Source organism: Belnapia arida, assembly GCF_016773205.1.
Classification (GTDB): Bacteria; Pseudomonadota; Alphaproteobacteria; order Acetobacterales; family Acetobacteraceae; genus Belnapia; species Belnapia arida.
The window spans coordinates 266,488-377,685 of sequence record NZ_JAETWB010000001.1 but is presented as its reverse complement, the minus strand read 5'-3'; the positions used below and the strand labels follow the sequence as shown (position 1 = coordinate 377,685).

The following is a 111,198-nucleotide window of genomic DNA, read 5'->3' as shown; positions in this document are numbered from 1 at the left end:
GCAGCCCTGGCAAGGTTCTGGCATCCATCCGGTGCCGCGGAAGCGGTTGAAGGCTTCCGACTCCTCCCAAGCGGCGCGGAGGGTGGTGGTGCGAGCGTCGGGAAAGTCGAAGCCGGGCAGGCTCTCCGCCGCATGGCAAGGCAGGATGCGGCCGGCGGGGGAGACGGCGAGGAAGCGCTGGCCCCAGCCGCCCATGCAGGATTTCGGGCGGGTCGCGTAGTAGTCGGGCACGACGTAGTCGATGACGAGGCGGCCGCGATGGGTGGTGCGGGCGGCCTCGACGGTCGCGGTGGCGGCGTCGAGCTGGGCGCGGGTCGGCATCAGGGCGTCGCGGTTGGCCAGGGCCCAGCCGTAGTACTGGACATGGGCGACTTCGAGGCGGCCGGCGCCCAATTCCAGGGCGAGGTCGATCATCGCGGGCAGGCGGTCGAGGTTCTGGCGGTGGACGACGGCGTTGAGGGTCAGCGGCAGGCCGGCTTCGGTGACCAGATGGGCGAAGGCGAGCTTCTTCGCGTGGCCGCCGCGGTAGCCGCCGATGCGGTCGGCGGACGTCGGCTCGGCATCCTGGATGGAGAGCTGGACGTGGTCGAGGCCGGCCTCCGCCAGCGCGTCGAGGCGGGTGCCGTTCAGCAGGACGCCGGAGGTGATGAGGTTGGTGTAGAGGCCGGCGGTGCTCGCGGCACGGACGAGGTCGAGGATATCGCGGCGGGCGGTAGGCTCGCCGCCGGAGAGGTGGATCTGCAGGCAGCCGAGATCGGCGGCCTCCACGAAGATGCGGGACCAGGTGGCGGTGTCCAGTTCCTCGCCCGGGCGGGTGAGCGCGGTGGGGTTGGAGCAATAGGGGCAGCGCAGTGGGCAGCGATGGGTGAGCTCGGCCAGCAGGGCGAGCGGGGGGGCGGTCATGCCGTCACAACGCCCTTGGCGGCCAGATCGTCCAATAGGGTGGTGATGTCGGCGAGGATTTCCTCGCGCGGAGCTGAGTAGCGGGCGGCGAGCGCGTCGGCGATGGCGGCGAGGCTGCTGGTGCCGTCGAGCAGGCGGATGATCTCGAGGGCGATCTCGTCGGGAACGAACATGCGCTCGGGGCCGAGGACGACCCATTGGGCGCGGGTCTTGTCCTCGCGAAGCTTCATGCCGCGGGCCAGCTTCGGGACCGTTTCGGGGCTCATGGGCGGAAGGCGCCCGGGGGTGGGAGGGCCGGTTCCACATAGGCGAAGTGGAGGGCGTCGAGCTGGGCCCAGAGCAGGTTGCATTTGAAGCGGAGGGCGGCGAGCACCTGCTCCTGCTCGGCGCGGGTGCGGGCCTCGCGCTTCACGTAGCCGAGGGCGAAGTCGACATCCTGCGGGGCCTGGGTCAGGCGAGGGGTGAAGTAGGCGAGCGTCGCCTCCGAGACGAAGTCGTAGCTGCGCAGCATGCCGGAGACGCGCTCCGAGATGATCGCGGGCGAGAACATCTCGGTCAGTGAGGAAGCAACGGCTTCCAGCACGGAGCGGGACTTCACGAAATTCACGTAGGCATCGACGGCGAAGCGGGTGGCGGGGAGCAGGCCCTGCAGCGAGACGACGTAGTCGCGGTCGAGGCCCAGGCCGTCGGTGAGCTTCAGCCAGCGCTCGATGCCGCCCGGGTGGGTGCCGTCGCCGTCATGGTCGACGATGCGGCGGCGCCATTCGCGGCGGAGCTCGGGCGTCGGCAGGCGGGCGAGGAGCGAGGCGTCCTTCGCCGGGATGCTCGCCTGGTAGTAGTAGCGGTTGAGCGCCCAGGCCTGGACCTGCGGCTTCGTCAGCTTCCCCCCGTGCAGCAGGTGATGGAAGGGGTGGTGGACGTGGTAGCGCTCGGCGCCGATCGCCTCGAGGCGGGCGTGCAATTCCTCGGGCGGGAGCAGGTCGTCGGTCATGGGGTGACCTCCATGCCGTCCTCGGCGACCTCCCAGCCGGCGGCATGGACCGCTGCGCGCTCGGGGCTGTCGTCCAGCAGGACGGGGTTGGTGTTGTTCAGGTGGATGAGGATGCGGCGGCGGATGGCGAGGCCCTCGCAGGCGGCGAGGACGCCCCCGGGGCCGGAGATGCTCATATGGCCCATGCGGGCGCCGGTCTTGGGGCCGGCGCCGGCGCGGATCATCTCGTCATCGCGCCAGAGGGTGCCGTCGATGAAGAGGCAGTCGGCGTTGCGGAGGCGGGCGGCCATGGCCGGGGTCATGGCGGCGCAGCCGGGGATGAAGTGGAGGCTGCGGCCATGGGCGGAGAGGCGGAGGCCGATGGTCTCGCCCTCGTCGGCGCGGCCGGGGTCCCTGCCCTGCTCGGCGAAGAGCGGGATCTTGCCGGGGACGGGATAGGCTTCGACCGTGAGGCCGAGGGGAGTGCCGGCGGCATCCGTCAGCGGGAGCGGCGCCTCCAGCGGCAGCGGGCGGCGGGTGACGAGGGCCGGATTCACGGCGAGGAAGATGGGGTTGGCGGCGAGGACATCGAGCGATTGCGGAGCGCCGTAGAGGGCGAAGGGATGGCCTTCGCGGAGCGTCAGAAGGCCGGTGATGGTGTCCACTTCGGCGCCGGTCAGGACCACGGCGGCGATGGGGGAGTGGCGGATGGCGCCGTCGCGTGGCTGCGGGTGGAGGGCGGGCGTCGCCTGGAGCTGGGTGCGGAGGTCGGGCGAGGCGTTGAGCAGCACCCAGCGCTCGCCATCGGCGGTCACCGCGAGGGAGGCCTGGGTGCGGGGGCGCACGGCGGGGTCGCCGGCGCGGGCGCGGAGGCAGCCGGGGCCGGCGGAATTCCATTGCGGGAAGCCGCCGCCAGCCGCGGCGCCGAGGACGATGGCCTGGAGCATGCGGGGAGACTAGCGCCCGGGAGGCGTCGCCGTCACCTCGATGGCGGCGTACCAGGCGGCGAGGTTGGCGATGTCGGTCTCGCTGAGGGCGGCGGCCATGAGGTTCATCTGCTCGTGGACCCGTACCTTGTCGCGGAAGGCGCGGAGCTGCTCAGCTAGGTAGGCGGGGTTCTGGCCGGCGAGGTTGGGGGCGTCGGGCTGCACGGCGATGCCGTCATTGCCGTGGCAGACCGCGCAGCGGCCGCCGGCGAGGCGGCGGCCGGCGCGGGCGTCGCCTTCCTGTGCCCAGGCGGGGGCAAGAGCGGGGCTGGCCAGGAGGAGGGCCAGCCCGAGACAGGCGAGCCGCATCAGCGGCGGCGGTCGTAGGAGATGCGGTAGACGGCGCCGGCCATGTCGTCGGAGACCAGCAGGGAGCCGTCGCGCAGCGTTGCCACATCAACCGGACGGCCGAGATATTCGTTGGTCTCGGCGTCGAGCCAGCCTTCCGCGAAGGCCCGGTGCTCGCGCACCGTACCGTCCTGGTTGAGGAAGGTGACCATGAGACGGGCGCCGATGGGTGTCGTGCGGTTCCAGGAGCCGTGCTGGGCGTTGAAGATGGCGCCGCGGTATTCCTCGGGGAACATGCGGCCCTCGTAGAAGGTGAGGCCGAGATCGGCGGCGTGCGGGGCGGTCTCGACCACGGGGGGGACGGCCTCGGCCGGGGGCTGGGCGGTGCGGTACTCATTGGTGCGGACCGTGCCGCCGCCATACCAGGGGAAGCCGAAATTCTGGTTCGCCGCGGTGATGCGGTTCAGCTCGCCGGGCGGGGTGTCGTCGCCCATGCCGTCCACCTGGTTGTCGGTGAACCAGAGCTCGCTGGTACCGGGGCGGAAGGCGATGCCGACGCTGTTGCGGATGCCGCGCGCATAGACCTCGCGGTTCTGGCCGTTGCGGTCCATCCGCACGATGCCGCCGATGCCGACGCGGTTGTAGACGTCCATCTTGGCCGGCGCGGGCACGTTGAAGGGCTGGCCGAGCGAGATGTAGAGCTTGTTGTCCGGGCCGATGCGGCAGACGCGGGCGCCGTGGTTGAAGCTCTCCTCCGCCGCGGGGATGAGCCCGCCCTGCGGGACGACCACTTCGGCGGCGACATCGGGCGTCTCGTAGAAGAACTCGGCCGCGGGGAAGGCGATGACGCGGTTGTGCTCGACGACGTGCAGGATGCCGTCGGGCGAGAAGCAGAGGCCGTTGGGGACGCTGAACTGCACTGAGGGGGCGAAGACCTTCACTTCGTCGGCGACGCGGTCGCGGTCGCGGTCGGTGATGGCCCAGACGCGCTGCTTGCGGGTGCCGACGAAGACGACGCCGGAGGAGGGGCCGACCGCGATGTGCCGCGCATCCGGCACGACGGCATAAAGCTCGATGCGGAAGCCTTCGGGCAGGCGGATGGATTCGAGGTTGCGGCGGATCGCGTCGGCGCGGCGACCGTCCTGCGGCACGGTCTCGATCTGCATCGAGGTGCCGGTGGTGCGGAATTGGCCGAGGCGGTCGAGGTTGTTCTGGCCGGCATTGGGCACGGGGCCGGGCGGGGGCGGGCGGACCGCGGGGCTGGTCTCGCCGGGGACGGCGCCGCCCGTGTTGGTGGGGGCGCGGCCCGGCTGGGCTTGGTTCTGGGCCTGGTTCTGGGCGACGGCCGGCACGGCCACGGCGATGGCGGCGCCGAGCAGGATGGCGAAATGCTTCATGGGTCCCTCCCCGCTTCCGCCTTCACGGCGGTTCGCCCGGGAGCATGCGCGGCCAAGCGGCGGCGGCGGGATGACATCGCCGTGAGAAAGAAGCCGGTCGCGACAGCGCCGCGCCGAGGGGGTGCCCCGGCGCGGCGCTGCCTTAAGCCAGATCGGCGGTCAGCCGATTTCAGCGCAGGCGTAGCTGTTGATTTCGAGGGCGAGCGAAACTTCGGTCACCCGCGGCTTTTTCCAGGCCATGATATCCTCCATCGGATGTGGTGGCCGCTTGATAGTGGGGCCGGGATCGGCGATGGGCAAGCATTCGCTGAGGCCGGAGGCGCCGATGCGGAAGGATGCAAGGAGCAGGACATGAGCTACAGGGTCGCGGTCGTCGGCGCCACCGGGGCGGTAGGGCGCGAGATTCTGAAGACCCTGGCGGAGCGGGACTTCCCCGTCCGCGAGGTCGTGGCCCTGGCCTCGTCGCGCTCGGTGGGGGCGGAGGTGTCCTTCGGTGAGAAATCGGTGCTGAAGGTCAGGAGCCTCGAGAGCTTCGACTTCAAGGGGACGGATCTCGCGCTGTTCTCGCCGGGGGCGGCGATCTCGGCGGTGCATGCGCCAAGGGCCGCCGCCGCGGGGTGCCTGGTGATCGACAATACCAGCCGTTTCCGCATGGAGCACGACGTGCCGCTGGTGGTGCCGGAGGTCAATCCGCAGGCGCTCAAGCGCCTCGGCAAGCGAGGGATCATCGCCAACCCCAACTGCTCGACCATCCAGATGGTGGTGGCGCTAAAGCCGCTGCACGACATCGCCCGCATCAGGCGCGTCGTCGTCTCGACCTACCAGTCCGTCAGCGGCGCGGGGAAGGAGGGGATGGACGAGCTGTTCAACCAGACCCGCGCCATCTACGTGAACGATGCGACGGTGCCGGAGCAGTTCACCAAGACGATCGCCTTCAACGTCATCCCGCATATCGATGTCTTCCAGGACGACGGGGAGACGAAGGAGGAGTGGAAGATGGCGGTGGAGACGCGGAAGATCCTCGACCCGGACATCGCCGTTATCGCCACCTGCGTGCGCGTGCCGGTCTTCGTCGGGCATGCCGAGGCGGTGCATGTGGAGTTCGAAGCGCCGATCAGCGTCGAGCAGGCGACTGAGGCGCTGCGGGACGCGCCGGGGCTGCAGCTCGTCGACAAGCGGGAGGATGGCGGCTACGTCACGCCGATCGACGCGGCGGGCGAGGATGCGGTCTATGTCAGCCGGCTGCGGCGCGATGCGACGGTGCCGCATGGCCTGGCTTTCTGGTGCGTCAGCGACAACCTGCGGAAGGGGGCGGCGCTGAACGCGGTGCAGATCGCGGAACTTGCGGTGGCGCAGGGGCTGCTGGAGGGGAGGCGCTGAGCGCCTCCCGTCAGACGATGGGGTCGAGGACGACCACAGGGATCTCGCGGTCGGTCTTCTTCTCGTAATCGGCATAAGGCGGCCAGAATTCGAGAGCCTGCGTCCACAGCCGGGCGCGTTCCTCGCCGCTGACGGTACGGGCGCGGGCCTTGAGCTTGCGCGTGCCGACCTGGACCTCGACCTCCGGGTTGGCGACGAGGTTCTTGTACCAACCGGGATGCTCCGGCGCGCCGCCTTTGGAGGCGACGATGACATAGCCGTCGCCGGTCTCACCGTAGAAGAGCGGGAATATGAAGCGCTCGCCCGACTTGCGGCCGGTCGTCGTCAGCAACAGCGCGGGCACCACCATCTCGGGGTAGCCGGGGGGCGTGACCTCGTACATGTGCCCGTCCGTGCCGCCGCTCGAAAGGTAGCGCTGGATGTGGTCGAGCATCCATTGCGGCAGGTTGGGGGCGATCTTGGCGTCGGGCATCGTCTCGGCTCCTCGCTGCGGATCGGGGGAGGCTAGTGTGCGTTGAGGGCGCGCACCAGTGCGGCCTTGTCCATGGTCGACCGTCCGGGAATGCCGCGGCGCCGTGCCTCGGCCAGCAGCGCCGCCTTGGTTTGGCCGCTGTCCTGCTCGCGGGTCTTGGTGCGGCGGAGGTTGCTGCGGTTGTCGGCCGGGGTCTCGTCGCGGGAGGCACCGGCTTCGTGCAGGGCGATGGCGACGGCCTGGCGCTGCGTGCGCACAGGCGCGCCGCGGCTCGTCTCCAGATCGCCCTCCTTGAACTCGCGCATGACGCGCTCGACGGTCTCGCGCTGGGCCTTGGACTGCTTCGCCATGGTGGTCGTCTCCTTACTGCATGGCACCGAGGAGGGATTGGCAGGCCTCGGCGCAGGCATCGCAGGCCTTGGCACAGATCCGGCAATGGGCGTGCATCTCCGCATGCTCGCGGCACTCGTCGGCGCAGGCGCCGCAGGCGACGATGCAAGCCTCGAGAGCCGCCTCGGTCAGGGCGCGGTTCGGCTTCGTCAAGCGGGAGACGATGCGGCCCGTGGCGGCGCAGATATCGGCGCAGTCGAGGTCGAGGCGGATGCAGTAAAGCAGCATCCCCGGGTCCTGCTCCGCCATGCAGGCATCGGCGCAGCTGGTGCAGGTCTGCGCGCAGTCCCGGCAGGCGGCGATGCATCGCTCGATCACTGCAAGGGCCGAGGGCTGGTGCGGCTGGTTGCGGAGCATCTCGGAGAGGTAGTCCATAATGGCGCGCCTCGCTCGGGTGATGTCCGGGACAACGCGGCTGGGCGCCCTCCCGTTCAGTTCGGTCTGGCGCGGGGGGACCGGTTTCCGGCAAGCTGGCGCCGGTGCGGACGCGGAAAGACGGTGGCGGCCATGGAGGGAGAGGCGCGGCGAGGATTGCAGCCCCTGGTTCCGGAGCCGCCGGACCTGCTGGCGCTTCAGCGGCACGGCATCGAGATGATGGCGGCGGCGAACCGGCTGGCGCTCGGCTGGCTGCGGACGGCCGCCGAGCAGCAGGCGGCGGTCACGAGGCGGACCTTCGAGGAGATGAGCGCGGCGGCGCGGCGGGTGGCCGCAGCGGATGCCGGCTCGGCCCAGGCGGAGGCGATGGTCGCCATGCTGGAGCAGGCGCGAAGGCTTGGGTTGGAGACGGCGGAGGAGCTGGCGCAGCTCATGCAGCGGGTACAGGGGGAGGCGCTCGACCTGATGGATCGAGCGTTGGGTGCTCGGGAGGAGTAGGCGCCGGAGGCGCCTATCCGTTCAGCGGCCGGTGAAGCTCGGCTTGCGCTTCTCCAGCATGGCGTTGACGGCTTCCTTGTGGTCCTCGGTCGTGTGCGCCAGGGCCTGGAAGGCGGCGGACATCTCCAGCAGCGTCGAGAGGCGGGTGTGCTGGCCCTCGCGCAGCAGCTTCTTGGTCATGCGCACCATCTCGGGCGGGTTGGCGGCGATCCGGGCGGCGAGTGCCCCGGCGGCAGCCATCAGCTCCTCATGCGGGACGACCCTGGAGACGAGGCGGACCTCCTTGGCCTCCTGCGGGCTCAGCAGGTCTCCCGTGAAGCTCATCTCGGCGGCGACGGACATGCCGACGACGCGGGGCAGCAGCCAGGCGCCGCCATCGCCGGGGACGATGCCGACCTTGACGAAGCTCTCGGCGAAGCTCGCCTTGTCGGAGGCGATGCGGATGTCGCACATGCAGGCGACGTCGAGGCCGAGGCCGATGGCGGGGCCGTTCACCGCGGCGATGGTGGGGGCGTCGCAGTCGTAGAGGGCGTTGGCCATGGCCTGGACGCCGCGGCGGTAATTCTCGCGGACATCGGCGTGGCTGCCTTCGAGAATGCCGCGGCGGTCGCGCATCGCCTTGAGGTCGCCGCCGGCGCAGAAGGCGGTGCCGGCGCCGGTGAGGATGACGGCGCGCACCGAGCGGTCGCGGTTGATGCGGTGGACGGCAGCGACGACGTCGTCGCAATCGGCGAAGGTGGAGATGGCGTTGCGCTTCTCCGGCGCGTTGAGGGTCAGGGTGACGATCGGGCCATCCTGCTCGTACTTCACGTAGTCGGTCATGCGGCGGGTTCCTCGTCGCGGCTGGTGAGGTCGGCCCAGAGATGCGCGCCGCCGCGGGCGAGCGCGGCATCGCCGATGCGGCGGGCCCAGAGCCGCTCCGGCCCGGCGCCGTCGCGCCAGGCCCAGATGCGGCGGGTGTAGAGATGCAGCGGGTGCTCGTCGGTGAAGCCGATGGCGGCGTGGACCTGGTGGACGATCTCGGCGCCGGTGCCGCCGGCCTCGCCGGAGACGATCTTCGCGGCGGCGATCTCGAACTCGGCGCCGGCCAGGCCGCGGCGGTCGGCGGCGCGGCCGGCATTGGCGACGGCGACGCCGGCGGCGGCGACCTCGCCGGCGCAGCGGGCGAGGAGCTGTTGCACGGCCTGGAAGCCGCCGATGGGGCGGCCGAACTGCTTGCGGGTGTTGGCGTAGTCGACGGTCATGTCGAGCACGGCCTCCAGCGCGCCGGCGATGCGGGCGGCGTTCAGCAGGGCGCCGGCGAGGAGGGCGGCGTCAGGGCCGTAGGCGGCAGGGAGGCGGCCTTCAGCCAAGGGCGTGCCGAGGACCGGCTGGTCGGCTGGTTCGCGGGCGATGGGGCCCCTGCCCTGCTGCCAGTCCGTGGGGGCGTGGAGAGCGGCCTCGCCGCCGGGGGCAAGGGCGAGGTGGGCGGCGCGGCGGCCCCAGGCGACGGCCTCGCCGGGGAGGCCCAGGGCGATGAAGCCCGTGGGCGGGGTGATGCCCGCTGCGGCGAGGAGGGCGGCGGCCGTCATGCTCTCGCCGAGGGGGATGGGGGCGGCGTGGCGGCCCATCGCCTGCCACAGCGCGGCCGCATCGCCCCAGCCGAGACCGGTGCCGCCCTGCTCCTCGGGGACGAGGGCCAGCGGGAGGCCGAGGGCTTCGGCTTCGGACCAGAGCTCCTCGGGCCAGGTGCCGGCCTCGCCGGCGCGCAGGGTGGCGGGGTCGGAGCGGTCGGCGAGCAGGCGGCTCACCTGCTCGACCAGCATGTCGCGGATGTCGCTCATCTCAACGGAGCCCCAGCTGGCGGGCGATGATGCCGCGCAGGATTTCGCGGGTGCCGCCGCGCAGGCTGTAGCTGCGGGCGACCATGGTCATCAGGCCGAGCATCTCCAGCACCTGCGGCGGCGTGCGGCCAGTATCGACCAGGCGGCGGATGGTCTCCGGCAACGCCTGCTCGAAGTCGTTGCCGGCATCCTTTACCAGCGCCGCCTCACGGGCGGGGGTGTGGCCCTCCTGCAGCATGCCGGCGACGGAGAGGGACATCTGGCGGAGGGTGGCGGCGCGGGCCAGCAGGCGGCCGACGGCCTCGGAGGCGGCGGGCTCGGCGCGGAGGTCGTCCAGCGCCTCGGTCAACAGCGGCAGCGAGGAGAGGTAGCGCTCCGGCCCGGCGCGCTCGAAGGCGAGCTCGGCCGTCGCCTGCTCCCAGCCATTGCCCTCCTGGCCGACCAGCATCGAATCAGGGACGAAGACGTCGTCGAAGGTGATCTCGTTGAAGCCATCCTGGCCCACGAGGTCGAGGATCGGGCGGATGGAGAGGCCGGAGCTGCGCAGGTCGACCAGGAACTGGCTGAGGCCCTGGTGCTTCGCCTTCGGGTCCGGTGCCGGGGCGGTGCGCAGCAGGGCGATCATGAAGTCGCAGCGATGGGCGCTGCTGGTCCAGACCTTGCGGCCGTTGACCTTCCAGCCGCCGGGGACCTTCTCGGCCTTGGTGCGGAGGCTGGCGAGGTCGGAGCCGCTGTCGGGCTCGGAGAGGCCGATGGCGAAGGCCATCTCGCCGCGGATGATGCGGGGGAGGAACTCCCGCCGCTGCTCCTCCGTGCCGAGGCGGAGGATGAGGGGGCCGGATTGCCGGTCGCCGATCCAGTGGGCGCCGACGGGGGCGCCGACGGCGAGCATCTCTTCAAGCACCACGTAGCGTTCGAGGGCGGTGCGCTCGCCGCCGCCATAGGCCTTCGGCCAGGTCATGCCGATCCAGCCGCGCTTGCCGACCTCGCGAGAGAAGTCGCCGTCGAAGCCCATCCAGGAATAGGCGGGGACCATCGGCGGCCAGTCGCGGCCGGCTTCGGCGAGGAAGGCGCGAAGTTCGGCACGGAGGGCGGGCGCCTCGGCAGGCGTGTCCCGAAGCGGGAATTGGAGGCTGGGCATGGACGTTCTCCCTTGCCTCGATTGGTGCCCCGGATCGGGCGCGGGCGCTACCCCCCTCTCGACAGGGCGGGGGTGGCGGGGCTTTGCTGGCGGGCCAAGGAGGGCGCGTGTCCATGGACAAGTTCGGGATCGGGCAGCCGGTGCGGCGGAAGGAAGACGTGCGGCTGCTGACCGGGCGGGGAACCTATACGGCCGATATCGACCGGCCGGGGCAGGCGCATGCCTATGTCCTGCGCTCGCCGCATGCCCATGCGCGAATCGTCTCGATCGATACGGTCGAAGCGCTGTCCGCCCCCGGTGTGGTCACGGTGCTGACCGGGCTGGATGCGGCGAAGGATGGCATCGGGCATTTCCCGGTGATGGTGGAGGTGCCGGGCAAGGGCGGCAGCAAGCTCTTCCCGACGCCGCGGGAGATCCTGCAGACGCGGAAGGTGCGCTTCGTCGGCGACCCGGTGGCGCTCATCGTCGCGGAGACGCGGAAGCAGGCGCAGGACGCGGCCGAGCTGATCGAAGTGGAATACGAAAGCCTGCCGAGCGTCACCGAGACCGGGGCGGCGCTCGCGCCGGACGCGCCGCTGCTCTGGGAGGAGAATGGCAGCAATCTCTGCGTGCTCTGGGACAGCGGGCGCGAGGCGGAGGCCGAGGCGGGGCTGGCGCGGGCAGCGCGGGTGGTCTCGATCGAGCTGGTGAACAATCGCCTGGTCGGCAACCCCATGGAGCCTCGGGTCGCCATCGGCGAGTACGAGGCGGCGACGGGGCGGTACACCCTGCACTCGCCGACCCAGGGCGTGATGCGGGTGCAGGACGGGCTGGCGCGGCTCATCCTCAAGGTGCCGAAGGAGCAGGTGCGGGTGGTCTCACCGGATGTGGGCGGGGGGTTCGGGCTGCGGGGGAAGATCCACCCCGAGAGCGGGATGGTGCTGTGGGCCGCGAGGCGGGTCGGGCGGCCGGTGAAATGGGTGAGCGACCGGAGCGAGACCTTCCTCTGCGATCCGCATGGGCGGGACCATGTGACGCGGGCGCGGATGGGCCTCGATCAGGAAGGGCGGATCACCGGCGTCGCCATCCGCACCTTCGCCGCCATGGGGGCTTACCTGCAGGATTTCGGGCCGCGGGTGCCGACCGTCGCGGGCGGGCGGATCATGGGCACGGTCTATGACATCCAGGCGCTGAACGCGCAGGTGAGCTGCGTCTTCACCAACACCTCGCCGACGGATGCCTATCGCGGGGCGGGTCGGCCGGAGCAGGCCTATGTGCTGGAGCGGCTGCTCGACCTCGGGGCGGCGGAGCTCGGGATCGGGCGGGAGGAGATCCGGCGGCGGAACTACATCCGGCCGGAGCAGATCCCCTATGTGAACGTGGTCGGGAATGCGATCGACAGCGGGCTCTTCGCCGAGACGCAGGCGCGGGCGATGGCGCTGGCGGATTGGGACGGGTTCGCGGCGCGCAGGGCCGAGGCGGGCGCGCGTGGGCAGCTGCGTGGCATCGGACTCGGGTATTTCATCGAGGCTTCGGGCGGGCAGCCAAGCGAGTGGGCGCGGGTTCGGTTCGAGGCGGATGGGACGGTCTCGGTCACCGTGGGCACCTTCAGCCATGGGCAGGGGCATGAGACGGCCTATGCGCAGGTGCTGCACGAGAAGCTCGGCATCGGGTTCGACAAGGTGCGGCTGGTGCAGGGCGACACCGATGTCGTCGAGGCGGGGAACGGCACGGGCGGGTCGCGCAGCTCGCAGATGGGCGGCGTCGCCATCGCCCGCGCCTCGGAGCTGGTGATCGCCAAGGGGCGGAGGCTTGCGGCGCATCTGCTGGAGGCGGCGGTCGATGACGTGGAGTTCGAGCGGGGCGTCTTCCGTGTCGCCGGGACCGATCTGAACGTCGGATGGGACCGCGTCTATCGGCTGGCGCAGCAGCCGCCGGAGGGCGAGGCGGCGGGGCTCGACGAAGCGCTGCTCTACACGCGCAGCACGGAGTGCAACTTCCCCAATGGCTGCCATGTGGCGGAGGTGGAGATCGACCCGGAGACGGGGCAGGTCTCGCTCGCGCGCTATGCGGCCGTCGACGATGTGGGCAACGTCATCAACCCGATGCTGGTGCATGGTCAGTCGCACGGCGGGATCATGAGCGGCATCGGCCAGGCGCTGCTGGAGCATGCGGTCTACGACCGGGAGAGCGGGCAGTTCCTCAGTGCAAGCTTCCAGGACTACTGCATGCCGAGGGCCACCGATGCGCCGGAATTCGAGCTTGGCTTCCACGTGGTGCCTTGCCCGAACAACGACCTCGGGGTGAAGGGGGCGGGCGAAGGTGGATCCTGCGGGGCGCCACCGGCGATCGTCTCTGCGGTCTGCGATGCGCTCGGTGTTGCGCATATCGACATGCCGGTGACGGCGGAGAAGGTGTGGCGGGTGTTGCAGCAGCAGGGGGTGGCGGCGTGAGCCAGCGATTCATACCGGCGGCCTTCATCCGGGGCGGGTCGTCGAAGGGCGTGTTCTTCCAGGCGCGGGACCTGCCGGGCGACCGGGCGGCGATCGATCCGATCCTGCTCGCGGTGCTGGGGAGCCCGGATCCCTATGGGCGGCAGCTCGACGGGATGGGGGGCGGGATTTCGTCGCTCTCCAAGGCCGTCGTCATCGGACCGCCGACGCACCCGCAGGCGGATGTGGACTACACCTTCGCGCAGGTCGCGGTGGACCGGCCCATCATCGACTGGAAGGGGAATTGCGGGAACCTTTCGGCGGCTGTCGGGCCGTTTGCGGTCGATGAGGGGCTGGTGCGGGCCGTCGATGGCGAGGCGCTGGTGCGCATCCATCAGGTCAATACGCGGAAGATCATCCATGCGCGGTTTCCGGTGCGGGATGGCAGGGCGGAGGTGCGGGGGGATTTCGCCATCGCCGGCGTGGCCGGGACGGGGGCGCGGATCAGGCTCGACTTCCTGGCGCCGGGGGGGACGCAGACTTCGGGGCTTCTGCCCACGGGGCGCGTCGCCGATGTGCTGGAGGTGGCGGGGTTCGGCTCGATCCGGGCAACGCTGATCGATGCGGGCAATCCGGCCGCCTTCATCGACGCGCGGGATGTCGGGCTGACGGGTGGGGAGAGTCCGGAGGAGATCGAGGCGCGGGGCGAGCTGATGGCGTTGCTCGACCGCATCCGGCGGGTGGCGGGGGTGGCGATGGGGCTGGCCGATGCGCCCGAGGGGGTGGGGTTGGCGGCGCCGCGGATCGCGCTGGTGGCGGGACCGCTGGCGGCGCGGACGCTGGATGGGGCGGTGCTCGATCCCCTCTCGCATGAGGTGACGGTGCGGATGCTGTCGATGGAGCGGCCGCACCGGGCGGTGCCGATGACGGGGGCGATGGGGCTGGCCGTCGCCTGCCGGGTGGAAGGGAGCATCCCGCATGGGCTGGCGGGGCGCGGCGAGCGGCCGGAGGAGATTCGCGTGGCGCATCCGTCGGGGATGCTGACGGTGGGCGCCGAGGTGGAGCGGCGGCCGGAGGGGTGGCATGTGGAGAGCGCCGTGGTGTTCCGCACGCAGCGGCGGCTGATGCAGGGGGCGGTGGCCGTGCCAGCTTGACTAAGGGGGTCCAGGGGCCCCTCGGCCCTTGGCGGGAGGAGCTTGAGGAGGGCAGCGCCCTCCTCAACCAAGCAGCTTCGGCAAGCTCGATGCCAGCAGCGCGACGCCGGAGGCCGCCAGCAGCGCCAGCACCACGCGCTGGAAGCCGACATCGCCGAGGCGGCGATAGGCCGCGGCTCCGAGCAGCGCCGTGGCGATGACGATGGGCAGCATCACCGGGAAGAGCCAGGCGGCACGGGCGGAGACGGTGCCGGTCAACAGATAGCCGGCCATGGTCGTCGTGTGCATCGTCAGGAAGACGAGCTGGAAGACGCTGCGCTGCGTCGCGCGGTCCCAGCCGCGGAGAACGCACCAGAGGGTCGGGATCGGGCCCGGCAGGCCGCCGAGGCCGCCCATGACCCCGCCGAGGAAGCCGATCACGCCATCCATCGGCGGGCCGCCGAAGGTGATGCGCGGCAGGCGGGCAGCCAGCAGCATCGCCGGGCACCAGAGGATCAGCAGCGCGCCGAGCCCGGCCTGGAACAGGCGCGGGTCGACCATCGGCAGCAGCCAGACGCCGACCGGCACGCCGGGCAGGCCGCCCAGGATGAAGGGGATGGCGCGGGGGATGGCGGAAAGCTTCAGCATCCGCATGCCCATCGCCTGGCCGATGAGGGAGCAGAAGACGACCAGCGGGCCGGCGACGGCGGGCTCCAGCGCCCAGGACCAGAAGGCCATCGCCACCAGGCCGAAGGCGAAGCCGGACACGCCCTGGATGAAGCCGGCCAGGGCGCCGCCGAGCAGGACGATGGCCATCCCCAATGTCACGCCGCTGGTCCTTGAAATGTCAGGGGGCGGGTTTTCGCCCGGGGCGGCGGGGGATACAACCGGGGCAAGCATCATTCAGGGAAACGCCATGCGCCGCTTTCGTGTCGGCTACCTCTCCCACCTGCCGCATCGGGCGTTCCTCGACACCGCCGCCGGGTGCGCGGCGCTCGAGGTGGTACGGATCCCGCTCGACCAGCCGGAGGAGGGGGTGCTGGCGGCGCTGCGGGAGGTGGACGGCTATTACTGCATGGCCTCGCGGGACGAGCTGCCGCGGCGCTTCCACGTGACGGATGCGTTGCTGAAGGCGCTGCCGGGGCTGCTGATGGTCGGCAGCACGGGGGCCGGGTACGACACGGTTGATCCGCTGGCCTGCACGCGGGCGGGCGTGCTGCTGGTGAACCAGGCGGGCGGCAATGCGGAAGGCGTCGCCGAGCATGCGGTCGGCATGATGCTCTCGCTGCTGAAGCGCATGCCGGAGGCCCAGGCGGCGATGCGGGCCGGACGGGCGCAGAGCCGCGAGGCGCTGATGGGGCGGGAGCTGCGCGGGCGGGTCGTGGGCCTGGTCGGCATCGGGCATGTGGGGACGCGCGTCGCGGAGATCGTGCGGCTGGCCTTCGGCTGCACGGTGCTGGCCTGTGACCCGTATCTGGATGCCGGGACCGTCGCGGCGCGGGGCGCGCGGAAGGTAGAGATCGACGAGCTGCTGGCGGAGAGCGACGTCGTCAGCCTGCATCTGCCGCTCTCGCCGGAGAGCCACGGCATGATGAGCGCGGCGAGCTTCGCGCGGATGAAGCCGGGGGCGATCTTCGTCACGACGGCGCGGGGGCATATCCATGACGAGCCTGCGCTCGCCGAGGCGTTGGCGAGTGGGCATCTGGCGGGGGCCGGGCTCGATGTCTGGGCGCAGGAGCCGCCGCCGCCCTCGCATCCGCTGCTCGCCATGGACAACGTGATCTTGACGCAGCACACGGCGGGAGTGACGCAGGAGAGCCGGGCGAACATCACGCGGATCGCGGCGCTCGCCTTTGCAGACGCGGCTGAGGGCAGGTTGCCGCCGCGGATCATCAATGCGGATGTGGTGCCGCGCTATCAGGCGCGGCGGGCGGCGTTCGGCAGCGAGGGGGCGGAAGGATGATCGATCTCGTCGTCAGCGGGGACTGCGTCGTTACGCCGCATGCGATCGGGCCGGCGGATGTGGCGATCGGAGGCGGCAGGGTGGTGGCCATTGCCGAGCGCGGCGGCTTTCCGGTGCCGGAGGGGGCGCGGCTTGTCGATGCCACGGGGAAGGTCGTCATGCCGGGCGGGATCGACCCACATACGCATTGCCTCTGGCCGGTCGTGGTGCCGGACGGGACGCCGACCCTGACGCAGGGGCCGTCGGTCGTCGGCCGCGCCGCGCTGTTCGGCGGCACGACGACGCTCATCGACTTCACCCGCTGGACGCATGGGCAGACGGTGCAGGGTGCGATCGAGGCGCGGATGGCCGACTGGTGGGCGGATGGCTGCGCCTGCGACTGGGCGCTGCACACGATGGTGGAGGGCGACCTGCCGCCGGAGTTGCCGGGGCAGCTCGGCGAGGCGATCGAGGCGGGGCATGCCTCGGTGAAGATCTTCACCACCGACATCACGCCGAGCCGCAAGGGGCGGATGGTGGATTTCGGCGACATCTGGGAGGTGTTCCAGGTGCTGGCGCGGAAGGGCGGGCTCGGCGTCATCCATGCCGAGGACAACGACATCGTCATGCACATGTATGCCAAACTGTTCCGCGAGGGCCGCGCCGGCTTCGAGAACATGGCGGAGGTGCACAACACGCTGTCGGAGGATCTCTCCTTCCGCCGCGTGCTGCGGCTGGCCGAGAAGGTGCCGGGGACCGCGCTCTACATGCTGCATGTCTCGGCCGCCGATGGCGTGCGGGCGATCCGCGAGGCGCGGGCGCGCAATCAGCCGGCCTATGGCGAGAGCCTGCACCAGTACATGCTTTACACGCAGGACGACTACAGGCGGCCGAATGGGCAGATGTATCATACCTATCCCTCGCTGAAGTCGCAGGCGGATCAGGACGAGCTGTGGCGCGGGGCAATGGACGGGACGATCAATTGCGTCGCCACGGACGAGCTGTGCTGTTCCCTCGCGGTGAAGACGCAGGGGAAGCGCATCGACGACACGACGGGGGGCAATTCGGGCGTCGAGCCGCGCGTCGCGGTGATGTATTCGGAAATGGTGGGGAAGCGGGGCTTCTCGCTCCGGCAATTCGTCGATGCGGTCTCGACCAATGCGGCGCGGATCATGGGGATGTATCCGCGGAAGGGCTGCATCGCGCCGGGAGCGGATGCGGATATCTGCATCCTCGATCCGGCGCTGAAGCGCGAGGTGCGGGCCGAGGCGATGCATGAGAGCGACTACAGCCCTTGGGAAGGGCGGCAGGTGGATGCCTGGCCGGCGATGACCATCCTGCGGGGCAAGGTCGTCGTCGAGGATGATCGCTGGGTCGGGGACGAGCGCGGTGGCGAGTGGATTTCGCGCAGCATTCCCGACGAGATCAGGGCCGGCGCGGCGTTGTGACACCGCCGGAGCTGCGCGACCTGCTGGCCGATGCCCTGGTGCTGTGGGAGGTCGCGGGGCGAGTTGCCGTCGCCGAGGGGGGCGTGGTGCTGGAAGGGCTCGGGCTACGCGTCGTGGCGGCCGATGGGGACGAGTTGCCGATCCGCTGGTGGATCGAGCGGCCGGGGCACCGGCGGCCCTGCACCTCCATCTCCGGGCTGCTGCGGGGGCTGCGCAATGCGGTGGGCGCCGGCGAGGGCGAGGCGCGCCGGCTGCGGGTGGCGGGGGCGTGATCCCCGTCTCCGTCGTCACCGGATTCCTCGGCGCCGGCAAGACGACGCTGCTGCGGCGGGTGCTTTCCGACCCGGCCTGGGCGGACAGCGCCGTCGTCGTCAATGAGTTTGGCGAGGTGGCACTCGACCACGAGTTGCTGGCGGCGAGCGAGGAGGTGCTGGTCAACGTCTCGACCGGCTGCCTCTGCTGCCTGGTGCGGACCGATCTCGGCACGACGCTGATGGACCTCGCCCGGCGGCGGGCTGCGGGCGAGGTGCCGGCCTATCGCCGGGTGCTGGTGGAGACCTCGGGCCTCGCCGACCCGGCGCCGATCCTGCATGCGCTGATGACCGAGGCGGCGGTCGCCGAGACGCACCGGCTGCACTCGGTGGTGACGCTGGTGGATGCGGTGCTGGGGCCGGTCGTGCTGGAGCGGCACCCGGAAGCGCGCTGGCAGGTGATGCTGGCCGACCGGGTGCTGGTGACGAAGCCCGACCTCGGCGACGCGGCGGCGGCGGAGCGGGCGGTGCAGGCGCTGCAGCCGGGGCTGGATGTCCGGGCTGCGGAGCGGGGAGCAGCGGAGCCCGCCTGGCTCTTCGCACCGGGCGAGCCGGCGGTGCCGCAGGAGGCGGTGGCCCGGCACAGCGAGGGGGTCGGCAGCATCCTCATCGAGCGGGAGGCGCCGGTGGCGGCACTCGCCCTCACCCTATGGATGCAGGCGCTGGCCGAGCATGCGGGGGCGAAGCTGCTGCGGCTGAAGGGGCTGGCGGCGCTGGCCGAGGAGCCGGCGCGGCCGATGGTGGTGCATGCGGTGCAGCATCTGGTGCATCCGCCCGAGTGGCTGGCGGAATGGCCGGGGGGCGAGCGCCGGACGCGGATCGTGCTGATAGGCCAAGGGATTCCGCGGCACTTCCCGGCACGGCTGCTGGCGGCGATCGAGGCGGAGGTCGCTACCGCCTGAGGCGGCGGCTTGGCCCCTGCCCTTGCCCCGCCCCCAGGCACGATGGTCAAGTATGGGGAAGCGGGAGGAATGGTATGGTCGATCCGCAAGGGTTGTTCCGGCTCACGGGCTCGGTCGCGCTGGTGACGGGGGCCTCGGGGGCGCTCGGGGCGCATTTCGCCCGGGTGCTGCATGGCGCTGGGGCCAGGGTGGTGCTGGCAGCGCGCAGGACTGAGGCGCTGGAGGCGCTGGCGGGGGAGCTGGGCGCGGGGGCCGTGGCGGCGCCGCTCGATGTGGCGCGGCCGGAGAGCATTGCCGCCTGTTTCGATGCCGCCGAGCGGGCCTTCGGCGTGGCGCCGGATGTGCTCGTCAACAATGCGGGAATCGCGGTCTCCAAGCCCGCCTTGCAGCAGACGGCCGAGGATTGGGACGGCGTGGTGGAGGTCAACCTGCGCGGCTGCTTCCTTGTCGCCACGGAGGCGGGGCGCAGGCTCGTCGCGGCCAAGCGCGGGGGGGCGATCGTCAATATCGCCTCCATCGGAGGCTTGCGCATCCTGCAAGGGGTTGCCGGCTATACGGCGTCCAAGGCGGGGCTGGTGCAGCTGACGAAGCAGCTGGCCGTCGAGTGGGCGCGCTACGGCATCCGCGTCAACGCGCTCTGCCCGGGCTATGTCGAGACGCCGATCAACCGGGAATTCTTCGCCTCCGAGGCGGGCCAGGCGGTGGTGAAGCGGGTGCCGCAGCGAAGGCTCGGCGCGCCCGACGATCTCACCGGCCCGCTCCTCCTGCTCGCCTCGAAGGCGGGGGCCCATATGACGGGCGCCGCGCTGGTCGTCGATGGCGGGCATTCGGTCAACGCTCTGTAGGATCAGCCACAATGGATTTCAGCCTGTCTCCCGAGGTCGAGGCGACTCGCGCGCGCATCCGCGAGTTCGTCGAGCACAAGATCATCCCGCTCGAGGCCGATCCGGCGAGCTATGACGAGCATGAGAACATCGCCCGTCCGCTGCTGGAGCGGCTGCGGGCGGAGGCGAAGGCGGAGGGGCTCTGGGCGCTCAACATGCCGAAGGAGCGTGGGGGCGGCGGCTTCCCGATGACCGCCATCGCCGCCTTCTACGAGGAGATGAACCGCAGCATCTTTGGGCCGGTGGTGTTCCATGGCGCGGCGCCGGATGACGGCAACATGCGCGTGCTGAACATGGTCGGGACGGAGGCGCAGAAGGAGCGGTGGCTGCAGCCGATCATCGACGGAAAGGTTCAATCCAGCTTCGCCATGACGGAGCCGGATGGCTGCGGCAGCGATCCGTCGATGACCTACACGAAGGCCGAGCGGCGGGGGAACGACCGCTGGGTCATCACCGGGCGGAAGCACTACATCACCGGCGCCGAGACCTCGAAGCATTTCATCCTGATGGCGCGGACCTCGGATGACGACAGGACGGGGCTGACCGCCTTCCTGTTCCATGCGGACCAGCCGGGATGGAAGATCCTGCGGCGCATCCCGATCATGGGGCCGGAGGAGCATGGCGGGCATTGCGAGCTGGAATTCGACGGGCTCGAGGTGCTGGACGAGAATGTGCTGATGGGCGTGGGCGACGGGCTGCGGGTGACCCAGATCCGGCTCGGGCCGGCACGCCTCACCCATTGCATGCGCTGGACGGGGATGGGGCGGCGGGCGCTCGAGATCGCCATGGCGCATATCGAGCAGCGCAGCAGCTTCGGCACCAAGCTGGTCGAGAAGGAGGCGGTGCAGCAGCTCGTCGGCCAGGCGGCGATGGAGCTCGATATCGGCCGGCTGCTGACCATGCGCGCGGCCTGGCTGCTCGACCAGGGGAGCCTGGCGCGGAAGGAGATCTCGATGGCGAAGGTCGTCGTCGCCGATGCGCTGCACAAGGCGGTCGACACCTCGCTGCAGCTGCTCGGGGCGCGCGGCTACTCCAAGGACACGCCGGTCGAGTGGATGTACCGCTATGCGCGGCAGGCGCGGCTGGTCGACGGGGCGAGCGAGGTCCACCGCATGGTGCTGGCGAATTTCCTGAGGCGCCAGGGCAAGGATTTCTTCAAGTGGGGGGCGGATCGTGGATGACCATGACCTGCCGAGGCTGGCGGCCAATCATGTGCCGCTCTCGCCGGTCTCCTTCCTGCTGCGGGCGGCGCGGGTCTATCCCGGCAGGGTCGCCGTCATTCATGGGGCGCGGCGGACCACCTATGCGGAGATGGCGGAGCGGTGCCGGCGGCTGGCCTCGGCGCTGAGGCGGAAGGGCGTCGGCACGGGGGATGTCGTCGCGGTGCTGGCGCCGAATACGCCGGAGATGCTGGAGGCGCATTACGGCGTGCCGATGGCGGGCGCGGTGCTGCTGACGATCAACATCCGGCTCGATACCGCCGCCATCGGCTTCATCCTGCGGCATTCCGGCGCGAAGCTGCTGATGGTGGACCGGGAGTTCACCAGAGTCGCGCGCGGGGCGGTGCCGGAGGGCGTGACGGTCGTCGATATCGCGGATAGCGAGGCGCCGGAGGGCGAGGTGCTCGGCGACACCGAGTACGAGGCGTTCCTGGCGGCGGGGGATGCGGCGGAGTCGATCCACATGCCGGAGGATGAGTGGGAGGCGATCAGCCTCTCCTACACCTCGGGCACGACGGGCAACCCGAAGGGCGTCGTCGCGCATCATCGCGGCGCCCACCTGAATGCGACGGCGAATGCGCTGGCTTTCGAGCTGACGCCGCGGAGCGTCTATCTCTGGACGCTGCCGATGTTCCACTGCAACGGCTGGACCTATACCTGGGCCGTCACCTTGCAGGGGGGGACGCATGTCTGCCTGCGCAAGGTGGAGCCGGGCGCGATCTTCGCCGCCATCGCCGAGCATGGCGTGACGCATATGTGCGCCGCGCCCGTGGTGCTGACGATGCTGATCCATGCGCCGGAGGCAGTGAAGCGGGCGCTGCCGGGGAAGGTGGCGATCGCCACGGGCGGGGCGGCGCCGCCTTCGCCCGTCATCGCCGGGATGGAAGGGATGGGCTTCTCGGTCACGCATCTCTACGGGCTGACGGAGTGCTACGGGCCGGCGACGATCTGCCTGTGGCAGCCTGGGCTGGAGGAGATGCCGCTCGGGGAGAAGGCGGCCTTCATGGCGCGGCAGGGGGTCAACCATCCGATGCTGGAGGAGGCGGCGGTGATCGACGCGGCCTCGATGCGGCCGGTGCCGGCGGATGGGCGAACGCTCGGCGAGGTGATGCTGCGCGGCAATACGGTGATGAAGGGCTATCTGCGCAACCCGGAGGCCAACCGCGAGACTTTCGCCGGGGGGTGGTTCCATACCGGCGACCTCGGGGTGATGCATCCGGATGGCTATATCGAAGTGAAGGATAGGGCGAAGGACATCGTCATCTCGGGCGGGGAGAACATCTCGACGCTGGAGGTGGAGGAGGTGCTCTACGCGCATCCGGCGATCATGGAGGCGGCGGTGGTGGCAGCGCCCGATGCCAAATGGGGCGAGGTGCCGCATGCCTTCGTCACGCCGCGGCCGGGGGCCGAGCCGCCCACGGAGGCGGAGGTGATCGCCTGGTGCCGGGCGCGGCTGGCGCATTTCAAATGCCCGAAGCGGGTGAGCTTCGGGCCGCTGCCGAAGACCTCGACGGGCAAGATTCAGAAATTCGAACTGCGCGGGCGGCTGCAGGGCGTGTAGCCTCCCCGGAACAACCGGGAGGAAACAAGCATGAACATCCTGCGGAGGGGGCTGCTGGCGGCCCCTGCCCTGCTGGCCGTCCGCGCGCAGGCGGAGGCTTGGCCGGACCGGCCGGTGCGCATCCTGGTGCCCTATACGCCGGGCGCCATCAACGACACGCTGGCGCGGCTTGTCGGCGAGAAGATGGGCGATGCGGTCGGCCAACTCGGCGTGGTCGAGAACCGGCCGGGAGCGAGCGGCTCGCTCGCCATCGCGGCGACCGCGCAGGCGACGGACAACTACACCATCTGCGTCGCCAATACCGCCAACCTGACGATGAACCCCTTCCTCTTCGCCAATACGGGCTACGACCCTACGAGGGACATCGCCCCGCTCTGCGTGACGACGCGACTGATGAACTGCCTGGCGGTGCGGGCGGAGAGCGGCATCGGCAGCCTGCGCGAGCTGATCGCGCGGGCCAAGGCGCAGCCGGGGAAGCTCAGCTATGCCAGCTCGGGCGCGGGGAGCAGCCCGCATCTGGCTGCCGAGCTGTTCCGCGTGCAGGCGGGGATCGAGCTGACGCATGTGCCCTATCGCGGCAGCGCGCCGGGCATCGCCGACCTGCTCGGCGGGCGCGTGGACATGACCATCGACAACCTGCCGAACGTGCTGCCGCATGTGCAGGGCGGGCGGCTGAAAGCGCTGGCGGTGACGGGCAGCGAGCGGGACCCGACGCTGCCCGACGTGCCGACCTTCGCCGAGGCGGGGCTGCCGGGCTACGAGGTCTATGTGTGGTTCGGCTTCATTGGGCCGGCGGCGATGCCGCAAGTGGTGCGGGACCGCCTGTCCCAGGCGATCATCGGCATCGTGCGGGGGACGGAGACGGCGGAGAGGATCCGCCGGGCGGGGGCGACGGTCTGGGTGCAGGACGGGGCGCAGATGGCGGCGCTGATCCGGAGCGAGCTGGAAAAGTGGGGCGGGGTGATCCGGGGGGCCAATCTGCGGATCGAGTAGCGGAAGGGATGCCCAGAGCAGGCCTGGCCGTGATGGCGGGCGGTCAGGCGATCTCGCGGATCAGCTTGGCGCGGAGGGCGCGGGCGATGTCGCGGCGGTCCTCGGCCGTGACGACGAAGGCGCCGGGGCCGCCGATGACCTCGCGGCGATAGGTCTCGGCGAGCGGTTCGCCGGCGCGGGTGACCTGGCCGGCGGAGGCGACGGCCAGCGCGTTGATCGTGATGCCGGCGGCGACCGCCGCGTCGCGGGCGGTGGCGGCGGGGATCACCGAGCGGAGGTCGGGGCCGTCGCCGGAGAGGTCGATGACCCGCTCGGCGGCCCGGAAGGGCGAGGTGGCGATCAGGCGGGTGCAATGGTCGAGCGCGTCGCCGATGGCGTTCCAACTTTGCGGGCTGCGGGGCGCGCGGAGGATCGCGTCCGCCAGGGCGATGGCGGAGGCAGCGTCGGCGAGGCGCATCCATCCCACCACCGTCGCGGCGCCGGCGGGGGAGCCCCATTCGACCATGGCGACGGCGATGGCGCCACGCGGCTTGCCCTGGATGGCGGCGAGGACGGAGGGGTGCGTCAGCGCCTCGGCATAGCCTTCGCGCTGGAGCTGGAACTCGTCCGGGTCGATGGAGCCGGAGGCGTCGACGGCCAGCGTCAGGAGGAGGTCGACCTCGGCTGGCTGGGCGCCAATGGGATGTGCATCGGCGGTGGCGGCGAGGCTGGCGAGGAGGTGGCGGCGGCGCATCGGGGCTCCTTGTGGGGGTTGGTCGGGGGCCGCATCCTTCGCGGGAAGGATGGGAGGGAAGCGATGCCGAGCCTCAAGGTCAACGGGTACGAGATGCATTATGCGGAGGCCGGAAGCGGCACGCCGGTGGTGCTGGTGCATGGCTCGCTCAACGACCAGCGTTACTGGGCGCCGCAGATGGAGCCGCTCGGGGCACGCTTCCGCGTGCTGGCGCCGAGCCTCAGGCATTACTGGCCGGAGCGGTGGGATGGCGTCGGCGAGACCTTCAAGATCGACCAGCATGTGGAGGATGTGGCGGCCTTCATCGGCACGCTCGGGGCGGGGAAGGTCGATCTCGTCGGGCATTCGCGGGGCGGGCATATCGCCTTCCGGGTGGCGGAGCGGCACCCGGGGCTGATCCGGCGGCTGGTGCTGGCGGAGCCGGGGGGCGAGCTGGATGAGAGCCTCGGCGGCGTGCCGGGCGGGGCGGGCAAGCAGGCCGGGGCCTTCGCCGCGGCGGCGGAGTTGCTCAAGGGAGGCGATACCGAGGGGGCGATGCGGCGCTTCGCCGAGCATACCGGCGGGCCGGGGGCCTGGGAGAAGCGGAGCGCCGCCCGCAAGGCGATCAACCTCGACAATGCGCATACGCTGCTGGGGCAGATCGACGAGCGGCGGCGCCCCTATGGGCGGACGGCGGCGGAGGCGATCGGCGTGCCGACCCTGCTGGTGAACGGTGCGCAGACCCAGCCGCAATTCATCGCCATCGTCGAGGCGCTGGAGCGGGTGATGGCGGATGCGCGGCGGGTGGTCATCCCGGATGCGGCGCATGGGATGAGCAGCGACAATCCGGCGGATTTCAATGCGGCGGTGCTGGCGTTTTTCGGCTGACGGATTTTGGACCCTGCCTAAATCGGCTTCTGCCGATGTCCTTCCGCGGCTTTTGCTGCGGAAGGACGGGCGAGGCAGTAGAACGCTTTCGCGAAAGCTACTAAATCCGGAATTCGTTCCGGCTATGGCCTTCCGCTTCCATGGCATGAAGCCATTTCGGCAGCCTGCCGCGGCCGGTCCATTCTTCGCCGTTCGGGCCGCGGAATTTCGCGGCGACCTGGCCTCCCGTGCCGGCTTTCTTCGAAGCGCGGGGAGACGGCTCCGGGGAGCGCCCAGGCCAAACGGTCTCGAAGGCAAGGCCCAGCTGGGCGAGTTTCTCCTTGGCTTCCGCCAGGATGGCCTCCCGGGCGCCATCGAGCTTTTCCAGGCGCTTCGCCTCGGCAGCGTCACGCAAAGCGGTCAACTCCTGGACGCTCATGTTTTCGAGATCGACTTTGCCTTTTTCCACGACTCGGTTTCTCCGTTGAATTCTGGCGTTTCCTATAACATCGGGAAAAACCCGGCAAGCGAGCCGAACCTGCCTCCGCCGGTTTCAAATCCGGGGGCCAGCGTGCCGACGCGAAAATGCCCTGCCGTTTCCGGCAGGGCATCATTTCGATCGAGACCGTGGGTGGCGGGTATGGCTTACCCTTGCGCCCGCACCAGCCGGCCGGGCCGCGCGCCCGTCTCCTCGCCGCGCTCGAAGATCGGTTGGCCGCTGCAGAGGGTCATGTCGTAGCCGTCGACATGCTGCACCAAGCGGCGGCCGCCGGCGGGGAGGTCGAAGATCATCTCCGGGTGGTGCGGGCGCAGCGCAGCGAAGTCGATGACGTTGACATCGGCCTTCTTGCCGACTGCCAGGCGGCCACGGTCGTGGAACCCGAAGAAGTCGGCGGTTTCGCTGGTCTGCCGCTTGATGACGAATTCCAGCGGCAGGCGGGGGCCGCGGCTGCGGTCGCGGACCCAGTGGGTCAGCATGGTGGTGTTGAGCGAGGCGTCGCAGATCACGCCGCAATGGGCGCCGCCATCGGAGAGGCCGAGGATGGTGTTCGGGTCCTCGATCATCTCGCGCACCACCTCCAGGTCGCCGTGGACGTAGTTCGTGATGGGGAAGTAGAGCATGCGGCCGCCGTCGCCGCCGGTCAGGTAGTCGTAGCAGAACGCCTGCGGGTCCTGGCCGGCCGCGGCGGCGAGGGCGGCGATGCTGCGCTCGGGCGGCGGCTCGTAATCCGGGTTGTCGCCGAGGACGTACATGCGGTCCCAGCGGGTGGCAACCTGGCGGGAGAGCGGGGGCAGGATCTCCATGAGCCGCGGCGAGGCCTCCTGCGCCAGGATATCCGCGCGCACTTGTGGGTCGCGCAGGCGGGCGAGCTGCTCGGCGGGGGAGAGGCGGGCGAGCTCGGCGAAGCCTTCGCGGAGGGCAAAGGGGTTGAGGCTGGTGGCGAGGCCGAGGATCAGCCCGACCGGGCGGCCGGCGACCTGGGCGGAGAGGGCCAGGCCCTCGCCGCGGGCGGCGCGGACGCCGTCCATCAGGCGGCGCCAGCGCTGCGGGTCATAGCTGCGATCGGTGAGCAGGAACCAGACGGGGCGGCGGCTGTCGGCGGCGACCTGGCGCAGCCAGCCGAACTCGGCCGCCTCGTCCTCGAAGTCGGAGAGCATGCCGAAGGCGCCGCGGCCGGCGCGGCCCATGGCGCGCCCGATTGCGATCAGCTCCTCATGCTCGGCGTACCGGCCGGGGACCAGCTCGCCGGCCGGTGTCTTGTGCTGGTCGGTGCGGCTGGTGGTGAAGCCGAAGGCGCCGGCCTTCAGCGCCTCCTCGGTGAGGCGGGCCATCAGCTCGATGTCTTCGGCCGTCGCCATCTCGCGGGCGATGGCGCGCTCGCCCATGGCGTAGACGCGCAAGGGGTGGTGGGCGAGCTGGGCGGCGACGTCGATGGTGCGGGGCAGGCGGGCGAGCGCGTCGAGATAGTCGGGGAAGCTCTCCCAGTCCCATTTCAGCCCCTCGGCGAGGGCGATGCCGGGGATGTCCTCGACGCCTTCCATGAGGTCGATGAGGGCTTGGTGGTGGGCCTTCCGCACCGGGGCGAAGCCGACGCCGCAATTGCCGAAGAGGATGGTGGTCGCGCCGTGCCAGGAAGAGGGGGCGAGAACCGGGTCCCAGGTGGCTTGGCCGTCGTAATGGGTGTGGACATCGACCCAGCCGGGGGTGACGAGGCGGCCCTCGGCCTGGACCTCGCGGCGGCCGGGGCCGGCCTTGCCGCCGACCTGGGCGATGCGGTCGCCGTCGATGGCGAGGTCGCCGGTGAAGCCGGGGGCGCCGGTGCCGTCGACGAGGGTGCCGCCGCGGATCACGAGGTCATGCATGGGGAGCCTCCTTGGTCGTTCGACCAAGTGTGGCTCCGGCGGGTTGTGGGGGCAATACGGCGCTAGCCGGCGATGGCGTAGGCCGGGCGGCGCGGGTCGGCGCCGGCGGCGACGAGACCGGTGCGTGGGTCGGAGCGCACCACCTCGACCGCGCCGGCGAGCCAAGTGCGGTGGGGCCAATCCTTCACTTCGTGGCCGCGGGCGGTGAGGGCGTCGCGGGTCGATTGGGGGATGCCGTCCTCGACTGCGAGCCGGGCGGGGAAGTAGTCGAAGGGGGCGAAGGAGGAGGGGAAGGCGTAGCTGGCGATGCGGGGAGCCTCGATCGCCTCCTGCAGTTCCATGCCGAAATGCAGGATGTTCACCATCACCTGCAGCATCGCCTGGATCTGCACGTCGCCGCCCGGAGTGCCGAGCGGCATGAGGCCGCCCTCCGCCGTGACCACGAGGGCGGGGTTGGGGGTCAGGCGGGGGCGCTTGCCGGGTGCGACGCCCGAGGGATGCGCCGGGTCCGGCCGGCTCTGGCTGCCACGGTTGGAGGGGATGAGGCCGAGGCCGGGGACCACGGGCGAGTTCCAGGAGCCGTCGGAGGGCGTGGCGCTGAAGGCGTTGCCCCAGCGGTCGATGACGGCGCAGTAGGAGGTGTCCGCCTCGACCGTCGGCAGGGTGCGGGGAGCCGGAGCGGGTTCGCCGCCCCCCGGGCCGAGCAGGACGGGAAACATGCCGGGCTGGGCGCGGGCCGGATCGATGGCAGCGAGGCGGGCCGAGAGATGTGCGTCCGACAGAAGCCGGTCGAGGGGCACGTCGAGGAAGGCCGGGTCGCCGAAATGGTACTCGCGGTCGGCCATCGCCGCCTTGATGCATTCGGTCATCAGGTGGAGGTAGTCGGGGCTGTTATGGGCCATGCCGGCGAAGCCGCCGCGCTCGAAGAGCAGCAGCGCCTCCAGCAGGGCGGGACCCTGGCACCAGGGACCGCAGGTGATGACCTCATGGCCACGCCAGTGGCGGCTGACGGCCGGCTCGATGCGGGAGCGGAAGCCGGCGAGGTCGGCCATGGTCAGGTAGCCACCCTCCTCCGCCATGAAGCGGGCGATCTCGCGGGCGATGTCGCCGCGGTAGAAGGCGGCATGGGCGGCGGCGAGGCCGGCGGCCCTCCCCTGCCCGGCCGCGGCGGCCTCCTTGTCCACCATGTACTGCAGGGTGCGGGCGAGGTCGGCCTGGAGGAACTTCTCGCCCACCTCCGGCCTCCGGCTGCCGGGGAGGAAGATGGCGGCGTTGGAGGACCAGCGCACGTAGTCCGCCTCATGGGTGCGGATGCTCTCTGCGAGCAGCGGATTGACGGCGAAGCCGTCGCGGGCGTGGCGGATGGCGTATTGGGCAACCTCGCCGAAGGAGAAGGTGCCGTGGCGCTCGAGGGCGGTGATCCAGGCATCCGGGGCGGCGGGGATGACGGTGCGGAGCACGCCGTTCGGGATGCGGCTGCCATGCTCGCGCTGGAAGAGGTCAGCCGGGATGGAGGCGGGCCAAGGGCCGAGGCCGGCGATGGTCTCGGTGCGGCCGTCGGCCAGGCGGATCAGGATGGGGGCGACGCCGGCGACGTTCACCAGGTCCGGCAGCAGCACGCCGAGGGCGAGGCCAGTGGCGCAGCCGGCATCGATGGCATTGCCGCCCGCTTCCAGCACGGCGAAGCCGGCGGCGGCCGCGAGGTAGTGGCCGGCGGAGACGGCATGGCGGGCGCCGTAGAGGGTCGGGCGGGTGGCGTGCATCGGTTGGGAGCCTCGGCCATGGACGGGGCGGGCCGGCGGCGACACCATCCGGCCCGGTGAAGGCTCCGCCCTGGGTGGAGCGGCTGTCAACGGAGGAAGAAAGATGGAAGACGCGCCCGTCCTGCTCGGCCGCGATGCGCGGGGCATCGTCACCGCCACGCTGAACCGGCCGCACCGGGGCAATGCCTACAACGCCGAATTGCTGGCCGGGCTGACGGAGGCGCTGGAGGCGCTGGCCGAGGATGCGGGGGTGCGGGCCCTGGTGCTGCGCGGCGCGGGGCGGCATTTCGCCGCCGGGGCGGATCTCGGCTGGCTGGCGGAGGTGGCAGGGTATCCGCCAGAGGCCGCCTTCCAGGCCTCGCTGGCGACGACGCGAGCGATGCAGCTGCTGAACGAATTCCCGCGCCCGACCCTCGCCCTGGTGCAGGGGGCGGCCTCCGGCGGCGGGTGCGGGCTGGTCTGCTGCGTCGATGTGGCGCTGGCGGTGCCGGAGGCGGTGTTCGGCCTGACCGAGGTGCGGGTCGGCGTCTCGCCGACGCCGATCTCACCGCAGATGGTCCAGGCCATGGGGCTGCGTCAGGCGAGGCGCTACGCCGTGACCGGCGAGCGGTTCGATGCCGCCGAGGCCCTCAGGATCGGCCTGGTGCATGAGGTGGTCGCGCCGGCGGCGATCGAGGCGCGGCTGGAGGCGATCCTCACCGAGGTGCTGCGGGCGGCGCCCGGCGCGGCGGCGGTGACAAAGGACAGCCTGCTCGGCGCCAACGGGGCCAAGCTCGATGCGCGGGCGATGGCGCTGCTGTCGCATGAGGGCTGGATGCAGCGGGCCACGGCCGAGGGGCGGGAGGGGCTGGCGGCGTTCCGCGAGAAACGTCTCCCGGCTTGGGCACAAGGCTCTGGAATCGTATAGAAAATGCGGATGACCTGGCCAGTCATCGGCCCAGTGTCATCGAAGCTTCATGGATATGAAACCCAGCCGTCTTATGGCGGCTCTAGGAAGGCGCCGCATCCGGGGCCGCAGAGTCCCGGTCGGGATAATCGCGGAGACATACACGTGCATCGTCGCCAACTGCTGGCCTCGGCCAGCCTGCTCGCCGCCGGCACCGCCTTCGGCGGCCGCGCCTTCGCCCAAGGTGGCCAGGTCACCGGCGCCGGCGCCACCTTCCCCAACCCGGTCTACCAGAAATGGGCCGAGGCCGGCCGCGGCGCGACCGGCATCACGGTGAACTACCAGTCGGTCGGCTCGGGCGCGGGCATCAACCAGATCCGCAACCGCACGGTGGATTTCGGCGCCTCCGATGCGCCGCTGACGCCGCAGCAGCTGACCGAGGCGAACCTGCTCCAGTTCCCCTCGGTGATGGGCAGCCTCGTCGCCATCGTGAACATCCCCGGCATCGAGGATGGGCAGCTGAAGCTGACCGGCGAACTGCTGGCCGAGATCTATCTCGGCAAGATCACCAAGTGGAACGACCCGAAGCTGGTCGAGCTGAACCGCGGCCTGACGCTGCCGAACCTCGCGATCGCCCCCGCCTACCGGGCGGATGGCTCCGGCACGACCTTCGTGTGGGTCTCCTACCTCGCGGCGGTCTCGCCGGAATGGAAGGAGAAGGTCGGTGTCGGCACCTCCGTCCGCTTCCCCGCCGGCACCGGCGCGCGCGGCAACGAGGGCGTGGCCGGCACGGTGAAGAACATCCGCGGCGCCATCGGCTATGTCGAGAACGCCTACGCGGTCTCGAACAAGCTGGTCACCACCCAGCTCCGCAACAAGGCCGGCCAGTTCGTGAAGCCGACGCATGAGAGCTTCATCGCCGCGGCGCAGAGTGCCGACTGGAACGCGCCGGGCATGGCCGCCAGCCTGATCGACCAGCAGGGCGCCACCTCCTGGCCGATCGTCTCGCCGACCTTCATCCTGCTGCCGAAGAACCCGACCGATGCGGAGCGCAGCCGCAACGTGATGAAGTTCTTCGACTGGGCCTTCAACAACGGCGCGCAGTTGGCGACGCAGCTTGACTACATCCCGCTGCCGAAGCCGGTGCAGGACCAGATCCGCACCGCCTGGAAGGCCGAGGTGAAGGCCAACGGCCAGCCGGTGTGGAACGGCTGATCGCGTAACGGATAAGGAGCCCGCCGCGTGTCGCAGGCCACCACCATGACCACCGGCGCGCGGCCGGCCGCGCCGCGCCGCGCCGGCAGCCTCGGCGATGCCGTCTTCGCCGGGGCCTGCCAGGCGGCGGGCGCCTTCGTGCTGCTGCTGCTCGGCGGCATCATCGTCGAGCTCTTCATCGGCGGGCTGCCCGCCTTCCGGGCCTTCGGCCTGCCCTTCCTCTGGTCCACGGAATGGGACCCGGTGTCCGAGGTCTTCGGCGCCGGCGTCTCCATCTACGGCACCATCGTGACGGCGGTGCTGGCGATCATCTTCGCCGTGCCGCTGGCCTTCGGCGTCGCCTTCACGCTCACCGAACTGGCGCCGCCCTGGCTGCGGCGGCCGGTCGGCACGGCGGTGGAGCTGCTGGCGGCGGTGCCCTCCATCATCTACGGCATGTGGGGCTTCTTCCTCATCGCGCCGCTGATGGCGCAATACGTCCAGCCGACGCTGATCGACAGCCTGGGCGAGTTGCCAGGCATCGGCGGCCTGTTCCAGGGCCCGCCCTTCGGCACCGGCATCCTGACCGCGGCGCTGATCCTCGCCATCATGATCCTGCCCTTCATCGCGGCGACCATGCGCGACGTCTTCGAGCAGGTGCCGCCGGTCTACAAGGAAAGCGCCTACGGCCTCGGCTGCACCACCTGGGAGGTGATGCGCGGCGTGGTGCTGCCCTATACGCGGATCTCGGTCGCGGGCGGCGTGATGCTCGGGCTCGGCCGGGCGCTGGGCGAGACCATGGCGGTGACCTTCGTCATCGGCAACGCCAACCGCATCACGACGACGCTGTTCGGGCCGGGCAACACCATCGCCTCGGTCGTGGCGCTGGAGTTCGGCGAGAGCGAGACCGGGAGTTTGAAGCTCTCGGCGCTCCTGGCGCTCGGCTTCATCCTCTTCGTCATTTCCTTCGTGGTGCTCGCCACCTCGCGCTACCTGCTTCGCTCCCGGCTGAAGGGCTGACCCGATGAGCGCCACGACACAACCCGCGCTGACGCCGGTGAAGGATCTGGCCGTCGCCGCGCGGCTCGGCCGCGGGCGAAAGCGGACCGACGTCATCATCCGCACGCTCTCCCTCGCGGCGACCGCGATCGGCCTCATCTTCCTTGCCTCGATCCTGATCACCCTCTTCGTGAAAGGCTTCGGGGCCATGAACCTCGCGGTCTTCACCGAGGTGACGAAGCCGCCGGGCTCCGAGGGCGGGCTGCTCAACGCCATCGTCGGCAGCCTGATCCAGGTGGTGCTGGCGACGCTGATCGGCACGCCGATCGGCATGCTGGTCGGCACCTACCTCGCCGAATACGCCCAGGGCTCGCGCTTCGGCGACGTGGTGCGCTTCGTCTCCGACATCCTGCTCTCGGCGCCCTCGATCCTGATCGGCCTCTTCGTCTACCAGCTGCTGGTGCTGCCCTTCGGCGGCTTCTCCGGCTGGGCGGGCGTCGCGGCGCTGGCCATCATCATCATCCCGATCGTGGTGCGGACGACGGAAGACATGCTCAGCCTCGTCCCCAACACGCTGCGCGAGGCGGTGATCGGCCTCGGCGCGCCGAAGTGGAAGATGATCGTGCTGGTGAGCTGGCGCTCGGCGATCTCCGGCATCATCACCGGCGTGCTGCTCGGCATCGCCCGCATCGCCGGCGAGACGGCGCCGCTGCTCTTCACCAGCCTTGGCAACAATGCCTGGTCGACCAACCTCTCGGCGCCGATGCCGAGCCTGCCGATCACCATCTATTCCTATGCCGGCTCACCCTTCCAGGACTGGATCGAACTGGCCTGGGCCGGCGCTCTCCTCATCACCCTCGCCGTGCTGCTGCTGAACATCGGCGCGCGCAGCCTCCTCGGCCGCGGCAAGTGAAGGACATGAACCCCATGAGCCAATCCGCGATGGACGACAAGACCGCCCCCGCCGCCCGGCCCAATATCGGCGCCATGCAGGCGCGCTCCGCCGCCGAGCTGAACGAGGCGAAGCTGGCGATCCGCGGCCTCGACTTCTTCTACGGCGCGCACAAGGCGCTGAAGGGGATCGATCTGAACATCCCCGCCCGGCAGGTAACGGGCATGATCGGCCCCTCGGGCTGCGGCAAGTCGACCCTGCTGCGCGTGCTGAACCGCATGTACAGCCTCTATCCCGGCCAGCGGGCCGAGGGGCAGGTGCTGCTCGACGGCGAGAACATCATCGACAGCAACGTGGACCTCAACGCGCTGCGTTCGAAGATCGGCATGGTCTTCCAGAAGCCGACGCCCTTCCCGATGACCATCTACGAGAACATCGCCTTCGGCGTCCGGCTGCACGAGCAGCTCAGCAAGGCGCAGATGGACGAGCGGGTGGAATGGGCGCTGACCCGGGCCGCACTCTGGTCGGAGGCGAAGGACCGGCTCAATACCTCGGCGATGGGAATGTCGGGCGGGCAGCAGCAGCGGCTCTGCATCGCACGCACCATCGCGGTGCGGCCGGAGGTGATCCTGTTCGACGAGCCGACCTCGGCGCTCGACCCGATCTCGACCCTGAAGATCGAGGAGCTGATCGACGAGCTGAAGCGCGACTTCACCATCGCCATCGTGACGCACAACATGCAGCAGGCGGCGCGCTGCGCCGACCAGGTGGCGTTCTTCTACCTCGGCGAGCTGATCGAGGTGGCGCCGGCGGGGCAGCTCTTCACCGCGCCGAAGCATCCCAAGACGCAGGAATACATCACCGGCCGGTTCGGCTGAGGCGGGGGCCAGGAACATGGAACAGATGGCCGAGCATACCGTGCGCTCCTATGCCGAGGAGCTGCGGCGGCTGCGCGACATGATCGCCCGCATGGGCGGCCTCGCCGAGCGGCAGGTGGCGGATGCGGTCGCCTCGCTGATCCGGCGCGACACCGACCTCGCGACCGAGGTGGTCGGGCGCGACGCCGCGATCGACGCGCTGGAGCGGGAGATCGAGAATTTCTGCATCCGCATCCTGGCACTGCGGCAGCCGGTGGGGCAGGACCTGCGGCTGGTCATCGCCTGCCTCAAGATCAGCCACGGGATCGAGCGGATCGGCGACTACGCGCGCAACGCGGCGAAGCGGAGCATCGTGCTGGCCCAGCAGCCGGCGATCGGCAGCCTCAACGGCTTCAACCGGATGGCGGTGCTGGTGCAGGAGAATCTGAGGGGCGCGATCGACGCACTGGTCAACGACGACGTCGCCCGGGCCGACGAGGTCTGGGAGGCGGACGAGCCGGTCGACCAGGTCTATAACGGCATCTTCCGCGAGATGCTGACCTTCATGATGGAGGATCCGCGCAACATCACCGCGGCGACGCATCTGCTGTTCGTTGCCAAGAACCTCGAGCGCATCGGCGACCACGCCACCAACATCGCCGAGACCGTGCATTACGCGGTGCGCGGCGACAACCTGCCGGACGAGCGGCCGAAGGGCGACGGTTCCGCCTATGCCGTGGTCCGGCCTCCGGGCTGAGGAAGGAATGTCCCCTATGCCTGACATGGTCCAGGGCCATGCCAAGCCGACCATCCTGGTGGTGGAGGATGAGGCGCCGCTGATCACGCTGCTGCGCTACAACCTCGAGAAGCAGGGTTTCCGCGTCGAGGAGGCGGCGGACGGGCAGGAGGCCCTGCTGCGCGTCGCCGAGGCGCGGCCCGACCTCGTGCTGCTCGACTGGATGCTGCCCGCGCTCTCGGGCATCGAGGTCTGCCGCCAACTCCGCCGCAAGCCGGCGACGCGGGACCTGCCGATCATCATGGTGACGGCGCGGACCGAGGACCAGGATGCGGTGCGGGCGCTCGATACCGGGGCCGACGACTACATCGCCAAGCCATTCGCCATGGACAGCCTGCTGGCGCGCATCCGGGCGCTGCTGCGGCGCTCGGGCAGCATCGCCACCAAAGGCACTCTCTCCTACCTCGACATCACCATGGATCAGGACGCGCACCGGGTGACGCGGGCCGGCCGCGCCCTGCATCTCGGCCCGACCGAGTACCGGATGCTGGAGTTCTTCCTGCAGAACCCGGGCCGGGTTTTCAGCCGGGAGCAGTTGCTGGATGCGGTCTGGGGCCGCGACATCCATGTCGAGCCGCGCACGGTGGACGTGCATATCCGCCGGCTGCGCAAGGCGATCAATGTCGAGGGCGGGGCGGATGTGATCCGCACCGTGCGCTCGGCGGGCTATGCGCTGGACCAGGACGGGGACTGAGGCGACTCAGGCCGCGGCCCGGCGGCCCAGCACCACCGCGGCCGCCGCGGCCTGGATCGCCGCGGCGGCAAGGAAGAGCCACGGCTCCGCGATCGTCCGCAGCAGGCCGAAGGCGGCCGGGGCGAAGGCATAGGCCGCCTGGCTGCAGGCCGTGACCAGCGCCACCGCCCGCGCGGTATCGGCCGCCGCGAAATCCTGCTGCGCGATCAGCGGCGGCAGCGAGGTCGCATTGCCGAGTCCGAGGCCGAACAGCACCACGCCGATCAGCAGCAGCGGCACCGAGACGCCGCCCGCCGCCAGCAGCACCAGCGAGCCGCAGACCTGAAGGGCGAAGATCGCCGCCAGTGCCCGGCGCCGGTCCGCCTCCGCCGGCAGCAGCCAGCCGAGCCCGGTCCGCCCGGCGATGGCACAGACCGTCGCCAGCGCTGCTGCGAAACCTGCTCCCTGCGCCCCCATTGCCGGGATCAGCAGCGAAATGAGATGCGCGATCAGCCCGATCTGCGCGAAGAGGCCGAGCGAGGTGGCCGCCGCCAGGGTGAGGAAGCGCCGGTCGCGCCAGAGCGCCCGGCCGGGCAGCGCCGCCGCGCCGGCCGGTGCCGTGCCACCCGCCGCCTCGCCATCCGCATACTGGCCGAGCGAGGCAGGCGTCGGCGCCAGGTAGCGGCCGGAGAGCCACCACAGCGCCAGCACCATCGCCCCGCCCGCCAGCGCGGCCGCGCCGACGAAGCCAAGCACCGCGATCAGCGCCACCCAGAGCGGCGAGAACAGGATGCCGCCGAGGCTCGCCCCGTTGTAGGCGGTGCTGAGCGCCGCGGAGCGCCGCCGCGCGAACCAGGGCGAGACCATGGCATTGATCGCCGCGCCGCCGGTCGCCGCCCAGCCGAAGCCGCTCAGCAAGGTCGCGGCGAAGAGCTGCCAGGGCTCCGCCGCCAGCGCCCAGCCGAGGATGCCGAACGCACTCGCCAGCGCCGCCGCCCGCGTCACCGCGACGATGCCGAAGCGGCCGTGTAACGCCGCGAGATTGGCGACGATCACGGCGCCGAGCAGGAAATGGCAGGTGACGGCGGCGGAGATCAGCGCCACCGGCCAGCCCCGCGCCGCCTGGATGGCGGGGAGGAAGACCGGCGGCCCGTAGAACCCCACCCCCCAGCCGAAGACCGCGACGGTGAAGGCGGCCCAGACGACGCGCCAGCCGAAGAAGGGCGGCGCGGCGGTCATGGCGGCTTGGGGCATGGGGCGGTCTCCGGCAGGGTCCGCGGCACCCTAGCCTACGCCGCCGGCGGCATGTTTCGGCCCTGCGCGAAGCCAGCTACCCGGTCCCTCAGACCGGAACGAGGGTCTCGGCCAGCCGGCTCCAGCTCGCCTCTCGGAGGTCGCGGCGCATCGCCTCCTCATCCGTCCAGCGGGTCTCGGCGGGAAGGCGGATCACCTCGCACTGCACCGTCAGCATGGTGTCGCGGAAGGGCCATGGGTCCAGAGACCACCGGGATGGCCCCAGCCGCACGAGCTTCATCTTCCGGGTGCTGCCATCCTCCATCGTCGCCTCTCCGGCCTTGTCCGGGTCGGCGAAGCAGAGGGCGAGGGAAAGGGCATCGGTCACCCCGACAAGGTCGTGGTTCCGCCTGACCTGGCCGGGATCCGCGCCGAGCCTCGCCACCCAGTCCGCCTGCAGGGCGGCCTCCTTGGCGGCGTTGCGATCGATCGCGGCATGGTCCTCCGGCGGCAGGCGCTCCGGGTCCATGTACTCCGTGTAGACGCGCGTGCCGTGCAGGGAGATGAGCAGGGCTGGCCAAAGGCCCCAGGCGGCGCGGGCGATCTCCACGCCCCGGGCCCACATCGGCGCATGGACGGCGGGGCCGAGGCTGGTGAAGGGGTGGGGCAGGCCCGTCTCAGGGTCGAGGGTCGGGGCGGTTTCCCAGTCGAGCCAGGCGAGATCGTGCTGCTCGGCGGCCAGGATGACCTCGGGCGCAGGGTCGGGCCGCGTGAAGCCGGGGGCGCCCCAGGCGGCCAACATCTGGCCGGACAGCAGGGCATGGGAGGGCTGGGAGATGAGAAGGCGGATGCCGTTCTCGGGGCTGCGCAGGATCATGGCAGGGTCAACGCGCGAGAGGGGCCTGCGGATACGGCGCCTCCGCAACTCCGGCGCTACCCCTCGTCCTCCAGCCCGAGCGCCCGGAGCCGCCCGCGCTCCTCGTCCCAGCCCGGCCGGTCCTTCACGTTGAGGAACAGATGCACCCGCCGGTCCAGCAGCCCCTCCAGCTCGCGCCGGGCGCTCTGGCCGATCGCCTTGATGCGGGCTCCGCCATCGCCGATCAGGATGGCTTTCTGCGTAGCCCGGCCAACATAGACGGTGCAGTCCACGCGGACGCTGCCATCCTTCCGCTCCTGCCAGTTCTCGGTCTCGACCGTCGCGTGGTGCGGCACCTCCTCATGCGTCTGGCGGAGGATCTGCTCGCGTACGATCTCGGCCACCAGCATGCGGTTGGGCAGGTCCGACAGCTCGTCCTCGGGGAAGAGGTAGGGGCCGGGCGGCATGGCCTCGGCCAGGCGGTCGAGCAGGCGGTCGAGGCCCCTCGCCTTCTCGGCCGAGATCATGAAGGTCTCCTCGACCGAGAGCAGCGCATTCAGCTCCTGCGCCAGGGGCAGCAGGCGGGGCGGCTCGATCAGGTCCACCTTGTTGAGCGCCAGCCAGATGGGCCGCCGGTCCTTCGCCAGCCGCTCGACGATGGCGCGGACGGCATCCGTCAGGCCGGCCCGCGCATCGACGATCAGCAGGGTGCGGTCGGCATCCTGCGCCCCGCCCCAGGCGGCGGCGACCATTGCCCGGTCCAGCCGCCGGCGCGGGGCGAAGATGCCGGGCGTGTCGACGAGGACGATCTGCGCACCGCGATGCATCACCACGGCGCGGATGCGGAAGCGCGTGGTCTGCGGCTTCGGCGAGACGATGGTGACCTTGGCGCCGGCCAAAGCATTCACCAGGGTGGACTTGCCGGCATTCGGCGCACCGACCACGGCCACCAGGCCGCAGCGGGGCCCCTCCTGCTCGCTCTCGCTCATCCCTGCTCCAATTTGGCCGACTCCAACTGGGCGAGCCATGCCTCTGCCGCCACCTGCTCCGCCGCGCGCTTCGACTCGCCCATCCCTTCGGCCTCGCGCCCCGCGGCACTCACCGCGACGACGAAGATCGGCTGGTGCGAAGGCCCGGTGGAGGAGACCAGCCGGTATTCCGGCAGGCCGAGCCCCCGCCCGAGCGTGTATTCCTGCAGCCGGCTCTTGGCCGACATGGGCGGGCGCAGGTCCGCGCCCATCTGCGCCTCCCATTCCCGCCGGACCAGGGTCCGCGCCACCGGCAGCCCGGCATCCAGGTAGAGCGCGCCGAGCAGCGCTTCCATCGCATCGGCAAGGACATTGGCGCGCTCGCGCAACCCCGCCCGTCCCTCGGAATGCGGCACCCGCAGCACGCCCGCGAGGCCGAGCCCCTCGGCCACGCGCGTCAGCGTGTCCCGCGCCACCAGCACGCCGAGCCGCTTGCCGAGATCGCCCTCCCGCTCCTCGGGGAAGCGTTCGGAGAGCCATTCGGCAATCAGCAGGGCCAGTACCCGGTCGCCAAGGAATTCGAGCCGCTCGTTGCTGTCGAGCTGGGCGCGCTTCGGGTCGGCCGCCGAACGGTGAGTGAGCGCCTGGGTCAGCAGCTCCGGCCGCGCGAATTCATGGCCGAGCCGCACGGCGAAGGCCGCGAGATTGCCCCCGGTCGTCATGGGGTCAGCGGACGCCGGAGAGAAGCCTGGACCAGCGGATAGCGAAGGGCCATGCCCAAACCTCCCACCAGGCGGCGGAGCCGTCGACCGAGAAGAAGATGAATTCGGCCCGGCCGACCAGGTTGTCCACCGGAATGAAACCCACCGCATTCTGCACCCGGCTGTCCAGGCTGTTGTCGCGGTTGTCGCCCATGGCGAAGAGATGGCCCTCCGGCACCCTGAACTCGGTGGTGTTGTCGAGCGGGCCGTCATCCGATTGCTCGACGATCGGATGCGTCCGCTCCGCCCCGCCCGCCGAGGCCGGCAGCGTCTCGCGGTAGAGGCGCACCGTCATGCGCGGCCCGTCGCCATCGACCACATAGGGCCCGGCCGCCTCGCGCCGTACCGCGGTGCCGTTGACATGGAGCAACCCGTTGCGGACCTGAATGCGATCACCGGGCAGGCCGACGATGCGCTTGATGTAGTCCTGGCTCGGGTCGCGCGGCAGCTTGAAGACGGCGACGTCGCCCCGCGCCGGCAGGCTGCCGAAGATGCGGCCCTGGAACAGGTTCGGCCCGAAGGGCATCGAGTAGCGCGAATAGCCGTAGGAGTATTTCGAGACGAAGAGGTAGTCGCCCACCAGCAGCGTCGGGATCATCGAGCCGGAGGGAATGTTGAAGGGCTCGAAGGCGATCGTGCGAATGCCGACGGCGATCAGCCCGGCATAGACGACCGTCTTGATGCTCTCGAGCCAGCCGCCGCTCTTGTTCTTCGCCATGGAGGTGCTCAAGGTCTGACCCATCGGTGCAGGTAGGGGTTTGCCCGCGGATCGGGTCCCCAGCAGGCGGGGATACGGCATCAGGCAGCGGGATGAAGCCTGCCGGGGGGTGGGGTGTCAAGGAAGCCCCCGGTTACGGCATGTAGCTGCCGCCGCCGACATCGAGGGTCGCGCCGGTAAGGTAACCCGCCGCCTCGGAGGCAAGGAAGGCCGCGACCTCGGCCACATCCTCCGGCGTGCCGAGCCGGCCGAGCGGGATATTGACGGCGAAGGCGGCATTGGCGCCCTCGGTCGTCCCCCGCGCCATCGGCGTGTCGATGCGCCCCGGAGCGATGCTGTTCACCGTGATTCCATCCGGCCCAAGCTCGGTCGCGAGGCTGCGCGCGAAGCCCATCAGGCCGGATTTCGCCGCGGTGTAGTGCGCGCCCGCGATCTGGCTCTTCGCCCGCGCCGCCTGGCTGGTCAGCATGATGATGCGCCCCCAGCGCCGGGCGCGCAGCGGCGGCAGGCAGGCCTGGGAGACGAGGAAGGCGCCGGTGAGGTTCACCGCCAGCACACGCCGCCACTCCTCGGCCGGCATCTCGCGGATGGGTCGCGCCTTGCCGTCCGGCCCCTTCGGCGAGATGCCGGCATTGTTGACGAGGATGCCAAGCCGCTCCCACCAGGGGCCGAGCGCCGTAGGCAGGCCGGCGACCGCGGCATCCTCCGCCACGTCGAGGGCAATGGCCCGCGCCTCGCCGCCCGCGGCGCGGATCGCGGCGGCAGTCGCCTCCCGCTCCTCCAGCACATCGGCGACGACGACCGGATGGCCGAGCGCCGCCAGCTTGTGGGCGATGGCGGCACCGATGCCGCGCGCCGCGCCGGTGACGAGGGCGACCTTGTCCGCATTGCTCATGGCGCGAGGATCACCTTGCTGGCCGCCCGCTGCCGGGCGAGTTCGAAACCCTCGATCCCCCGCTCCAGCGGCAGGCGATGGGTGATCATCGGGCGGAAGGCCTCCGGCTCGGCCGCGAGCCAGGCCATCACCCGGTCCCAGGTCCGCCGCACGGCGCCATGGGTGGCGCGGAGCTGGTGGCGCATGCGGACGAACTCCGTGAGCGGCAGGGTCAACGCCCCGGCATGGATGCCGGCCGCGACGATGACGCCACCCTTCTTCAGGACCGAAAGCCCCTCGTTGAGGCTCCCCGGCACGCCCGTCGCCTCCAGCACGACGTCGACGGGGCGGCCGCCGGTCAGCGCCAGCACCTGATCGGCCAGCGGCCCCTCCGCCACATCGACCGTCTCGGTGAAGCCGAGCTCGCGCAGCACGGCGAAGCGCGGCCCATCCGCCCGCCCCGCCACGAAGACGCGGGCGGCGCCGGCGCGCTGCGCCATCAGCGCGATCGCCTGGCCGATGGTCCCCGGCCCCAGCACGAGCACCGTCTCGCCGAGCCGGACCTCGCCGGTCAGCACCGCCTCCGCCCCGACGCCGAGCGGCTCGGCCAGCGCCGCGAGCTCGGCATCCACATTGTCCGGCACGGCGACGCAGCAGCGGGCCGGGATGCGGACGGTGCGGGCGAAGCCGCCATCCCGCGTCAGCCCGATCCCCTCGCGCCGCGTGCAGTTGCGCGCGTCATCCGCCCGGCAGGCGGTGCAATGGCCGCAGGCGACGAAGGGGATGACGGCGACCCGCGCCCCCTCCGCCCAGCCGGAGCCGGTGCCCGAGCGCACCAGGCGCCCGGCGAATTCATGGCCGAGGGTGACCGGCATGTGCGGGGTCATGAACTCGTAGCCCGCCGTCCACTCATAGGCATGGACATCGGAGCCGCAGATGCCGGCGGCCTCCACCTCGACCACCACCTCGCCCGGTCCCGGCGGCGGCGCCTCCGGCACCTCCTGGAATTCGAGGCCGAAGCCGACCGAGCTCTTGCGGAGGGCGAGCATCAGAAGGGCTCCGGATAGTGGCCGGCATAGAAGGAGATGGGTGGCTTCGCATCCGGGTCGGTGAGCACGTCGAGCAGCACTGGCCGCCGCGCCGCCAGCGCCTCCGCCAGCGCCGGGCCGATCTCGCTGCCCCGCTCGACCCGCATGCCCTCCACCCCGCAGGCTCGGGCGATGGCGGCATGGTCGACGGCGGCGAAGAAGACGGCCTTGGTGTGCTCGCCGAATTTCACCTCCTCGGCATGCTTCTGGTAGCCGAGGATGCCGTTGTTCAGCACCAGGGTGACGACCGGAAGCTCCATCCGCCGCAGCGTCTCCAGCTCCGCCCAGCTATGGGCGAAGCCGCCATCGCCGCAGAGGCAGACGACGCGGGCCTCGGGCGCCGCGATCTGCGCGCCGATCGCCATGGGCAGGCCCCAGCCGAGCCCGGCGATGCCACGCGGCGTCAGGAAGCGCTGCCCCGGCCGCCGCGCCGTCAGGTAGTTGGCGATCCAGATGGAGGAGTAGGAGGCATCGGCGACGACGATGTCCTCCTGCCCGATCAGCCGGTCGAGCTCCGCCATCAGCCGCTCCGGCCGGCAGGGCGCCGCGTCGCGGCTGATGACGCCTTCGATGGTGCGGCGCCAGCCCGCGACCGCCTCCGCGATCTCCGCCTCGATCGCCGGTCGGGCGGCGGCACGGGCCGAGAGGTCGTGGGCCGCCAGCGCCTCGGTCAGCGCGGCGAGGGTGAGCTTCGCATCGCCCACCAGCCGCATCGCCTCGTAATTGCGCCCGACTTCCATCGGATCGGCGTCGAGGTGGATGAAGCGCGTCTCCGGGCCGAAGAGCTTCCAGCTATCCGTCCCGTTCTGGTTGGTGCGGCTGCCGACGAGGAGGACCAGGTCGGCCCGCTCCACCATCGGCCGCAGCGCCGCCGTCCGTGCCCCCTGCCCCATCACATAGCCGACGATGCCGAGCGTCAGCGGATGGGTCTCGTCCGCCGCGCCCTTGCCCATGACGGTGGTGGCGACCGGCAGATGCGCCCGCTCCTGCAGCGCCGCCAGCTCCGCCGCCGCCCCCGAAAGGTGCACGCCGCCGCCTGCGATGACCAACGGATGCTTGGCAATCGCCAGCGCCTCCGCCGCCGCGGCGATGGCGGCCGGGTCGGCGAGGCTGCGATCGAGCGGCACCTCGCCGAGCGAGAGCCGGCGTGTCCGGAGCCCGCCGAGGGGTGCCGCCGCCTCGGTCAGCAGGTCGGCCGGCAACAGCAGCACGGCCGGGCCAGGGCGGCCGGAGCAGGCGGCGGTGAAGGCCATGTCCACATAGTCGTCAAGCCGGTCCGCCCAGTCGATCCGCCGCACCCATTTCGCCACAGGAGCGAAGAGGTTGAGGTGGTCGAGCTCCTGGAAGGCGTTGCGGTCCGTCGCGTCCCGCGTCACCTCCTGCACCAGGGCGAGGACGGGGATGCTGGCCTTCAGCGCCTCGGCGAGCGGGGCCACCAGCAGCGTCGCGGCCGGGCCGTTTTGCGCAGTGACGACGCCGACCTTGCGGGCGATCCGCGCATAGCCATCGGCCATGGCGCCGCCGGCATTCTCCTGGCGATAGACCTTCTGGTCGATCCCCGCATGCGGCGCCGCCAGGTGGAAGGCCGAGGGCAGGCTCTGGCCGAAGGTGAGCGTCACCCCATGCCGGGCGAAGGCTTCCGCGAGGCGTAAGGCGACGGTGGCATTCGCGGCGCTGGCATGGTCCGGCATGGCGTTTCCCCTTTGGCCCGGCACGGGCTGGCGGCGGGATTGGACGGCGGGGGAAGCCGGGGCGTCAAGCCAGGCCGCCACCTTGGCGATGCGATGCAGCCTGCCCCGCATCCTGCAACGACATGCCATGACCGGTCCCGTCCGCCCAAATGGCATCCCGGCAGCCATTCCGCCTCGGTTTTTGGGGCCGAAGGCGCCCTTCCGGCCAATCCGCAAACCGGCACGGTTTCAATGGCCCTTCGCGGCAAAAGACAATTATCCGTTTCTCGCGAGCCGCGCTTGGCCCATAAGTTGAAAAGCATTGCTCGTTAAGATCGCCAAGAGCCAGGTCACAGGGTCCCAATATGGCACCGCAGCCAGTCGTCAGCTTCCTCAATGGCCTTTCGCAGCAGGCCTTCCTCGGTGCCGACCAAACCCTCACCCTGCGCTTCGACAATGCCGCCAGCGGTGCCGGGACGGGCTATGCGCCCTATATCGACCTGATCCTGCCGGCCAACGGCGCGGATGGCGCGGGCGCCGGCAACGCCCCCGTCAATGACGGCGTCAGCTTCGTCTCCGCCACCTATCTCGGCGCCAGCCTGCAGGCGAAGACCATCGAATTCGACGCGACGGGCCGTGCCACCCACCCCTTCGCCAAGGACGCGCTTGGCAACCCGGTGGTCGTCACCGGCACGCCGGGCGACACGCTGCTGGTGCTCACCCTGCCCTTCGGCAGCTTCACCACCACGCAGACGCCGGCCGACATCGCCCTCACCCTCCATGTCTCGGACCTGGCCGACCCCGGCACGCTGCTCGGCGTGACGGTGAAGGGCGGCTTCGCCTACGGCGCCGACCCCTTCAACAATCCGTCTGCCGACCCGGTCATCACCGGCCCCGCTGCGGTGACGGCCATCGACCCGGTCGTCGCCAAGCTGTCCGTCACCTATGGCGGGCCGGAACAGGAGACGGCGACCGGCCCCTCCTATCCACGGGAGTGGGTGGTGAAGGGGCTGCTCGCCAGCGGCCAGCCCTTCACCAACTTCACCCTGAGCGACACCACGCCGGACGGCGTCGTCGTCACCGGCGCGCACCTGGAACTGAACGGCGTCACCATCGCGGCGCCCGTCAGCATCGTGCGGAATGCCGACGGCACCACCAGCCTGACCGGCACCTTCCCCGGCACCATCGCCGGCGGCAGCCAGGTGCCGACCATGGTGATCGATTGGTATGCCACGGAATTCCTGCATGACGGCACGCCGGTGCTCGACCCCTCGACCGGCAGCTTCCGTCCGCTGCTCGACAATGCCAGGCTGGAGGCGGACTGGACGCCGGTCGATGCGCGCGACGCCAACCCGACGCATATCGACCTGAACCCCTCGGGCGCCGAAAACATCGTCACGGCAAAGTCCATTGCCATCCAGAAGAGCGTGGCCCTCATCAGCGGCGATGCCGACCAGAACGGCGTGCCGGACTGGCAGTCGCACGGCACGCTGGCCTACACGCTGAACGGCCAGGTCTCGAACTACTTCGAGCTGGGCGGGCTGGTGGTGAAGGACAGGCTGGGCGACGGCCAGACCTTCGATGCCGGTTTCGCGCCCACGGTGATCATCCGCGAGGGTGGCCAGACCGTCTACCAGGGCCCGGTGGCCTACACGCTCGGCGCCAAGGCCGCCGACGGCACCACCGCGATCCAGTTCGACATCTCGCAGACCATGGCGAATGCCGGGCTCGACCCGGTGCTCGACGGCAATGGCGGCGGCGTCAGCCAGGCGGCCCACGCCACCGACTACAGGCAGGCCACCATCCAGGTAACCTTCCATACGACCCTGGACGCAACCTGGACCGGCTCGGTGCCGGGCGACCCACTGGTCGACCAGGGCGACACCGTCCGCAACGACGTGCTTTACGACGGCACTGTCGTCCCGACCGGCAACACCGCCGAGGATGACAGCCAGGCAGGCGTGACGCTGCCGGTCAACAATGTCTCCAAGTCGATCTACGCCGTCAACGGCGACACGACGAAAGGCACGACGAGCTTCGCCACGCCGGCCAAGGTGCAGTCCGGCGATCTCATCACCTTCCGGCTCGGCCTCGACATCCCGCTGACCTCCTCGCATGTGGTCAGCCTGAAGGACTACCTGCCGCTCCCGGTCCTGAAGGCGGTGGACCCGGATGCCGACGGCACGGCCAGCGGCTACAGCTTCCTCGGCAACTTCAACCCGAGCGGCCTCGCTGCCGGCACGGTGATGTTCGGGCCGACGGACAGCTTCCACACCCAGGTCCCGGGCGTCACGCCGCGCGTCCTTGCCGATGCCAACGGCAACTCCCTGACGCTCGACTTCGGCGGTGCCACCAACGCACTCTACCCGGCGACGCATCTCGACCTGCTGGTCACGCTGCGCGTCAACGACCAGGCCTTCGGCGACGGGCTGCTGCTGACCAACCAAGTCACCGCCTCGGAGGCCAATTCCCAGCTCCATGGCGCCGAGGACAACGCCATCATCCAGTTCGTCCTCGGCGAGCCGGTGCTGAAGGTGACGAAGGGGATCATCGGCGTCGACAACCCGGCGGCGACCTTCCTGAACGCGACGACGCAGGACGCCACCATCGGCCCGGTGGGCTTCACCGCGCCCGGCAGCGCCGGCCCGCGCTTCAGCGGCACGATCGACAGCACCAGCCTCGCGGCGAAGCCGGTCGATGCCAACATCACCTTCGCCGATGCGGGCGACCGTGTCTCCTTCGCCATCATCGTCGAGAACAGGGGCCAGGGCTGGAAGGGCGCCTTCGACACGCTGGTCCACGACACCCTGCCGAGCGGCTTCGTCATCCCGCCGGGCGGGCTGAACCTGCAGGTGACCGACGGCACCGGCACCGCGCTCAGCGCGACGGGCAACCTGTTCGGTGCCGGGCTCGAGATCACGGATGGCGCCAACAAGGGCGGCATCGGCGCCCACGACCCGACGAGCGGCAGGAACATCGCCGTCATCACCTATGACCTGGTGCTGGCCAACGCGCTCGCCACGCCGCAGCAGGCGCTGACCAACACCGCCGCCGTCACCCATTACGCGGCGCAGGAAGGCGGCATCGACCGCACGCCCTACGACACCCTGCCGCTCTCCGACACCGCCTCGGCCACGGTGCTGCCGACCATTGCCAAGATGGTGAGCGCGACGAGCCTCGCCGCCACCACCAGGGCGCAGGGCGACGCCACGATCAACGACCTGGCGATCGGCGAGACCGTGACCTACACCATCACGCTCCGCATGCCGGAAGGCGTGATGAGCCAAGTCCGTCTCGAGGATCTGCTGCCGACGCTGGGCGGCCAGATCAAGGCGATCTCGGCGAGCGTCACCGGCATCGGCACCAACGTCAGCGGCACCAAGCTGGCCCTGAACCAGGCGGCGGCGCTGGGCGACGGCAATGGCGACGGCGTCGCCGATACGCTGAGCTTAGACTTCGGCACCGTCACCAATGCCGTCGACAACGCCAACGACACGAAGGACACCATCACCGTCCAGGTGGTCGGACAGCTCACCAAGAATGTGGCCAACGCCGCCGGTGACGTGCTGGTGAACACGGCACGGGTCAGCGCCGCCGATCCGAACAGCCCTGGCAGCCGCATCAGCCAGGAGGCAACGGCGAAGATCGAGGTGGTGGAGCCGCATCTCGCCATCACCAAGACCGTCAGCCAAGCGACGGCGGATGCCGGCGACGTGCTGACCTACACCGTCACATTGACCAACCAGGTGAAGGGCTTCGACGCCCCCGCCTTCGATGTCTCGATCACCGACCTGCTGAACCAGATCGGCCCGAATGCGAGCTATGTCGCCGGCTCTGCGAAGATCACCGCCGGTGCCGCGGCCATCGCCAGCGGCAACGGCGCCGGCGACACCAGCCTGCTGGTAACGGCGGCGGCCCTCAATCCGGGCCAAACCATCACGGTGCAGTTCCAGGCGCGGGTCGGCGACGCGGCGACGAGCGGCAGGACCTTCACCAACACCGCCAGCGCGACCGGCAGCTCCCTCCCCGGCACCGACGCGGAGGAGCGGGCCAGCCCGGTAAGCGCCTCCGCCTCGGTCGGCATCGGCGCCTCCACCATCACCAAGGCGGTGACGGCGACGAGCTATGCCGATACCGGCGCGAGCCGGGGCACCATCACCGATCAGGACGTGAAAGTCGGCGAGACCATCACCTACACCATCACCCTGACACTGCCGGAAGGCGAGAGCGTCAACTACAGGGTGATCGACCAGCTGGCCGACTCGCTCGTCACCGGCAACAACGGCGGGCAGCTGCTCTATGTGCCCAACTCGGCCAAGGTCGTCGGCATCGGCGCCAACCTCTATACCGATGCCGCCTTCACGACGCGTCTCTCGGGTGCCACCACCACCGCCACGAACGGCGCAGGCAGCGGCGACCCTGCCTCGGCCGACACCGTCACCTGGGCCTTCGGCACCGTCTACAACAAGGCCGACAACACGGTCGGCGACGCCGACCGGATCGTGCTGCAGATCCAGGCCGTCGCCTCCGGTGTCGCGGCCAACCAGACGGGCGACCGGCTGGTGAACACCGCGAGGGCCTTGAGCGACTTCACCGCCACCCAGACCGCGACGGCCACCGTCGACTTCGTCCAGCCGCTGCTCGCCGTCACCAAGACCGCATCCGCCACCACGGGCGATGCGGGCAACGTCATCACCTACACGCTGACGATCAGGCACGCCTCCGGCAGCACGGCCGATGCCTATGACGTCGATCTTGCCGACATCCTGCAGCCGGGCCTCGCCTATGTCACCGGTAGCCTGACCAGTTCGGCCGGCAGCGCCAGCGTCGCCAACGGCACGCTGAACTTCCACATGGACCAACTCGCCCTCGGCAGCGGCACGGTGCAGCTGACCTACAAGGCGGTGCTGCTCGACACCGTGGTGAACGGGCTGACCATCCCGAACACCGCCGCGCTCGACTATCAGACCTCCTCCCCCGCGCAGGACCCGACCGGGGGCCGCAATATCACCACTTCGGCTGCGGCGCCGGTCACGGTGACCATTACCGACGCGGTGGCGAAGACCATCGCCGGTACCGACAACCCCTACACCACGGGCAGCAACCTCGCGGTTGGCGAGACCGTCACCTATCTGCTCACCGCGACGCTCGGCGAGGGCACCCAGCACCTCATCCTGAAGGATGCACTGCCGGCCGGCCTCACCTATGTCTCTTCGCAGGTGACGGCGGTCAATGGAATCACCGGATCGGTGCTCGCCATCGGCGATGCGGGCAGCCTGAGCAACGGCGCCCTCACCTTCGACTTCGGCAACATCGTCAACCCGGGCGACAACAACGCCGCGACCGGCAGCGTGCAGGTGCAGGTGGTGGCGAAGGTCGCCGCCGGCACCGCGGCGGCCACGGTGCTGACCAACACCGCGACGCTCGCCCCCCTGGCCGGCGCCAACCCCTACGGCATCAATCCGAACACCGCCTTGCCGGTGAAGACCGCAAACGTTGCCTCGACGGTCGTCGCCGCCTCGATCGGCGACAAGATCTTCGAGGACCTGAACGCGAACGGCGTGCAGGACAGCGGCGAGCCGGGTCTCGCCGGGGTGAAGGTCGATCTCTACAACGCAGCCAACCAGCTCGTCGCCACCACAACCACGACCGGCACCGGCGCCTATTCCTTCGGCAACCTCGTCCCCGGGCAGTACCGCGAGGTCTTCACCGCACCGGCGACGGGAACCTGGTTCGTATCCCCCCAGGGCAAGGGCACTGCGGCAACCGACAGCGGCCCGGATGCCGCGGGCAACGGTCCCGTCATCACCCTGATGGATGGCCAGACCGACACCACGCATGACGCGGGCTTCTACCGAAAGGTGACGCTCGGCGACCGCGCCTTCGTCGACGCCAACGGCAATGGCGTGCAGGACGGCGGCGAGGCCGGTCTCTCGGGCGTCACCGTGCAGCTGCTGGACGCCTCCGGCGCCGCCATCGCCGGCAAGACGGTGCTGACCGACGCGAACGGGCTCTACAGCTTCACCGGCCTGATGCCGGGCAGCTACGGCGTGCAGTTCGCCGCGTCGAACGGCAGCCTCTATGTCCTCACCGGCAAGGATCTCGGCGGCAACGATGCTGCCGACAGCGACGCCGACCCGCTCAACGCGGGAAGGACCGACACCCTCCTCTACAATTCGGGCGCCGCTGAGACGAGCCGCGACGCAGGCTTCTACGTACCGGCGAAGCTCGGCGACCTCGCCTGGGTCGATGCCAATGGCAACGGCGTGCAGGACAGTGGCGAGCAGGGCCTCGCCGGCGTCACCGTGAAACTTTACGCCTGGGGCACGACGACGCTGGTTGCCAGCACGACCACGGATGGCAATGGCACCTATGGCTTCACCGGCTTGCGTCCAGGCGACTACTACGAGACCTTCACCGCGCCGGGCGGCTATGTGCTGACCAAGGCGGGCGCCGGCACCGCCGCCACCGACAGCGATCCGGTCGACGCCGGCACGGCCAGCGGCATGGGGCCGAAGATCACCCTCGCCTCGGGCGACAACGACACGACGCATGATGCCGGTTTCTACGCGCCGGTCACCATCGGCGACAAGGTCTTCTACGACATCAACGGCAATGGCGTGCAGGAGGCGGGCGAGGCCGGGATCGGCGGCGTCGGCGTCACGCTGCTGAACGGCAGCGGCCAGGCTCTGACCAGCACCACCACCAATGCCGACGGCCTGTACAGCTTCGGCAGCCTGGCCCCCGGCGATTACGCCATCCGCTTTGCCACGCCCTCCGGCCACAGCGTCGCCACGGCGGATGCCGGCGGCGACGATGGCAGGGACAGCGACATCGATGCGGCTGGCACGACGCCAGTGAAGGCCTATGCCTCCGGTGCCAGCGACAGCTCCGTCGATGCGGGCTACTGGAAGCCGGCCTCGATCGGCAACAAGGTCTTCCTCGACGCCAACGGCAATGGCCTGCAGGACATCGGCGAGGCGGGCATCGACGGCATCGCCGTGCAGCTGTTCAGGGCTGGCATCCTCGCCGGATCGACCGTGACCGGCAACGGCGGCGCCTACAGCTTCGGCAACCTCATCCCCGGCACCTATCAGGTGAAGTTCGTGACCTCAGGCGGCCATGTGCTGACCGCGGCCGACAAAGGCGGCGACGACACCAGGGACAGCGACGCCGACCCCGCAACCGGCCTCACCGCCGCCTACACGCTGGTGGCCGACCAGGCCAACCTCACCGTCGATGCCGGGATGTACAAGCCGGTGACGATCGGCGACCTCGCCTTCGAGGACAGAAACGGCAACGGCGTGCGGGATGCCGGCGAGGACGGCGTCAGCGGTGTCGGCGTCACGCTGGTCAACGACCTGACCGGCCAGACCACCACCACCGCTACGGGGGCGGATGGCAGCTACAGCTTCGCTGGCCTGCCCCCCGGCACCTACCACGAGGAGTTCACCAGGCCGGCCGGCTGGGTCTTCACCCCGAGCGGCGCCGGCACTGCGGCGACGGACAGCGACCCGAACCCTGCCACCGGCATCGCTGCCGCCTTCAGCATCACATCGGGCCAGAGCGATGTGACGCGCGATGTCGGGCTCTACCGGCCCATCACCATCGGCGACACCGTCTTCACCGACATGAACGCCAATGGCGTTCAGGATGCGGGCGACCGACCGCTGGCCGGCGTCACGGTCCGGCTGCTCGATGCCAACGGCAACCCGATCTCGGGCCAGACCGCAGTGACGGACGGCAGCGGGCACTACCAGTTCGGCGGCCTCGCTCCCGGCCAGTACGGTGTGCAGTTCACCAGGCCGGCCGGCACCGTCGCCTCGCCGCAGGATGCCACCGGCGACGCGGCCGACAGCGACGCCGATGCGGCGACCGGCAAGACGGCCATCAGGACCTATATCTCCGGCGACAACGACGGCAGCGTCGATGCCGGCTTCTACATGCCGACCGGCCTCGGCGATCGCGTCTTCCTCGACGCCAACGGCAATGGCCTTCAGGATGCTGGCGAGACGGGAATCGATGGCGTTGCCGTCACCCTGCTCGACGGCAGCGGCGCGCCCCTGCCCGGCCGCGTCACCAACACTTCGGGCGGCGGCTTCTACCAGTTCGCTGGCCTGGTGCCAGGCGAGTACAAGGTGCAGTTCAGCGCCCCGGCCGGCTATGCCGTTACCCTGCGCGACCAGGGCGGCAGCGACGCCGCGGACAGCGATGCCAGCCCGCTCACCGGCATCACCGGCACCTACACGCTGGTCTCCGGTCAGACCGCGACCGGCGTCGATACCGGGCTCTACCAACCGGTGACAATCGGCGATCGCGTCTGGGTCGATGCCAATGGCAATGGCGTGCAAGACAGCGGCGAGCAGGGCCTTGCCGGCGTTACCGTCACGCTGGTGAATGAGCTGACCGGGGAAGCCATCACCCAGACGACCGATGCCTCGGGCAACTACCTCTTCACCGGGCTGCGGCCGGGCAATTACCATGAGATCTTCAGCGCCCCCACCGGCTATGTCGTCACCCGTGCGGGCGCCGGCACCGGAGCGACCGACAGCGACCCGGATGGCGGCGGTTTCGGCGAAAGCTTCTTCCTCGGCAGCGGTGGCAGCAGCCTTACTCACGATGCCGGCCTCTACATCCCGCCGAAGATCGGCGGCACGGTCTCGCTCGACCTGCCCCCGGGCATCTGCGACTACAAGCGGCCCGACGCGGTCTTCGCTGGCGTCACGGTGGAACTGCGCGACGCAGTGGGCCATGTGGTGCGGACGATGACGACCGGCAGCGACGGGACCTATCTCTTCGAGAACCTGGTGCCCGGCACCTACAGCGTCGCCTTCGTCGCCCCGCCTGGCACGCATTTCACCAAGGGCGTGCCGGAGAGCGGCCTCGGGGGCAGCATCGCCACCGTCAGCGGCGATGCCTTTACCCATATCGATGCCGCGCTCAGCCACCTGACCGGCACGATCTTCGACCAGCCGCCGACCGTGCTCACCTCGCCCTGGGCTTATGACGCGAACACGGCGGTGAACATCGCCTTCGAGGGCGCCGGGCAAACCAACCTCAACGCGCCGGGCAGCTATGTGGTCGGCGGCCATGGCGGGCTCACCGCCAGCAGCAACCAGGCGGGCCAGTACATCATCGGCGGCGCCGGCGACAACCTGCTGCATGGCGGCTCCAATGGCGCGACCCTCGGCGGCAGCGTCCTCGTCGGCGGTGCGGGCAACAACGTCTTCGAGGCAACCAGCGGCAACGACATCGTCCTCGGCGGCTGCGGCACCAACAACATGCAGGGCCTCGGCACGGTCGATGCCAGCGCGCCTCGCGGCCTCGCCGGCTTCGACATCCTGGTCGGTGGCCTCTCGGCCGATGTGATCGAGGGCAACAACAGCACCGCGGTCATGATCGGCGGCGGCGGCGACGACCAGATCCATGGCGACGGCACCATTATTGGCGGCACCAATGACGGCACCATCAGCCATGCCGACGGCGTCTTCTCCAACTTCCGCATCGGCGACCACCTGAAAGGCGGCGGCGCGGCAAATACCTTCGTCTACCAGAAGGGCGACGGGGTCCAGTGGATCGAGAACTACCATCCAGGCCAGGGCGACAGCCTGCAGATCTACGGCTATGCCGCCCCGACCGCGACCGGCACGGTGAACGGCTTCACCGTGCTCTATTTCGGCCCGAATGACGCGCTGGTCTTCAACAGCGTGGCGCCGACCGAGAACATCACCTATTTCGCCCATCAGGACAGCGCGCCCGGCGCCTATGGCCACTGGGCGCCGCTTCCGCCGACGCTGCTGGCCACCGCCGTCACCGCCTATGCCGGCACCCAGGGCGACGACATCGCCGTCGGCTCTTCCGCCGGCACCAGCTTCCATGGCGGCGGTGGCGACAACCTGCTGATCGGCGGGGCGGGGAATGACACCTTCCATGGCGGTGCCGGCAATACCACCTTCATCGGCAACGGCGGCACGGACCTCTATATCGGCGGCACCGGCAATGACCTGTACCACCTCAACGCCGCGGGCGAGGCGATTGTCGAGCAGGTAAACGGCGGCCAGGACATGGTCGTCTCCGGCTTCAGCATCACCCTGGCCACGAATGTGGAGAACCTGATCCTGACTCGTGGCGCCGGCAACCTTGCCGGCACGGGCAATGCCGCGGGCAATACGCTGGTCGGCAACGAGGGCGGCAACGTGTTGAGGGGCATGGCCGGCAACGACACCTTGCAGGGCCATGCGGGCAGTGACTGGCTCCAGGGCGGCGAGGGTGATGACAGCCTCGAAGGCGGCATCGGTACGGACCAGCTCTCGGGCGGCACCGGCAACGACCGGCTGAACGGAGCCTCCGGCCAGGGCGACGCCGATATCCTCATCGGCGGCGCCGGCGACGACACCTACATCGTCGACAGCGCATCCGACCTGATTTCGGAAGCCGCGGGCGGCGGCATCGACACCGTCATCGCCGCCTTCACCGCTCCGGCCTATGCCCTGGGCGCCGAGCTGGAGAACCTCGTCCTCGGCGGCGCGGTCCGCACCGGCAACGGCAACGCGCTCGACAACCGGATCACCGGCAACGCCCTGTCGAACTGGCTGGTGGGTCAGGCCGGCAGCGACACGCTTGAGGGCCTGGGCGGCGGCGACGTGCTCCATGGCGGCTCGGGCGCGGACAGCTTCGTCTTCGGCCGCGGCACCGGCCAGGACCTGGTCGGCGACTTCACTGCCGGCGAGGACAGGCTCCTGCTGGAGGGCCTCGGCTTCTCCAGCTTCGCCGATGTGCAGGCGCATATGACGGAAGTCAGTGGCAGCACGGTCATCGACCTAGGCCAGGGCGACGGCATCAGGCTCCATGGCGTGGCCAATGCGGCGCTGACAACGGCGGATTTCCTCTACGCCTGACGCCGCATGAACAGCGGGCGCCCCAGCAGGGCGCCCGCCAGCACGAGCATCAGCATGGCCCCGCCATGCCAGAGCAGGACCATCACCGCCGCATCCAGGTGATGGAACAGGCTGAGCCCCGCCGAGCAGAGCGCCGCCGAGGCCAGCCCGCCCACCAGCAGCACCGGCAGCGGCCGCACCGGCCCGGCATGCCGCAGCAGCCAGAACTGCGCCGCCGCCAGCGGAAGCCCCATGGCCAGGATGAAGCGCAGGCACGGCCAGCTTGCCCTCATCTGCCCGGCCATCGGCCCGAGGCGCGCCAAATCGGAGAGGCACCCCCATCCGAGGCTGGCGAACCAGGCGAGAAGCGCCGGGACCGGCAGCAAGGCCCAGCGCCAGCTCCGGTCGGGCCGCGCCAGCATCGCCGCCGCCACCGCCGCCAGCACGCCGGCCAGCACGGAAGCGAGCCACTGCCCGACTTCCTGCGGCATGAGCATGCGTTGATGGAGGTCGTGCCGCAGCCCGTTCATCAGCACCGCGGTGCCGACCGCTGCCGCCGCGAGGCCGAGCCACAGCGCCGCCTGCCGCCACGGCGAGGCCATCCGCCGCACCGGCTGCAGCCCGGCCGCTAATTCGCCGATCAGCTCCTCGCTCCGCACCTACTCCTCCACGCCCAGGCGGCGCCGCAGCACCTTCATCGCCCGATGGGTCGCCACCTTCAGCGCGCCGATCGACATACCGGACCGCGCGCTGGCCTCGGCCAGCGGCAGGTCCTCCAATTTGGCCAGGCCGAGCGCCGTCCGCTGAGCCGGGCTCAGCTCGGCGACGGCAGCCCGCAACTCGGCCGAGGCCACCCTCTCCTCCCCCCGGTTCGCGCCAGGGGCTGCCAAGGTTTCACCGAATTCATCGAGAGGCGCCTCGCGCGCACCGCGCCGGCCGTGGCGCCGCAGCCGGTCGATCGCCCGCCGCTCGCAGATTGCGACCAGCCAGGGCCGGATGGGCCGGGCGGGCTCATAGCTGTGGCGGAGGGTATGGATGGTCAGCAGCGCATCCTGCACCGCATCCTCCGCCTCGGCGGCATTGGCGATGCGGCGGCGCGCGACTGCCCGCAGCATCGGCAGCGCCGCCCGCAGCAGGCGGTCATAGGCGGCGGCATCGCCGGCCTGGGCCGCCGCCATCCAGGCTTCCCATTCCCCTTCCGTCCGGCTCACGCGGCAAGGGTCACGCAGCCAGGGCGGGGCGCGTCGCACGCCAGGGATGCGCCTTCTCATAGGCATCCGCCGCGCGAAACAGCAGCGGCTCGGCGAAGGGCTTCGCCACCAGCTGCATGGCGACCGGCAAGCCGCCCTCGCCGAAGCCGGTCGGCACAGTGATGCCGGGCCAACCGGTGACGTTGAAGGGAATGGTGAAGTTCGGCTTCTCGAGGAAGGCCCATTTCGGCACCGCCTCGATCCGTGGCGCCTCGCCCGGCTGAGCGGCCGTCAGCAACAGGTCGCACCCTGCCGAGGCTGCCTCGGTGGCTGCGATCAGCGCCCGCCGCCGCTTCTGCGCCTGGAGGATGTCGGCGGCGGATAGCAGCCCGCCGAGCACCAGCCGGTCCCGCAGCAGCTCCCCGTAGAGGTTGGGGTCCCGCCGCATCCAGCCCTCGTGGACCGCAAAGGCCTCGGCCAGCAGGATGATCCAGCCGCAGGCGTTGAACTCGGCGAGCGAGGGCAGCACGACGTCCCGCACCTCTGCCCCCTCGGCGCGGAAGAAGGCGGCGGCGCCCTCGATGCCGGCGAGCGTCGCCGGGCTCACCGGATGGTCCGTCTCATGGAAGTGGCGGATGACGCCGACCCGCAGCCCCTTCACCCCATGCCCGAGCTCCGCCCGGAAATCCGGCACCGGCCGGTTGGCGCTCGCCGGGTCGGCCGGGTCATGGCCGGCCATGGCCTGGAGCAGGATGGCGCAATCCTCCACCGTCCAGGCCATCGGCCCGGCATGGTCGAGGCTCTGCGCCAGCGGCAGGATGCCGGCGCGGGAGCACAGGCCATAGGTCGGCTTGATGCCGGTGATGCCGCAGAGCGCCGCCGGGCCGCGGATGGAGCCGCCGGTATCGGAGCCCGTGCCGCCCAGAACCATGCCCGCCGCGACGGCCGCGCCGGTGCCGGAGGAGGAGCCGGCGGTGAAGTGGTCCGGGTTCCAGGGGTTGCGCGCCGGCGGCCAGGGCAGGTCGAAGCTCGGCCCCCCGAAGGCGAACTCATGCGTTGACAGCTTGCCGAAGGAAATCACGCCCGCCGCCGCCAGCTTTGCCACGGTGGTGGCATCGGCGGCCGGAACATGCTCCTGCAGGACCCGCGAATGCGCCGTCGTCGGGATGCCCGCCGTGCCGTAGATGTCCTTGTGGGCGAAGGGAATGCCGTCCAGCGGCCCGCGCGGCCCCTCCTTCATGATGCGTGCCTCCGCCGCCCGGGCCGCCGCCCGCGCCTCCTCCGGCATCAGGCGGATGAAGGCATGGAGCTGCCCGTCCAGGCGCTCGGCCCGCGCCAGGCAGGCCTCGGCCAACTCCACCGGGGAAAGCTTGCGGGCGGCGACCAAGGCGGCCGCCTCGGCGATGCTCGGGATCATCGACCCGCCTCCGCCGAGAAAGTGGTCGCCGGCTCCGCCTCCGCCTCGGGCGGCGGCGTGCGGATCAGCGCCTGCATCGCCGCCAGCGCCGGCAGCGCCGGCAGCAGGCCCGCCCGCTGCGCCGGGCTGAGCGGAATCCCGGCACGGGCGAGCATCGCCTCCAGCTCGGCCTCGGTCATCGGCTGTGGCATGCCCTCTTCCCCTCGACTGGATGTGACCGCCGCCGAGTATGACGTGATTCCCGGATGCGGAAACCACCCCCGCGCGGCCCGGGAGGGCCGGTTGCGCATCCGGCCCGCCGGGGGTTAGGCTCACCTCCAAGGAAACGAATGCGGGGCCGGATGCCGGCGCCGCGATAAGGGCCGGGTGGCTCATATCGGGGGAGGATGACCCAATGAAGCTCGGCGACGCGATCGCAGAGATCATGAAGCGCGAGGGGATCGAGATCCTCACCGGCTATCCGGTGAACCATCTCATCGAGCACGCGGCGGCGCGCGACATCCGCCCGGTGATGGTCCGGCAGGAGCGCATCGGCCTGCACATGGCCGATGCCATCTCCCGCGTCACCTCCGGCCGCAAGCTCGGCGCCTTCTGCATGCAGCATGGGCCGGGCAGCGAGAATGCCTATGGCGGCGTCGCCCAGGCCTATGGCGAGAGCGTCCCGATCCTCGTCCTGCCGATGGGCTATCCGCGCCGCATCGCGCATGTCGACCCGAATTTCAACTCGACCGCGGCGATGCGCGGCATCACCAAGAGCGCCGAGCCGATCACCCTCGCCGCCGAGGTGCCGAACATCCTCCGCCGTGCCTTCACCCAGCTTCGCAACGGGCGCGGCGGCCCCGTGCTGGTCGAGATCCCGACCGACATGTGGAACGAGGAGGTGCCGGAGCCGCTCGACTACCAGCCGGTGATGGCGACGCGCTACGGGCCTGACCCAGCCGATGTGAAGCGCGCCGCGCGCTTGCTGGCCGATGCGAAGCGCCCGGTGATCTATGCCGGGACCGGCGTCCACTGGGCCCAGGCCTGGCCGCAGCTCAAGGCCCTCGCCGAGTTGCTGGCCGCGCCGGTGACGACCAGCCTCGGCGGCAAGTCCTCCTTCAACGAGGACCACCCGCTGAGCCTCGGCTCGGGCGGCCTTGCCATGCCGAAGCCGGTACGGCACTTCCTCGATGCGGCGGATGTGATCCTCGGCATCGGCTGCTCCTTCACCGAGACCAATTTCGGCGTCCGCATGCCGAAGGGCCCGCGCATCATCCACGCGACGCTCGACCCGATGCACCTCAACAAGGATGTGCGTGCCGAGATCGGCCTCATCGGCGATGCCGCGCTGACGCTCGACGCTCTGCTCGCCGAGCTCTCCGGCTTGGTCTCCTCACGGCGCGACCCGGCGCCCGTCGCCGCCGAGATCCAGTCCATCCGCGAGCCATGGCTGGCCGAATGGATGCCGAAGCTCACGCACAAGGACGCGCCGCTGAACCCCTACCGCGTCCTCTGGGACCTCCAGCACACGGTGGACCGCGACAACACCATCATCACCCATGACGCCGGCAGCCCACGCGACCAGCTCTCACCCTTCTGGAAGTCGACCACGCCCCTCTCCTATCTCGGCTGGGGCAAGACGACGCAGCTCGGCTACGGTCTCGGCCTGGCGATGGGTGCGAAGCTCGCCGCGCCCGAGAAGCTCTGCATCAATGTCTGGGGCGATGCCGCCATCGGCTTCACGGGCATGGATTTCGAGACCTGCGTGCGCGAGCGCATCCCGATCATGTCGGTCCTGCTCAACAACTTCTCCATGGCGATCGAGCTGAAGGTCATGCCCGTCAGCACGGAGAAGTACCGCAGCACCGACATCTCCGGCGACTATGCCGCCATGGCCCGCGCCTTCGGCGGCCATGGCGAGCGGGTAACGGACCCTGCCGAGATCATCCCCGCCATCCGGCGCGGCATCGAGAAGACGCGGCACGGCATCCCCGTGCTGCTCGAATTCATCACCTCGAAGGAGACGCAGGTCTCCCGCTTCGCCTGAACCAGAAGAACCGCTGCGTCCACCAGGGAGGACCAATGGCCACCGTCGAGATCCGCAATGTCCGGAAAGCCTTCGGCCCCGTGCAGGTGCTGCACGGCGTCAATGTCGATATCGCGGATGGGGAATTCGTGGTGCTGGTCGGGCCTTCCGGCTGCGGCAAGTCCACCCTGCTGCGCATGCTGGCCGGGCTCGAGAACATCACCAGCGGGGAGATCGCCATCGGCCCGCGCGTGGTGAACAACGTGCCGCCGAAGGACCGGGACATCGCCATGGTGTTCCAGAACTACGCGCTCTATCCCCACATGACCGTCTTCGACAACATGGCCTTCTCGATGAAGCTGGCCAAGGCGCCAAAGGAGGTGATGGAGCAGGAGGTCGGCCGGGCCGCCAAGATCCTGGGGCTGGAGGCGCTGCTGCAACGCTACCCGCGCCAGCTCTCCGGCGGCCAGCGCCAGCGCGTGGCCATGGGCCGCGCCATCGTCCGCAACCCGCAGGTCTTCCTCTTCGACGAGCCGCTCTCCAACCTCGACGCCAAGCTGCGCGTGCAGATGCGCGCCGAGATCAAGGAGCTGCACCAGCGCCTCCGCGTCACCACCGTCTACGTGACGCATGACCAGATCGAGGCCATGACCATGGCCGACAAGATCGTCGTGATGAATGGCGGCCATGTCGAGCAAGTTGGCCCCCCGCTCGAACTCTACGACCGCCCCGCCAACCTTTTCGTCGCCGGCTTCATCGGCTCGCCGGCGATGAACCTGGTGAAGGGCGGCCCCGGCGAGGGCGGCTTCCAGGCCGAAGGCGGCGCCGTTCTGCCGTTGCCGCAGAGCGCCCGCGGCGAGGCCAGCATCTACGGCATCCGCCCCGAGCACATCCAGCTCCGCGAGGACGGCATCCCGGCCACCGTCGTCCTCGTCGAGCCCACCGGCTCCGAGACCCAGGTCGTCGCCCGCATCGGCGAGACGCCGCTGACCTGCGCCTTCCGCGAACGCGTCACCGCCCGCCCGGGCGAGACCATCCGCATCATGCCCGAGATGGGGCTGGTGCATCTCTTCGAGTCCGGCTCCGGCCGGCGGCTTGCCGCATAATCAACAAGACCAAGGGGAAACGACAGGGAATGCACATCATCAACCGGCGCGCCGCGCTCAAGCTCGGCCTCTCCGCCGCCGCGCTCTCCGCCTTCCGCGCCTCCGCCCAGACGCCGATCCAGGCCGCCGACATGCCAGAGCCACGGCTGCAGATCGAGAGCGGCGCCACGCTTCGAATGCTGCGCCCCGTCCGCTTCGTCCAGCCGGATGAGGAGGTGTTCCGCGCCAATGCTGCAAAGTTCACGCAAAAGACCGGCGTGCAGGTCCGCGTCGACTTCGTCGGTTGGGAGGATATCACCCAGCAGACGGCGGTGACGGCCAATACCGGCGCCGGGCCGGACATGATCATCGGCTTCGGCGACGCGCCGCATATCTACCAGGACAAGTTGGTGGAGCTGACCGACGTCGCCGACTATCTCGGCAAGCGCTATGGCGGCTGGCTGGCACTGGCCGAGCGCTACGGCAAGAAGCACGGCACCAACAACTGGATCGGCCTTCCCTTCGGCGCGACGGCCGGCCCGACGGTGTACCGCAAATCGGCGGTGACCGCGGCTGGCTTCGACCGCATCCCGGACGACCATGCCGCCTATCTCGACCTCTGCAAGAAGCTCAAGGCTGCCGGAAAGCCCGCTGGCTTTGCCCTCGGCAACGCGGTCGGCGACGGCAACGGCTTCGCCAATTGGCTGATCTGGTCGCATGGCGGTTTCCTCGTCGACGAGGAGGGCAAGGTCGCGATCAACAGCAAGGAGACGCTCAACGCCCTCAATTACCTGAAGGAGCTGTACCCGACCTTCGTGCCGGGCACGCTGTCCTGGGGCGACATCAGCAACAACCGCGCCTATGCGGCGAGCGAATGCTGGATGACGTCTAACGGCGTCTCGCTCTATTTCAGCATCAAGAACGACCCGGCGACGGCACCCATCGCTCAGGACACCGAACATCAGGAACTGCCGAAGGGCGTCCTGAGCGCCTCGCCCATGGCGGGGTTGACGCTGAACGCCATGCTGTTCAAGCACAGCCGCTACCCGAATGCCTCCAAGGCCTTCCTGCAATTCATGCTGGAGCGGGAGCAGTACGATCCCTGGCTGAACGCGAACCTCGGCTACTGGGCGCATCCGCTGGCGAATTACGACGCCAGCGCGGTCTGGACCAGCGACCCGAAGGTGGCGCTGTTCAGGAACACCATGCGCAGCACCTTCTACAACGGCTACAAGGGCCCGCTCTCCGAGGCGACGGGCGCCGCGACGGCCGACTACGTCATGGTGCAGATGTGCGCCGCCGTCGCCTCCGGCCAGTCGACGCCCGAGGCCGCCGCGCGCGAGGCCGAGCGCCGCGCCCGCCGCTACTTCCGCCGCTGAGCCGCGCGGGCGGCGCCATCCCGGCGCCGCCCCCGACCGGGGAGCCACGCATGTCCGCCACTACCGCACCGGCCTGGACCAAGCCGCAGCAGCAAGCCAACTGGCTGGTCCGGCTGTTCGACTGGAAGCCCTTCCTCGCCTTCGCCTGCCTGCTGCCGGCGGCGGGGCTGCTGCTGGTCTTCCTCACCTATCCCTTGGGCCTCGGCATCTGGCTCGCCTTCACCGACACCACGATCGGCCGCAGCGGCTACTGGGTCGGAATCGAGAATTTCCAGTATCTACTGGAAGATCCTTTGTGGTGGAACGCCGTCTTCTACAGCGTCTTCTACACAGGCATCGCGACCATCGGGAAATTCGCCCTCGGCCTTTGGCTGGCGCTGCTGCTGAACAACCACCTGCCCTTCAAGTCGCTGCTGCGGGCCATCATCCTGCTGCCCTGGATCGTGCCGACGGTGCTCTCCGCCATTGCCTTCTGGTGGATCTACGACCCGCAATTCTCGATCATCTCCTTCCTGCTGGTCGACAAGCTCGGCATTCTCGACAACTACATCGACTTCCTCGGCAGCGCCTGGCCGGCGCGCTTCTCGCTGATCGCGGCGAATATCTGGCGCGGCATTCCCTTCGTCGCCATCTCGCTGCTGGCCGGGCTGCAGACCATTTCGCCCTCGCTCTACGAGGCGGCGCTGCTCGACGGTTCCACCGGATGGCAGCGCTTCCGCTACATCACCTTCCCGATGTTGATGCCGATCCTGGCGATCGTGATGACCTTCAGCATCATCTTCACCTTCACCGACTTCCAGCTCGTCTATGCCATCACCCGCGGTGGCCCGGTGAACTCGACGCATCTGCTTGCGACGCTCGCCTTCCAGCGCGGCATCCCCGGCGGGCAGCTCGGCGAAGGTGCGGCGATCGCCGTCTCGATGATCCCCTTCCTCGTCTTCGCAACGCTCTTCAGCTATTTCGGCCTGGCCCGGCGCAAGTGGCAGCAAGGAGAAGGCAATGACTGACGCCGCCGTACTGCCCGAGGCCCCGCAGAGCAACACCGCCACCGCCCAGCCCGAGGCCATGGCCTGGGACAACAAGGCGCGGCGGATGGTGACGATCTACCTGCCGCTTGCCTGCTTCCTCCTCATCCTGCTCTTTCCCTTCTACTGGATGACGGTGACGGCCTTCAAACCGAATGCCGAGCTCTTCGACTACAAGACCTACAACCCCTTCTGGATCGGCTCGCCGACGCTCGATCACATCAAGCACCTGTTGTTCAACACGGCCTATCCGCACTGGCTGGTGACGACGATGACGGTGGCGGTCTGCGCCACCTTTCTCTCGCTCTTCGCCTCGACGCTCGCGGCTTATGCGATCCAGCGGCTGCGCTTCAAGGGCAGCCAGTATGTCGGGCTGGCGATCTACCTCGCCTATCTCGTGCCGCCTTCCATCCTCTTCATCCCGCTGGCGACGATGGTCTTCCGCCTGGGGCTCTTCGACAGCCCGCTGGCGCTGATCCTCACCTACCCGACCTTCCTCGTGCCCTTCTGCACCTGGCTGCTGATCGGTTACTTCAAGTCGATCCCCTACGAGCTCGAGGAATGCGCCCTGATCGACGGCGCGACGCGCTTGCAGATCCTGCGCCAGATCACCCTGCCCCTCGCCGTGCCGGGGCTGATCTCGGCCGGCATCTTCAGCTTCACGCTGTCCTGGAACGAGTTCATCTATGCTCTCGCCTTCATCCAGAGCAGCGAGAACAAGACCGTCCCGGTGGCGATCCTCACCGAACTGGTCTCCGGCGATGTCTATCAGTGGGGCGCGCTGATGGCGGGCAGCCTGCTCGGCTCGCTGCCCGTCGCCATCTTCTATTCCTTCTTTGTCGACTACTACGTTTCCTCCCTCACCGGTGCGGTGAAGGAGTAGCCGGCTACAGCTTCCGACCCAGCGCCGCGACATAGCCGCGGTTATGGGTCGGGGTGAGCCAGACCTCGTTCATCGTCACATGCGGCGGCAGCGTCGCCACGGTGAGCAGCAACTCGGCGCAATCGGCGGGCTGCAGCATCTGGTTCAGCTCCTCCTGGCTCAGCGGGTTCGGCCGCTTCTTCAGGATCTCGGTGTTCACTTCGCCAGGGCAGAAGGCGGTGGAGCGGATGCCGTTGACGCATTCCTCCATATTGATGCTGTGGCTCATGGCGACGACGCCGTGCTTCGCCGCCGAGTAGCCGCCGCCGCTCATCACGCCGACATGCCGGCCGGCCATGGAAGCGGTATGGATCATTACCCCGCCGCCCTGCTGGCGCATCACTGGCAGCACCGCTCGCGCCACGTAGAAGGCGGAGGAGAGGTTACCCTGGATCAGCTCGTCGATTCCCTCGGGCATCAGCTTGCTCCAGCTCCGTTCCACCACATTAAGTCCGGCATTGCTCACCAGCAGGTCGAGCCGCCCGAATTCCTGCCCAATGCCATCGGCGACCTTCTGCACCTCCGCCGCCTTCATCAGGTCGGCCGGCCGCACATGCGCCGTGCCGCCGGCAGCGCGGATGCGCCCGGCCACCGCCTCCAGCTTCTCCGCCCGGCGTCCGGTCAGGATCGTCACGGCGCCTTCGGCGGCGAAACGCTCCGCCACAGCCTCACCGATGCCGCTGCCGGCTCCGGTCACCCAGGCGATCTTGCCACTCAGCTTGCCCATCGCATCCTCCCTCAATGAAGGCAGGCTAACCCCGCCCCGGCGTCTTGTGGAGCCGCCGCGGCCATGCTTCGCTTGGCGCCAGGGGTGAGGAAGCGGAGGATGCGATGAAGATCGCCCGGATCGAGACGCTGCGCGCGGATGCCGGCTGGCGGCTGTTCTCCTTCCTCAAGGTCACGACGGATGACGGCCTCACCGGCTGGTCCGAATACAATGAGAGCTTTGGCAGCACCGGCCTCTCCGCCGTCATCGAGGGCCTCTCGCCTCTTGTCATCGGCCGCGACCCGACCCGCTGGGAGGAGGTGACGGCCTGGTTGCATGTCATGACCCGCCAGTCCCGGGGCGGACTGAACCAGCAGGCCATCGCCGCGATCGAGAATGCGTTGCTCGACATCGCCGCCCGCGCCCGCGGCATCTCCGTCGCCGCCCTGTTCGGCGGCCCGATCCGCGAGCGCATCCCCGTCTATTGGTCGCATTTCGGCAGCTACCGCGTGCGCAACGCCAAGCACATGGGCGTGCCGCCGCTGTCCGACTACGAGGAAGTCGCCCGCCACGCCGCCGAGGTGACGGCGATGGGCTTCCGCGGCCTCAAGACCAACATCCTCATCCCCGGCGCGGACGGGCTGCTCTACCAGTACTCCCCCGGTTTCGGGCGCCATGCCGGCTGGCCGGAGCTGAACTGGGACAATCGGACGCTGGCCCAGCTAAGACACCATCTTCGCACGATCCGAGATGCCGTGGGTCCGGAGATGGACATCCATCTCGACACCAATTTCCACTTCCGCACCGAGGGCTTCCAGCGCGTTGCCGAGGCCGTCGCCGAATTCGACCTGACCTGGCTTGAGATCGACAGCCATGACGCGGCGGCACTGGCGACGATCAAGCGCATGGCCCCCTGCCCCATCGCCTCCTGTGAAACGCTGCACGGTCGCCGTGAATTCCGGCCCTTCCTCGAGCACTACGCCATGGATGTCGGCATCGTCGACGTCATATGGAACGGCCTCGCGGAATCGATGAAGATCGCCGCCATGTGCGACGTCTATGAGGTCAACTGCGCACCGCACAACTTCTACGGCAACCTGTGCAGCATGATCAGCGCCACCTTCAGCGCCTGCATCCCCAATCTCCGCGTCATGGAGATTGACATCGACAGCGTCTCCTGGCGCGACGAATTCACGCCGCCGCCGGTGATCGAGAATGGCGAGCTGGTGATGCCGACCGGCCCCGGCTGGGGCGTCGAGGTGAACGAGGCCGCCATCCGCGCGCGGCCGCCGAAGTAAGAGGGACGTACCCATGGCCAAATACCGAATCGTCACGCCGGCCGGCGCCAGCTTCACCGTCGCCGGCGGCGGCTACGCGCTGGAGAGCGAGGCGCTGGACGGGCTCGACGCCGAGATCGTCGAAGCCCCGACCGACACCGCCGGCTTCATTGCCGCCGCCAAGGATGCCGATGCCATCTACGCCAAGGGCATCCCCATCACCAAGGAGATCATCGACGCACTGCAAAGCTGCAAGGTCATCACCCTCGGCAGCGTCGGCGTCGACAGCGTCGACGTGAAGGCGGCGACCGCGCGCGGCATTCCAGTCACCAACATCCCGGACACCTTCATCGAGGAGGTTGCCGACCATGCGATGACCCTGCTGCTGGCCGGCTTCCGCCGCCTGATCGAGCAGGACGAGATGGTGCGCGACGGCCGCTGGAAGGAAGGCCGCCCGGCGCTTCTGAAGATTCCCCGCCTGATGGGCCAGACCCTCGGCTTCATCTCCTTCGGCCGCGTCGCCCGCGCCGTCGCCCGTCGCGCCGCGCCCTTCGGCCTGCGGATGATGGCCTATGATCCCTTCGTCGAGGAGATGCAGATCTCCGAATACGGCGTGCAGCCGGCGACGCTCACCGAAGTGCTCTCGCAATCCGACTTCGTCAGCATGCACGCCCCGGCGCGGCCCGAGGTGCATCACATGCTGAAGGAGCAGCATTTCCGCCTGATGAAGCCCTCCGCGGTCTTCATCAATACCGGCCGCGGCCCGACCGTGCAGGAGGAGGCGCTGATCAAGGCGCTGCAGGAGGGCTGGATCGCCCATGCCGCGCTCGACGTGCTGGAGGTGGAGCCGCCCTCGCACAACAACCCGCTGCTACGCATGGAGAACGTGACGCTGACCGCCCATGTCGCCAGCGCCAGCGCCCGGTTCGACGAGGCCCGCAAGCGCCGCGTCGGCAGCGAGCTGGCCCTCGTCCTCCAGGGCAAGTGGCCGATGAGTTGCGTCAACCCGTCCGTGCTCCAGAATACCCAGCTTCGCCGCTGGCAGCCCATCGGCATGGGCCGCGGCCCGAACAGCTAGGAAAGACACAGCCATGACCACCCAATATGCCGTCGTCACCGGCGCGGGCTCCGGCGTCGGTCGCGCCGCGGCGCTCGCCCTGCTCGGCGGCGGCTGGACCGTCGCCCTCGCCGGCCGGCGCCGCGACGCGTTGGAGGAGACGGTGGGCCTCGCCGGCGACGCCGCCTCGCGCGCCATCCCCGTGCCCACCGATGTCGGCGACCCGCAATCCGTCAACGCCCTGTTCGACAAGCTGAAGGCGGATTGGGGCCGCCTCGACTTCCTCTTCAACAATGCCGGCGGCAACGTTCCCGCCGGCCCGATCGAGGACCTTGCCTATGAGGACTGGGCCCGCGTCGTCCAGGTGAACCTGACCGGCAGCTTCCTCTGCGCCCAGGCCGCCTTCCGCATCATGAAGCAGCAATCCCCGCAGGGCGGCCGCATCGTCAACAACGGCAGCATCAGCGCCCATGTGCCACGGCCGGAGAGCGTCGCCTACACCTCGACCAAGCACGCCATCACCGGCCTCACCAAGACGCTGGCGCTCGACGGCCGCGCCTTCGACATCGTCAGCGGCCAGATCGACATCGGCAATGCGGCGACGCCGATGACCGCCCGCATGGCCAAGGGCGTGAAGCAGCCCAGTGGCGAGATGAAGGTGGAGCCCACCTTCGACGTCGCCCATGTCGGCAGCACGATCCTGATGATGGCGAACCTGCCGCTGGATGCGAACATCCAGTTCGTTACCATTGCCGCGTCCAAGATGCCCTGGATCGCCCGCGGGTAAGCCTCAGGCTGGCCGTGCCGGTTCGATCAAGCCGAGCATGGCCAGCAGCGCCGCCCGCTGGACCGGCTTGCCGAGATACTCGTCCATCCCGGCATCCCGGCACTGCCGTTCGAAGACCGGGCCGACCGCCGCCGTCAGCCCGATAATCTTGGTCCGCCGGTTCGGCCCGGTGCTGCGGCGGATCTGGCGCGTCGCCTCCAGCCCGTCCATCACCGGCATCTGCAGGTCCATCAGGATCACGTCGAATGCTTCACGCCGCGCCGCCGCCACCGCCTCGGCCCCGTCCGGCGCCACCTCGACCTCGCACCCGGCGCGCTGGAGGATAGTGCGCATGACAAGTTGGTTGGTGGCGTTGTCCTCCACCAGCAACGCCTTGAGCCCCAGCGCCTCCGCCGTGGGGGCCGCCACCGGGGCCGGCCGCGCAGCCTCCGTCCCGCCCAGCGCCTGGGCCAGAGCCTCGCGGAACCGCCCAGGCAGGGCCGGCTTCAGCAGCACCGCCTCCACCAGCCCAGGCGGCGGCGGATCGCGCACCGCCTCGCCTGCGCTGGCGCAGAGAATGATCGCCGGCCGCGCCTCGCCCGCTGCCGCCCGGATGCGCCGCGCCAGCTCCTGCCCCTCCTCGCCTGGCAGGTCGGCATCCACCACGACGGCGGCGAAGGGCCGGCCAGCGGCCCGCCCTTCCTCCAGCGCGGCAAGCGCCGCCTCCCCCGCCTCAACCGCCGCGGATTCGGCGCCGAGCACCATCAGCTGACGCGTCAGGATCTCACGGTTGAGCGCCAGGTCGTCGACCACCAGCACCCGCTTGCCCGCGAGCGGCCGCGATTCGCGCGCCTCCCCCGCCTGCTCCGGCGCCACGCCGACCAGCAGGTCGAAGCGGAAGACGCTGCCCCCGCCCGGCCGCTGCGCCGCGCCAATGCTGCCACCCATGCCCTCCACCAACTTGCGGCAGCTGGCGAGGCCGAGCCCGGTGCCGCCGTATTTGCGGCTGATCGAGGCATCGGCCTGGGTGAAGCGTTCGAAGAGCAGCGGAATCTTCTCCGGCTCGAGCCCGATGCCGGTATCGCTGACCCGGCAGGCGAGGCGCCATCCCTCGCCCTCGCGCTCGGCCGAAAGTCCCAGCTCGATCCAGCCGGCCTCGGTGAATTTCACCGCATTGCCGACCAGGTTGAACAGCAGCTGCCGGAACCGCCCGGGGTCCCCCACCACCCGCACCGGCATGCTGGGCGAAAGGGAGCAGACCAGCTCCACCCCATTCGCCGCCGCCTTGGGCGCGAAGAGCTCGACGATGGTAGAAAGCTCCGTCTCGATGGTGAAGGGCACCTCCTCGCGCTCCATCATCCCCGCCTCGATTTTCGAGAAGTCGAGGATGTCGTTCAGCACCATCAGCAGGTGCTCGGCTGAGCCAGCGATGGTCTGCGCATACCGCCGCTGCACCGGGTCGAGCTCGGTGTCCAGCAGCAGGCCGGACATGCCGATGACGCCGTTCATCGGCGTGCGGATCTCGTGGCTCATGGCGGCGAGGAAGTCCTCCTTCGCCCGGCTGGCGGCGACAGCCTCCTGCTCGCTGCGGGCAAGCCGGGTGCCCTGGCGCTGCAGCGTCTCGGCCAGCCGCACCATCATCCAGAGCGCCGCCAGCGTGGCGGCCGCCGCCGCGCCCACGCCGCCGCCGAGCACCAGCCCGAGCTGGCGCAGCGCTGCGAAGGCATCCGCCCTGGCCCGCGCCACCTCGACGACGAAGCTGCCCTGCCGGGTTACCGCGAAGCTGGCGATCACCGGCCTGCCGTCCTGGTCCAGCCCCTGGAAGGTGCCGATCTCCCGCCGCGGCAGGAAGTCGCGGAACAGCCAGGCGCTGGAATGGAGTTGCCCGACGCCCCGGGTGCTGCCGTCGGAGCGGGCGAGGAGCTGCCCGCTGGTCGAGTGCAGCCGCACGGTGACGCCGAAGGCCTCGGCATAGCGGCGCGAGACGCCGTTGAAGTAGTCGAGGTTCAGCAGCGCGACGGCCGCCCCTTCGAATTCCCCGCGTGACGAGCGCAGCGCGCGGGCGAGCGGGATGGTCCAGAGCCGGCTCTCGAGGATCGCCGCACTGCCGGTGCCGAGATAGCGCCCCGCCTCCGGCGCCCCGAGGCGAATCGGCTGGCCGCCGAAGCGCAGCACGCGGAACCACTCCCGCTCCCCGACCGTGAGTTCGCGCAGGGAATCGACCGTGGCCTGGGTCACCCGTCCCGCGGCGTCGGTCACGACCATGGCGCGAATTTGCGCCAGGTCGCGCAGCCGATTGGCCATGGTTTCGCCGAAGGCGCCCGGTCCCGGCTCGCGCGGGCTCTCCGCCATGTCGTTGAGGATCAACTCCACGGTCTGGGTCGCGCGGGTGAGCTGGTCGGACAGTGCGGCGGCGACGCTCTGGGTCAACTTCTCGGCCTCGGCCAACGCATCCTGCTGGCCGCGCCGGAGGACGATGCCGTAAATCACCACCAGGCAGGCGGCGACCAGGATCGCCCCGGCGCCGAACAGCAACCAGGGCCGCGGCTCCGCCGGCTTGGAGGCGCCAAGACGGAGGGACCGGCGGATGAGGGCGTCCAGTTTCGCAAAAAGGTGCATTGCCGCATCCCTTATTGCACCATTGGTATGGTTTTTCGAGATGAATGCGGCCCTCGGCCAAGCGACGAACCGCCCGGGTGCCCGGCCGCCCGTCGCAATCCCCGCTCCGGCCCCGGCCCGCCCCGCCACCGAGCCGCCGGCCGTGCCCGACCGCCTTTCCCTCATCCGCAGCCGGGGCGAGATCGCCATCTGCATCTGGCCGGACTACTTCGCCGTCAGCTACCGCAACCCGCGCAACAGCGAGTTGGAAGGGCTCGACATCGACATGGCGCGGGCGCTTGCCAATCGCCTGCTGGTCCAGCCGCGTTTCGTCGAGACGAATTTCGCCGAGTTCATGGACAGGATCGAGGCCGGTACCTGCGACATCGCCATGATGGGGGTTGGCATCTCAACCACCCGGCAGCAGCGCGTCGCCTTCTCCAAGCCCTACATGACCAGCGCGGTCCATGCGGTGACGACGCGGGAGAGCAACCGCATCACCCGCTGGGAGGACATCGACACGGTCGGCACCGTGGTCGCCGTCGCCGCCGGCACGCTGATGGAGCCGCTCTTGCGCCGCAGCCTGAAGGCGGCCGAGCTGCTCGTCGTCCGGCCGCCGCGCACCCGCGAGTCGGAGCTTCAGGCCGGCCGCGCCGACGTCTTCATGAGCGACTTCGCCTATACCCGCCGCATGGTGACGGTGCATGACTGGGCACGGGTAATCGAGCCGCCGGACCGCTTCGGCGAGGCGCTATACGCCTATGCCGTACCACGGGGGGATGCGCCCTGGGTGGCCGAGGTGAACGGATTTCTCACCGTCGCCAAAGTCGACGGCACCTTGGCCCGCGCCGGCACCCGGCACGGGCTGAGCGCGGCACTGGTCTACTGATCAACCCTGGCCGAGGGCCGCCAGAGCCTTCGCCACCTCGCCCGGCAACCTGCCGAGCGCGCCATGCAGCCCGCCGGAATCCTGCTGCCGCGCGGCCATCTCCACCGTCAGCAGATCCTCGGCGAGCACGCCGAGGCCGAAATTGGCGGCGACGCCGCGCAGGGCATGGGCCTCGGACAACAGAGTGCGAAAATCCCCGGCCGCGGCGGCGGCCTGGATGCGCGGATGGCGCTCCCGCAACTCCTCGGCGCAGAGCCCGGCCAGGACGGGGCCATAAAGGGCGGCGAGCGAGGCTTGGTCGTTCGGCATGGCGGCGACCTCCCGGCCGGGCTGGAAGCCGGTTGTGACACGGCCCTGGCTTCGATCAAGCATGCGGCGTACCTCCGGCCAAAGGATCGGGCCAGACACCGGCCCTTGAAACAGCCGAAGCAAGCCGGAGTTCGCACGGGACCGACAGATGCGGGAGCATTCTGCGGTCCCGCGACGTCTTCGCGCCCCTTCGACACGTCGGACGCGACTAAACACGAAACCGCCACTACCAGCAAGTGTGCCGCAGTCGAAATGAACACGCTGGGGGCCGATGGGCTTGCCCGAGGCCGGGCCGGATGCGATGTTCCGCCCGCCCCAACACCCCGCGGCGCCCAGCGCCCCCTGGGGAAGACCATCGAGGACAGGCATGGCAAAGATCCAGGTAAAGACCCCCGTCGTCGAGCTCGACGGGGACGAGATGACCCGCATCATTTGGGGGTTCATCAAGGAGAAGCTGATCCTCCCCTACCTGGACGTGGATCTGAAGTACTACGACCTCGGCATCGAGTACCGCGACCAGACCGATGACCAGGTGACGGTCGATGCCGCCAACGCCATCAAGCAGTACGGCGTCGGCGTGAAGTGCGCGACCATCACCCCGGACGAGGCGCGCGTCGCGGAGTTCGGCCTCAAGAAGATGTGGCGCAGCCCGAACGGCACCATCCGCAACATCCTCGACGGCACCATCTTCCGCGAGCCGATCATCTGCTCCAACGTGCCGCGCCTGGTGCCGCACTGGTCGAAGCCGATCGTCGTCGGCCGCCATGCGTATGGCGACATCTACCGCTCGGTCGAGATGAAGGTGCCGAGCGCCGGCAAGGTGACGATGACCTTCACGCCCGAGGGCGGCCAGCCGCAGGAGATCGGCGAGTTCGTCATGCCGGCCACCGGCGGCGTCGCCATGATGATCCACAACCTGAACAAGTCGATCGAGGGCTTCGCCCGCGCCAGCTTCAACTACGGCCTGGCGCGCAACTACTCGGTCTACTTCAGCCACAAGAACACGATCCTCAAGGCCTATGACGGCAACTTCAAGGACATCTTCCGCGGCATCTACGACGCTGAGTTCAAGGCGGAGTTCGAGAAGCGCGGCCTGACCTACGAGGACCGGCTGATCGACGACATGGTCGCCTCCGCCCTCAAGTGGGAAGGCGGCTACATCTGGGCCTGCAAGAACTACGACGGCGACGTGCAGTCCGACATCGTGGCGCAGGGCTTCGGCTCGCTCGGCCTGATGACCTCCGTGCTGCTCTCCCCCGACGGCAACACCGTCGAATCCGAGGCCGCCCACGGTACCGTCACCCGCCACTACCGCGAGCACCAGAAGGGCCGCGAGACGAGCACCAACCCGATCGCCTCGATCTTCGCCTGGACTCGTGGCTTGGCTTACCGCGGCAAGTTCGACAACACGCCGGACGTCACCGCCTTCGCCGAGACGCTGGAGAAGGTCTGCATCCAGACGGTCGAGAGCGGGTCCATGACCAAGGACCTTGCCGTGCTGATCGGCAAGGACCAGCCTTACCTGAGCACCCAGGCCTTCCTCTCGAAGCTCGACGAGAACCTGAAGAAGGCGATGGCCTGAGCCCAGGCGCCCTTCGGGCTACGGGGCGCTACGGGGCGGGTCGGCGACGGCCCGCCCTTTTTTTGCGTTATACCCGGCCCATGCATTCCCTAACCCTGCTCGACTGGCTGGCGCTGGCCGTCTTCCTTGCCTGCTGGGCCGTCTATTCCACGCTGGTAGACCGCCACCCGGCGCTGCGCCGGCGTAGCGTCATCGCGGCGATGGACGAGCACCGCCGGCGCTGGATGCGCACCATGGTGACGCGGGACAACCGCATCATGGACACGAACATCGTCGGCAACCTGATGAACAGCACCAGCTTCCTCGCCAATACCGCCATCTTCATCCTGGGCGGCCTCGTGGCGATGCTGGGCAGCCCAGAGCTTGGCGCCCGGGTCTTCGGCGCCCTGCCCTTCGCCACCGTGCCGGACCCGGCCGCCTGGGAGATGAAGATCGCGCTGTTGCTGCTGATTTTCGTACGCGCCTTCTTCGAACTGACCTGGGCGCTGCGGCAGTTCAATTACTGCTCGATCGTGATGGGCGGGATCTCGCAGGAGCCGCAGGACCCCGACCAAGCGCACCATGCCGAGATGGCTGCCAAGGTCGCCAACCGCGCCGCCGGGCATTTCAACAGCGGGCTGCGGGCCTATTACTTCGGCTTGGCGGCGCTGGCCTGGATTCTCCACCCGGTGGCGCTGATCCTGGCCAGCCTGCTGGTCATGCGCGAACTCTACCGCCGCGAATTCCGCTCAGTGGTCCGCGAGGCCCTTCGTAGCTAAACTACAGGGTTCCAAGGGCCTTCCGGCCCTTGGCGGGAGGAGCTTGAAGGAGGGCAGCGCCCTCCTCAACCCTTCAGCGCCGCCCTGACAGCCTCCAAAGCCGCATCGGCCAGGGCCGCATCCGGCCCGCCCGCCTGCGCCATCTCCGGCCGTCCACCGCCGCCCTTGCCACCGGCCGCCGCGCTCGCTGCCCGCACCAGGGCCACGGCATCCGCCTTGTCCCGCGCCGCCTCGCCAAGTCCGACGACGATGCTCGCCTTGCCCTCCGCGGTGGAGACCAGGGCCGCCACATCCGCCGTACCGCCCTTGAGGATGGCCTCCGCCACGCCCTTCAGGTCGCGCGCCGGGATGTCGCCAAGATTGCGCAGCGCCACGCGCAGCCCACCAATCGCCTCAGCCTCCGCCGCCGCGCCGCCGGTCGCCAGCTTCTTGCGCAGCTCGCTGACCTCGCGCTCCAGCCGCCGCCGCTCCTCGACCAGGGCCGCGACCCGCGCCGGCACCTCGGCCGGGGCCACGCGCAGCGCCAGCGCCGCCTCGGTCAGCTGCCGCGACTGGTCCTCGACCAGCGCCAGCGCCGCCTCGCCGGTGACGGCCTCCACCCGCCGCACGCCGGCCGAGACCGCGCCCTCGGAGACGATCTTGAACAGACCGATGTCGCCCGTCCGCCGCACATGCGTGCCACCGCAGAGCTCGAGCGAGTAGACGCCCTGCTTCTCGGTCGCCGCCGGGTCGTGCCCCATGCCGACAACCCGCACCTCATCGCCGTACTTCTCGCCGAACAGCGCCATGGCGCCGACGCCCACCGCCTGCTCCGGCGTCATCAGCCGGGTGGTCACCTCGGCATTCTCGCGGATGCGGGCATTCACCTCCGCCTCCGCCCAGGCGACGTCCTCCGCCGTCATCGGCGTCGGCTGGGAGACGTCGAAGCGCAGCCGGTCCGGCGCGTTGAGCGAGCCCTTCTGCGCCACGTGGGTACCGAGCCGCCGCCGCAGCGCCTCGTGCAGCAGGTGGGTCGCGCTGTGATGGGCGCGGATGGCGCCCCGCCGCGCATGGTCGACCTCGGCCAGCACGGCGAGCCCCGGCCGCGCCTCGCCATGCGCCACGGTGCCGATATGGACGAAGAGGTCGCCGAGCTTCTTCTGCGTGTCGCGCACCACGATCCGGCAGGCCTCGCCCGCCGAGATCAGCCCGGCATCGCCGACCTGGCCGCCGCTCTCGGCATAGAAGGGCGTCTGGTTCAGCACCACGGCCACTTCGGTCCCCGGCCCGGCGCCGTCCACGGCCTTGCCGTCCGCGATGACGGCGAGGATCTCGCCCTCCGCCGTCTCGGTGCTGTAGCCGAGGAACTCGCTGGCCCCGACCCGCTCCTTGATGTCGAACCAGACGGCATCCGTCGCCGCCTCGCCGCTGCCGGACCAGGCCGCGCGCGCACGCCGCCGCTGCTCCGTCATCGCCGCCTCGAAGCCGGGGACGTCGACGCTGCGCCCCTCGGAGCGCAGCGCATCCTGCGTCAGGTCGAGCGGAAAGCCGTAGGTGTCGTAGAGCTTGAACGCCACTTCGCCCGGCAGCACGCCGCCCTCGCCGAGCTTGCCGCTCTCCTCCGCCAGCAGGCCGAGCCCGCGCTCCAGAAGGCTGCGGAAGCGCGTCTCCTCCAGCTTGAAGGTCTCGGTGACCAGCGCCTCGGCGCGGACGATCTCGGGATAGGCCGCGCCCATCTGCCGGATCAACGCCGGCACCAGCTGGTTCAGCAGCGGCTCCCGCGAGCCCATCATATGCGCGTGCCGCATGGCGCGTCGCAGGATGCGCCGCAGCACATAGCCCCGACCCTCGTTGGAGGGCATGACGCCATCCGCCATCAGGAAGGTGCCGGCCCGCAGATGGTCGGCAACCACGCGGTGGCTGGTCTTCCACTTGCCGTCCGGGTCCGTCCCCGTCGCCTCGGCCGAGGCGAGGATCAGCGCCCGCAGCGTGTCCGTGTCGTAATTGTCGTGCTTGCCCTGCAGGATGGCGGCGAAGCGCTCCAGCCCCATGCCGGTGTCGATCGAGGGCCGCGGCAGCGGCACGCGGGTGCCGGGCGGCCCCTCCTCGAACTGCATGAAGACCAGATTCCAGATCTCGATGAACCGGTCGCCATCCTCGTCCGGCGAGCCGGGGGGGCCGCCGGGGATGTGCTCGCCATGGTCGTAGAAGATCTCGGAGCAAGGCCCGCAGGGCCCGGTATCGCCCATGCGCCAGAAATTATCGCTGGTCGGGATGCGGATGATCCGGCTGTCCGGCAGGCCGGCGACCTTCTTCCAATAGACCGGCGCCTCCTCGTCCTCCGAGTAGACGGTGACGAGCAGCTTCTCCTTCGCCAGGCCGAAATCCCGGGTCAGCAGCTCCCAGGCATGGGCGATCGCCTGTTCCTTGAAGTAGTCGCCGAAGGAAAAATTCCCCAGCATCTCGAAGAAGGTATGATGCCGGGCGGTGTAGCCGACATTGTCGAGATCGTTGTGCTTGCCGCCAGCGCGAACGCATTTCTGCGCCGTGGTCGCCCGGCTGTAGGGCCGCTTCTCCTGCCCGGTGAAAACGTTCTTGAACTGCACCATGCCGCTGTTGGCGAACATCAGCGTCGGGTCGTTCCGCGGCACCAGCGGCGAGCTTTCGACCACCTGATGCCCGTTGCGGCCGAAATAGCCGAGGAAGGTCGCGCGGATATCGTTGCTGCTGGTCATCGCCGGTGCCGGTCCTGTCTGCCGCCCCGCCGCATCCCGGCCGCGGGGCCCCGAGCCTCCTACCGCGCAGGGCAGGAGGCGTCGAGAGGCGCCGGCTTACTCGGCCGGCGCCGCCTCATCCTCGCTCTCGGCCGACTCGCTCTCGCCCGTCAGCATGGCATTGGCGACGATGCCGGCCTGGCCCCGCACTTTGGCCTCGATGGAGGCGCCCATGGCCGGGTTGTCGCGGAGGAACTGCTTGGCGTTCTCCCGCCCCTGGCCGATGCGCTGGCCCTCGGCGCTGAACCAGGCGCCCGACTTCTCGACGACGCCGGCCTTCACGCCGAGATCGACCAGCTCGCCGACCTTGGAGATGCCCTCGCCGTACATGATGTCGAACTCGACCTGCCGGAACGGCGGCGCCATCTTGTTCTTCACCACCTTCACCCGGGTCTGGTTGCCGACCACGCTCTCCCGGTCCTTGATGGCACCGATGCGGCGGATCTCCATACGGATGGAGGCATAGAACTTCAGCGCATTGCCGCCCGTCGTCGTCTCCGGGTTGCCGAACATGACGCCGATCTTGAGCCGGATCTGGTTCAGGAAGATCAGCAGGCAGTTCGAGCGGGAGACGGTGCCGGTCAGCTTGCGCAGCGCCTGGGACATCAGCCGGGCATGCAGGCCGACATGGCTGTCGCCCATCTCGCCCTCGAGCTCGGCCCGAGGCACCAGGGCCGCCACGCTGTCCACCACCAGCACGTCGATCGCACCGGAGCGGACCAGCGTGTCGCAGATCTCGAGCGCCTGCTCGCCGGCATCCGGCTGGCTGATCAGCATGTTGTCGATGTCGACGCCGAGCTTCTTGGCGTAGCCCGGGTCGAGCGCATGCTCGGCATCGATGAAGGCGCAGGTGCCGCCCTTCTTCTGGGCCTCCGCGATCATGTGCAGCGCGAGCGTGGTCTTGCCCGAGCTTTCCGGCCCGTAGATCTCGATGATGCGGCCCTTCGGCACGCCGCCGATGCCGAGCGCAATGTCGAGGCCGAGTGAGCCCGTCGAGATCACCTCGATCTCGCCATCCAGTGCCTGGCGAGCGCCCATCTTCATGATGGAACCCTTGCCGAAGGCCCTTTCGATCTGGCTGAGCGCGGCGTCGAGCGCCTTTCCCTTATCCATTCTGGCTATCCCGTCCTGGCCCCGGTTCACCCGTCCAAACTACACGCAAGGAGCTGAGAATGAAACAGGATCGTAACTAAAACCATCGCCCCGCGATGGCACTGCCAAAGTATGGGCTTGCCGCCCCCGGAAAACAAGAACATTTGGAAAACACCTTCATGCCGCGACCGGCTCTCGCCGGGCTGCCGCCAGGGCCGATGTCAACTCTGCAGGCGTGTATGGCTTCGCCAGCAGTTGGAAGCCTTCCGCCGCCAAATCAGCCCGCAGCCCGGCATAGCCGGAGGTCAGAACCACCGGCAGGTCCGGCCATCGCGCACGCAGCCGCCGCGCCAGCGCCAGCCCGTCCATTCCCGGCAAGGCGATGTCGCTCACCAGCATGCCCGGCGCCGGCGCCCGCTCAAGCAGGTCGAGCGCCGCCTCGGCATTCTCGGCGAGCAACAGGGCATGCCCTGCCTGGCCCAGCACCCGCTCGGCGAACCGCCGCAGCACCGCCTCATCCTCCACCAGCAGCACCGGCCCCTGCACCACGGCCGCCGGCCCCGGCTCGGCCGCCTCGCAACAGGGCAAGTGGATCAGGAAACAGGCCCCTTTGCCCGGCTTGCTCTCCACCGCGATCCGCCCGTCGGCACCAGTGACGATACCCTGGACCGTCGCCAGGCCAAGCCCAGTGCCGCCCGACGCCGCCCGGGTGGTGAAAAAGGGCTCGAACAGTCGCGGCATCGCCTCAGGCGCAATGCCACGCCCGGTATCCCGCACCGCCAACGCCACCTCGCCCGCCTCCAGCCGCGTGGCGATGTCGAGGCTGCCCCCCTCCGGCATTGCCTCTCCCGCATTCGCCGTGAGGTTCAGCACCAGCTGATCGAGTTGCACTGCCGCCAGCCTCACCTTCGCCCCAGGGGCATTCAGGGCGAGGTTCAGCCGCACTCCCACCCCCAGCAGACGTCGCAGCATCGGCGCGAGCGCCTTGATCGACGCATCGAGCTCCAATTGGCCAGGCGCCACCTGCCCGGGCCGGATGAAGGCCAGTAGCTGGCCGATCAGCGCCGAACCGCGCTGTGCCGCATCCTCGATCCCCTGCAGTTCTGCCAGGACCGGCGGCGCAAGGTCCTCGGCCCGCATGGCATCCGCACTGCCGCGAATGGCTGCCAGCAGGTTGTTCATGTCATGCACGACCCCGCCGGTGAGCCGCCCGAGCAGCTCCAGCCGCCCGGCCGCCGCCAGCCGTGCCTCGATCCGCCGCTCGGCGCTGAGGTCGACGACCCGGAGCAGCCTCCGCCCATCCGGCAGGGGCTCGGCCGTGATGGTCCATTCGGTCTCGCCACCCCCGGTTGGTGAGGCCCGCAGGCTCGCCGGCCCGGCCCCTGCCAGCAGCGCCGCCAGGGCCGGCCGGTCTGCCGCCGCCAGCAAGCCGGTCGCCAGCCCTCCTCGCCCCACTCCCTGCCCGGCCATCCGGCGGAGTGCCGGGTTCGCCTCGATGATCTTCCCCCCGGCATCGAGCAGCGCCAGCCCTTCCGGCGCCGCTGCGAAAAGGGTCCGGAATGCGGCCCGCAAGGCCGTCTGGGACTCAGCCATGACGTTGCCCCTGCAGCCGCCAGACATAGGCAATGATCTCGGCTACAGCCTGCCAATGTTCGGCCGGAATCTCGCTATCCACTTCCTGCCGCCAGAGCGCCCGGGCAAGCGGCGGATTCTCGACGATCGGCACGCCATGCTCGGTCGCCGCAGCCCGAATCCGTGCCGCCATGGCATCCACCCCTTTCGCCACCAGCTTCGGCGCCGAGGCTTGGCCCGGCGCGTAAGATAGAGCGATAGCGTAATGAGTTGGGTTCGTTACCACAACCGTTGCTTTCGGCACCGCCGCCAGCATCCGCCGGCGCGCCCGCTGCTCCCGCAACCGCCGCAGCCGGGCCTTGATATGCGGGTCGCCTTCGCTCTCGCGGTATTCCTGCCGCAACTCCTCGCGGCTCATCCGCATGCGCCGCAGATGCCGCCAACGAACCCAGAGCAGGTCGAGCAGGGCAATCGCCCCGAAGGCGAAGACCGCCGCCACCAGCAGCCGCAAGCTCCCCCGCCCGACCTCGTCGAGGAGCATCGCGGCAGAAAAGTGCAGCACCGCCTGCAGCATCGGCAGGTCGACCGCATGCCAGAGAGCCGCCCCGACCAGTGCCAGCTTCATAAGGGTCCGCGCCAACTCCGCCAGCCCATCCGGCCCGAGCAGGCGCTTCAGCGCCGCCGCCGGGTTGAGCCGGCTCAGCTGCGGCGCCAAGGCCTCGGCTCGCATCACGATTCCGGTTTGCGCCAAGCTCGCCAGCATCCCCGCCAGCGCCACCAACCCCAGCACCGGCAGGAGGGTAAGCACCGATTGCCGCAGCAAGGCCGGCGCCAGCACCGCACCATCCCCCGGCATTTCCAGCAAGGCCCGCATCAGCCGCAGCCATTCCACACCAAGCGGCGGCAAGGCCAGGAAGCCGGCCAGCGTCCCGGCCAGTAAGGTAGCGAAACCGACCGCCTCCCGTGACAGCGCCGATTGCCCTTCATCCCGCGCCCGGTCTAGCCGCCGCTGCGTCGGGGCTTCTGTCCGGTCCTCCGCAGATGGCGAATCCCCCTCCGCCATCGCCTAGCCCGCCAAGGCGAGCGAGGCGGCGGCCGCTCCCAGCCACGCCGCAACCAGCGCTGGCAGCAACAGACCGAGTAACAACAGTCCACCCAGGATTTGCCCCGGCGCCGCCATCGTGAAGACCTGCACCTGGGGCGCCAGCCTTGCGAGCAAGCCAAGCGCGAAATTCCCGAGCATCGCCGCCAACACCAGCGGCCCGGCCAGGCGCAAGGCCAGGGCCAGGCTCTCCGCCACTGCCTGCGCCACCGACTCAGCCCCGCGCCCGAGCGGCAAGGGCGCCCCAGGTGGCAAGGCCGTGTAACTCTCCGCCAGCGCTCGCAATGGCAGCGCATACAACCCCGTAGACAAGACCAGCACCGCCGCGAGCAAAGTAAACAGCCGCCCCGTCGCCAAGGATTGCGCGCCGAGCACCGGGTCCGTTTGCAAGGGGCTGGCGAGGCCAACCATCAACCCCACCAACTGCCCCGCCTGGCCCAGCGCCAGCGTAACCAGCCGCGCCAGCATGCCGAGCCACAACCCGATCGCCGTTTCCGTCAGAATCAGGCGCAGAAGCTCCGGCAACTCCGACGGCAGCGGCGGCAGCCCGGGCGCCAATACGGGAAGCAGCACCGCAACCACGGCCAGCAGCAGCGCAAGCCGGATACTGGCCGGCACATCCTGCTCGCCGAGCCCGGGCAGCAGCAGCATTGCCGCGCCAAGCCGCGCCACCAGCAGCACCGCGTGGAACGCCAGCGCGGGGAGCGCCTCCACCATCAGGGCTGCCCGCCAACTGCGATCATCCGGTCGAAAAGCGACGCCGCATATCCTCGCATCGCTCCGGCCATGGCCGGCCCGAGCAGCAGCAATACCAGCCCGAGCACCACCAGCTTCGGCAAGAAGGCCAGCGTCGCCTCCTGCACCTGCGTCAGCGCCTGAAAGATGGACACGACCAGCCCGACTGCCAGCATTGCCAGCAGGGGCGGACCGGCCAGTTGCAGCGCCATCCACAACGCCTCCCGCACCGCCAACACAGACTGGTTCTCCATCTCCGCGCCTCCTGCGCTAGATCGGCATCCGCATGACGTCCTGATAGGCGGAAATCACCCGGTCCCGCAGCGCGACGGCCGTCTGCAAGGCGAGTTCCGCCCGCGACACCGCCATCACCACATCGGACACACTGCCCTGGCCGAGCAGCGCCTGCGTGCTGGCCGCATCGGCGCCCCGCCCCATCTCGACCGCGCCTTCCACGGCCCGCTGCAAGGTCGCGCCGAAGCCGCCCTCGGCAGGGGCCTCCGGCGCTGTCGCCGCACGATAGGCGGCCGCGGCCTGGACCGGCGCAATCGCCGCCAGCATCAGCGCAAGGCTTCGATGGTGCGCGTCAGCATTCCGCGCGTGGTCTCGAGAACAGCGAGATTGGCGCTGTAGCTCCGTTGCGCCTCGCGCATGTCCATCATCTCGACCAAGCTGTCGACATTGGGCCGCTTTACATAGCCCGCCGCATCGGCCGCAGGGTGCGAAGGATCATGAAGCTGGGGAAAATCCCCGGGCGCCGTCCCGATCCGCCTTATCTGCACCATCTCGGCGCCAAGGCTGCGGTCCAACCGATTGGCGAAGGTCACCGTCTTCCGCCGATACGGGTCCGCCCCGGGCGATGGCCCGGTGCTGTCCCGGTTGGCAATGTTTTCAGCAACCACCCGCAGCCGCGTCGCCTGCGCCTGCATGCCGGCGGCGGAAATCCGCAAGGCGCTGTCGAGATCCATGACCAGCCCTCCCTCCTACATCATTGCGACCGGCCAAGCGCGGTCCGGAACAGGCCCATCCAGCGCCGGTGAAGCCCGGTCGCCAGCGCATGCGCCGTGTCAGTATCGGCCACCCTCATCGCCTCGCGGTCGAGCGAGACGGCATTGCCGTTCGGCGCCCGGTCGGCTGCCGTCCGATCCAGGCGCGCCCGCGCCGCACCGCCGCTGCCGACGACATGCAGATCGCTCGTACGCGCCAGGCCGAAGGCGCCGGCGAGGCTCTTGCGGAAGTCATCGAGGTCGCGCGGCTGATAGCCGGGCGTATCCGCATTGGCGATATTCTGCGCCAGCACCCGCTGGCGCTCTTCGAGCCAGGCGATGCGGCGTTCAGCCAGGGCGATGGTCGGGCTGCGGGTGAGGTCCATGCCGCGATCCTGCACGCCAAATTCCGAAGATTCCGTAAACCCCGATCTCAAGCCTTCCTTAACACCCTGGCGTGCAGGATCGCGGCATGACGCAAGCGACCCTCGCCGCGATCGAAGCCCTTTACGACACAGTGGTGATGGCGCGCGCCCTCGCCACGAGCGGCCGCCAGATCGACCTCGCTGGCCTCGATGCGGAAGCCGCCGCCCTTTGCGCCGCCATCGCGCAGATGCCGCGCCACCGCGCCAAGCTGCTACGGCCTGCGCTCGAGTCCCTGGCGCAGGAGATCGAAAGCCTCGCCGCTGCCTTGCCGCCGCCCTGAACACCCCTTGCTGGCAGGATGCCGCATGACGATCGACACCGGACTATGGTTACAAGCTGCCGGCGCCCTTGCCGCCATCCTGCTGTTGCTGGCCCTTGGGGCTCGCGGGCTGCGCTGGGGCGGTCTCGCTACACGGCCCAATCGGCGCCTCGCCGTACAGGAAGTGCTCGCCCTCGATTCCCGCCGCCGCCTCCTCCTCCTCCGCTGCGATGAACGGGAGGTGCTGCTGCTCACCGGCAATGGCCAGGACGCGCTGCTCGGCTGGCTGCCCGTTCAGGATGACCCGGCGTGAGGTGCATTGCCCTCGCCCTGCCGCTCGCCGCAATGGCCTTGCCTGCCATGGCGCAGAGCGTGAGTATCGATATCGGCACCGGCGGCCAGGCCGGCGCGACGATGCGCCTCGTCCAGTTGACGGCGCTGATCGGCCTGCTCTCCCTCGCCCCATCGCTGCTGGTGATGGCAACCGCCTTCACCCGCATCGCCATCGTGCTGTCGTTGCTGCGCAGCGCTATCGGGGCCCAGGGCGTGCCACCGAATCCGGTGCTGATCGGCCTTGCGCTTTTCCTAACGCTCTTCGTGATGCAGCCGGCGATGGAGGCAAGCTGGCAGAACGGCCTTGCGCCAATGATGGAAGGCCGCATCGGCGAGGTCGAAGGCCTGGTGGCGACTGCCGAACCCTTCCGCAGCTTCATGGCCAACCAGGTGCGCGAGGGCGACCTCGCGCTCTTCCTCGACCTCGCCGGCCTCCCGCCCGTGCCGGAGAATGCACGGCCGGATCAGCTTCCCTGGCGCGCGCTCCTGCCCGCCTTTCTCGTCGGCGAACTGAAGCGAGCCTTCGAGATCGGCTTCCTCGTCTTCTTGCCGTTCCTCGTCATCGACATGGTCGTCGCCAGCCTGCTGATGTCGCTCGGCATGATGATGCTACCGCCGAGCGTCGTCTCGCTGCCCTTCAAACTGATCTTCTTCGTGCTGATCGACGGCTGGAGGCTTGTCGCCGGCAGCCTCGTGCAAGGCTTCGCCAGCGGCTGAGGAGACCCGAGGACCGCGGCTGGCAGCCTCAGCCCGCAGCGCCCTGTAGATGCTCCGCGATATAGGGAGGCAGGTTGAAGGCGCCGCAATGGATCTCGGGCGTCCAGTACCGGGTCTCGCCCAGGATGCCTGCCATCGCCGCCCGCTCGCGAATCTCGCCCACCGTTGCGGCCCGCAATCCCGCATCCTTCGCGGCCCAGCCGAGGGTCATGAACCCGCCCACATAGGTTGGCACCGCAGCAACATAAGCGTGGACATCGGCGAAGGCCTTGGCCCGCCGCAGACTGGTTTCATGCAGTTCCTCGGCCTGCATGAAGGGTACGCCGCACTGGTTCACCACGAGGCCGCGCTCGGTGAGCAGCCGCGCGCAATTCGCGTAGAATTCGTCGGTGAACAGCACCTCGCCGACGCCGATCGGGTCCGTGCTGTCGACGATGACGACGTCGAAGCTGGCGGCCGGCGCCTGGCGCACGTAATCGATCCCGTCGCCGACGATGACCTCGGCCCGAGGGTCATTCCATGCCTCGCCAGCGATGCCCGGCAGGTGTTCCTTGGCGAGCCGAATTACCTCGCCATCGATCTCGACCATAACCGCCCGCTCAACGGTCCGGTGCTGCAGCACCCGCCGCAGCACGCCGCCGTCGCCGGCGCCAATAATCAGCACCCGCCTCGCCGCGCCATGCGCCAGCAACGGCACATGGGTCAGCATCTCCTGGTAGACGAACTCATCCGCCTCGGTGATCTGCACCACGCCGTCGAGCAGCATGACCCGACCATGGGTCTCACTCTCGAAGACCATGATGTCCTGGAAGTCGCTCTGCACCCGCGCAAGTTCGCGCTTCACGCGAAAACGCTGCCCCCAGGCGCTGTAAAGCGTCTCGTTCACCCACGAATCGGTCGGCATGGAAAACCCCTGAAACAACGAGGGCGGGACCTTAAGGCCCCGCCCCGCGCCCTGCATGCACGCTTCGATGTCAGCCGACGAGGCCGCGCTTGTGCTCGGCCAGTTGCACGCGGCCCGGCATGAAGCCGCGCTTCAGCACAGGGATGGCCTTGTACGGGTTGCAGACGCCGCAGACGAATATGTCGAGCGCCGCGTAATCCCGCTCTGGCCAAGTGTGGATCGAGACGTGACTCTCCGCCAGCACCAGCACGCCGGAGACGCCGCTGTTCGGGCCGAAGTGGTGGAAATGCCCGTGCAGGATTGTGGCGCCCGTGGCGATTGCAGCCTCGCGCAGCACTGAGTCGATATGCTCCGGATCTGCCAGGTTAGTGGCGTCCCAAAGGTCGATAATCAGATGCGTGCCGGCGAATTTGACGCCATCACGGGTAACAAAATAGTCCTTAGCCTCGCTCGCCGAGGTTTCAGAATTCTGGGCTTCGCTCGGGAGCAACTCCGAGACCATCCCCAGTTGGAGAAGAGCGTCCATCGCGGGCTCCTATTCCCACCAGCAGATGACCAGGGTGATCGGGATTGATCAGGTCAACGGGGCGCGCATATGGGGCACGGGAGACAGGGACGCAAGCGAAAACTGCCCGCAACGGCCGAAATTTTTGCCGCCCTCCCCCGCGCCCGACGCTGGACTTAGCGCGTCACCGGGCCGCCAGCCCGCAATGCCTCCAGCCACGGAGGGATGGTCTGAAACAGCAACAACTCCTTTTGCAGCCGGGGCAGGTCAGCCAGGCCCCGCAGCTGATCCGCCGTCAGCAGGGCGAAAGCCGCCGCCAGGGCCCCCTCCGGCAAGCGTGGTACATAGCTTCGGCGCAACGCGACGAGTCCGGCCTCGTCGCCGGCCAGGGCCAGCATTGCCGCATGGCGCAGAAGCAATCGCTGTTGCGGCTCCTCGAGCGGCGCGGGCGCAGCCGGTAGCGCTGCACGTAAATGATCGGCAAGCGCCGCAGCGGCACCCGCCCAATCCTGCCGTTCCGCCAGGAGCTGCGATAACGCAGCGGCCCCGGCCGAGCCGAGCGCCTTGAGACCCACTACCGCCTCCTCAAGGCGCCCCAGCCGCGACTGGGCCTGAGCCGCGAGTACGGCACGAGCCTGCATCAACGGATCGGGCAGCATCTCCCCGTTGCTTTCCTGCAAAGCCTTCAGCGCTGCGGCCGCATCGCCGTTGGACAGATGCAGCACTCCCTGCCGCAGGCCTAGCGCGGCACGCGGCGCCCCGGCACTGCGCCCTACAGCTTGACCCAGGAGAGCGGCTGCCCGATCGGCCAGGTCGAGCGCCACCAGCCGGTCCGCGAGGACCAGCATCGCCGCCTGCCCGTCCGCATCCTTCGGCAACAGGTCAGGATAGGCATCGAACAACGCAACCGCATCGAGTGGCGGCTCGTGCTCCAGGGCGGCGACGAAGGCCGCGTTGATCGCTGCACGCAAGGCCGGCCCACGCTCGGGAAAGAGGGCCTCCGTCTCCCGCAGCAAGGCAAGCGCGCCGCGCGCATCGCCGGCGGCACGCCGAAGCTCGGCGAGGCGGATACGCGCTGCCGCCTCTTCGCCATCGCCACGCCAGGCGAACAGCGTCGCCTCGAGCGCCCGTGCCGCCTGGGCGGCGTCGATCTTGTGCGTGGCAAGCCGCAGTTCGACCGCCCGCCGCAACGCCCGTGCCCGCGCCAGCCGATCCCGGCCCAGTGCGATCTGCTCATACCCCGCCAGCGCCGCCTCGGCATCGCCACTGGCTTCGGCCAGCATGGCGCGCGGCAGGGCGAGTTCCGGCATCGGCCCGGCTTTCTCGAGCACTTGCCGCAAGGGCACGACAGCGCCGGCCTCGGCCAGACTCTGGGCCGCCAGCGGCAACAACCGCGAACGCAGCCCCTCTGGATAGTCGAAAAGCACCGGCAGGGCCGAGGCCAGCCTCGGGACGGCCTCCCGCGCTTCGCCTTCTGCTGCAAGCAGCAGCGTCTGCCAGAGGTTCAACTCATCCGTTTCCGGCAGTTCGGCGTGATGCAAGGCGGCGGCCTGCGGCAGCCGGCCGGCCAACAAGGCTGCGGCGCCGGCCAGAGCATTGAGCCGTGCATCCCGAGCTGCCTCAGGGTCTTCCCCTCGGGTCAGTTCCACCATGGCCTGGGCCTCCTGCGGCATGCCGAGCGCCAGCAGCGTCTCCGCCGCCGCGCGACGGAGGGCCAGGCGGTTCAGCGGCGGCGCCGCGGCGATGCTGGCCTGCAAGGCGCGCAGCCGCTCCAACAAGCGCGGCGTCGGCATGCGAGGCAGGTCAAAGCTGCGCGTCATCGCCTCGGCATTGGGCATCTCGGCCGCGGCTGCATCGAGGGCGAGCGGCCCGTTCGCCGCACCGACCAGGAAGCCACCAGCCGTCGCCCGCATCGTCACCTGGTCGGCCCGGGCCAGCACGGCGACGCCAAGCAGCGTCGGCGGCAGATCCAGCTCCGGCAGCCGTCGCCAGATCGGCATCGACTGCCCGGCCGCGCGCACCGTGCCGACCAGCAGCGGCAAGCCGCTTTCAGGATCGGTGATGGGGACGACCCGGCCCGGTTCGCCGGCACGCAGCATCAGGCGTGCAGCCACGCCGCCTTCCACCTCCAGCCCCACCGACCGGCCGGCTGCACCCTGGCCCTCGGCTGGGCGATGGGCTTCCAGCACCCAACCATTCGGCTCCCGCCGAGCTTTGAGCAGGCCGGGTGATGGCAGCGGCAGGCGCAGCAAGGTCGCCCCGCCCAGAGCCTCGACCTCAAGCGCTGCGAAGATTGGGTCGGTCCGCAACCCTGTCAGGTCGAGCGCCTCGCCGCTGTCGAACAGCGCCAGCACCTCGCCGCCACGCCGCAGCACAGCGAGGCCAGTGCCCGCGGGATAGGGCAGCAGAATGCCGCCCCCCCTCGGCAGTGGCCTCACCGCCAGGGCATCTGGCCGCGGCGGGGTAAGCACGGGCATGGCCGGCACCGGCGGCGCAGACCGCAAAACCGGGGATGCAGCTGGTGCCATGGGCGGCGCCACCACTTCGGGGGCCGGCTCCGCCCTTGCCGGAGCTGCCTGCGCCACCGGTGCCGGCTCGGCCGGGGGGCTCAGGGCGTCGACGACGAGCTTCGGCCCGACGCGGAAGATCCGCGCCCGCACCCCTGGCTTCAGCGCGATGCGGATGCCCTCCCCCTCGGCTGCAACGGCTGCCATGTTGCGCGGCAGCCGCCGCGCACCCGACAGGTCGATGGCCGAACCCGGCGGGAAATACAGCACCACCGCATCGCCCGCCTGCTCCACCCGGTACTGGGGCGGCGCAGGCCAGTCGAAGACGAGTCGGCCATGGCCGGGATGATTCCCGACCCGGACCCCGACCGCTTCCTGCGCCCAGGCCGCCGGCGCAGCCAGGAGCAGGGCGAGCAACGGTGCCCAACGCATCAGTCGAAACTCGCCAGCAACCGGTCGATCTCCGCCTGGGACGTGCCAGCCCCCGGCAGCTGCGGCCCGTTGGCCAGTTCCTCGCCCTCGGTCCGCGGTGCCGCGGGCTCCTCCTGCTCCGCGAGCGGGGCGCTCTCGCCACGGCCGAAGCTTTGCGTCACCGCCGCCACCCGCCGTTCGATCGACTTCAGCGCCGAGACCACCTTGCCGATGCGCTGACCGGTGATGTCCTGGAAGCTGCAGGCCTCGTAGATGCGGGTGACGGCGCCACCCAGCGCCTCAGCATCCTCGCCCGCCAGCCGGGACTGGAGGCCTTCGAGCACCTCGCAGCAGTCGAGGATCTCGTTGGTCGCCGTCGCGGTATGGCTGACGACCGCATCCAGCTCATCCGTCGCGGTCGGGATGTGGCTGGCATTGATGTCGTCAACGCGGAGCGCGGCGATCTCGCTCTTCGCCCGCGCCACCTCACGACCGAGTGCCTCGAGCTCGCCGAGAAGCGCCGCTTCGGTCACCGTCATGTCGCCCGAGAGGCTGCCGAGCACCGCCCGAACCGCGGCCTCGATCCGGTCACCGCCGGCCTGGCCGTCAGGCATGGGTCAGCACCTTCTCGATCTTGCCGCGCAGCGTCTCGGCATTGAAGGGCTTGACGATGTAGTTGGAGACGCCGGCCGCCTTTGCCGCCACAACGTTCTCGGTCTTGCTCTCGGCGGTGATCATGATGAAGGGCGTGTCCTTCAGCCGTGCATCCGCCCGCACCTCCTTCAGCAGGTCGAGGCCCGTCATCGGCTGCATGTTCCAATCGCTGATGACCAGGCCGAACTGCCCGGCGCGCAGCTTGGCCAGCGCCTCCTGCCCGTCCGAGGCTTCCTCGACATTGTCGAATTCCAGCTGCTTCAGCAGGTTGCGGATGATGCGCAGCATCGTCTTGTAGTCGTCGACGATCAGCACGTTGGTGTTCTTGTCCATCGCAGGTTCCTTGACTGTCCTCACTCGGTCGGCCGGGCACGATGCCGGGCCAGCTCGGCCGTCAGCAGCCGGGCGCGATCGGGCTTCATCGCGCCGAGCACCGGTGCTGCCTTCGCCTCCCGCATCCGGTCCACCAGCTGGACCAGGACGGGCATCTCCAGATCGTCGAAGATCGCCGCCGCATCGCGCGGCCGCATGCCTTCGTAGAGTTTCACCATCTGCCGCCAGCCGCTCTCCTCGCGCGCGCCGAGCGCCTGGTCGGCGGCTTGCAGGCGCTGCTGCAGCGCTGTCATTTCCTCGATTCGCTGGGTCAGCCGGCGTTCGGCCGCGGCCAGCACCACCTCGCGCGCCGCCAGCGCCTGCTCGCGGCCGTCGAGCTCCGCCCGCCGGACCCGCAGCCCCTCGAGCAGCGCCCGCTCCGCCCGCTGCTCGGCCGTCGGCTCCGTTGGCGCGGGCGGGGGCGCCGCGACCGGTACCGGCGCCGGTGGCGGGGCCGGGTTGCTGGCCTGTGCCGGCGTCACGCCGAGGGGCGCCCCGGCCAGGGGCTGCACGCCTGCCGGCAGCAGCGCCGCCAGCTTCGCCGCCAGCAGCAAGCCGATCGCACCGAGCGCCGCCGGCATCAAGCGAGGGCGGAAGCGCATCACCGCCCCCCTCGCGCGCTGGCCAGGCCCTGGCTCAGCGCCCGCAACAGGTCCCGCTCGGCCTGGCTCGGCGCGGCGATGGCGGCTTCCGGCGCCGCCATCGGCCGCGCGGTGCGGACGAGGCCCTCCAGCCGGTCCGCCAACCCTTCAGCCCGCTCCACCAGGTAGCGCAGGTCATCCCGCATCGGCTCCGCCGCTGCCAGCCGCTCGGCCACCTGCCGCCCGGCGCCCTCCGCCGTTGCCCGCAGCCGCAGCGAGGCCGCCTCCGCCAGGCGCGTCGCCTCGCCGAGGCCGGCCGCGCTCGCCTCCAGCGCCTCGCGGTCGCGCCGCACCGCGGCCAGCGTCCGCTCCAGCTTGAGGATGCAGGGGATCGCCGCCACAAGCAGCCCGATCAGCAGCAGCTGCGCCGACCATTCATACCAGCCCATGCTCACGCCTCCGCCTTCTGGCGCAGCTCGCGCAAGATGCGGACGGCCATGCGGTTCTCCCTCCGGCCGAGCTCCGCCTCGAACATCGTCACGTCGCCGCAGCGCAGCTGCACCGGCGCCCCGGGCGCGGTGTTCAGCGTGATGCGGTCGCCCCGCTGCAGCGACATCACCGCGGCCAGCGGCATGGTCTGCTCGTCGAGCACGACATCCATCGACATCTCGGTATGCCGCAGCTCCTCCGCGAGGTGCGTCTCCCAGATGCTGTCGCGACCGAACTTCTCGCCCATGAACTGCTGCAGCAGCAGCTCGCGGATTGGCTCCAGCGTCGCATAGGGCAGCAGCAGCTCGATCTTGCCGCCGCGGTCCTCCATGTCGACCCGCAGCCGCGACAGGATGCAAGCATTCGACAGCCGCGAGACGGCGGCGAAGCGCGGATTGACCTCCAGCCGCTCAAAGCGGAAATGCGCCGGGGAGAGCGGGCTGAAGGCATCCGACAGGTCGGCCAGCACCACGGTGATCAGCCGCTCCACCAGCGTCCGCTCGATCGTCGTGTAGGGCCGCCCCTCGATCCGCATCGCCGCCGTTCCGCGCCGCCCGCCGAGCAGCACGTCGACCACCGAATAGATCAGCGCGCTGTCCACCACGATCAGCCCGTAATTGTCCCATTCCTCCACCTTGAACACGGCGAGCATCGCCGGCAGCGGCACGCTGTTCAGGTAGTCGCCGAAGCGCAGCGAGACGATGCTGTCGATCGAGACCTCGACATTGTCGCTGGTGAAATTGCGCAGCGAGGTGGACATGATGCGCACCAGCCGGTCGAAGATGATCTCCAGCATCGGCAGGCGCTCGTAGGAGACGAGGCCGGCGCTGACGATGCGCTGGATGCCGGACTGCTCCTCCTCCTGCTGCGCCCCGCCGCCGAAGCCGAGCAGGCTGTCGATCTCCTGCTGGTTCAGCACGCGCGTGGCATCCGGCGCCAGTGCGGCCGGCGTGGCCTCCGGCACGGCCTCGGCGTCCAGCGCCTCGCCCCAGGCGGCGGCCAGATCGTCTTCCTCGGTGCTCATTGCAGCAGCAGCTCCGTGAAGAGGATGTCGGTGACGCGGGCCGGCGGCGCCGCCAGGTTGGCGCGCGCGATCAGCTCCTCGCGCAGCCGCTGCGCGCCGGCGCTGCCGCGCAGCTCCTCCGGCCGCAGCTCCCGCAGATAGGTGGTGAAGAGGTCCAGGAGCCGCGGCATCGCCGCCTGCAACGGCCCGGCATCCTCGGCCCGCGCCAGCTCCAGCTTGCTGCGCAGCTTGATGTAGCTCGCCCGCCGGCCGCTGACACTCAGATTGGCGACGATGTCGGGCATGTCGAAAAAGACCGGCGCCCGCGGCGGCGGCGCCGCATGCTCGGCATGGGCTTCCTCCCCGCCGCCATGCAGCAGCTTCGGCAGGATGCCGCTGAACCAGAGGCCGGCCCCTGCCGCCGCCAGCAGCAGCGGCAGCGCGAGCAGCAGCAGCTTCCGCTTGCCCTTGCCTCCCTGCTTCTCCGGCTTCGCCTCGCTCGACATGCCCCGCCCCAGGTCACCGCTCCGGCAGTCTCGCCTCCCAGCCGTTAAGGAAGCCTTGCGACGGCAGGAACCGCCGCGCCGCCCGGCATTTCCTGCCGCCCGCGGCAGTCCTCGCCGCCCCGCGCCGGCCCCATCCCTGGCACATCCCTTGCCCCTGGGCCTGCCAGCAGGAGACCACGATGGACCAGCCCGGCTATATCATTCTGTCCCGCCTCACTGCCCAGATGCGGGCGACGCAGGTGCTGGCGAACAACATCGCCAATGCCGACACGCCCGCCTACCGTGCCGAGCGCCCGCTCTTCGCCACCCGGCTGAGCCGTGCCGCGGCAGGCGAGGCGCCCATCGCCTACAGCCTTGACCGCGCCACCTGGCGCGACACCCGCGGCGGCCCGCTCGCCACCACCGGCAACCCGCTCGATGTCGCCCTGCGCGGCGACGGCTTCTTCGTCGTCGAGACGGAGGGCGGTGAGCGCTACACCCGCGCCGGCCGCTTCACCCTGGACCCGGCCGGCCGCCTCACCGACCAGGAAGGCAATGCCGTGCTTGGCGCCGGCGGCACGCCGATCGCCTTCGGGCCCGGCGATACGCGAATCGAGATCCAGGGCGACGGCACCGTGCGCAGCGAGAACGGCGTCGTCGGCCGGCTCCGCGTCGTCCGCTTCGCCGATCCGCAGCGCCTCCGCGCCGAAGGCGGCCGCCTCTACGCCGCCGACGGCCCGCCGGAAGACATGCCCCGCCCGCAGCTCGTGCAGGGCGCGGTCGAGGGCAGCAACGTCTCCCCGGTCACCGAGATCACCCGCCTCACCCAGGACGTGCGGGACTTCGAACTGGCCACCCAATTCGCCGAGCGCGAGGGCGACCGGCAGCAGAACGCCATCGACCGCATCCTCCGCCGCCGCAGCTAAAGGAAACACCCCATGCGCGCATTGCAGATCGCCGCCACCGGCATGATGGCCCAGCAGACCAACGTCGAGGTCATTTCCAACAACATCGCCAATATGAGCACGACCGGCTTCAAGCGCCGCCGCGCCGAGTTCGAGGACCTGATCTACCAGAACCTCCGCCGCGTCGGCTCGCAGAGCTCGGAGAACGGCTCGATCCTGCCCTCCGGCGCGCAGATCGGCCTCGGCGTGAAGACGGCCGCCATCTACCGCATCGGCGAGCAGGGCAGCCTGTCGCAGACCGACAACCGCTTCGACCTCGCCATCCGCGGCAATGGCTTCTTCCAGGTGCAGCTGCCCTCCGGCGAGACCGCCTATACCCGAGACGGCACCTTCGGCCTCTCGGCGGAGGGCCAGCTCGTGACCTCCGAGGGCTTCCAGGTGCTGCCTGCCATCACCGTCCCGGCGGCCGCGGTGGATGTCACCATCAACGCCGCGGGCGAGGTATTGGCGAAGCTCGACGGCCAGACCAACCCGCAGAATGTCGGCCAGATCCAGACCGCGATCTTCGCCAATGAGGGCGGCCTTGAGCAGACCGGCGACAACATGCTGCTGGCGACGCCCGCCTCCGGCCAGCCCCAGCTGGCCGCTGCCGGCCAACCCGGCCACGGCCAGGTGCTGCAGGGCTTCATCGAAACCAGCAACGTCAACGTGGTGCAGGAGATTACCCAGCTCATCACCGCCCAGCGCGCCTACGAGATGAACAGCAAGGTCATCACCGCGGGCGACGAGATGCTCTCCACCCTCTCGCGGATGCGCTGACCATGCGCGCCATCGCGTTGCTCCTGCTGCTCGCCGGCCCCGCCGCGGCGCAGGATCTTGCCAGCATCCGTCCGCTGGCGACGGTCGAATCGCCGACGCTCCTGCTCGGCGACGTCTTCGACGGCGCCGGCCCGCGCGCCGCGCAGCCGGTCGGCGCCAGCCCCGCCCCCGGCCGCCGCCTGGTGCTGGAGGCGCCGCAGCTGCTGGCCCTCGCCCGCGCCCACGGCCTCGCCTGGCGGCCGCTCTCTTCCTACGACCGCGCCATCGTCGAGCGCCCCGGCCGCCCGGTCACACCGGCGGAGATCGGCGATACCCTCAGGCCCGAGCTGCTCCGCCTCGGGATGGATGCGGAAGCCGAGCTCGATCTCGGCCCCCTGCTGCCGCCCATGGTACCGCCCGGCGCCGTCCTCCGCCTGGCCGCCGAGGGCCTCGCCTTCGATCCGGCAACCGGCCGCTTCGCCGCCACGCTGACGATCATGGCCGAGGGCATGCCGGTGCAGCGCCAACGCCTCACCGGCAGGGCGGCGCAGACCGTCCCCGCCGTCGCCGCCACACGCCGCCTCGCCGCCGGCGAGACTCCCCGGCCCGCCGACCTCCGCTCCATCCGTCTCCGCGCGGAGCGCATGCGCCCGGGCATCGCCGAGCGACCGGGGCAGGTGATCGGCCAGCAGCTCCTCCGCCCCGTCGCCGCCGACGCGCCCATCCTGCTCGCCGATCTCGCGCCGCCTGCCCTGGTCGAGAAGAACGCCCTGGTCACCATGCTGCTCGAAGCTCCTGGACTCTCGCTCAGCGCCCAGGGCCGCGCGCTGGAGGCCGGGCCGCGCGGCGGCCTCGTTCCGGTCATGAACCTCGCCAGCCGCGCTGTCGTCGAGGGAGAGGTCGTCGGTCCCGGCCGGGTCCGCATCGCCCCCGGCGCCACCCCGCTTCGGAGGCCCTGACGATGCGCGCTGCCCTCCTCCTGCTGCCGCTGGCACTGTCCGGCTGCGGCTCGCTCGAGCGCCTCTCCCGCGTCGGCCGCCCGCCGGAGTTGTCCGAGGTTCGCAACCCAACGGCCGACCCGGCCTGGCGCCCCGTCTCCATGCCGATGCCGGGCGTGCAGGAGGCGCCCTCAGCGGCCAACAGCCTGTGGCGCACCGGCAGCCGAACCTTCCTGCGTGACCAGCGCGCCGCCCAGGTGGGCGACCTCGTCACCGTGCTGGTCACCGTCGCCGACAATGCCCAAATGCAGAACCGCACCCAGCGCAGCCGCGCCGGCACCGACAGCCTCGGCATCCCGCAGATCTTCGGCATGCAGACGCGTTGGCTGCCGCGCGGCGCCAGCCCCGCAAGCCTGCTCGATGCGTCCGGCGGCCAGACCAGCGACGGCGACGGCACGGTGAAGCGCGGCGAGACCATCAACCTCCGCCTCGCCGCAACGGTCACCCAGGTGCTGCCCAACGGCAACCTCGTCGTCACCGGCAAGCAGGAGGTCCGCGTCAGCGCCGAGCTGCGCGAGCTCTCCGTGCAGGGCGTCATCCGCCCGGAGGACATCGCCAGCGACAACACCATCCGCCACGACCGCCTGGCCGAGGCCCGCATCGCCTATGGCGGCCGCGGCACCCTCTCGGACCTGCAGCAACCGCGCTACGGGCAGCAGCTGCTCGATGCGGTCCTGCCCTTCTGAGCAGGCTGCCGCTTCCTGGGCAGCAGCGCGTTACCGCGCGCCCAGTGCCGCCCCCAGTGCCTCGAACATCCGCGGGTCTGAGGATCGCGCCGCGTTGAAGCGCAGGTGGCGGCTCTCCCCGCGGTCTGGCCGGAACAGCGAGCCGCGCGCCAGCAGTAGCCCGCGGTCGAGCGCTGCCTGGTAGACCGCCTCCGGGTCGCAACCGGGCGGCAGCCCCGCCCAGAGGAAGAGCCCCGGCTCCCCCTCCGCCGCCAGCCCGAACCCGAGCGCCGTGAGCCGCGCCACCGCCTGCGCCCGCGCCGCCGCCAGCTTCGGCCGCAGCCGGTCGAGCCAGCGCCGGTACTGGCCGGAGGCCAGCAGTTCCGCCACCAGCGCCTCCATCAGCGGCGGCAGGGCGGGCGCCGAGAGCAGCTTCGCCTGCAGCAGCGCCTCGATGATCGGCCGCTCGGCGGCGATGAAGCCGAGCCGCGTCGCCGGCCCCACCATCTTGGTGAAGGAGGAGAGGTAGATCAGCCCCCGCCCGCCGGCCAGCTGCAGCAGCCGCACCGGATGGCCGGGATGCAGGTCGGCATAGGTGTCGTCCTCCACCAGCAGAAGGCCGTGCCGCTCGGCGATCAGCAGCAGCCGGTGCAGCGTCGCCGCCGAGGCCGTCCAGCCGGTCGGGTTGTGCAGCACGCTCTGCACGAGGAAGAGCTTCGGCCGCACCATCCGGCAGGCCTGCTCCACCGCCTCCAGGTCCGGCCCCTCCGGCGTCCACGGCACCGGATGCAGCCGTACCCCCGCCCGCTCCAGCATGGTGTAGAATTTGAAGTAGCCCGGGTCTTCCGCCAGCACCGTGTCGCCGGGCTGCAATTGCGTGCGGATGATGAGGTCGAGCGCCTGCGTCCCCCCGAGCGTCGTCAGGATGCAATCCGGCGAGACCGGCATCGCCATCCCCGCCAGCCGCACCGCGATCTGCTCGCGCAGCGCCCCATCCCCCCGCGCCGTTCCATCGCAGGCCAGAAGCTCCGGCATCCGCCGCTGCACCCGGTGCAGCACCGCCGCCGGCCAGGCCTCGCGCAGCCACCCCTCCGGCAGATACCCGTTCCCCGGCTTCCACAGCGCCGGCGCCCCGAAGCTGCGAAGGCTGACCGCCTCGTCCCCCACATCCGGGTCCGCGCCCCGCCCCGCGGGCTGCGGCCCTATGGCGGAGACGAAGGTCCCCGCCCCCGGCCGCGGCGCCACCAGCCCCATCGCCCCCAGCCGGTCATAGGCCTCGACCACCGAATGCACGCTGCACCCGAGCCGCCCCGCCATCGCCCTCACCGAAGGCAGCCGCACCCCCGCCGCCACGCTCCCCGCGCGGATCATCCCGCCGAGCTTGTCGACGATCTGCTCCACCACCGGCCCGTCGCGCTCGAGCCGCAGCGTCGCCAAGGAATTTGGAAGCGGCAGCGTGTCCGACATGCCCCCAGCCTGCCGCCCCTCGGCCCGCCTCCGCAAGCATCACCGTCCCGGACACGGGCCGCACTGTACCGCCCACCGGCCGGTACAGTTCCCCCCGCATCCGCCCACCCGTACCGGGACCGTAAGGTCGCCCGCGCCCATCCTCCATCACCCCAACCGGGAGAATGGAGCCATGCAGACCGTCCTTCGCACGCCCGCCCTCGCCCTCCCCGCCAGCCTGACCCGGCGCCCGCTGCGCGTCCGCGTCACGGCCTGGATGCGGCTCGGCCTGGCCCGGCGCCGCGAGCGGCAATACTTGGCCGAGATGGAGCCGCGCATGCTCCGCGACATCGGCATCGGGCCGCATGATGCAAAGAAAGAGGCCCGGAAATTCTGGTGGGAGATCTGATGCACGAGGGGGACGCCGTCCCCCTCGAACTCCCCCTGCCAAGGGCCGAAAGGCCCTTGGAACCCTCGAGTCAACGCGGCTTCGGCGGCGGGGGCTCCGTGCTCGCCACGCTCGGGCGAGCCAGGTGCCGCGTCAGGTAACCCGTCAACGCCGGCAACCCTGCCATGATCGCCCCAGCCTCCGGCAACCGCGCGAGGTAGTAGAGGATCGGCAGCAGGTTTGCATCCGCCAGAGTGAACCCCCGCCCCACAAGGTGCCCGGTCGGCGCCACGCTCCGGTCGAGAAACCCAAGCTGCTCCCGCACCCCCGGCACCGCCGCCTCCGCCGCCGCCATGTCCGGCGCCCCATCCGCCGTCCCCGGAAACACATGGGCGTAGAGGTACCGCCGGATGCAGACCGGATCGACCACGGTATTCACCACCGAGACCCACTGCTCCACCAGCGCCTGCGCCACCGGCTCCTCCGGGATCACCTTCGGCCCGGGGAAGACGCGGTCGATATAGGTGCAGATCGCCTTCGACTCGTAGAGCACCAGCGCGCCATGCCGCATCGCCGGAATTTTTCCGAAGGGATGCAGCGCCCGCATCTCCGGCGTTCCCGGCCATCCCCTGGTATGGAGATGCGGGACGCCCTTCTCCGCGCAGACCATCCGGCAGGTCCACACATAGGTGCTCCGCGCCACGCCGATGATCTCGAGCTCCGCCATCGCATTCCTCCACCCATGCTGTAGACTGCGCCGATGTGCGGACGATACTTCCAGCAGCGCGGCCCGGCCTCCGTCGCCCGCTACTTCGAGACGCTGAACCCCTTCCCCAACTCGCCCCCGAGCTGGAACCGCGCCCCGACGCAGGATGCGCTGGTCGTCCGCCGCCATCCCGAGACCGGCGCCCGCCACCTCGACCCGCTGCGCTGGGGCCTCGTTCCCCGCTGGTCGAGCGACCCCTCGGTCGGCAGCAAAATGATCAATGCCCGCTCCGAGGGCATCACGGAGAAACCCTCCTTCCGCGAAGCCTTCCGCAAGCGCCGCTGCCTCGTCACCGCCGACGGCTTCTACGAATGGCGCACCGAGGGCAAGGCGAAGCAGCCCTTCGCCGTGGCGCTGGCTGGCGGCGAGCCCATGGCCCTCGCCGGCCTCTGGGAGGGTTGGCGCGCCCCCGACGGCAGCATCCTCCGCACCTGCACCATCGTCACCGGTGAGGCGAACGAGAAACTCGCCGCCATGCACCACCGCATGCCGATGATCCTGCCGCGCGAGGCCTGGCCCGCCTGGCTCGGCGAGACCCCCGCCGAGCCCGAAGACCTCCTCGCCCTGCTCAAGCCCTACCCGCCCGAGCTGACCCTCGCCTGGCCCGTCACCAGCCGCGTCAACAAGCTGGCCGAGAACGACCCCGACCTCCTGCTGCGCGACCCTCTGGCGATGCCGCCGCCCGGCCTCGACGACCCGCCGCCCGAATTCAGAGAGTGACCGCCCGGTCTCGCGTCGCCAGCCGCACGAGCAGGTAATCGACCTCCGCCCGCGTCTCGGCGGAGAGCTTCGGCCCCGGCCGCCGCAACGCGTCGGAGGCGATGATGCCGCGCCGCATCAGCACGTATTTCCGCACGGCAAGACCCAGCCCCGGCTGCAATTCAGTGCGGATCAGCGGCAGGTGCAGGTCGAAGAGGTCCTGCGCCGCGTCGCGCTCCCCCTTCGCCATCAGCTCGCAGACCCGCACCAGCATCTCCGGCACGCCGTAGCCGGTCATGATGCCATCCGCCCCGCGCAGCAGCTCCTCCGGCAGGAACTGCCCGCCTAGCCCGCCGAGGATGCTGATGCGCCGCATCCGCCCCACGCCGGACAGCCGCCGCAGCGCGGTGATCTTGTCGAGCCCCGGCCAGTCCTCCGCCTTCAGCATGACGAGGCGCGGGTCCTCGGCCATCCGCCGGATCATCTCGACGGACATGAAGATGCCGTTGGCCTGCGGATAGTCCTGCAGCACATAGGGCGCATCGCCCACCGCCTCGGCGGCGCCTGCGATATAGGAGACGACGGCATCGTCCCCCCTCAGCCCCGGCTGCGGCGCGATCATCACCCCCGCCGCACCGGCACCCATGGCGCTGCGCGCCAGCGACGCCATGCTGGCGAAGCCGGGCGAGGATACGCCGACCACCACAGGCACCCGGCCATCCACCCGGCGCAGCACGCGGCCCGTGAACTCCACAGCCTCCGCCGCATCCAGCTTCGGCGCCTCCCCCATGATGCCGAGGATGGTGAGCCCGCTCGCCCCAGCGGCGAGATAGGCCTCCACCATACGGTCCGTGCTGGCCAGGTCGAGCGCCCCCTCCGGCGTGAAGGGCGTCGGCGCGATGACGAAGACGCCGCGCGCCTTCTCGTTGAGCTGCGCCATCTCAGGCCGCCGTCACGGACATGTCGAAGGGCGGCTGCACATCGGGCGACAGCACCGGCTCATAGGGGTTCGCCGCCGTGCGCTCCGCGAGGTCGGCCTTCGCCGCCTCGATCAGCGCCGGGTCGCGCAGGCAGTCCACCGCCGTCCCGGCCATCACCTTCGCCACATGCACCATGCCCTTATGCGCCGCGGGCAGCTTGCCCTGCGCGGTGAGCTGCCAGGAATGCCCCGGCGTGCCGATCGCATAGGTCGAGCCCCGAGCCTGCACCGTCGGCACCACCCAGGAGACGTCGCCCACATCGGTCGAGCCCATCATCGGCGCCCCACGCACCTCGAGCGGCACGACGACGTCGCAGAGCGCAACGCCCTTGCGCATCGGCAGGCCGATCCGTCGCCAGGAGGCCGCGATGTCCTCCTCCGTCAGCGTCGCCTGGAACTCCGCGGCCCGCGCCCGGTCGAGATCGTCGAAGGGCGGTGGCCCCAGCCGGTCGAGGTTGTTCTGCATCGCCCGCTCCAGCGGACCGTTGCCGAGCAGGTTGGAGACGCCGGAGACGACCCTGGACGAGACCTTGGTCTCCGTCATCATCGCCGCCCCGTCGGCGACCTTCCGCACCCGCTCGATCAGCCGCCGCAGCTCGACGAGGTCCCGCGCCCGGATCAGGTAGCGCACCTTGGCTGTCGGCTGCACCACATTGGGCGCGACGCCGCCGGCATCGAGATAGGCATAGTGGACGCGCGCATCGCTCGGCATGTGCTCGCGCATGTAGTTGACGCCGACATTCATCAGCTCGACGGCATCGAGCGCGCTCCGCCCCAGATGCGGCGCCGCCGCGGCATGGCTGGCCCGCCCGACGAAGGAGAAGTCGATCCGCGTATTGGCCAGGCTGACGGCCTCCTGCACCGCGGCAAAGGCCGCCGGATGCCAGGAGATGGCGACATCGACGTCCTTGAAGGCCCCGTCGCGGACCATGAAGCCCTTCGCCGCCCCGCCTTCCTCGGCAGGGCACCCATAATACCGCACCCGCCCCGGCAGCTTGTTCTCCGCAAGCCACTCCTTCACCGCCGTCGCCGCCAGCAGCGAGGCCGAGCCCAGCAGGTTGTGCCCGCAGCCATGGCCGAAGCCCGGCCCCGGCAGCGGCCGCGGCTCGGCGACGCCCGCCTCCTGGCTCAGCCCCGGCAGCGCGTCATACTCGCCTAGGATGGCGATGACCGGCCCGCCCTCGCCCGCCTCGCCCATCACCGCGGTCGGGATGCCCGCCACTTTCTCCGTCACCCGGAAGCCCTGCTCCTTCAGCATCGCGGTATGCTCGGCGCAGGAGCGCGTCTCGGTATAGGCGAGTTCCGGCATGCCCCAGACGCGGTCGGAGAGCGCCTCGAAGCCGCCCCGCTTCGCATCCACCAGCCGCCAGATCGCTTCGCTATTGTCCATGATGGTCAGGCCCGTGCCTTGAGTGTGTCCAGATCATAGCCTGCGACGCGCTTGTAGCCACCCGTGATGGCCAGCATCTCCTCGCGCGACATCACATCCTCGATCCGCGCGAAGGGCCGGTCGCCGGTCCGCGCATAGACCTCGCCGAGGATCGCATCCGGCGGCGTCTTGCGGTTGGTCAGCACGACCTGCGTCGTCGCCGGCAGCCGGATGGCCTCATAGGCCTTCAACGCCGTCTCCGGGTCGTCCGCATGCTGGGCCAGCTTATCGGCGAGGCAGCGCGCATCGAGGATGGATTGCCCCGCGCCGTTCGACCCGCGCGGCACCATCGGATGCGCCGCATCGCCGAGCAAGGTCAGCCGCCCGAAGCTCCAGCGCGGCAGCGGGTCCTGGTCCACCATCGGGAATTCCAGCACCACGTCGGAGGCACGCAGCATCGAAGGCAGGTCGAGCCAGTCGAAGACCCAGTCCCGCACATAGGGGATGACATCCTCCACATCGCCCGGCCGGCTCCAGTCGCGGCGGGAGCGGTGCTTCTCGGTCTCCACCTCGAAGACCCAGTTGATGAGCGGCCGCCCCTCGCCATCGACGTCCTGGCGGATCGGGTAGATCACCATCTTGCCGGTCTTCAGCCAGCCCGCCCGCGTCATGCTTGCGCCCGTCAGGATCGGCGTCCAGCGTGCGACGCCCCGCCACATGTTGTAGCCGGTGTATTTCGGCTCTCCCTCGTTCGGATAGAAGTGCCGGCGCAGCACGGAATGGATGCCATCCGCCCCGATCGCCGCACTGCCCCGCAGGGGCTCGGGCGTCACTCCGCCCCGTCCTGGGGTGAAGTGGATGGTGACGCCATCCTCGTCCTGCTCCACCCGCGCCACACGCCGATCGAACAGCACCGCCTCTTCCCCCAGCCGCTCCTGGACGGCGGCCAGCAACACGCCATGCAGGTCCGCCCGGTGGAGCGACACCTGGGGGTGATCGTAGCCGGCGGCCCGCCCAAGCGGCTCGCGGTGGATCAGCTGCCCGAAGCGGTTGAAGAAATTCGCCTCATCCGTCTGCACGCCATGCCTGAGCAACTCATCCTGCAGGCCGAGCCGCGCCAGCTCGGCTGCGGCATGCGGCAGGATGTTCACCCCGACGCCAAGCGGCCTGACCTCTGCCACCGCCTCGACCACCCGGCAGGGGATGCCGTTGCGGTGCAGGCAGAGAGCGAGCGTCAGCCCGCCGATGCCCCCGCCGATGACCAGGATGCCCTCCATGGCGCCTCTCCCCTCCGCCCTAGGGATACTGGCCTGCCCGTCCTCGAGGTCAAGCGCCGCCTTCGTCACGCGGCACGATCTGTGCTTGTCGCCGACCGGATCGACCGGGGAGCCCGCGTGCTGCGCGTCTTGCTTGTGGACAGTGACCCGGAGCGGGCCGCCGCCGTCGAGGCCGGCCTCTCCGCCACCGGCTGCACCGTCGTCGCCATCGCCTCGGGCACGCGCGACCTGACGCGCCATGTCCGTGATACCGGCGCCGAGGTGATCGTCTGCGGCCTCGACGACCCCTCGCGCGACGAGCTGGAGGGCATGGGTGCCCTGCATCGCGACGAGCCCCGCCCCGTCATCCTTTTCGCCGAGAAAGCCGAGCCGGAGCAGATCGAGGCGGCGCTGGCCGCCGGCGTCTCCGCCTATGTGGTGGAGGGCATGGCCCCCGCCCGCGTGCGCCCGGTGATCGAGGTCGCCATCCGTCGCTTCCGCGCCCACCAGGCGCTGCGCGAGGAACTCGCCACCGCCCGCCGCGACCTTGAGGAGCGCAAGCTGGTGGATCGTGCCAAGGTGCTGCTGATGTCCCGCCATCGCCTCACCGAGCCCGAGGCCTATAAGCGCCTCCGCCGCATGGCCATGGACCGTGGCCTGCGAATCCCCGCGCTCGCAGCACTTCTTACGGATAAGAATTAGGCAAAAAGCTTACATAATAGGCCTAATTCTTTCCGAAATGGCCAACTGCCCATTCTTGCCGCATTTCCTTCTTGACCGACCGCCCTCGCTTTTGCTGCATGTCAGCGGCGAGGCGATGCACAGCGGCGTGCATCGCACCGGCCCCGAGCGGGGCCACGCGCCCGATCCACCCGCGGTCCAATGGCGGCCCGCACCTGGCCCATTCCGGGCCGGAGGACCGCCTTCGTGCCGCTCGACGCCGACGACGCCCCCCGCCCGACGCTCCGCCGCCCGGTCCTCCGCACCCTTCGCCTCGGCTTCGTCCCGCTGACCGACGCCGCGCCGCTGCTTGCCGCGCAGGAGCTCGGCCTGTTCGATGCCGTCGGCCTCCGCGTCGCCCTCACCGCCGAGCCCTCCTGGGCCGCGCTGCGCGACAAGCTGGCCTTCGGCGCGCTCGACGCCGCCCATCTTCTCGGCCCCATGCCAATTGCGCTCGCCGCCGGCCTCACCGGCGTCCGCGCCCAGGTCACGGTTGCCGCCGGGCTTGGCGCCAACGGCAACACCGTCACCCTCTCCAACGCGCTGGCGCAGGAGCTCGGCCGCTTCCCCCGCCCGCTGGCCGCCGCGAGCTTCGCCGCCCTGGTCCGCCGCCGCGCCACGGCCGGCCGCCGCCCGCTGACGCTCGCCGTCGTCTTCCCCTTCTCCTCGCACAACTACCTGCTGCGCCACTGGCTGGCCGAGGGCGGCCTCGACCCCGACCGCGACCTCCGCCTCACCGTCGTGCCGCCGCCGATGGTCGCCGAGCGCCTGGCCGAGGGCGAGATCGACGGCTTTTGCGCCGGCGAGCCCTGGGGTAGCCATGCCGCCGCCCTCGGCGCCGGCCGCATCGCCCTCTCCACCGGCGACATCTGGCCGAACCACCCGGAGAAGGTCCTTGCCTTCGACGCCGGCTACGCCACGCGCGACCCGGAAAGCACGACAGCCTGCACCGCCGCCGTCATCGCCGCCGCCCGCTGGCTGGACGAGCCGTCGAACCAGGCCGAGGCAGTGAACATCCTCCGCCGCCGCGCCTTCCCGAAGCTCGCCCCCGCCGAGATTGCCGCCGCCTTCGAGGGCATGGCCGAGGGCTTCGCGCTCGGCGCCCCGCTCCGCTTCCACAACGCCACCCTGCCGCGCCGCGAGCAGGCCGCCTGGTTCCTCCGCCAGATGCGCCGCTGGAGCCACATCCCCGCCGCGATCAGCGACAGCACGGCCCTCGCCCCCTGGCGCCCCGACATCTGGCGCGCCGCAGCCGTCCGGCTGCACGAGGCCGAGCCCCCCGCGCCCCCGCCACCCCCTTCCTCGCCGCTGGGCGACAGAATGGAGCATGCCTGAGATGAACCTCACCCGCCGTACCGCCCTCACCGCGACGGCCGCCCTGCTCGCCGCTGCCCGTGCCGCGGCGCCGCGCGGCGCCTTCGCGCAAGGCGCGACGACGGCCGAGGTCCGGAAGGCCGTGCTCGGCTACATCGCCCTCACCGACGCCGCCCCCCTCATCATTGCCAAGGAGCGGGGCCTCTTCGCCAAGCACGGCATGCCCGAGGTCGAGGTCTCGAAGCAGGCGAGCTGGGGCGCCACGCGCGACAACCTCGTCCTCGGCGGCGAGCGCGGCGGCATCGACGGCGCCCATATCCTGACGCCGCTCCCCTACCTGATGACCGCCGGCAAGGTCACGCAGAACAACCAGCCCGTGCCCATGGTCATCACCGCCCGGCTGAACACCAACGGCCAGGGACTCTCGGTCGGCGAGAAGCACAGGGCGCTGAAGCCGACCATCGACGCCGGCAGCCTCAAGCGCGCCATGACGCAGGAGAGCAAGGTCGCCATGACCTTCCGCGGCGGCACGCACGACCTCTGGATCCGCTATTGGCTGGCCGCCGGCGGCATCGACCCGGACCGCGACGTGCAGACCATCGTCGTCCCGCCGCCGCAGATGGTCGCCAACATGAAGGTCGGCACCATGGACGCCTTCTGCGTCGGCGAGCCCTGGAACGACCAGCTCGTCAACCAGAAGATCGGCTTCACCGCCGCCGTCACCGGCGAGCTGTGGCGCGACCACCCCGAGAAGTCCCTCGGCCTCCGCGCCGACTGGGTCGAGCGCCACCCGAACGCCGCGACGGCGCTGACCGCCGCCGTCATCGAGGCGCAGCGCTGGTGCGACGAGGCCGCGAACAAGCAGGAGATGTGCGCCATCATCGGCCGCCGCGCCTGGTTCAACGTGCCGGTCGCCGACATCCTCAACCGCAGCCTCGGCAACATCGACTACGGCGACGGCCGCAAGGTGGAAGCGAGCCCGCTGCTGATGAAGTTCTGGCGAGACCACGCCAGCTACCCCTTCGCCTCGCACGAGCTCTGGTTCCTCACCGAGGACATCCGCTGGGGCGTCCTCCCCGAATCGACCGACACCAAGGCCCTCATCGCCCAGGTCAACCGCGAGGCCATCTGGCGCGCCGCCGCCGAGCGCGCCGGCGTCCCCGCATCCGAGATGCCGACGGGCACCAGCCGCGGCCGCGAGACCTTCTTCGACGGCAAGGTCTTCGACCCGGAGAACCCCGCCGCCTACCTCGCCTCCCTGTCCATCAAGAAACTCGCCGGAGCCTGAGCGATGACGATGTTGGCCCGCAAGCCGGCGGCCACCGCCCCGGCCACCCTCTCCGCCCCGGCGAGCTTCGCCGCCCTGCCGCGCGTCTCGCGCCTCCGCCCCATCCTGGCGCAGGTGATCCCGCCCCTGCTGGTGGTCGTCGCGCTTGCCGCGCTCTGGCAGTTCGCGGCGAGCGGCCCGAACGCGACGCTGCCGCCGCCGACCAAGGTCTGGGCCGATGCACGCGAGCTCATCACCGACCCCTTCTTCGACAATGGCGGCCTCGACAAGGGACTGTTCTGGCACCTCCTCGCCAGCCTCCAGCGCGTCGCCCTCGGCTTCGCCCTCGCCGCCGTGGCCGGCATCTTCCTCGGCCTGCTGGTCGGCACCTCGGACTTCGCCATGCGCGGACTCGACCCGATCTTCCAGGTGCTCCGCACCGTCCCGCCGCTCGCCTGGCTGCCCCTGGCGCTCGCCGCCTTCCGGGAAGCCCAGCCGAGCGCGATCTTCGTGATCTTCATCACCTCGATCTGGCCGATCATCATCAACACCGCCGTCGGCGTACGCAACGTCCCGCAGGACTACCGCAACGTCGCCGCCGTCATCCGCCTCCGCGGCCCCGCCTTCTTCTGGAAGATCGTGCTGCCGGCCGCCGCACCCTACATCTTCACCGGCCTCAAGATCGGCATCGGCCTCTCCTGGCTGGCGATCATCGCCGCCGAGATGCTGATCGGCGGCGTCGGCATCGGCTTCTTCATCTGGGATGCCTGGAACAGCTCCAACCTCTCCGACATCATCGTGGCCCTCACCTATGTCGGCCTGGTCGGCTTCGCGCTCGACCGCATCGTGGCGCTTGCCGGCCGCGTCGCCACACGCGGCACCTCGGCCTCCTAGGGAGAACAGCAGATGGACCGCTTCCTCGACATCTCCCAGCTCTCCGTCGCCTTCCCGAAGGCACCCGTCCCCGTGCTGCGCGAGATTGACCTGCAGATCGCCCGCGGCGAGTACGTCGCCGTCATCGGCCATAGCGGCTGCGGCAAGTCGACGCTGCTGAACGTCATCGCCGGCCTGCTCCCCGCGACCGCGGGCGGCGTCGTCCTCGAAGGCCGCGAGATCGAGGGCCCCGGCCCCGACCGCGCCGTCGTCTTCCAGAACCACAGCCTGCTGCCCTGGCTGACCTGCTACGAGAACGTCAAGCTGGCGGTCGACCAGACGCTCAGCAAGACGATGTCCCGCGCCGAGCGCCATGACTGGGTGCTGGAGAACCTCGCCCTCGTCCGCATGACCCACGCCAAGGACAAGCGCCCCTCGGAAATCTCGGGCGGCATGAAGCAGCGCATCGGCATCGCCCGCGCCTTGTCGATGAAGCCCAAGGTCCTCCTCCTCGACGAGCCCTTCGGCGCCCTCGACGCCCTAACGCGCGCCCACCTGCAGGACCAGGTGATGGAGATCCACGCCAGCCGCGGCACCACGGTGGTGATGATCACCCACGACGTGGACGAAGCGGTGCTGCTCTCCGACCGCATCGTCATGCTGACCAACGGTCCCAACGCCCGCATCGGCGAGATCCTGGAGGTTGACCTGCCCCGGCCCCGCGACCGTCTCGCCTTGGCCGCCGACCCGCGCTTCGTCGCCGCGCGCACGGCGGTGCTGGAATTCCTCCACGCCCGCCACGCCAACCCGGCCCTGGCCGCCGCCTGAGGACAGCCACCATGCGTGTTCTCGTCATCGGTGCGGGCCCGGCCGGCGCGCGCTGCGCCGTCCGGCTCGCCGAGCGGATGCCCGAAGCCCGGGTCACCCTCGCCGGCGCGGAGGCCGCGCTGCCCTATGACCGGGTCGCCCTGTCGAAGCTGCTCGCGGGCGACGCCACCATCGAATCCCTCATCACCCATCCCCTGCCGATGCTGCGGTCCTTGGGCATCCACTACCGCCCCGCCACCCCCATCGCCGCCCTCGACCGCGCCGCGGGCGAGGCGGTGACGGCGCGCTGCGAACGCCTGGCCTACGACCGCCTAGTACTCGCCACCGGCTCCACCGCCATCCGCCTGCCTTTCCCCGGCGCGACGCTGCCCGGCGTCGTCCTCTACCGCGACATGGACGACGTCCGCGCCATGCTTCGGGCCGCCCGCAGCGGCGGCCGTGCGGTGGTGATCGGCGGCGGGCTGCTCGGCCTTGAGGCCGCCGTCGGCCTCGCCGCCCGCGGCCTGCGCGTCACCGTCGTCCATGCCGTCGGCTGGCCGATGGAACGCCAGCTCGACCCGGCGGCCGGCGCCCTGCTGACCAGCCGCCTCGGCATGCGGGGAATCCGCTTCGCCATGCCCGCCAGCACCACCGCCATCGAGGGCGAGGACCGCGCCCGCGCCGTCCTGCTCGCCGACGGCACCCGCATCCCCGCCGAGCTCGTGGTGATGGCCGTCGGCATCCGCCCCAACATCGCCCTCGCCCGCGAGTCCGGCCTGCCCACCGCCCGCGCCATCACCGTCGACGACGCCATGCGCACCGCCGACCCGGCGGTCTACGCCATCGGCGAATGCGCCGAGCACGATGGCCGCTGCATCGGCCTCGTCGCCCCCGCTTTGGAGCAGGCCGAGGTCGCCGCCCGCGCCATCGCCGGCGAGGCCGCCGCCTGGGCCCCGCGCGCCGATGCCGCCGCGCTGAAGGTCTCCGGCACCGCCGTCTGGTCAGCCGGCGACATCGCCGATGCCGAGGCCGAGTGCATCACCCTCCGCGACGAGGCGGAGGAACGCTACCGCCGCCTCCTGCTCCGCGACGGCCGCCTGATCGGCGCCGTCCTCTATGGCGATACGGCGGATGCCGGCTTCTACCTCGATCTCATCACCACCCGCCGCAGCGTGGCGGGGTTCCGGTCGGCCCTCGCCTTGGGTCCGGCCTTCGTCCGGGAGGCCGCCTGATGCCCGACACCGGTTTCAGCCCCGAGCAGCAAGAGTACCTGAAAGGCTTCATGGCCGGCGTCGAGGCCCGCCGCGGCAGCCTCGCCCCCGCCTCGGAACGCACCGCGCCGCCCGACGCCCTCCGCGCCGCCCAGGACCGCGCGGTGGCGGCAGGCGGCAAGCTCGTCCCCCAGGAGCAGGCGAAGCGCGAGCGCCACCCCCTCGACCGCTGGGACGAACTCACGGCACGCGCCGCCATCGGCCGCTTCCCGAAGCCGATCGAAGACTTCATCGGCCGCTACCACGGCCTGTTCTACGTGGGTCCTGCGCAAGACGCCTTCATGTGCCGCCTCCGCATCCCCGGCGGCATCCTGAGCAGCTGGCAGCTCCGCGGCATCGCCGACATCGCCGAGGACTGCGCCGGCGGCTATGCCGACGTCACCACGCGCGCCAACCTGCAATACCGCGAGATCCCCGCCGCGAAGGGCCCCGAGGTGGTGATGCGCCTCGGCGATCTCGGCCTGCTGCCGCGCGGCACCGGCGCCGACAACATCCGCAACATCACCGCATCGCCGACGGCCGGCATCGACGCCGCCGAGCTGATCGACACTCGCCCCCTCGTCCGCGCCCTGCACCACCACATCCTGGCGACGCGCGACCTCTTCGGCCTGCCGCGCAAGTTCAACATCGCGCTCAGCGGCGGCGGCGCCGTGGAGGTGCTGCAGGAAACCAACGACATCGCCCTCACCGCCATCGAGACGGCGGAGGGCATCCGCTTCCGCCTGAACCTCGGCGGCATCACCGGCCACCGCGACTTCGCCCGCGCCACCGGCGTCGCTATCGCCCCCGAGGATGTGGTGCCCGTCTGCGACGCCATCCTCCGCGTCTTCATCGCGGAAGGCTGCCGCACCGACCGCGCCAGGGCCCGGCTGAAATACGTCCTCGACCGCATGGGCGTGGACGCCTTCCTCCACGCCGTCGAGGACCGCCTCGGCCGCCCCCTCCCCCGCCTTGCCGCCACCGGCGCACCGGTGATGCCCGCGAAGCACGGCCATATCGGCATCCACGCCCAGAAGCAGCCCGGCCTTCGCTACATCGGCGTGGCGACCCGCCTCGGCCGCCTCACCACCGCCCAGCTCCGCGGCCTCGCCGACCTCGCCGAGCGCCATGGCAGCGGCACCATCCGCCTCACCGTCTGGCAGAACCTCCTGCTCTCCGACATCCCCGAGGCCGCCATCCCCGCCCTCCGGTCCGGCCTCACCGCCCTGGGCCTCGGCTGGGAAGCCAGTGCGCTCCGCGGTGGCCTCGTCGCCTGCACCGGCGCCGCCGGCTGCAAATTCGCAGCATCCGACACCAAGCGCCACGCGGCAGAACTCGCGGACTTCCTCGACCCCCGCATCGCCATCGATCAGCCGATCAACATCCACCTGACCGGCTGCCACCACTCCTGCGCCCAGCACTACATCGCCGATATCGGCCTGCTCGGCGCCAAGGTCGAACGCGGCGAGGAGACGGTCGAAGGCTACGACCTGCACATCGGCGGCGGCGCCGGCCCCGAGCAGAAGATCGGCCGCCTCATCCGCAAGGCGGTCGCCCATGACGAACTTTCCCCCGTCGTGCTGAGCCTGCTCCAAGCCTGGCTCCGCACCCGCGCCGAGGCCGAGAGCTTCCACCTCTGGTCAGCCCGCCAATCCGACGAAGCCCTCGCCGCCCTCGCCGAAGCGCGGATCCTGGAGGACGCATGAACGCCATCTCCCCCGCCCCGCTGATCCCCGAATCGGCCCCCTTCACCCCCGCCCAGCGCGCCTGGCTGAACGGCTTCCTCGCCGGCCTCTACGGCGGTGCCGAAGCCGCCCTCCCCGCCCCCGCGCAGGAAGCCGAGGACTTCCCCTGGCACGACCCCGCCCTCGACCTCGCCGAGCGCATGGTCCTCGCCGAAGGCAAGCCGAAGCCCCGCCGCTTGATGGCCGCCATGGCCCAGCTCGATTGCGGCCAATGCGGCTACATCTGCCAGACCTATGCCGAGGCGCTCGCTTCCGGCGCCGAAACCTCCGCCTCCCTCTGCGTCCCCGGCGGCAAGCCGACCACGAAGGCGCTAAAGTCCCTCCTCGCCGAAGCCGCGCCACTCGCCCCCGCCGCACCGGCGCCCAAGCCCGCTGGCCCGGTCGGCGAGCCGGTCCGCTTCCTCGCCGCCACGCGCCTCACCGGCCCCGCTTCGGCGAAGGACGTTCGCCACGTTGTCCTCGACCTCGCCGGCACCGGCCTCGCCTACCAGGCCGGCGATTCCGTCGGCGTCATGGTGGAAAACGACCCTGCGCTGGTCGATGCCGTAATCGCCGCCCTCGGCGCCGAGCCCTCCCTCCGCCCCGTCCTGCTGCGCGAGCGCGACATCGGCCGTCCGCTCGACCGCACGACAGACCTGCTCGCCGGCGCCGCCCGCGACCCGCGCGAGGCCGCCATGCTCCGCAAGCTCTCAGACGGCGACGACGATGCCGGGCCGAAGGAGGCCGACCTGCTCGACCTCCTTCAGGCCTTCCCTTCCGCCCGCCCACCCGTCGCCGACCTCATCGCCTCCCTCCCCGCGCTGAAGCCCCGCCTCTACTCCATCGCCTCCTCGCCGCTTGCCGCCCCCGGCAAGGTCGAGCTCTGCATCGGCGTCGTGCAGGCCGAGCGCCGCGGCCGCCTGCGCGACGGCATCGCCTCCTGCCACCTCGCCCTCCGCGCCTCGCCCGACCAGCCCCTCCGCGCCTACATCCAGCCCAGCCACTTCCGCCTGCCCGAGAACCCGGAGACGCCGGTCGTCATGATCGGCCCGGGCACCGGCATCGCCCCCTTCCGCGCCTTCCTCCAGCACCGCGCCGCGACCGCCGCGCCGGGCCGCAACTGGCTCTTCTTCGGCGAACAGCGCAGCGCGACGGACTTCCTCTTCCGCCCCGAGATCGAGGCCTGGCGCGAGGACGGCCTGCTCACCAGGCTCTCCCTCGCCTGGTCCCGCGACGGCGTGCAGAAGGTCTACGTCCAGGACCGCATGCGCGAGGAAGCATCCGACCTCTGGCGCTGGCTGCAGGACGGCGCGCATGTCTATGTCTGCGGCGACGCCTCCCGCATGGCGAAGGATGTCGATACCGCCCTGCGTGCGATCGCCATGGAGCAAGGCAGGATGAACGCCGACCAGGCCCGCGACTGGATCGTCTCGCTGGCCCGCCAGCACCGCTACCAGCGCGACGTATATTAGTTCCCCACGACACCGCTGACGCGGCGTCGCGGGGGCCCCGTTCTTCGCTCATGCCCAAGGGCTCGCCCCGCCTTCTGCGGCAAAGCCGCGAAAGGCGCCAGCCTTCCCGCATTCGACAGGCGCATCCCCATGGCCGACACGCGTACCACCTGCCCCTATTGCGGCGTCGGCTGCG

The 111,198-nt window shown here is 70.2% G+C and carries 106 protein-coding genes (2 of these 106 cut by a window edge); 50 read left to right on the top strand and 56 right to left on the bottom strand.

Annotated elements, in window-relative coordinates; all coding sequences use genetic code 11:
• The 7 genes from pqqE to pqqA all read right to left on the bottom strand — a co-directional run.
• Positions 1 to 903: the 5' portion of a pyrroloquinoline quinone biosynthesis protein PqqE gene (pqqE, locus tag JMJ56_RS01975; RefSeq protein ID WP_202829925.1), read on the bottom strand. 210 nt of this gene lie to the left of the window's left edge; only the first 903 of its 1,113 coding nucleotides appear in the window; it begins with the start codon at positions 901 to 903; its stop codon lies off the left edge, out of view.
• Positions 900 to 1,169, bottom strand: a complete 270-nt coding sequence (gene pqqD / locus JMJ56_RS01970; RefSeq protein WP_236037378.1) for a pyrroloquinoline quinone biosynthesis peptide chaperone PqqD — start codon at positions 1,167 to 1,169, stop codon at positions 900 to 902. The genes pqqE and pqqD overlap by 4 nt, the downstream gene beginning before the upstream one ends.
• On the bottom strand, positions 1,166 to 1,894 hold the full coding sequence (gene pqqC, locus JMJ56_RS01965; RefSeq protein ID WP_202829923.1) for a pyrroloquinoline-quinone synthase PqqC: 729 nt from the start codon (positions 1,892 to 1,894) through the stop codon (positions 1,166 to 1,168). The genes pqqD and pqqC overlap by 4 nt, the downstream gene beginning before the upstream one ends.
• Positions 1,891 to 2,820, bottom strand: a complete 930-nt coding sequence (pqqB, locus tag JMJ56_RS01960) for a pyrroloquinoline quinone biosynthesis protein PqqB (protein ID WP_202829922.1) — start codon at positions 2,818 to 2,820, stop codon at positions 1,891 to 1,893. The genes pqqC and pqqB overlap by 4 nt, the downstream gene beginning before the upstream one ends.
• Before the next feature lie 9 nt (positions 2,821 to 2,829).
• Positions 2,830 to 3,168, bottom strand: a complete 339-nt coding sequence (locus JMJ56_RS01955) for a c-type cytochrome (protein WP_202829921.1) — start codon at positions 3,166 to 3,168, stop codon at positions 2,830 to 2,832.
• Positions 3,168 to 4,544 carry a PQQ-dependent sugar dehydrogenase gene (locus tag JMJ56_RS01950; protein WP_202829920.1) on the bottom strand — a complete coding sequence of 459 codons (1,377 nt, stop codon included), beginning with the start codon at positions 4,542 to 4,544 and terminating at the stop codon, positions 3,168 to 3,170. The genes JMJ56_RS01955 and JMJ56_RS01950 overlap by 1 nt, the downstream gene beginning before the upstream one ends.
• A 159-nt stretch (positions 4,545 to 4,703) precedes the next feature.
• Positions 4,704 to 4,844 carry a pyrroloquinoline quinone precursor peptide PqqA gene (gene pqqA / locus JMJ56_RS01945; RefSeq protein WP_202829919.1) on the bottom strand — a complete coding sequence of 47 codons (141 nt, stop codon included), beginning with the start codon at positions 4,842 to 4,844 and terminating at the stop codon, positions 4,704 to 4,706.
• Between the two features lie 51 nt (positions 4,845 to 4,895).
• Here pqqA and JMJ56_RS01940 point away from each other — a divergent pair, with 51 nt between their 5' ends.
• On the top strand, positions 4,896 to 5,924 hold the full coding sequence (locus tag JMJ56_RS01940) for an aspartate-semialdehyde dehydrogenase (protein WP_202829918.1): 1,029 nt from the start codon (positions 4,896 to 4,898) through the stop codon (positions 5,922 to 5,924).
• 10 nt (positions 5,925 to 5,934) lie between these two features.
• Here JMJ56_RS01940 and JMJ56_RS01935 read toward each other — a convergent pair whose 3' ends face one another.
• Genes JMJ56_RS01935 through JMJ56_RS01925 form a run of 3 tightly spaced genes read right to left on the bottom strand, consistent with a single transcriptional unit; the run spans position 5,935 to position 7,161 of the window.
• Positions 5,935 to 6,396, bottom strand: coding sequence for a nitroreductase family deazaflavin-dependent oxidoreductase (locus tag JMJ56_RS01935; RefSeq protein WP_202829917.1), 462 nt, complete (start codon positions 6,394 to 6,396; stop codon positions 5,935 to 5,937).
• A 32-nt stretch (positions 6,397 to 6,428) separates the two neighbouring features.
• Positions 6,429 to 6,746 (bottom strand): DUF6496 domain-containing protein, encoded by a 318-nt coding sequence (locus tag JMJ56_RS01930; protein WP_202829916.1) that lies wholly within the window; start codon positions 6,744 to 6,746, stop codon positions 6,429 to 6,431.
• 13 nt (positions 6,747 to 6,759) lie between these two features.
• Positions 6,760 to 7,161, bottom strand: a complete 402-nt coding sequence (locus tag JMJ56_RS01925) for a four-helix bundle copper-binding protein (RefSeq protein ID WP_202829915.1) — start codon at positions 7,159 to 7,161, stop codon at positions 6,760 to 6,762.
• Between the two features lie 156 nt (positions 7,162 to 7,317).
• On the opposite strand from JMJ56_RS01925, the gene JMJ56_RS01920 reads away from it, so the two are divergent.
• Positions 7,318 to 7,659: a phasin family protein gene (locus JMJ56_RS01920; RefSeq protein ID WP_202829914.1), complete on the top strand. Its 342-nt coding sequence runs from the start codon at positions 7,318 to 7,320 to the stop codon at positions 7,657 to 7,659.
• Between the two features lie 21 nt (positions 7,660 to 7,680).
• Here the strand turns inward: JMJ56_RS01920 and JMJ56_RS01915 are convergent, their stop codons facing one another.
• From JMJ56_RS01915 to JMJ56_RS01905, 3 genes are read right to left on the bottom strand one after another with little or no spacing between them, the layout of a single operon-like run.
• Positions 7,681 to 8,481 carry a crotonase/enoyl-CoA hydratase family protein gene (locus tag JMJ56_RS01915; RefSeq protein WP_202829913.1) on the bottom strand — a complete coding sequence of 267 codons (801 nt, stop codon included), beginning with the start codon at positions 8,479 to 8,481 and terminating at the stop codon, positions 7,681 to 7,683.
• On the bottom strand, positions 8,478 to 9,482 hold the full coding sequence (locus JMJ56_RS01910; protein ID WP_202829912.1) for an acyl-CoA dehydrogenase family protein: 1,005 nt from the start codon (positions 9,480 to 9,482) through the stop codon (positions 8,478 to 8,480). The genes JMJ56_RS01915 and JMJ56_RS01910 overlap by 4 nt, the downstream gene beginning before the upstream one ends.
• A 1-nt stretch (position 9,483) precedes the next feature.
• The gene (locus JMJ56_RS01905) at positions 9,484 to 10,623 is read right to left on the bottom strand and encodes an acyl-CoA dehydrogenase family protein (protein WP_202829911.1); all 1,140 of its coding nucleotides are present in this window, start codon (positions 10,621 to 10,623) and stop codon (positions 9,484 to 9,486) included.
• Positions 10,624 to 10,736: 113 nt separating this feature from the next.
• Between JMJ56_RS01905 and JMJ56_RS01900 the strand changes: the two genes are divergently transcribed.
• Both JMJ56_RS01900 and JMJ56_RS01895 read left to right on the top strand, forming a co-directional pair.
• Positions 10,737 to 13,055, top strand: a complete 2,319-nt coding sequence (locus JMJ56_RS01900) for a xanthine dehydrogenase family protein molybdopterin-binding subunit (RefSeq protein WP_202829910.1) — start codon at positions 10,737 to 10,739, stop codon at positions 13,053 to 13,055.
• Positions 13,052 to 14,188, top strand: a complete 1,137-nt coding sequence (locus tag JMJ56_RS01895) for a 2-methylaconitate cis-trans isomerase PrpF family protein (RefSeq protein WP_202829909.1) — start codon at positions 13,052 to 13,054, stop codon at positions 14,186 to 14,188. Before JMJ56_RS01900 ends, JMJ56_RS01895 begins: the two co-directional genes overlap by 4 nt.
• A gap of 63 nt (positions 14,189 to 14,251) precedes the next feature.
• Here JMJ56_RS01895 and JMJ56_RS01890 read toward each other — a convergent pair whose 3' ends face one another.
• Positions 14,252 to 14,995 carry a sulfite exporter TauE/SafE family protein gene (locus tag JMJ56_RS01890; protein WP_202829908.1) on the bottom strand — a complete coding sequence of 248 codons (744 nt, stop codon included), beginning with the start codon at positions 14,993 to 14,995 and terminating at the stop codon, positions 14,252 to 14,254.
• Positions 14,996 to 15,083: 88 nt separating this feature from the next.
• Here JMJ56_RS01890 and JMJ56_RS01885 point away from each other — a divergent pair, with 88 nt between their 5' ends.
• The 8 genes from JMJ56_RS01885 to JMJ56_RS01850 all read left to right on the top strand — a co-directional run bounded on the left by JMJ56_RS01885 (position 15,084) and on the right by JMJ56_RS01850 (position 23,428).
• Positions 15,084 to 16,130 (top strand): hydroxyacid dehydrogenase, encoded by a 1,047-nt coding sequence (locus JMJ56_RS01885; RefSeq protein WP_202829907.1) that lies wholly within the window; start codon positions 15,084 to 15,086, stop codon positions 16,128 to 16,130.
• Complete coding sequence (locus JMJ56_RS01880; protein ID WP_202829906.1) at positions 16,127 to 17,557, top strand: amidohydrolase family protein; 1,431 nt, start codon at positions 16,127 to 16,129, stop codon at positions 17,555 to 17,557. Before JMJ56_RS01885 ends, JMJ56_RS01880 begins: the two co-directional genes overlap by 4 nt.
• Complete coding sequence (locus JMJ56_RS35190; protein WP_202829905.1) at positions 17,554 to 17,829, top strand: hypothetical protein; 276 nt, start codon at positions 17,554 to 17,556, stop codon at positions 17,827 to 17,829. Before JMJ56_RS01880 ends, JMJ56_RS35190 begins: the two co-directional genes overlap by 4 nt.
• Positions 17,826 to 18,770, top strand: coding sequence for a CobW family GTP-binding protein (locus JMJ56_RS01870; RefSeq protein WP_202829904.1), 945 nt, complete (start codon positions 17,826 to 17,828; stop codon positions 18,768 to 18,770). Before JMJ56_RS35190 ends, JMJ56_RS01870 begins: the two co-directional genes overlap by 4 nt.
• Positions 18,771 to 18,844: 74 nt before the next feature.
• Entirely contained in the window at positions 18,845 to 19,615 is a 771-nt protein-coding gene (locus tag JMJ56_RS01865; protein ID WP_202829903.1) for an SDR family NAD(P)-dependent oxidoreductase, read from the top strand.
• Positions 19,616 to 19,626: 11 nt separating this feature from the next.
• Complete coding sequence (locus JMJ56_RS01860) at positions 19,627 to 20,835, top strand: acyl-CoA dehydrogenase family protein (RefSeq protein WP_202829902.1); 1,209 nt, start codon at positions 19,627 to 19,629, stop codon at positions 20,833 to 20,835.
• Positions 20,828 to 22,435 (top strand): acyl-CoA synthetase, encoded by a 1,608-nt coding sequence (locus JMJ56_RS01855; RefSeq protein WP_328702234.1) that lies wholly within the window; start codon positions 20,828 to 20,830, stop codon positions 22,433 to 22,435. Before JMJ56_RS01860 ends, JMJ56_RS01855 begins: the two co-directional genes overlap by 8 nt.
• A 30-nt stretch (positions 22,436 to 22,465) precedes the next feature.
• Positions 22,466 to 23,428 (top strand): Bug family tripartite tricarboxylate transporter substrate binding protein, encoded by a 963-nt coding sequence (locus tag JMJ56_RS01850; protein ID WP_202829901.1) that lies wholly within the window; start codon positions 22,466 to 22,468, stop codon positions 23,426 to 23,428.
• A 43-nt stretch (positions 23,429 to 23,471) separates the two neighbouring features.
• Here the strand turns inward: JMJ56_RS01850 and JMJ56_RS01845 are convergent, their stop codons facing one another.
• Entirely contained in the window at positions 23,472 to 24,161 is a 690-nt protein-coding gene (locus JMJ56_RS01845) for a DUF1194 domain-containing protein (RefSeq protein ID WP_202829900.1), read from the bottom strand.
• 63 nt (positions 24,162 to 24,224) lie between these two features.
• Here JMJ56_RS01845 and JMJ56_RS01840 point away from each other — a divergent pair, with 63 nt between their 5' ends.
• Complete coding sequence (locus JMJ56_RS01840; RefSeq protein WP_202829899.1) at positions 24,225 to 25,028, top strand: alpha/beta fold hydrolase; 804 nt, start codon at positions 24,225 to 24,227, stop codon at positions 25,026 to 25,028.
• A 100-nt stretch (positions 25,029 to 25,128) separates the two neighbouring features.
• Here the strand turns inward: JMJ56_RS01840 and JMJ56_RS01835 are convergent, their stop codons facing one another.
• The 3 genes from JMJ56_RS01835 to JMJ56_RS01825 form a co-directional block, all read right to left on the bottom strand.
• On the bottom strand, positions 25,129 to 25,476 hold the full coding sequence (locus JMJ56_RS01835) for an H-NS histone family protein (RefSeq protein ID WP_202829898.1): 348 nt from the start codon (positions 25,474 to 25,476) through the stop codon (positions 25,129 to 25,131).
• A gap of 176 nt (positions 25,477 to 25,652) precedes the next feature.
• Positions 25,653 to 27,371 carry an N-acyl-D-amino-acid deacylase family protein gene (locus JMJ56_RS01830; RefSeq protein ID WP_202829897.1) on the bottom strand — a complete coding sequence of 573 codons (1,719 nt, stop codon included), beginning with the start codon at positions 27,369 to 27,371 and terminating at the stop codon, positions 25,653 to 25,655.
• A 62-nt stretch (positions 27,372 to 27,433) separates the two neighbouring features.
• Entirely contained in the window at positions 27,434 to 29,134 is a 1,701-nt protein-coding gene (locus JMJ56_RS01825) for a gamma-glutamyltransferase family protein (RefSeq protein ID WP_202829896.1), read from the bottom strand.
• Positions 29,135 to 29,237: 103 nt separating this feature from the next.
• On the opposite strand from JMJ56_RS01825, the gene JMJ56_RS01820 reads away from it, so the two are divergent.
• From JMJ56_RS01820 to phoB, 7 genes are all read left to right on the top strand, one after another.
• Positions 29,238 to 30,041: an enoyl-CoA hydratase-related protein gene (locus JMJ56_RS01820; protein ID WP_202829895.1), complete on the top strand. Its 804-nt coding sequence runs from the start codon at positions 29,238 to 29,240 to the stop codon at positions 30,039 to 30,041.
• 144 nt (positions 30,042 to 30,185) lie between these two features.
• Complete coding sequence (pstS, locus tag JMJ56_RS01815) at positions 30,186 to 31,235, top strand: phosphate ABC transporter substrate-binding protein PstS (protein WP_328702232.1); 1,050 nt, start codon at positions 30,186 to 30,188, stop codon at positions 31,233 to 31,235.
• A 45-nt stretch (positions 31,236 to 31,280) separates the two neighbouring features.
• Positions 31,281 to 32,234, top strand: a complete 954-nt coding sequence (pstC, locus tag JMJ56_RS01810) for a phosphate ABC transporter permease subunit PstC (RefSeq protein ID WP_202830836.1) — start codon at positions 31,281 to 31,283, stop codon at positions 32,232 to 32,234.
• Between the two features lie 4 nt (positions 32,235 to 32,238).
• Positions 32,239 to 33,126 (top strand): phosphate ABC transporter permease PstA, encoded by an 888-nt coding sequence (gene pstA / locus JMJ56_RS01805; protein ID WP_202829893.1) that lies wholly within the window; start codon positions 32,239 to 32,241, stop codon positions 33,124 to 33,126.
• Between the two features lie 74 nt (positions 33,127 to 33,200).
• Positions 33,201 to 33,983 (top strand): phosphate ABC transporter ATP-binding protein PstB, encoded by a 783-nt coding sequence (gene pstB, locus JMJ56_RS01800; RefSeq protein WP_236037456.1) that lies wholly within the window; start codon positions 33,201 to 33,203, stop codon positions 33,981 to 33,983.
• A 16-nt stretch (positions 33,984 to 33,999) separates the two neighbouring features.
• Positions 34,000 to 34,719 (top strand): phosphate signaling complex protein PhoU, encoded by a 720-nt coding sequence (gene phoU, locus JMJ56_RS01795; RefSeq protein ID WP_202829891.1) that lies wholly within the window; start codon positions 34,000 to 34,002, stop codon positions 34,717 to 34,719.
• A gap of 16 nt (positions 34,720 to 34,735) precedes the next feature.
• On the top strand, positions 34,736 to 35,452 hold the full coding sequence (gene phoB / locus JMJ56_RS01790) for a phosphate regulon transcriptional regulator PhoB (RefSeq protein WP_236037376.1): 717 nt from the start codon (positions 34,736 to 34,738) through the stop codon (positions 35,450 to 35,452).
• 6 nt (positions 35,453 to 35,458) lie between these two features.
• Here phoB and JMJ56_RS01785 read toward each other — a convergent pair whose 3' ends face one another.
• The 8 genes from JMJ56_RS01785 to JMJ56_RS01750 all read right to left on the bottom strand — a co-directional run bounded on the left by JMJ56_RS01785 (position 35,459) and on the right by JMJ56_RS01750 (position 43,620).
• A complete protein-coding gene (locus JMJ56_RS01785; RefSeq protein WP_202829890.1) occupies positions 35,459 to 36,685 on the bottom strand; it encodes an MFS transporter in 1,227 nt (408 codons plus the stop codon).
• Positions 36,686 to 36,773: 88 nt separating this feature from the next.
• Entirely contained in the window at positions 36,774 to 37,541 is a 768-nt protein-coding gene (locus JMJ56_RS01780; protein WP_202829889.1) for a DUF3891 family protein, read from the bottom strand.
• A 56-nt stretch (positions 37,542 to 37,597) separates the two neighbouring features.
• Positions 37,598 to 38,509, bottom strand: a complete 912-nt coding sequence (gene era / locus JMJ56_RS01775; RefSeq protein ID WP_202829888.1) for a GTPase Era — start codon at positions 38,507 to 38,509, stop codon at positions 37,598 to 37,600.
• Positions 38,506 to 39,210 carry a ribonuclease III gene (rnc, locus tag JMJ56_RS01770; RefSeq protein WP_202829887.1) on the bottom strand — a complete coding sequence of 235 codons (705 nt, stop codon included), beginning with the start codon at positions 39,208 to 39,210 and terminating at the stop codon, positions 38,506 to 38,508. The genes era and rnc overlap by 4 nt, the downstream gene beginning before the upstream one ends.
• A 4-nt stretch (positions 39,211 to 39,214) precedes the next feature.
• Positions 39,215 to 39,967 carry a signal peptidase I gene (gene lepB / locus JMJ56_RS01765; RefSeq protein ID WP_202829886.1) on the bottom strand — a complete coding sequence of 251 codons (753 nt, stop codon included), beginning with the start codon at positions 39,965 to 39,967 and terminating at the stop codon, positions 39,215 to 39,217.
• 133 nt (positions 39,968 to 40,100) lie between these two features.
• Complete coding sequence (locus JMJ56_RS01760) at positions 40,101 to 40,862, bottom strand: SDR family oxidoreductase (RefSeq protein WP_202829885.1); 762 nt, start codon at positions 40,860 to 40,862, stop codon at positions 40,101 to 40,103.
• Positions 40,859 to 41,890 (bottom strand): zinc-dependent alcohol dehydrogenase, encoded by a 1,032-nt coding sequence (locus JMJ56_RS01755; RefSeq protein ID WP_202829884.1) that lies wholly within the window; start codon positions 41,888 to 41,890, stop codon positions 40,859 to 40,861. Before JMJ56_RS01755 ends, JMJ56_RS01760 begins: the two co-directional genes overlap by 4 nt.
• Complete coding sequence (locus JMJ56_RS01750; RefSeq protein WP_202829883.1) at positions 41,890 to 43,620, bottom strand: acetolactate synthase catalytic subunit; 1,731 nt, start codon at positions 43,618 to 43,620, stop codon at positions 41,890 to 41,892. Before JMJ56_RS01750 ends, JMJ56_RS01755 begins: the two co-directional genes overlap by 1 nt.
• A 344-nt stretch (positions 43,621 to 43,964) precedes the next feature.
• Here JMJ56_RS01750 and JMJ56_RS01745 point away from each other — a divergent pair, with 344 nt between their 5' ends.
• Complete coding sequence (locus JMJ56_RS01745) at positions 43,965 to 54,497, top strand: SdrD B-like domain-containing protein (RefSeq protein ID WP_202829882.1); 10,533 nt, start codon at positions 43,965 to 43,967, stop codon at positions 54,495 to 54,497.
• Here the strand turns inward: JMJ56_RS01745 and JMJ56_RS01740 are convergent.
• Genes JMJ56_RS01740 through JMJ56_RS01725 form a run of 4 tightly spaced genes read right to left on the bottom strand, consistent with a single transcriptional unit; the run spans position 54,488 to position 57,274 of the window.
• A complete protein-coding gene (locus JMJ56_RS01740) occupies positions 54,488 to 55,135 on the bottom strand; it encodes an NrsF family protein (RefSeq protein ID WP_202829881.1) in 648 nt (215 codons plus the stop codon). The genes JMJ56_RS01745 and JMJ56_RS01740 overlap by 10 nt on opposite strands.
• Positions 55,136 to 55,687 (bottom strand): sigma-70 family RNA polymerase sigma factor, encoded by a 552-nt coding sequence (locus JMJ56_RS01735; protein ID WP_328702231.1) that lies wholly within the window; start codon positions 55,685 to 55,687, stop codon positions 55,136 to 55,138.
• Positions 55,688 to 55,697: 10 nt separating this feature from the next.
• Positions 55,698 to 57,083, bottom strand: a complete 1,386-nt coding sequence (locus JMJ56_RS01730) for an amidase (protein ID WP_202829879.1) — start codon at positions 57,081 to 57,083, stop codon at positions 55,698 to 55,700.
• Entirely contained in the window at positions 57,080 to 57,274 is a 195-nt protein-coding gene (locus JMJ56_RS01725) for a hypothetical protein (RefSeq protein ID WP_202829878.1), read from the bottom strand. The genes JMJ56_RS01730 and JMJ56_RS01725 overlap by 4 nt, the downstream gene beginning before the upstream one ends.
• Before the next feature lie 164 nt (positions 57,275 to 57,438).
• Here JMJ56_RS01725 and JMJ56_RS01720 point away from each other — a divergent pair, with 164 nt between their 5' ends.
• The 5 genes from JMJ56_RS01720 to JMJ56_RS01700 are packed head-to-tail and all read left to right on the top strand — an operon-like array spanning position 57,439 to position 63,460.
• Positions 57,439 to 59,109 carry a thiamine pyrophosphate-requiring protein gene (locus JMJ56_RS01720; RefSeq protein ID WP_328702291.1) on the top strand — a complete coding sequence of 557 codons (1,671 nt, stop codon included), beginning with the start codon at positions 57,439 to 57,441 and terminating at the stop codon, positions 59,107 to 59,109.
• Positions 59,110 to 59,144: 35 nt separating this feature from the next.
• On the top strand, positions 59,145 to 60,194 hold the full coding sequence (locus JMJ56_RS01715; RefSeq protein WP_202829876.1) for an ABC transporter ATP-binding protein: 1,050 nt from the start codon (positions 59,145 to 59,147) through the stop codon (positions 60,192 to 60,194).
• Between the two features lie 29 nt (positions 60,195 to 60,223).
• Positions 60,224 to 61,552, top strand: a complete 1,329-nt coding sequence (locus JMJ56_RS01710) for an ABC transporter substrate-binding protein (RefSeq protein WP_202829875.1) — start codon at positions 60,224 to 60,226, stop codon at positions 61,550 to 61,552.
• Positions 61,553 to 61,602: 50 nt separating this feature from the next.
• Positions 61,603 to 62,559 (top strand): carbohydrate ABC transporter permease, encoded by a 957-nt coding sequence (locus JMJ56_RS01705; protein WP_202829874.1) that lies wholly within the window; start codon positions 61,603 to 61,605, stop codon positions 62,557 to 62,559.
• Positions 62,552 to 63,460 (top strand): carbohydrate ABC transporter permease, encoded by a 909-nt coding sequence (locus JMJ56_RS01700; protein WP_202829873.1) that lies wholly within the window; start codon positions 62,552 to 62,554, stop codon positions 63,458 to 63,460. The genes JMJ56_RS01705 and JMJ56_RS01700 overlap by 8 nt, the downstream gene beginning before the upstream one ends.
• A 4-nt stretch (positions 63,461 to 63,464) precedes the next feature.
• Here JMJ56_RS01700 and JMJ56_RS01695 read toward each other — a convergent pair whose 3' ends face one another.
• Entirely contained in the window at positions 63,465 to 64,226 is a 762-nt protein-coding gene (locus JMJ56_RS01695) for an SDR family oxidoreductase (RefSeq protein ID WP_202829872.1), read from the bottom strand.
• A 104-nt stretch (positions 64,227 to 64,330) separates the two neighbouring features.
• Between JMJ56_RS01695 and JMJ56_RS01690 the strand changes: the two genes are divergently transcribed.
• The 3 genes from JMJ56_RS01690 to JMJ56_RS01680 are packed head-to-tail and all read left to right on the top strand — an operon-like array spanning position 64,331 to position 67,326.
• Entirely contained in the window at positions 64,331 to 65,503 is a 1,173-nt protein-coding gene (locus JMJ56_RS01690; protein ID WP_202829871.1) for a mandelate racemase/muconate lactonizing enzyme family protein, read from the top strand.
• A 13-nt stretch (positions 65,504 to 65,516) separates the two neighbouring features.
• The gene (locus JMJ56_RS01685) at positions 65,517 to 66,560 is read left to right on the top strand and encodes a C-terminal binding protein (protein ID WP_202829870.1); all 1,044 of its coding nucleotides are present in this window, start codon (positions 65,517 to 65,519) and stop codon (positions 66,558 to 66,560) included.
• A 13-nt stretch (positions 66,561 to 66,573) separates the two neighbouring features.
• Positions 66,574 to 67,326: an SDR family oxidoreductase gene (locus JMJ56_RS01680; RefSeq protein ID WP_202829869.1), complete on the top strand. Its 753-nt coding sequence runs from the start codon at positions 66,574 to 66,576 to the stop codon at positions 67,324 to 67,326.
• A gap of 3 nt (positions 67,327 to 67,329) precedes the next feature.
• On the opposite strand, the gene JMJ56_RS34730 is transcribed toward JMJ56_RS01680, so the two are convergent.
• Complete coding sequence (locus JMJ56_RS34730; protein WP_202829868.1) at positions 67,330 to 69,924, bottom strand: hybrid sensor histidine kinase/response regulator; 2,595 nt, start codon at positions 69,922 to 69,924, stop codon at positions 67,330 to 67,332.
• Positions 69,925 to 69,964: 40 nt separating this feature from the next.
• Between JMJ56_RS34730 and JMJ56_RS01670 the strand changes: the two genes are divergently transcribed.
• Complete coding sequence (locus JMJ56_RS01670) at positions 69,965 to 70,792, top strand: substrate-binding periplasmic protein (protein ID WP_202829867.1); 828 nt, start codon at positions 69,965 to 69,967, stop codon at positions 70,790 to 70,792.
• Here the strand turns inward: JMJ56_RS01670 and JMJ56_RS01665 are convergent, their stop codons facing one another.
• Complete coding sequence (locus tag JMJ56_RS01665; protein WP_202829866.1) at positions 70,793 to 71,164, bottom strand: Hpt domain-containing protein; 372 nt, start codon at positions 71,162 to 71,164, stop codon at positions 70,793 to 70,795.
• 304 nt (positions 71,165 to 71,468) lie between these two features.
• Between JMJ56_RS01665 and JMJ56_RS01660 the strand changes: the two genes are divergently transcribed.
• Together JMJ56_RS01660 and JMJ56_RS01655 are read left to right on the top strand one after the other, a co-directional pair.
• The gene (locus JMJ56_RS01660; protein WP_202829865.1) at positions 71,469 to 72,683 is read left to right on the top strand and encodes an NADP-dependent isocitrate dehydrogenase; all 1,215 of its coding nucleotides are present in this window, start codon (positions 71,469 to 71,471) and stop codon (positions 72,681 to 72,683) included.
• An 80-nt stretch (positions 72,684 to 72,763) separates the two neighbouring features.
• Positions 72,764 to 73,441 (top strand): DUF599 domain-containing protein, encoded by a 678-nt coding sequence (locus JMJ56_RS01655; RefSeq protein ID WP_202829864.1) that lies wholly within the window; start codon positions 72,764 to 72,766, stop codon positions 73,439 to 73,441.
• Positions 73,442 to 73,506: 65 nt separating this feature from the next.
• Here JMJ56_RS01655 and alaS read toward each other — a convergent pair whose 3' ends face one another.
• The 9 genes from alaS to JMJ56_RS01610 form a co-directional block, all read right to left on the bottom strand.
• Positions 73,507 to 76,155 (bottom strand): alanine--tRNA ligase, encoded by a 2,649-nt coding sequence (gene alaS / locus JMJ56_RS01650; RefSeq protein WP_202829863.1) that lies wholly within the window; start codon positions 76,153 to 76,155, stop codon positions 73,507 to 73,509.
• 96 nt (positions 76,156 to 76,251) lie between these two features.
• Positions 76,252 to 77,307, bottom strand: coding sequence for a recombinase RecA (gene recA / locus JMJ56_RS01645; protein WP_202829862.1), 1,056 nt, complete (start codon positions 77,305 to 77,307; stop codon positions 76,252 to 76,254).
• A 156-nt stretch (positions 77,308 to 77,463) separates the two neighbouring features.
• Positions 77,464 to 78,879, bottom strand: coding sequence for a hybrid sensor histidine kinase/response regulator (locus JMJ56_RS01640; RefSeq protein WP_202829861.1), 1,416 nt, complete (start codon positions 78,877 to 78,879; stop codon positions 77,464 to 77,466).
• Complete coding sequence (locus tag JMJ56_RS01635) at positions 78,872 to 79,921, bottom strand: EscU/YscU/HrcU family type III secretion system export apparatus switch protein (protein ID WP_202829860.1); 1,050 nt, start codon at positions 79,919 to 79,921, stop codon at positions 78,872 to 78,874. Before JMJ56_RS01635 ends, JMJ56_RS01640 begins: the two co-directional genes overlap by 8 nt.
• A gap of 3 nt (positions 79,922 to 79,924) precedes the next feature.
• Entirely contained in the window at positions 79,925 to 80,677 is a 753-nt protein-coding gene (locus tag JMJ56_RS01630; RefSeq protein WP_202829859.1) for a flagellar biosynthetic protein FliR, read from the bottom strand.
• On the bottom strand, positions 80,677 to 80,949 hold the full coding sequence (gene fliQ / locus JMJ56_RS01625) for a flagellar biosynthesis protein FliQ (RefSeq protein ID WP_202829858.1): 273 nt from the start codon (positions 80,947 to 80,949) through the stop codon (positions 80,677 to 80,679). The genes JMJ56_RS01630 and fliQ overlap by 1 nt, the downstream gene beginning before the upstream one ends.
• A 16-nt stretch (positions 80,950 to 80,965) precedes the next feature.
• Positions 80,966 to 81,256, bottom strand: a complete 291-nt coding sequence (locus JMJ56_RS01620) for a flagellar hook-basal body complex protein FliE (protein ID WP_202829857.1) — start codon at positions 81,254 to 81,256, stop codon at positions 80,966 to 80,968.
• Positions 81,256 to 81,663 (bottom strand): flagellar basal body rod protein FlgC, encoded by a 408-nt coding sequence (flgC, locus tag JMJ56_RS01615; protein ID WP_202829856.1) that lies wholly within the window; start codon positions 81,661 to 81,663, stop codon positions 81,256 to 81,258. Before flgC ends, JMJ56_RS01620 begins: the two co-directional genes overlap by 1 nt.
• Positions 81,664 to 81,683: 20 nt before the next feature.
• Entirely contained in the window at positions 81,684 to 82,067 is a 384-nt protein-coding gene (locus JMJ56_RS01610; protein ID WP_202829855.1) for a flagellar basal body rod protein FlgB, read from the bottom strand.
• Between the two features lie 86 nt (positions 82,068 to 82,153).
• Between JMJ56_RS01610 and JMJ56_RS01605 the strand changes: the two genes are divergently transcribed.
• Genes JMJ56_RS01605 through fliP form a run of 3 tightly spaced genes read left to right on the top strand, consistent with a single transcriptional unit; the run spans position 82,154 to position 83,416 of the window.
• Positions 82,154 to 82,387 carry a hypothetical protein gene (locus tag JMJ56_RS01605; protein WP_202829854.1) on the top strand — a complete coding sequence of 78 codons (234 nt, stop codon included), beginning with the start codon at positions 82,154 to 82,156 and terminating at the stop codon, positions 82,385 to 82,387.
• Positions 82,388 to 82,412: 25 nt separating this feature from the next.
• Positions 82,413 to 82,679, top strand: coding sequence for a hypothetical protein (locus JMJ56_RS01600; protein WP_202829853.1), 267 nt, complete (start codon positions 82,413 to 82,415; stop codon positions 82,677 to 82,679).
• A 32-nt stretch (positions 82,680 to 82,711) separates the two neighbouring features.
• Complete coding sequence (gene fliP / locus JMJ56_RS01595) at positions 82,712 to 83,416, top strand: flagellar type III secretion system pore protein FliP (RefSeq protein ID WP_202830834.1); 705 nt, start codon at positions 82,712 to 82,714, stop codon at positions 83,414 to 83,416.
• Between the two features lie 28 nt (positions 83,417 to 83,444).
• On the opposite strand, the gene speE is transcribed toward fliP, so the two are convergent.
• The 9 genes from speE to JMJ56_RS01550 form a co-directional block, all read right to left on the bottom strand.
• Positions 83,445 to 84,320 carry a polyamine aminopropyltransferase gene (gene speE, locus JMJ56_RS01590; RefSeq protein ID WP_202829852.1) on the bottom strand — a complete coding sequence of 292 codons (876 nt, stop codon included), beginning with the start codon at positions 84,318 to 84,320 and terminating at the stop codon, positions 83,445 to 83,447.
• Positions 84,321 to 84,390: 70 nt separating this feature from the next.
• A complete protein-coding gene (speD, locus tag JMJ56_RS01585; protein ID WP_202829851.1) occupies positions 84,391 to 84,846 on the bottom strand; it encodes an adenosylmethionine decarboxylase in 456 nt (151 codons plus the stop codon).
• Between the two features lie 155 nt (positions 84,847 to 85,001).
• On the bottom strand, positions 85,002 to 87,764 hold the full coding sequence (locus tag JMJ56_RS01580; RefSeq protein ID WP_202829850.1) for a hypothetical protein: 2,763 nt from the start codon (positions 87,762 to 87,764) through the stop codon (positions 85,002 to 85,004).
• On the bottom strand, positions 87,764 to 88,357 hold the full coding sequence (locus JMJ56_RS01575; RefSeq protein ID WP_202829849.1) for a protein phosphatase CheZ: 594 nt from the start codon (positions 88,355 to 88,357) through the stop codon (positions 87,764 to 87,766). The genes JMJ56_RS01580 and JMJ56_RS01575 overlap by 1 nt, the downstream gene beginning before the upstream one ends.
• Positions 88,350 to 88,730 carry a response regulator gene (locus JMJ56_RS01570; RefSeq protein WP_043343247.1) on the bottom strand — a complete coding sequence of 127 codons (381 nt, stop codon included), beginning with the start codon at positions 88,728 to 88,730 and terminating at the stop codon, positions 88,350 to 88,352. The genes JMJ56_RS01575 and JMJ56_RS01570 overlap by 8 nt, the downstream gene beginning before the upstream one ends.
• Positions 88,731 to 88,750: 20 nt before the next feature.
• A complete protein-coding gene (locus tag JMJ56_RS01565; RefSeq protein ID WP_202829848.1) occupies positions 88,751 to 89,371 on the bottom strand; it encodes a MotE family protein in 621 nt (206 codons plus the stop codon).
• Complete coding sequence (locus JMJ56_RS01560) at positions 89,371 to 89,799, bottom strand: DUF6468 domain-containing protein (protein ID WP_202829847.1); 429 nt, start codon at positions 89,797 to 89,799, stop codon at positions 89,371 to 89,373. Before JMJ56_RS01560 ends, JMJ56_RS01565 begins: the two co-directional genes overlap by 1 nt.
• Before the next feature lie 2 nt (positions 89,800 to 89,801).
• Entirely contained in the window at positions 89,802 to 90,863 is a 1,062-nt protein-coding gene (gene fliM, locus JMJ56_RS01555; protein ID WP_202829846.1) for a flagellar motor switch protein FliM, read from the bottom strand.
• Positions 90,860 to 91,348 (bottom strand): flagellar basal body-associated FliL family protein, encoded by a 489-nt coding sequence (locus JMJ56_RS01550; protein WP_202829845.1) that lies wholly within the window; start codon positions 91,346 to 91,348, stop codon positions 90,860 to 90,862. The genes fliM and JMJ56_RS01550 overlap by 4 nt, the downstream gene beginning before the upstream one ends.
• A 179-nt stretch (positions 91,349 to 91,527) precedes the next feature.
• Between JMJ56_RS01550 and flgF the strand changes: the two genes are divergently transcribed.
• The 4 genes from flgF to flgH are packed head-to-tail and all read left to right on the top strand — an operon-like array spanning position 91,528 to position 94,714.
• Positions 91,528 to 92,253, top strand: coding sequence for a flagellar basal-body rod protein FlgF (gene flgF, locus JMJ56_RS01545; RefSeq protein ID WP_202829844.1), 726 nt, complete (start codon positions 91,528 to 91,530; stop codon positions 92,251 to 92,253).
• Positions 92,254 to 92,265: 12 nt separating this feature from the next.
• Positions 92,266 to 93,051 carry a flagellar basal-body rod protein FlgG gene (gene flgG, locus JMJ56_RS01540; protein WP_202829843.1) on the top strand — a complete coding sequence of 262 codons (786 nt, stop codon included), beginning with the start codon at positions 92,266 to 92,268 and terminating at the stop codon, positions 93,049 to 93,051.
• 2 nt (positions 93,052 to 93,053) lie between these two features.
• The gene (gene flgA, locus JMJ56_RS01535) at positions 93,054 to 93,989 is read left to right on the top strand and encodes a flagellar basal body P-ring formation chaperone FlgA (protein WP_202829842.1); all 936 of its coding nucleotides are present in this window, start codon (positions 93,054 to 93,056) and stop codon (positions 93,987 to 93,989) included.
• Positions 93,990 to 93,991: 2 nt separating this feature from the next.
• The gene (flgH, locus tag JMJ56_RS01530; protein ID WP_202829841.1) at positions 93,992 to 94,714 is read left to right on the top strand and encodes a flagellar basal body L-ring protein FlgH; all 723 of its coding nucleotides are present in this window, start codon (positions 93,992 to 93,994) and stop codon (positions 94,712 to 94,714) included.
• A gap of 30 nt (positions 94,715 to 94,744) precedes the next feature.
• Here the strand turns inward: flgH and JMJ56_RS34725 are convergent, their stop codons facing one another.
• Positions 94,745 to 96,160, bottom strand: coding sequence for an aminotransferase-like domain-containing protein (locus JMJ56_RS34725; RefSeq protein ID WP_202829840.1), 1,416 nt, complete (start codon positions 96,158 to 96,160; stop codon positions 94,745 to 94,747).
• Between the two features lie 172 nt (positions 96,161 to 96,332).
• On the opposite strand from JMJ56_RS34725, the gene JMJ56_RS01520 reads away from it, so the two are divergent.
• Positions 96,333 to 96,548, top strand: a complete 216-nt coding sequence (locus JMJ56_RS01520; RefSeq protein ID WP_202829839.1) for a DUF1127 domain-containing protein — start codon at positions 96,333 to 96,335, stop codon at positions 96,546 to 96,548.
• Positions 96,549 to 96,618: 70 nt separating this feature from the next.
• Here JMJ56_RS01520 and JMJ56_RS34720 read toward each other — a convergent pair whose 3' ends face one another.
• Entirely contained in the window at positions 96,619 to 97,254 is a 636-nt protein-coding gene (locus tag JMJ56_RS34720; RefSeq protein WP_202829838.1) for a glutathione S-transferase family protein, read from the bottom strand.
• Between the two features lie 33 nt (positions 97,255 to 97,287).
• On the opposite strand from JMJ56_RS34720, the gene JMJ56_RS01510 reads away from it, so the two are divergent.
• Complete coding sequence (locus tag JMJ56_RS01510) at positions 97,288 to 98,013, top strand: SOS response-associated peptidase (protein WP_202829837.1); 726 nt, start codon at positions 97,288 to 97,290, stop codon at positions 98,011 to 98,013.
• On the opposite strand, the gene JMJ56_RS01505 is transcribed toward JMJ56_RS01510, so the two are convergent.
• The 3 genes from JMJ56_RS01505 to JMJ56_RS01495 are packed head-to-tail and all read right to left on the bottom strand — an operon-like array spanning position 98,003 to position 101,617.
• On the bottom strand, positions 98,003 to 98,932 hold the full coding sequence (locus tag JMJ56_RS01505) for a dihydrodipicolinate synthase family protein (protein ID WP_202829836.1): 930 nt from the start codon (positions 98,930 to 98,932) through the stop codon (positions 98,003 to 98,005). The genes JMJ56_RS01510 and JMJ56_RS01505 overlap by 11 nt on opposite strands.
• 1 nt (position 98,933) lies before the next feature.
• A complete protein-coding gene (locus tag JMJ56_RS01500) occupies positions 98,934 to 100,361 on the bottom strand; it encodes a M20 family metallopeptidase (protein WP_202829835.1) in 1,428 nt (475 codons plus the stop codon).
• A 5-nt stretch (positions 100,362 to 100,366) separates the two neighbouring features.
• A complete protein-coding gene (locus tag JMJ56_RS01495; protein WP_202829834.1) occupies positions 100,367 to 101,617 on the bottom strand; it encodes a flavin-dependent oxidoreductase in 1,251 nt (416 codons plus the stop codon).
• A gap of 117 nt (positions 101,618 to 101,734) precedes the next feature.
• Between JMJ56_RS01495 and JMJ56_RS01490 the strand changes: the two genes are divergently transcribed.
• The 9 genes from JMJ56_RS01490 to JMJ56_RS01450 form a co-directional block, all read left to right on the top strand.
• Positions 101,735 to 102,298, top strand: coding sequence for an ANTAR domain-containing response regulator (locus tag JMJ56_RS01490; protein WP_328702228.1), 564 nt, complete (start codon positions 101,735 to 101,737; stop codon positions 102,296 to 102,298).
• A gap of 225 nt (positions 102,299 to 102,523) precedes the next feature.
• The gene (locus JMJ56_RS01485; protein ID WP_202829833.1) at positions 102,524 to 103,651 is read left to right on the top strand and encodes a CmpA/NrtA family ABC transporter substrate-binding protein; all 1,128 of its coding nucleotides are present in this window, start codon (positions 102,524 to 102,526) and stop codon (positions 103,649 to 103,651) included.
• A gap of 1 nt (position 103,652) precedes the next feature.
• Entirely contained in the window at positions 103,653 to 104,918 is a 1,266-nt protein-coding gene (locus tag JMJ56_RS01480; RefSeq protein ID WP_202829832.1) for a CmpA/NrtA family ABC transporter substrate-binding protein, read from the top strand.
• Between the two features lie 3 nt (positions 104,919 to 104,921).
• Positions 104,922 to 105,791 (top strand): nitrate ABC transporter permease, encoded by an 870-nt coding sequence (gene ntrB / locus JMJ56_RS01475; RefSeq protein WP_202829831.1) that lies wholly within the window; start codon positions 104,922 to 104,924, stop codon positions 105,789 to 105,791.
• 12 nt (positions 105,792 to 105,803) lie between these two features.
• Positions 105,804 to 106,598 carry an ABC transporter ATP-binding protein gene (locus JMJ56_RS01470; protein WP_202829830.1) on the top strand — a complete coding sequence of 265 codons (795 nt, stop codon included), beginning with the start codon at positions 105,804 to 105,806 and terminating at the stop codon, positions 106,596 to 106,598.
• A gap of 11 nt (positions 106,599 to 106,609) precedes the next feature.
• The gene (locus tag JMJ56_RS01465; protein WP_202829829.1) at positions 106,610 to 107,809 is read left to right on the top strand and encodes an NAD(P)/FAD-dependent oxidoreductase; all 1,200 of its coding nucleotides are present in this window, start codon (positions 106,610 to 106,612) and stop codon (positions 107,807 to 107,809) included.
• Positions 107,809 to 109,533, top strand: a complete 1,725-nt coding sequence (locus tag JMJ56_RS01460) for a NirA family protein (protein WP_202829828.1) — start codon at positions 107,809 to 107,811, stop codon at positions 109,531 to 109,533. The genes JMJ56_RS01465 and JMJ56_RS01460 overlap by 1 nt, the downstream gene beginning before the upstream one ends.
• Positions 109,530 to 111,023, top strand: coding sequence for a sulfite reductase subunit alpha (locus JMJ56_RS01455; RefSeq protein WP_202829827.1), 1,494 nt, complete (start codon positions 109,530 to 109,532; stop codon positions 111,021 to 111,023). The genes JMJ56_RS01460 and JMJ56_RS01455 overlap by 4 nt, the downstream gene beginning before the upstream one ends.
• 129 nt (positions 111,024 to 111,152) lie before the next feature.
• Positions 111,153 to 111,198, top strand: partial view of a nitrate reductase gene (locus JMJ56_RS01450; protein ID WP_202829826.1) — the start only. The gene runs 2,522 nt beyond the window's last position; the window shows 46 of its 2,568 coding nt (coding positions 1-46); the start codon lies at positions 111,153 to 111,155; its stop codon lies off the right edge, out of view.

Bases quoted from the DNA above. Each gene is read 5' to 3' on its own strand.
- pqqD (WP_236037378.1), bottom strand. From the start codon at position 1,169: ATGAGCCCCGAAACGGTCCCGAAGCTGGCCCGCGGCATGAAGCTTCGC.
- pqqC (WP_202829923.1), bottom strand. From the start codon at position 1,894: ATGACCGACGACCTGCTCCCGCCCGAGGAATTGCACGCCCGCCTCGAG.
- pqqB (WP_202829922.1), bottom strand. From the start codon at position 2,820: ATGCTCCAGGCCATCGTCCTCGGCGCCGCGGCTGGCGGCGGCTTCCCG.
- JMJ56_RS01955 (WP_202829921.1), bottom strand. From the start codon at position 3,168: ATGCGGCTCGCCTGTCTCGGGCTGGCCCTCCTCCTGGCCAGCCCCGCT.
- JMJ56_RS01950 (WP_202829920.1), bottom strand. From the start codon at position 4,544: ATGAAGCATTTCGCCATCCTGCTCGGCGCCGCCATCGCCGTGGCCGTG.
- JMJ56_RS01940 (WP_202829918.1), top strand. From the start codon at position 4,896: ATGAGCTACAGGGTCGCGGTCGTCGGCGCCACCGGGGCGGTAGGGCGC.
- JMJ56_RS01935 (WP_202829917.1), bottom strand. From the start codon at position 6,396: ATGCCCGACGCCAAGATCGCCCCCAACCTGCCGCAATGGATGCTCGAC.
- JMJ56_RS01930 (WP_202829916.1), bottom strand. From the start codon at position 6,746: ATGGCGAAGCAGTCCAAGGCCCAGCGCGAGACCGTCGAGCGCGTCATG.
- JMJ56_RS01925 (WP_202829915.1), bottom strand. From the start codon at position 7,161: ATGGACTACCTCTCCGAGATGCTCCGCAACCAGCCGCACCAGCCCTCG.
- JMJ56_RS01915 (WP_202829913.1), bottom strand. From the start codon at position 8,481: ATGACCGACTACGTGAAGTACGAGCAGGATGGCCCGATCGTCACCCTG.
- JMJ56_RS01910 (WP_202829912.1), bottom strand. From the start codon at position 9,482: ATGAGCGACATCCGCGACATGCTGGTCGAGCAGGTGAGCCGCCTGCTC.
- JMJ56_RS01905 (WP_202829911.1), bottom strand. From the start codon at position 10,623: ATGCCCAGCCTCCAATTCCCGCTTCGGGACACGCCTGCCGAGGCGCCC.
- JMJ56_RS01900 (WP_202829910.1), top strand. From the start codon at position 10,737: ATGGACAAGTTCGGGATCGGGCAGCCGGTGCGGCGGAAGGAAGACGTG.
- JMJ56_RS01885 (WP_202829907.1), top strand. From the start codon at position 15,084: ATGCGCCGCTTTCGTGTCGGCTACCTCTCCCACCTGCCGCATCGGGCG.
- JMJ56_RS01880 (WP_202829906.1), top strand. From the start codon at position 16,127: ATGATCGATCTCGTCGTCAGCGGGGACTGCGTCGTTACGCCGCATGCG.
- JMJ56_RS01865 (WP_202829903.1), top strand. From the start codon at position 18,845: ATGGTCGATCCGCAAGGGTTGTTCCGGCTCACGGGCTCGGTCGCGCTG.
- JMJ56_RS01860 (WP_202829902.1), top strand. From the start codon at position 19,627: ATGGATTTCAGCCTGTCTCCCGAGGTCGAGGCGACTCGCGCGCGCATC.
- JMJ56_RS01850 (WP_202829901.1), top strand. From the start codon at position 22,466: ATGAACATCCTGCGGAGGGGGCTGCTGGCGGCCCCTGCCCTGCTGGCC.
- JMJ56_RS01845 (WP_202829900.1), bottom strand. From the start codon at position 24,161: ATGCGCCGCCGCCACCTCCTCGCCAGCCTCGCCGCCACCGCCGATGCA.
- JMJ56_RS01840 (WP_202829899.1), top strand. From the start codon at position 24,225: ATGCCGAGCCTCAAGGTCAACGGGTACGAGATGCATTATGCGGAGGCC.
- JMJ56_RS01830 (WP_202829897.1), bottom strand. From the start codon at position 27,371: ATGCATGACCTCGTGATCCGCGGCGGCACCCTCGTCGACGGCACCGGC.
- JMJ56_RS01825 (WP_202829896.1), bottom strand. From the start codon at position 29,134: ATGCACGCCACCCGCCCGACCCTCTACGGCGCCCGCCATGCCGTCTCC.
- JMJ56_RS01820 (WP_202829895.1), top strand. From the start codon at position 29,238: ATGGAAGACGCGCCCGTCCTGCTCGGCCGCGATGCGCGGGGCATCGTC.
- pstC (WP_202830836.1), top strand. From the start codon at position 31,281: ATGACCACCGGCGCGCGGCCGGCCGCGCCGCGCCGCGCCGGCAGCCTC.
- pstA (WP_202829893.1), top strand. From the start codon at position 32,239: ATGAGCGCCACGACACAACCCGCGCTGACGCCGGTGAAGGATCTGGCC.
- pstB (WP_236037456.1), top strand. From the start codon at position 33,201: ATGCAGGCGCGCTCCGCCGCCGAGCTGAACGAGGCGAAGCTGGCGATC.
- phoU (WP_202829891.1), top strand. From the start codon at position 34,000: ATGGAACAGATGGCCGAGCATACCGTGCGCTCCTATGCCGAGGAGCTG.
- phoB (WP_236037376.1), top strand. From the start codon at position 34,736: ATGCCTGACATGGTCCAGGGCCATGCCAAGCCGACCATCCTGGTGGTG.
- JMJ56_RS01785 (WP_202829890.1), bottom strand. From the start codon at position 36,685: ATGCCCCAAGCCGCCATGACCGCCGCGCCGCCCTTCTTCGGCTGGCGC.
- JMJ56_RS01780 (WP_202829889.1), bottom strand. From the start codon at position 37,541: ATGATCCTGCGCAGCCCCGAGAACGGCATCCGCCTTCTCATCTCCCAG.
- era (WP_202829888.1), bottom strand. From the start codon at position 38,509: ATGAGCGAGAGCGAGCAGGAGGGGCCCCGCTGCGGCCTGGTGGCCGTG.
- rnc (WP_202829887.1), bottom strand. From the start codon at position 39,210: ATGACGACCGGGGGCAATCTCGCGGCCTTCGCCGTGCGGCTCGGCCAT.
- lepB (WP_202829886.1), bottom strand. From the start codon at position 39,967: ATGGCGAAGAACAAGAGCGGCGGCTGGCTCGAGAGCATCAAGACGGTC.
- JMJ56_RS01760 (WP_202829885.1), bottom strand. From the start codon at position 40,862: ATGAGCAATGCGGACAAGGTCGCCCTCGTCACCGGCGCGGCGCGCGGC.
- JMJ56_RS01755 (WP_202829884.1), bottom strand. From the start codon at position 41,890: ATGCTCGCCCTCCGCAAGAGCTCGGTCGGCTTCGGCCTCGAATTCCAG.
- JMJ56_RS01750 (WP_202829883.1), bottom strand. From the start codon at position 43,620: ATGCCGGACCATGCCAGCGCCGCGAATGCCACCGTCGCCTTACGCCTC.
- JMJ56_RS01745 (WP_202829882.1), top strand. From the start codon at position 43,965: ATGGCACCGCAGCCAGTCGTCAGCTTCCTCAATGGCCTTTCGCAGCAG.
- JMJ56_RS01730 (WP_202829879.1), bottom strand. From the start codon at position 57,083: ATGATCCCGAGCATCGCCGAGGCGGCCGCCTTGGTCGCCGCCCGCAAG.
- JMJ56_RS01725 (WP_202829878.1), bottom strand. From the start codon at position 57,274: ATGCCACAGCCGATGACCGAGGCCGAGCTGGAGGCGATGCTCGCCCGT.
- JMJ56_RS01715 (WP_202829876.1), top strand. From the start codon at position 59,145: ATGGCCACCGTCGAGATCCGCAATGTCCGGAAAGCCTTCGGCCCCGTG.
- JMJ56_RS01710 (WP_202829875.1), top strand. From the start codon at position 60,224: ATGCACATCATCAACCGGCGCGCCGCGCTCAAGCTCGGCCTCTCCGCC.
- JMJ56_RS01705 (WP_202829874.1), top strand. From the start codon at position 61,603: ATGTCCGCCACTACCGCACCGGCCTGGACCAAGCCGCAGCAGCAAGCC.
- JMJ56_RS01700 (WP_202829873.1), top strand. From the start codon at position 62,552: ATGACTGACGCCGCCGTACTGCCCGAGGCCCCGCAGAGCAACACCGCC.
- JMJ56_RS01695 (WP_202829872.1), bottom strand. From the start codon at position 64,226: ATGGGCAAGCTGAGTGGCAAGATCGCCTGGGTGACCGGAGCCGGCAGC.
- JMJ56_RS01690 (WP_202829871.1), top strand. From the start codon at position 64,331: ATGAAGATCGCCCGGATCGAGACGCTGCGCGCGGATGCCGGCTGGCGG.
- JMJ56_RS01685 (WP_202829870.1), top strand. From the start codon at position 65,517: ATGGCCAAATACCGAATCGTCACGCCGGCCGGCGCCAGCTTCACCGTC.
- JMJ56_RS01680 (WP_202829869.1), top strand. From the start codon at position 66,574: ATGACCACCCAATATGCCGTCGTCACCGGCGCGGGCTCCGGCGTCGGT.
- JMJ56_RS34730 (WP_202829868.1), bottom strand. From the start codon at position 69,924: ATGCACCTTTTTGCGAAACTGGACGCCCTCATCCGCCGGTCCCTCCGT.
- JMJ56_RS01670 (WP_202829867.1), top strand. From the start codon at position 69,965: ATGAATGCGGCCCTCGGCCAAGCGACGAACCGCCCGGGTGCCCGGCCG.
- JMJ56_RS01665 (WP_202829866.1), bottom strand. From the start codon at position 71,164: ATGCTTGATCGAAGCCAGGGCCGTGTCACAACCGGCTTCCAGCCCGGC.
- JMJ56_RS01660 (WP_202829865.1), top strand. From the start codon at position 71,469: ATGGCAAAGATCCAGGTAAAGACCCCCGTCGTCGAGCTCGACGGGGAC.
- JMJ56_RS01655 (WP_202829864.1), top strand. From the start codon at position 72,764: ATGCATTCCCTAACCCTGCTCGACTGGCTGGCGCTGGCCGTCTTCCTT.
- alaS (WP_202829863.1), bottom strand. From the start codon at position 76,155: ATGACCAGCAGCAACGATATCCGCGCGACCTTCCTCGGCTATTTCGGC.
- recA (WP_202829862.1), bottom strand. From the start codon at position 77,307: ATGGATAAGGGAAAGGCGCTCGACGCCGCGCTCAGCCAGATCGAAAGG.
- JMJ56_RS01640 (WP_202829861.1), bottom strand. From the start codon at position 78,879: ATGGCTGAGTCCCAGACGGCCTTGCGGGCCGCATTCCGGACCCTTTTC.
- JMJ56_RS01635 (WP_202829860.1), bottom strand. From the start codon at position 79,921: ATGGCGGAGGGGGATTCGCCATCTGCGGAGGACCGGACAGAAGCCCCG.
- JMJ56_RS01630 (WP_202829859.1), bottom strand. From the start codon at position 80,677: ATGGTGGAGGCGCTCCCCGCGCTGGCGTTCCACGCGGTGCTGCTGGTG.
- fliQ (WP_202829858.1), bottom strand. From the start codon at position 80,949: ATGGAGAACCAGTCTGTGTTGGCGGTGCGGGAGGCGTTGTGGATGGCG.
- JMJ56_RS01620 (WP_202829857.1), bottom strand. From the start codon at position 81,256: ATGCTGGCGGCGATTGCGCCGGTCCAGGCCGCGGCCGCCTATCGTGCG.
- flgC (WP_202829856.1), bottom strand. From the start codon at position 81,663: ATGGATCTCGACAGCGCCTTGCGGATTTCCGCCGCCGGCATGCAGGCG.
- JMJ56_RS01610 (WP_202829855.1), bottom strand. From the start codon at position 82,067: ATGGACCTCACCCGCAGCCCGACCATCGCCCTGGCTGAACGCCGCATC.
- JMJ56_RS01605 (WP_202829854.1), top strand. From the start codon at position 82,154: ATGACGCAAGCGACCCTCGCCGCGATCGAAGCCCTTTACGACACAGTG.
- JMJ56_RS01600 (WP_202829853.1), top strand. From the start codon at position 82,413: ATGACGATCGACACCGGACTATGGTTACAAGCTGCCGGCGCCCTTGCC.
- fliP (WP_202830834.1), top strand. From the start codon at position 82,712: ATGGCCTTGCCTGCCATGGCGCAGAGCGTGAGTATCGATATCGGCACC.
- speE (WP_202829852.1), bottom strand. From the start codon at position 84,320: ATGCCGACCGATTCGTGGGTGAACGAGACGCTTTACAGCGCCTGGGGG.
- speD (WP_202829851.1), bottom strand. From the start codon at position 84,846: ATGGACGCTCTTCTCCAACTGGGGATGGTCTCGGAGTTGCTCCCGAGC.
- JMJ56_RS01580 (WP_202829850.1), bottom strand. From the start codon at position 87,764: ATGCGTTGGGCACCGTTGCTCGCCCTGCTCCTGGCTGCGCCGGCGGCC.
- JMJ56_RS01575 (WP_202829849.1), bottom strand. From the start codon at position 88,357: ATGCCTGACGGCCAGGCCGGCGGTGACCGGATCGAGGCCGCGGTTCGG.
- JMJ56_RS01570 (WP_043343247.1), bottom strand. From the start codon at position 88,730: ATGGACAAGAACACCAACGTGCTGATCGTCGACGACTACAAGACGATG.
- JMJ56_RS01565 (WP_202829848.1), bottom strand. From the start codon at position 89,371: ATGCGCTTCCGCCCTCGCTTGATGCCGGCGGCGCTCGGTGCGATCGGC.
- JMJ56_RS01560 (WP_202829847.1), bottom strand. From the start codon at position 89,799: ATGGGCTGGTATGAATGGTCGGCGCAGCTGCTGCTGATCGGGCTGCTT.
- fliM (WP_202829846.1), bottom strand. From the start codon at position 90,863: ATGAGCACCGAGGAAGACGATCTGGCCGCCGCCTGGGGCGAGGCGCTG.
- JMJ56_RS01550 (WP_202829845.1), bottom strand. From the start codon at position 91,348: ATGTCGAGCGAGGCGAAGCCGGAGAAGCAGGGAGGCAAGGGCAAGCGG.
- flgF (WP_202829844.1), top strand. From the start codon at position 91,528: ATGGACCAGCCCGGCTATATCATTCTGTCCCGCCTCACTGCCCAGATG.
- flgG (WP_202829843.1), top strand. From the start codon at position 92,266: ATGCGCGCATTGCAGATCGCCGCCACCGGCATGATGGCCCAGCAGACC.
- flgA (WP_202829842.1), top strand. From the start codon at position 93,054: ATGCGCGCCATCGCGTTGCTCCTGCTGCTCGCCGGCCCCGCCGCGGCG.
- flgH (WP_202829841.1), top strand. From the start codon at position 93,992: ATGCGCGCTGCCCTCCTCCTGCTGCCGCTGGCACTGTCCGGCTGCGGC.
- JMJ56_RS34725 (WP_202829840.1), bottom strand. From the start codon at position 96,160: ATGTCGGACACGCTGCCGCTTCCAAATTCCTTGGCGACGCTGCGGCTC.
- JMJ56_RS01520 (WP_202829839.1), top strand. From the start codon at position 96,333: ATGCAGACCGTCCTTCGCACGCCCGCCCTCGCCCTCCCCGCCAGCCTG.
- JMJ56_RS34720 (WP_202829838.1), bottom strand. From the start codon at position 97,254: ATGGCGGAGCTCGAGATCATCGGCGTGGCGCGGAGCACCTATGTGTGG.
- JMJ56_RS01510 (WP_202829837.1), top strand. From the start codon at position 97,288: ATGTGCGGACGATACTTCCAGCAGCGCGGCCCGGCCTCCGTCGCCCGC.
- JMJ56_RS01505 (WP_202829836.1), bottom strand. From the start codon at position 98,932: ATGGCGCAGCTCAACGAGAAGGCGCGCGGCGTCTTCGTCATCGCGCCG.
- JMJ56_RS01500 (WP_202829835.1), bottom strand. From the start codon at position 100,361: ATGGACAATAGCGAAGCGATCTGGCGGCTGGTGGATGCGAAGCGGGGC.
- JMJ56_RS01495 (WP_202829834.1), bottom strand. From the start codon at position 101,617: ATGGAGGGCATCCTGGTCATCGGCGGGGGCATCGGCGGGCTGACGCTC.
- JMJ56_RS01480 (WP_202829832.1), top strand. From the start codon at position 103,653: ATGAACCTCACCCGCCGTACCGCCCTCACCGCGACGGCCGCCCTGCTC.
- ntrB (WP_202829831.1), top strand. From the start codon at position 104,922: ATGACGATGTTGGCCCGCAAGCCGGCGGCCACCGCCCCGGCCACCCTC.
- JMJ56_RS01470 (WP_202829830.1), top strand. From the start codon at position 105,804: ATGGACCGCTTCCTCGACATCTCCCAGCTCTCCGTCGCCTTCCCGAAG.
- JMJ56_RS01465 (WP_202829829.1), top strand. From the start codon at position 106,610: ATGCGTGTTCTCGTCATCGGTGCGGGCCCGGCCGGCGCGCGCTGCGCC.
- JMJ56_RS01460 (WP_202829828.1), top strand. From the start codon at position 107,809: ATGCCCGACACCGGTTTCAGCCCCGAGCAGCAAGAGTACCTGAAAGGC.
- JMJ56_RS01455 (WP_202829827.1), top strand. From the start codon at position 109,530: ATGAACGCCATCTCCCCCGCCCCGCTGATCCCCGAATCGGCCCCCTTC.